This window comes from Streptomyces doebereineriae, from assembly GCF_031845645.1.
In the GTDB taxonomy this organism is placed as follows: domain Bacteria; phylum Actinomycetota; class Actinomycetes; order Streptomycetales; family Streptomycetaceae; genus Streptomyces; species Streptomyces canus.
The window spans coordinates 1-112,804 of record NZ_JAVREZ010000020.1; the positions used below are offsets into that span (position 1 = coordinate 1).

106 protein-coding genes and 1 pseudogene (1 of these 107 cut by a window edge) are annotated in these 112,804 nt (G+C 70.2%); 48 read left to right on the forward strand and 59 right to left on the reverse strand.

Annotated elements, in window-relative coordinates; all coding sequences use genetic code 11:
• Positions 1-173: 173 nt before the first annotated feature.
• Entirely contained in the window at positions 174-1,805 is a 1,632-nt protein-coding gene (locus tag RNB18_RS40035) for a phospho-sugar mutase (protein WP_311719033.1), read from the forward strand.
• An 85-nt stretch (positions 1,806-1,890) separates the two neighbouring features.
• Here the strand turns inward: RNB18_RS40035 and RNB18_RS40040 are convergent, their stop codons facing one another.
• A complete protein-coding gene (locus RNB18_RS40040; RefSeq protein WP_311719174.1) occupies positions 1,891-3,459 on the reverse strand; it encodes a purple acid phosphatase family protein in 1,569 nt (522 codons plus the stop codon).
• A 181-nt stretch (positions 3,460-3,640) separates the two neighbouring features.
• Positions 3,641-4,312, reverse strand: coding sequence for a PH domain-containing protein (locus tag RNB18_RS40045; RefSeq protein WP_311719034.1), 672 nt, complete (start codon positions 4,310-4,312; stop codon positions 3,641-3,643).
• Positions 4,313-4,422: 110 nt separating this feature from the next.
• Here RNB18_RS40045 and deoC point away from each other — a divergent pair, with 110 nt between their 5' ends.
• Genes deoC through RNB18_RS40060 form a run of 3 tightly spaced genes read left to right on the forward strand, consistent with a single transcriptional unit; the run spans position 4,423 to position 7,704 of the window.
• The gene (deoC, locus tag RNB18_RS40050) at positions 4,423-5,382 is read left to right on the forward strand and encodes a deoxyribose-phosphate aldolase (RefSeq protein WP_059205131.1); all 960 of its coding nucleotides are present in this window, start codon (positions 4,423-4,425) and stop codon (positions 5,380-5,382) included.
• A 5-nt stretch (positions 5,383-5,387) separates the two neighbouring features.
• A complete protein-coding gene (locus RNB18_RS40055) occupies positions 5,388-6,824 on the forward strand; it encodes an aldehyde dehydrogenase family protein (RefSeq protein WP_311719035.1) in 1,437 nt (478 codons plus the stop codon).
• On the forward strand, positions 6,817-7,704 hold the full coding sequence (locus tag RNB18_RS40060; protein WP_266560316.1) for an aldehyde dehydrogenase family protein: 888 nt from the start codon (positions 6,817-6,819) through the stop codon (positions 7,702-7,704). Before RNB18_RS40055 ends, RNB18_RS40060 begins: the two co-directional genes overlap by 8 nt.
• A 76-nt stretch (positions 7,705-7,780) precedes the next feature.
• Here the strand turns inward: RNB18_RS40060 and RNB18_RS40065 are convergent, their stop codons facing one another.
• Positions 7,781-8,170 carry a hypothetical protein gene (locus tag RNB18_RS40065; RefSeq protein WP_311719036.1) on the reverse strand — a complete coding sequence of 130 codons (390 nt, stop codon included), beginning with the start codon at positions 8,168-8,170 and terminating at the stop codon, positions 7,781-7,783.
• Between the two features lie 62 nt (positions 8,171-8,232).
• Here RNB18_RS40065 and RNB18_RS40070 point away from each other — a divergent pair, with 62 nt between their 5' ends.
• Both RNB18_RS40070 and RNB18_RS40075 read left to right on the forward strand, forming a co-directional pair.
• Positions 8,233-8,937: a uridine kinase gene (locus RNB18_RS40070; RefSeq protein WP_311719037.1), complete on the forward strand. Its 705-nt coding sequence runs from the start codon at positions 8,233-8,235 to the stop codon at positions 8,935-8,937.
• A gap of 73 nt (positions 8,938-9,010) precedes the next feature.
• Entirely contained in the window at positions 9,011-9,349 is a 339-nt protein-coding gene (locus RNB18_RS40075; RefSeq protein ID WP_311719038.1) for a DUF6281 family protein, read from the forward strand.
• A gap of 158 nt (positions 9,350-9,507) precedes the next feature.
• On the opposite strand, the gene RNB18_RS40080 is transcribed toward RNB18_RS40075, so the two are convergent.
• Positions 9,508-10,245: a SigE family RNA polymerase sigma factor gene (locus tag RNB18_RS40080; protein ID WP_057607695.1), complete on the reverse strand. Its 738-nt coding sequence runs from the start codon at positions 10,243-10,245 to the stop codon at positions 9,508-9,510.
• 228 nt (positions 10,246-10,473) lie between these two features.
• Here RNB18_RS40080 and afsQ1 point away from each other — a divergent pair, with 228 nt between their 5' ends.
• The 5 genes from afsQ1 (at position 10,474) to RNB18_RS40105 (ending at position 14,316) form a co-directional block, all read left to right on the forward strand.
• Positions 10,474-11,151, forward strand: coding sequence for a two-component system response regulator AfsQ1 (gene afsQ1 / locus RNB18_RS40085; protein ID WP_037718821.1), 678 nt, complete (start codon positions 10,474-10,476; stop codon positions 11,149-11,151).
• The gene (locus RNB18_RS40090) at positions 11,148-12,725 is read left to right on the forward strand and encodes a HAMP domain-containing sensor histidine kinase (RefSeq protein WP_311719039.1); all 1,578 of its coding nucleotides are present in this window, start codon (positions 11,148-11,150) and stop codon (positions 12,723-12,725) included. The genes afsQ1 and RNB18_RS40090 overlap by 4 nt, the downstream gene beginning before the upstream one ends.
• Positions 12,725-13,378, forward strand: a complete 654-nt coding sequence (locus RNB18_RS40095; RefSeq protein ID WP_311719041.1) for a hypothetical protein — start codon at positions 12,725-12,727, stop codon at positions 13,376-13,378. The genes RNB18_RS40090 and RNB18_RS40095 overlap by 1 nt, the downstream gene beginning before the upstream one ends.
• 93 nt (positions 13,379-13,471) lie before the next feature.
• Positions 13,472-14,023, forward strand: coding sequence for a VanZ family protein (locus RNB18_RS40100; RefSeq protein ID WP_311719042.1), 552 nt, complete (start codon positions 13,472-13,474; stop codon positions 14,021-14,023).
• Positions 14,024-14,115: 92 nt separating this feature from the next.
• Entirely contained in the window at positions 14,116-14,316 is a 201-nt protein-coding gene (locus RNB18_RS40105; protein WP_037718826.1) for a PspC domain-containing protein, read from the forward strand.
• Positions 14,317-14,400: 84 nt separating this feature from the next.
• On the opposite strand, the gene RNB18_RS40110 is transcribed toward RNB18_RS40105, so the two are convergent.
• Entirely contained in the window at positions 14,401-14,745 is a 345-nt protein-coding gene (locus RNB18_RS40110) for an ATP-binding protein (RefSeq protein WP_311719043.1), read from the reverse strand.
• 138 nt (positions 14,746-14,883) lie between these two features.
• Positions 14,884-16,047: an adenosine deaminase gene (locus RNB18_RS40115; protein WP_311719044.1), complete on the reverse strand. Its 1,164-nt coding sequence runs from the start codon at positions 16,045-16,047 to the stop codon at positions 14,884-14,886.
• 113 nt (positions 16,048-16,160) lie between these two features.
• On the opposite strand from RNB18_RS40115, the gene RNB18_RS40120 reads away from it, so the two are divergent.
• Positions 16,161-16,916, forward strand: coding sequence for an alpha/beta hydrolase (locus tag RNB18_RS40120; RefSeq protein WP_311719045.1), 756 nt, complete (start codon positions 16,161-16,163; stop codon positions 16,914-16,916).
• Position 16,917: 1 nt separating this feature from the next.
• Here RNB18_RS40120 and RNB18_RS40125 read toward each other — a convergent pair whose 3' ends face one another.
• Complete coding sequence (locus RNB18_RS40125) at positions 16,918-17,868, reverse strand: LysR family transcriptional regulator (protein ID WP_311719046.1); 951 nt, start codon at positions 17,866-17,868, stop codon at positions 16,918-16,920.
• Between the two features lie 63 nt (positions 17,869-17,931).
• Between RNB18_RS40125 and RNB18_RS40130 the strand changes: the two genes are divergently transcribed.
• Together RNB18_RS40130 and RNB18_RS40135 are read left to right on the forward strand one after the other, a co-directional pair.
• Positions 17,932-19,209 carry an MFS transporter gene (locus RNB18_RS40130; protein WP_311719047.1) on the forward strand — a complete coding sequence of 426 codons (1,278 nt, stop codon included), beginning with the start codon at positions 17,932-17,934 and terminating at the stop codon, positions 19,207-19,209.
• A 172-nt stretch (positions 19,210-19,381) separates the two neighbouring features.
• Positions 19,382-20,398 carry a sigma-70 family RNA polymerase sigma factor gene (locus RNB18_RS40135; RefSeq protein WP_311719048.1) on the forward strand — a complete coding sequence of 339 codons (1,017 nt, stop codon included), beginning with the start codon at positions 19,382-19,384 and terminating at the stop codon, positions 20,396-20,398.
• Here RNB18_RS40135 and RNB18_RS40140 read toward each other — a convergent pair.
• On the reverse strand, positions 20,282-20,668 hold the full coding sequence (locus RNB18_RS40140) for an STAS domain-containing protein (protein ID WP_311719175.1): 387 nt from the start codon (positions 20,666-20,668) through the stop codon (positions 20,282-20,284). The two genes, RNB18_RS40135 and RNB18_RS40140, sit on opposite strands and share 117 nt — an antisense overlap.
• A gap of 133 nt (positions 20,669-20,801) precedes the next feature.
• Between RNB18_RS40140 and RNB18_RS40145 the strand changes: the two genes are divergently transcribed.
• Entirely contained in the window at positions 20,802-21,725 is a 924-nt protein-coding gene (locus RNB18_RS40145; RefSeq protein ID WP_311719049.1) for an AEC family transporter, read from the forward strand.
• A 97-nt stretch (positions 21,726-21,822) separates the two neighbouring features.
• Here the strand turns inward: RNB18_RS40145 and RNB18_RS40150 are convergent, their stop codons facing one another.
• From RNB18_RS40150 to RNB18_RS40185, 8 genes and pseudogenes are all read right to left on the reverse strand, one after another.
• Positions 21,823-23,100 carry a thymidine phosphorylase gene (locus tag RNB18_RS40150; protein ID WP_311719176.1) on the reverse strand — a complete coding sequence of 426 codons (1,278 nt, stop codon included), beginning with the start codon at positions 23,098-23,100 and terminating at the stop codon, positions 21,823-21,825.
• Between the two features lie 27 nt (positions 23,101-23,127).
• Positions 23,128-23,529 carry a cytidine deaminase gene (locus RNB18_RS40155; RefSeq protein WP_079076935.1) on the reverse strand — a complete coding sequence of 134 codons (402 nt, stop codon included), beginning with the start codon at positions 23,527-23,529 and terminating at the stop codon, positions 23,128-23,130.
• Positions 23,526-24,809 (reverse strand): ABC transporter permease, encoded by a 1,284-nt coding sequence (locus RNB18_RS40160; RefSeq protein ID WP_311719050.1) that lies wholly within the window; start codon positions 24,807-24,809, stop codon positions 23,526-23,528. The genes RNB18_RS40155 and RNB18_RS40160 overlap by 4 nt, the downstream gene beginning before the upstream one ends.
• Positions 24,809-25,936, reverse strand: a complete 1,128-nt coding sequence (locus RNB18_RS40165) for an ABC transporter permease (RefSeq protein WP_311719051.1) — start codon at positions 25,934-25,936, stop codon at positions 24,809-24,811. Before RNB18_RS40165 ends, RNB18_RS40160 begins: the two co-directional genes overlap by 1 nt.
• A complete protein-coding gene (locus RNB18_RS40170) occupies positions 25,933-27,447 on the reverse strand; it encodes an ABC transporter ATP-binding protein (protein ID WP_208616891.1) in 1,515 nt (504 codons plus the stop codon). The genes RNB18_RS40165 and RNB18_RS40170 overlap by 4 nt, the downstream gene beginning before the upstream one ends.
• 233 nt (positions 27,448-27,680) lie before the next feature.
• The gene (locus RNB18_RS40175) at positions 27,681-28,739 is read right to left on the reverse strand and encodes a BMP family lipoprotein (protein ID WP_311719052.1); all 1,059 of its coding nucleotides are present in this window, start codon (positions 28,737-28,739) and stop codon (positions 27,681-27,683) included.
• A 288-nt stretch (positions 28,740-29,027) separates the two neighbouring features.
• Positions 29,028-30,248: a M20 family metallopeptidase gene (locus tag RNB18_RS40180; protein WP_311719053.1), complete on the reverse strand. Its 1,221-nt coding sequence runs from the start codon at positions 30,246-30,248 to the stop codon at positions 29,028-29,030.
• Positions 30,249-30,949: 701 nt separating this feature from the next.
• Positions 30,950-31,045: pseudogene (locus RNB18_RS40185) on the reverse strand (ATP-binding protein); the annotation flags it as partial.
• A 3-nt stretch (positions 31,046-31,048) separates the two neighbouring features.
• On the opposite strand from RNB18_RS40185, the gene RNB18_RS40190 reads away from it, so the two are divergent.
• On the forward strand, positions 31,049-31,249 hold the full coding sequence (locus RNB18_RS40190) for a DUF397 domain-containing protein (RefSeq protein ID WP_311719054.1): 201 nt from the start codon (positions 31,049-31,051) through the stop codon (positions 31,247-31,249).
• Positions 31,250-31,324: 75 nt separating this feature from the next.
• Positions 31,325-31,984 (forward strand): class I SAM-dependent methyltransferase, encoded by a 660-nt coding sequence (locus tag RNB18_RS40195; protein ID WP_311719055.1) that lies wholly within the window; start codon positions 31,325-31,327, stop codon positions 31,982-31,984.
• A 20-nt stretch (positions 31,985-32,004) separates the two neighbouring features.
• On the opposite strand, the gene RNB18_RS40200 is transcribed toward RNB18_RS40195, so the two are convergent.
• Entirely contained in the window at positions 32,005-32,703 is a 699-nt protein-coding gene (locus tag RNB18_RS40200; protein WP_311719056.1) for an SDR family NAD(P)-dependent oxidoreductase, read from the reverse strand.
• A 105-nt stretch (positions 32,704-32,808) separates the two neighbouring features.
• Here RNB18_RS40200 and RNB18_RS40205 point away from each other — a divergent pair, with 105 nt between their 5' ends.
• On the forward strand, positions 32,809-33,687 hold the full coding sequence (locus RNB18_RS40205) for a helix-turn-helix transcriptional regulator (protein ID WP_311719057.1): 879 nt from the start codon (positions 32,809-32,811) through the stop codon (positions 33,685-33,687).
• 953 nt (positions 33,688-34,640) lie between these two features.
• Here the strand turns inward: RNB18_RS40205 and RNB18_RS40210 are convergent.
• The 8 genes from RNB18_RS40210 to RNB18_RS40245 form a co-directional block, all read right to left on the reverse strand.
• The gene (locus tag RNB18_RS40210; RefSeq protein WP_311719058.1) at positions 34,641-35,057 is read right to left on the reverse strand and encodes a contact-dependent growth inhibition system immunity protein; all 417 of its coding nucleotides are present in this window, start codon (positions 35,055-35,057) and stop codon (positions 34,641-34,643) included.
• A gap of 65 nt (positions 35,058-35,122) precedes the next feature.
• Entirely contained in the window at positions 35,123-39,820 is a 4,698-nt protein-coding gene (locus RNB18_RS40215) for a putative T7SS-secreted protein (protein WP_311719059.1), read from the reverse strand.
• Positions 39,820-40,419 carry a hypothetical protein gene (locus RNB18_RS40220; RefSeq protein WP_311719060.1) on the reverse strand — a complete coding sequence of 200 codons (600 nt, stop codon included), beginning with the start codon at positions 40,417-40,419 and terminating at the stop codon, positions 39,820-39,822. Before RNB18_RS40220 ends, RNB18_RS40215 begins: the two co-directional genes overlap by 1 nt.
• Positions 40,416-40,784, reverse strand: coding sequence for an SseB family protein (locus tag RNB18_RS40225; protein WP_311719062.1), 369 nt, complete (start codon positions 40,782-40,784; stop codon positions 40,416-40,418). The genes RNB18_RS40220 and RNB18_RS40225 overlap by 4 nt, the downstream gene beginning before the upstream one ends.
• Before the next feature lie 74 nt (positions 40,785-40,858).
• Positions 40,859-41,923, reverse strand: coding sequence for a hypothetical protein (locus RNB18_RS40230; RefSeq protein WP_311719177.1), 1,065 nt, complete (start codon positions 41,921-41,923; stop codon positions 40,859-40,861).
• Between the two features lie 119 nt (positions 41,924-42,042).
• Positions 42,043-42,984 (reverse strand): N-acetylneuraminate synthase family protein, encoded by a 942-nt coding sequence (locus tag RNB18_RS40235; RefSeq protein ID WP_311719064.1) that lies wholly within the window; start codon positions 42,982-42,984, stop codon positions 42,043-42,045.
• 14 nt (positions 42,985-42,998) lie between these two features.
• Entirely contained in the window at positions 42,999-44,249 is a 1,251-nt protein-coding gene (locus RNB18_RS40240; RefSeq protein ID WP_311719065.1) for an acylneuraminate cytidylyltransferase, read from the reverse strand.
• A 35-nt stretch (positions 44,250-44,284) separates the two neighbouring features.
• Complete coding sequence (locus tag RNB18_RS40245) at positions 44,285-45,628, reverse strand: DUF6716 putative glycosyltransferase (RefSeq protein ID WP_311719066.1); 1,344 nt, start codon at positions 45,626-45,628, stop codon at positions 44,285-44,287.
• Positions 45,629-45,826: 198 nt separating this feature from the next.
• On the opposite strand from RNB18_RS40245, the gene RNB18_RS40250 reads away from it, so the two are divergent.
• The 6 genes from RNB18_RS40250 (at position 45,827) to RNB18_RS40275 (ending at position 51,881) form a co-directional block, all read left to right on the forward strand.
• A complete protein-coding gene (locus tag RNB18_RS40250) occupies positions 45,827-46,813 on the forward strand; it encodes a glycosyltransferase family 2 protein (RefSeq protein ID WP_311719067.1) in 987 nt (328 codons plus the stop codon).
• The gene (locus RNB18_RS40255; protein ID WP_311719069.1) at positions 46,813-48,156 is read left to right on the forward strand and encodes an alpha-2,8-polysialyltransferase family protein; all 1,344 of its coding nucleotides are present in this window, start codon (positions 46,813-46,815) and stop codon (positions 48,154-48,156) included. Before RNB18_RS40250 ends, RNB18_RS40255 begins: the two co-directional genes overlap by 1 nt.
• An 89-nt stretch (positions 48,157-48,245) precedes the next feature.
• Positions 48,246-49,088: an FkbM family methyltransferase gene (locus tag RNB18_RS40260; RefSeq protein WP_311719070.1), complete on the forward strand. Its 843-nt coding sequence runs from the start codon at positions 48,246-48,248 to the stop codon at positions 49,086-49,088.
• Between the two features lie 108 nt (positions 49,089-49,196).
• The gene (locus RNB18_RS40265) at positions 49,197-50,222 is read left to right on the forward strand and encodes a glycosyltransferase family 2 protein (protein WP_311719071.1); all 1,026 of its coding nucleotides are present in this window, start codon (positions 49,197-49,199) and stop codon (positions 50,220-50,222) included.
• Positions 50,206-50,619, forward strand: a complete 414-nt coding sequence (locus tag RNB18_RS40270) for a GtrA family protein (RefSeq protein ID WP_311719073.1) — start codon at positions 50,206-50,208, stop codon at positions 50,617-50,619. Before RNB18_RS40265 ends, RNB18_RS40270 begins: the two co-directional genes overlap by 17 nt.
• Positions 50,616-51,881 carry an NAD(P)/FAD-dependent oxidoreductase gene (locus RNB18_RS40275; RefSeq protein ID WP_311719074.1) on the forward strand — a complete coding sequence of 422 codons (1,266 nt, stop codon included), beginning with the start codon at positions 50,616-50,618 and terminating at the stop codon, positions 51,879-51,881. The genes RNB18_RS40270 and RNB18_RS40275 overlap by 4 nt, the downstream gene beginning before the upstream one ends.
• On the opposite strand, the gene RNB18_RS40280 is transcribed toward RNB18_RS40275, so the two are convergent.
• The 3 genes from RNB18_RS40280 to RNB18_RS40290 are packed head-to-tail and all read right to left on the reverse strand — an operon-like array spanning position 51,871 to position 57,358.
• The gene (locus RNB18_RS40280) at positions 51,871-53,562 is read right to left on the reverse strand and encodes a hypothetical protein (RefSeq protein WP_311719075.1); all 1,692 of its coding nucleotides are present in this window, start codon (positions 53,560-53,562) and stop codon (positions 51,871-51,873) included. The two genes, RNB18_RS40275 and RNB18_RS40280, sit on opposite strands and share 11 nt — an antisense overlap.
• Before the next feature lie 2 nt (positions 53,563-53,564).
• Positions 53,565-55,898 carry a glycosyltransferase gene (locus RNB18_RS40285; RefSeq protein WP_311719076.1) on the reverse strand — a complete coding sequence of 778 codons (2,334 nt, stop codon included), beginning with the start codon at positions 55,896-55,898 and terminating at the stop codon, positions 53,565-53,567.
• Positions 55,895-57,358 (reverse strand): hypothetical protein, encoded by a 1,464-nt coding sequence (locus RNB18_RS40290; RefSeq protein WP_311719077.1) that lies wholly within the window; start codon positions 57,356-57,358, stop codon positions 55,895-55,897. The genes RNB18_RS40285 and RNB18_RS40290 overlap by 4 nt, the downstream gene beginning before the upstream one ends.
• Before the next feature lie 240 nt (positions 57,359-57,598).
• Between RNB18_RS40290 and RNB18_RS40295 the strand changes: the two genes are divergently transcribed.
• Positions 57,599-58,735: an acyltransferase family protein gene (locus RNB18_RS40295; RefSeq protein WP_311719179.1), complete on the forward strand. Its 1,137-nt coding sequence runs from the start codon at positions 57,599-57,601 to the stop codon at positions 58,733-58,735.
• 64 nt (positions 58,736-58,799) lie between these two features.
• Positions 58,800-59,672, forward strand: a complete 873-nt coding sequence (locus RNB18_RS40300; protein ID WP_311719078.1) for a class I SAM-dependent methyltransferase — start codon at positions 58,800-58,802, stop codon at positions 59,670-59,672.
• On the opposite strand, the gene RNB18_RS40305 is transcribed toward RNB18_RS40300, so the two are convergent.
• Positions 59,638-60,315, reverse strand: coding sequence for a TetR/AcrR family transcriptional regulator (locus tag RNB18_RS40305; protein WP_311719079.1), 678 nt, complete (start codon positions 60,313-60,315; stop codon positions 59,638-59,640). The two genes, RNB18_RS40300 and RNB18_RS40305, sit on opposite strands and share 35 nt — an antisense overlap.
• A 70-nt stretch (positions 60,316-60,385) precedes the next feature.
• Here RNB18_RS40305 and RNB18_RS40310 point away from each other — a divergent pair, with 70 nt between their 5' ends.
• Positions 60,386-61,783 carry an FAD-dependent oxidoreductase gene (locus RNB18_RS40310; RefSeq protein ID WP_394817754.1) on the forward strand — a complete coding sequence of 466 codons (1,398 nt, stop codon included), beginning with the start codon at positions 60,386-60,388 and terminating at the stop codon, positions 61,781-61,783.
• Here RNB18_RS40310 and leuE read toward each other — a convergent pair.
• Together leuE and RNB18_RS40320 are read right to left on the reverse strand one after the other, a co-directional pair.
• Entirely contained in the window at positions 61,773-62,423 is a 651-nt protein-coding gene (gene leuE / locus RNB18_RS40315; RefSeq protein ID WP_311719081.1) for a leucine efflux protein LeuE, read from the reverse strand. The two genes, RNB18_RS40310 and leuE, sit on opposite strands and share 11 nt — an antisense overlap.
• Positions 62,424-62,440: 17 nt before the next feature.
• Positions 62,441-64,021, reverse strand: coding sequence for an acyl-CoA mutase large subunit family protein (locus RNB18_RS40320; protein ID WP_311719082.1), 1,581 nt, complete (start codon positions 64,019-64,021; stop codon positions 62,441-62,443).
• 123 nt (positions 64,022-64,144) lie between these two features.
• Between RNB18_RS40320 and RNB18_RS40325 the strand changes: the two genes are divergently transcribed.
• The gene (locus tag RNB18_RS40325; RefSeq protein ID WP_311719083.1) at positions 64,145-64,966 is read left to right on the forward strand and encodes a L,D-transpeptidase family protein; all 822 of its coding nucleotides are present in this window, start codon (positions 64,145-64,147) and stop codon (positions 64,964-64,966) included.
• Positions 64,967-65,188: 222 nt separating this feature from the next.
• On the opposite strand, the gene RNB18_RS40330 is transcribed toward RNB18_RS40325, so the two are convergent.
• From RNB18_RS40330 to RNB18_RS40360, 7 genes are all read right to left on the reverse strand, one after another.
• Positions 65,189-66,247, reverse strand: coding sequence for a hypothetical protein (locus RNB18_RS40330; protein WP_311719085.1), 1,059 nt, complete (start codon positions 66,245-66,247; stop codon positions 65,189-65,191).
• Positions 66,247-66,909, reverse strand: coding sequence for an RNA polymerase sigma factor (locus RNB18_RS40335; protein ID WP_311719086.1), 663 nt, complete (start codon positions 66,907-66,909; stop codon positions 66,247-66,249). Before RNB18_RS40335 ends, RNB18_RS40330 begins: the two co-directional genes overlap by 1 nt.
• 318 nt (positions 66,910-67,227) lie before the next feature.
• Positions 67,228-68,589: a CapA family protein gene (locus RNB18_RS40340; protein WP_311719087.1), complete on the reverse strand. Its 1,362-nt coding sequence runs from the start codon at positions 68,587-68,589 to the stop codon at positions 67,228-67,230.
• Positions 68,586-70,481 carry a CocE/NonD family hydrolase gene (locus RNB18_RS40345; protein WP_311719088.1) on the reverse strand — a complete coding sequence of 632 codons (1,896 nt, stop codon included), beginning with the start codon at positions 70,479-70,481 and terminating at the stop codon, positions 68,586-68,588. Before RNB18_RS40345 ends, RNB18_RS40340 begins: the two co-directional genes overlap by 4 nt.
• Positions 70,481-71,362 (reverse strand): substrate-binding periplasmic protein, encoded by an 882-nt coding sequence (locus tag RNB18_RS40350; RefSeq protein WP_311719089.1) that lies wholly within the window; start codon positions 71,360-71,362, stop codon positions 70,481-70,483. The genes RNB18_RS40345 and RNB18_RS40350 overlap by 1 nt, the downstream gene beginning before the upstream one ends.
• A 74-nt stretch (positions 71,363-71,436) precedes the next feature.
• Positions 71,437-72,222, reverse strand: coding sequence for an amino acid ABC transporter ATP-binding protein (locus RNB18_RS40355; protein WP_311719090.1), 786 nt, complete (start codon positions 72,220-72,222; stop codon positions 71,437-71,439).
• 3 nt (positions 72,223-72,225) lie between these two features.
• Positions 72,226-72,987, reverse strand: a complete 762-nt coding sequence (locus RNB18_RS40360) for an amino acid ABC transporter permease (RefSeq protein ID WP_311719091.1) — start codon at positions 72,985-72,987, stop codon at positions 72,226-72,228.
• A 150-nt stretch (positions 72,988-73,137) separates the two neighbouring features.
• On the opposite strand from RNB18_RS40360, the gene RNB18_RS40365 reads away from it, so the two are divergent.
• Positions 73,138-74,220: an ArsR/SmtB family transcription factor gene (locus tag RNB18_RS40365; RefSeq protein WP_311719092.1), complete on the forward strand. Its 1,083-nt coding sequence runs from the start codon at positions 73,138-73,140 to the stop codon at positions 74,218-74,220.
• 23 nt (positions 74,221-74,243) lie between these two features.
• Here RNB18_RS40365 and RNB18_RS40370 read toward each other — a convergent pair whose 3' ends face one another.
• Both RNB18_RS40370 and RNB18_RS40375 read right to left on the reverse strand, forming a co-directional pair.
• Positions 74,244-74,993, reverse strand: coding sequence for a hypothetical protein (locus RNB18_RS40370; protein WP_311719093.1), 750 nt, complete (start codon positions 74,991-74,993; stop codon positions 74,244-74,246).
• Complete coding sequence (locus RNB18_RS40375; protein WP_311719094.1) at positions 74,990-75,607, reverse strand: RNA polymerase sigma factor; 618 nt, start codon at positions 75,605-75,607, stop codon at positions 74,990-74,992. The genes RNB18_RS40370 and RNB18_RS40375 overlap by 4 nt, the downstream gene beginning before the upstream one ends.
• 272 nt (positions 75,608-75,879) lie before the next feature.
• On the opposite strand from RNB18_RS40375, the gene RNB18_RS40380 reads away from it, so the two are divergent.
• Positions 75,880-78,006, forward strand: a complete 2,127-nt coding sequence (locus RNB18_RS40380; RefSeq protein ID WP_311719095.1) for a peptidoglycan recognition protein family protein — start codon at positions 75,880-75,882, stop codon at positions 78,004-78,006.
• Between the two features lie 4 nt (positions 78,007-78,010).
• On the opposite strand, the gene RNB18_RS40385 is transcribed toward RNB18_RS40380, so the two are convergent.
• Both RNB18_RS40385 and RNB18_RS40390 read right to left on the reverse strand, forming a co-directional pair.
• Complete coding sequence (locus tag RNB18_RS40385) at positions 78,011-79,483, reverse strand: MFS transporter (protein WP_311719096.1); 1,473 nt, start codon at positions 79,481-79,483, stop codon at positions 78,011-78,013.
• A gap of 89 nt (positions 79,484-79,572) precedes the next feature.
• On the reverse strand, positions 79,573-79,920 hold the full coding sequence (locus tag RNB18_RS40390; protein ID WP_394817756.1) for a hypothetical protein: 348 nt from the start codon (positions 79,918-79,920) through the stop codon (positions 79,573-79,575).
• A 267-nt stretch (positions 79,921-80,187) separates the two neighbouring features.
• Here RNB18_RS40390 and RNB18_RS40395 point away from each other — a divergent pair, with 267 nt between their 5' ends.
• Positions 80,188-80,649 (forward strand): DUF1877 domain-containing protein, encoded by a 462-nt coding sequence (locus tag RNB18_RS40395; RefSeq protein ID WP_311719098.1) that lies wholly within the window; start codon positions 80,188-80,190, stop codon positions 80,647-80,649.
• Between the two features lie 27 nt (positions 80,650-80,676).
• Here the strand turns inward: RNB18_RS40395 and RNB18_RS40400 are convergent, their stop codons facing one another.
• The 4 genes from RNB18_RS40400 to RNB18_RS40415 form a co-directional block, all read right to left on the reverse strand.
• Entirely contained in the window at positions 80,677-81,273 is a 597-nt protein-coding gene (locus tag RNB18_RS40400; protein WP_311719099.1) for a hypothetical protein, read from the reverse strand.
• 76 nt (positions 81,274-81,349) lie between these two features.
• On the reverse strand, positions 81,350-81,853 hold the full coding sequence (locus RNB18_RS40405; RefSeq protein WP_311719100.1) for a hypothetical protein: 504 nt from the start codon (positions 81,851-81,853) through the stop codon (positions 81,350-81,352).
• Positions 81,854-81,939: 86 nt separating this feature from the next.
• The gene (locus RNB18_RS40410) at positions 81,940-82,707 is read right to left on the reverse strand and encodes a DUF4328 domain-containing protein (RefSeq protein WP_311719101.1); all 768 of its coding nucleotides are present in this window, start codon (positions 82,705-82,707) and stop codon (positions 81,940-81,942) included.
• Positions 82,708-82,829: 122 nt separating this feature from the next.
• Complete coding sequence (locus RNB18_RS40415) at positions 82,830-84,482, reverse strand: beta-N-acetylhexosaminidase (protein ID WP_311719102.1); 1,653 nt, start codon at positions 84,480-84,482, stop codon at positions 82,830-82,832.
• Positions 84,483-84,637: 155 nt separating this feature from the next.
• Between RNB18_RS40415 and RNB18_RS40420 the strand changes: the two genes are divergently transcribed.
• The 7 genes from RNB18_RS40420 to RNB18_RS40450 all read left to right on the forward strand — a co-directional run bounded on the left by RNB18_RS40420 (position 84,638) and on the right by RNB18_RS40450 (position 91,074).
• On the forward strand, positions 84,638-85,150 hold the full coding sequence (locus RNB18_RS40420; protein ID WP_311719103.1) for a 2-oxo-4-hydroxy-4-carboxy-5-ureidoimidazoline decarboxylase: 513 nt from the start codon (positions 84,638-84,640) through the stop codon (positions 85,148-85,150).
• A 201-nt stretch (positions 85,151-85,351) separates the two neighbouring features.
• Positions 85,352-85,732 (forward strand): succinate dehydrogenase, cytochrome b556 subunit, encoded by a 381-nt coding sequence (gene sdhC, locus RNB18_RS40425; RefSeq protein WP_007384241.1) that lies wholly within the window; start codon positions 85,352-85,354, stop codon positions 85,730-85,732.
• A 5-nt stretch (positions 85,733-85,737) separates the two neighbouring features.
• Positions 85,738-86,220: a succinate dehydrogenase hydrophobic membrane anchor subunit gene (locus RNB18_RS40430; RefSeq protein ID WP_057607755.1), complete on the forward strand. Its 483-nt coding sequence runs from the start codon at positions 85,738-85,740 to the stop codon at positions 86,218-86,220.
• A gap of 19 nt (positions 86,221-86,239) precedes the next feature.
• The gene (gene sdhA, locus RNB18_RS40435) at positions 86,240-87,994 is read left to right on the forward strand and encodes a succinate dehydrogenase flavoprotein subunit (protein ID WP_311719105.1); all 1,755 of its coding nucleotides are present in this window, start codon (positions 86,240-86,242) and stop codon (positions 87,992-87,994) included.
• The gene (locus RNB18_RS40440) at positions 87,994-88,773 is read left to right on the forward strand and encodes a succinate dehydrogenase iron-sulfur subunit (RefSeq protein WP_057607757.1); all 780 of its coding nucleotides are present in this window, start codon (positions 87,994-87,996) and stop codon (positions 88,771-88,773) included. The genes sdhA and RNB18_RS40440 overlap by 1 nt, the downstream gene beginning before the upstream one ends.
• A gap of 127 nt (positions 88,774-88,900) precedes the next feature.
• Entirely contained in the window at positions 88,901-89,686 is a 786-nt protein-coding gene (locus RNB18_RS40445) for a hypothetical protein (protein WP_311719106.1), read from the forward strand.
• Positions 89,687-89,931: 245 nt separating this feature from the next.
• Positions 89,932-91,074, forward strand: coding sequence for a M48 family metallopeptidase (locus RNB18_RS40450; protein WP_311719107.1), 1,143 nt, complete (start codon positions 89,932-89,934; stop codon positions 91,072-91,074).
• A 21-nt stretch (positions 91,075-91,095) separates the two neighbouring features.
• On the opposite strand, the gene RNB18_RS40455 is transcribed toward RNB18_RS40450, so the two are convergent.
• From RNB18_RS40455 to RNB18_RS40470, 4 genes are read right to left on the reverse strand one after another with little or no spacing between them, the layout of a single operon-like run.
• Positions 91,096-93,558: a DUF4132 domain-containing protein gene (locus RNB18_RS40455; RefSeq protein WP_311719108.1), complete on the reverse strand. Its 2,463-nt coding sequence runs from the start codon at positions 93,556-93,558 to the stop codon at positions 91,096-91,098.
• Between the two features lie 2 nt (positions 93,559-93,560).
• Positions 93,561-93,953: a hypothetical protein gene (locus tag RNB18_RS40460; RefSeq protein ID WP_266560454.1), complete on the reverse strand. Its 393-nt coding sequence runs from the start codon at positions 93,951-93,953 to the stop codon at positions 93,561-93,563.
• A 50-nt stretch (positions 93,954-94,003) separates the two neighbouring features.
• Complete coding sequence (locus tag RNB18_RS40465) at positions 94,004-94,444, reverse strand: DUF2752 domain-containing protein (RefSeq protein WP_311719109.1); 441 nt, start codon at positions 94,442-94,444, stop codon at positions 94,004-94,006.
• The gene (locus RNB18_RS40470; protein WP_311719110.1) at positions 94,416-94,850 is read right to left on the reverse strand and encodes a TM2 domain-containing protein; all 435 of its coding nucleotides are present in this window, start codon (positions 94,848-94,850) and stop codon (positions 94,416-94,418) included. The genes RNB18_RS40465 and RNB18_RS40470 overlap by 29 nt, the downstream gene beginning before the upstream one ends.
• A 126-nt stretch (positions 94,851-94,976) precedes the next feature.
• On the opposite strand from RNB18_RS40470, the gene RNB18_RS40475 reads away from it, so the two are divergent.
• The 4 genes from RNB18_RS40475 (at position 94,977) to RNB18_RS40490 (ending at position 97,179) form a co-directional block, all read left to right on the forward strand.
• Positions 94,977-95,387: a VOC family protein gene (locus tag RNB18_RS40475; protein ID WP_311719111.1), complete on the forward strand. Its 411-nt coding sequence runs from the start codon at positions 94,977-94,979 to the stop codon at positions 95,385-95,387.
• Positions 95,388-95,504: 117 nt separating this feature from the next.
• A complete protein-coding gene (locus tag RNB18_RS40480; RefSeq protein WP_020118685.1) occupies positions 95,505-95,900 on the forward strand; it encodes a hypothetical protein in 396 nt (131 codons plus the stop codon).
• On the forward strand, positions 95,897-96,415 hold the full coding sequence (locus tag RNB18_RS40485) for a thiol-disulfide oxidoreductase DCC family protein (protein WP_311719112.1): 519 nt from the start codon (positions 95,897-95,899) through the stop codon (positions 96,413-96,415). Before RNB18_RS40480 ends, RNB18_RS40485 begins: the two co-directional genes overlap by 4 nt.
• 11 nt (positions 96,416-96,426) lie before the next feature.
• Positions 96,427-97,179 (forward strand): TetR family transcriptional regulator, encoded by a 753-nt coding sequence (locus RNB18_RS40490; protein ID WP_059204795.1) that lies wholly within the window; start codon positions 96,427-96,429, stop codon positions 97,177-97,179.
• Between the two features lie 5 nt (positions 97,180-97,184).
• Here the strand turns inward: RNB18_RS40490 and RNB18_RS40495 are convergent, their stop codons facing one another.
• Positions 97,185-99,596, reverse strand: a complete 2,412-nt coding sequence (locus tag RNB18_RS40495; RefSeq protein ID WP_311719180.1) for an MMPL family transporter — start codon at positions 99,594-99,596, stop codon at positions 97,185-97,187.
• Between the two features lie 166 nt (positions 99,597-99,762).
• On the opposite strand from RNB18_RS40495, the gene RNB18_RS40500 reads away from it, so the two are divergent.
• Both RNB18_RS40500 and RNB18_RS40505 read left to right on the forward strand, forming a co-directional pair.
• Positions 99,763-100,464, forward strand: a complete 702-nt coding sequence (locus tag RNB18_RS40500) for a response regulator transcription factor (RefSeq protein ID WP_007384225.1) — start codon at positions 99,763-99,765, stop codon at positions 100,462-100,464.
• A complete protein-coding gene (locus RNB18_RS40505; protein WP_311719114.1) occupies positions 100,461-101,921 on the forward strand; it encodes a sensor histidine kinase in 1,461 nt (486 codons plus the stop codon). The genes RNB18_RS40500 and RNB18_RS40505 overlap by 4 nt, the downstream gene beginning before the upstream one ends.
• 18 nt (positions 101,922-101,939) lie before the next feature.
• On the opposite strand, the gene RNB18_RS40510 is transcribed toward RNB18_RS40505, so the two are convergent.
• The 5 genes from RNB18_RS40510 to RNB18_RS40530 form a co-directional block, all read right to left on the reverse strand.
• The gene (locus tag RNB18_RS40510; protein WP_311719115.1) at positions 101,940-102,338 is read right to left on the reverse strand and encodes an ATP-binding protein; all 399 of its coding nucleotides are present in this window, start codon (positions 102,336-102,338) and stop codon (positions 101,940-101,942) included.
• Positions 102,339-102,480: 142 nt separating this feature from the next.
• Positions 102,481-104,034 carry an ABC transporter substrate-binding protein gene (locus tag RNB18_RS40515; protein ID WP_311719116.1) on the reverse strand — a complete coding sequence of 518 codons (1,554 nt, stop codon included), beginning with the start codon at positions 104,032-104,034 and terminating at the stop codon, positions 102,481-102,483.
• A gap of 179 nt (positions 104,035-104,213) precedes the next feature.
• Positions 104,214-104,558 carry a hypothetical protein gene (locus tag RNB18_RS40520; RefSeq protein WP_311719117.1) on the reverse strand — a complete coding sequence of 115 codons (345 nt, stop codon included), beginning with the start codon at positions 104,556-104,558 and terminating at the stop codon, positions 104,214-104,216.
• Positions 104,559-104,653: 95 nt separating this feature from the next.
• Entirely contained in the window at positions 104,654-105,961 is a 1,308-nt protein-coding gene (locus tag RNB18_RS40525) for a metallophosphoesterase (protein WP_311719119.1), read from the reverse strand.
• A 6-nt stretch (positions 105,962-105,967) separates the two neighbouring features.
• Positions 105,968-106,228, reverse strand: a complete 261-nt coding sequence (locus tag RNB18_RS40530; protein WP_266521402.1) for an SCO4848 family membrane protein — start codon at positions 106,226-106,228, stop codon at positions 105,968-105,970.
• Positions 106,229-106,319: 91 nt separating this feature from the next.
• On the opposite strand from RNB18_RS40530, the gene RNB18_RS40535 reads away from it, so the two are divergent.
• Positions 106,320-107,633, forward strand: coding sequence for a D-alanyl-D-alanine carboxypeptidase family protein (locus RNB18_RS40535; protein WP_311719121.1), 1,314 nt, complete (start codon positions 106,320-106,322; stop codon positions 107,631-107,633).
• Here the strand turns inward: RNB18_RS40535 and RNB18_RS40540 are convergent.
• Entirely contained in the window at positions 107,578-108,489 is a 912-nt protein-coding gene (locus RNB18_RS40540) for a YihY/virulence factor BrkB family protein (RefSeq protein ID WP_311719123.1), read from the reverse strand. The two genes, RNB18_RS40535 and RNB18_RS40540, sit on opposite strands and share 56 nt — an antisense overlap.
• Before the next feature lie 147 nt (positions 108,490-108,636).
• On the opposite strand from RNB18_RS40540, the gene RNB18_RS40545 reads away from it, so the two are divergent.
• Positions 108,637-110,019 carry an FAD-binding oxidoreductase gene (locus RNB18_RS40545; protein ID WP_311719124.1) on the forward strand — a complete coding sequence of 461 codons (1,383 nt, stop codon included), beginning with the start codon at positions 108,637-108,639 and terminating at the stop codon, positions 110,017-110,019.
• Between the two features lie 28 nt (positions 110,020-110,047).
• Entirely contained in the window at positions 110,048-110,803 is a 756-nt protein-coding gene (locus RNB18_RS40550; protein WP_311719125.1) for a decaprenylphospho-beta-D-erythro-pentofuranosid-2-ulose 2-reductase, read from the forward strand.
• Positions 110,804-110,809: 6 nt separating this feature from the next.
• Here RNB18_RS40550 and RNB18_RS40555 read toward each other — a convergent pair whose 3' ends face one another.
• A complete protein-coding gene (locus tag RNB18_RS40555; RefSeq protein WP_280862988.1) occupies positions 110,810-111,394 on the reverse strand; it encodes a 2'-5' RNA ligase family protein in 585 nt (194 codons plus the stop codon).
• Between the two features lie 185 nt (positions 111,395-111,579).
• Positions 111,580-112,593: a tryptophan--tRNA ligase gene (gene trpS, locus RNB18_RS40560; RefSeq protein WP_311719126.1), complete on the reverse strand. Its 1,014-nt coding sequence runs from the start codon at positions 112,591-112,593 to the stop codon at positions 111,580-111,582.
• 142 nt (positions 112,594-112,735) lie between these two features.
• On the opposite strand from trpS, the gene RNB18_RS40565 reads away from it, so the two are divergent.
• Positions 112,736-112,804, forward strand: the start of a protein-coding gene (locus tag RNB18_RS40565) for an RNA polymerase sigma factor (protein ID WP_394817757.1). 492 nt of this gene lie beyond the right edge of the window; the window shows 69 of its 561 coding nt (coding positions 1-69); the start codon lies at positions 112,736-112,738; its stop codon lies off the right edge, out of view.

Sequence of the window (112,804 nt, forward strand, 5' to 3'; positions counted from 1 at the left end):
CCCCCCCCCCCCCCCCCGCCCCCGACCCACCCGCCGAACCGCAGGCGCTACACCCGCCCCCACCGAAGCCGCACAGGCCGCCGCAGGCACTCAGGGGCGCGGGGAACTGCGCACAACGCCCGCCCCCACCGAACCCGCACGTAACGACAACGACACGAGAGGCTGACCGAACCGTGCACGACGATCTCATCGCCCGGGCCAGGACCTGGCTCGCCGAGGACCCCGACCCGGACACCCGCGAAGAGCTCGCCGGGCTCCTCGACGCCGACGACGTCACCGAGCTCACGGCACGTTTCAGCGGCACCCTCCAGTTCGGCACCGCCGGCCTGCGCGGCGAACTCGGCGCAGGACCGATGCGCATGAACCGCACGGTCGTCATCCGAGCCGCCGCCGGCCTCGCCGCGTACCTCAGGAAGCAAGGCAGCACCGACGGCCTCGTGGTCATCGGTTACGACGCCCGCCACAAATCGGAAGACTTCGCGCGGGACACCGCGGCCGTGATGACCGGCGCCGGGCTCAAAGCGGCGCTCCTCCCCCCCCCCCTCCCCACCCCCGTCCTGGCCTTCGCCATAAGGCACCTCGGCGCGGTGGCAGGCGTAGAGGTCACCGCCAGCCACAACCCGCCCCGCGACAACGGCTACAAGGTCTACCTCGGCGACGGCTCCCAGATCGTGCCGCCCGCCGACGCGGACATCGCCGCCGAGATCGCGGCGATCGCGAGCCTGAACGACGTCCCCCGCCCGGCCACCGGCTGGCAGACCCTCGACGACGCCGTCCTGAACGCCTACCTGGCCCGCACGGACGCCGTACTCGCCGAGAACTCCCCCCGCACCGCCCGCACCGTCTACACCGCGATGCACGGCGTGGGCAAGGACACTCTTCTCGCCGCCTTCGACCGCGCCGGATTCCCCGCCCCGGAACTCGTCGCCGAACAGGCCGATCCCGACCCCGACTTCCCGACCGTCGCCTTCCCCAACCCGGAAGAGCCCGGCGCGATGGACCTGGCCTTCGCGAAGGCCCGCGAGACGAACCCCGACCTGATCATCGCGAACGACCCCGACGCGGACCGCTGCGCGGTCGCCGTCAAGCGGGACGACACCTGGCGCATGCTCAGCGGCGACGAGGTGGGCGCCCTCCTCGCGGCCCACCTCGTGACGCGCGGAGCGCACGGCACCTTCGCGGAGTCGATCGTCTCCTCCTCCCTCCTCGGCAGAATCGCCGAGAAGGCGGGCCTTCCCTACGAGGAGACCCTCACCGGCTTCAAGTGGATCGCCCGGGTGGAGGGCCTGCGCTACGGCTACGAGGAGGCCCTCGGCTACTGCGTGGACCCCGAGGGCGTCCGGGACAAGGACGGCATCACCGCGGCCCTGCTCATCACGGAGCTCGCCTCCGAGCTGAAGGAACAGAACCGCACACTCCTCGACCTCCTCGACGACCTCGCCGTGGACCACGGCCTGCACGCCACGGACCAGCTCGCGGTCCGCGTGGAGGACCTGTCGGTCATCGCCCGAGCGATGAAGCAGCTCCGCGAGCACCCGCCGACCGAGCTCGCGGGCCTGGCCATCACCAGGGCCGAGGACCTGACGCAGGGCACGGACAGGCTCCCGCCCACCGACGGCCTGCGCTACACGCTGGACGGTGCCCGGGTCGTCGTCCGCCCGAGCGGCACCGAGCCGAAGCTGAAGTGCTACCTGGAAGTGGTCGTCCCCGTCGCCACGCACGCCGACCTGCCCGCGGCCCACGCCAGGGCGGCCGACCTGCTGGCCGCCATCAAGAGGGACCTGTCGGCGGCGGCCGGCATCTGAGCCCGACCAGGACGAACAGCCGGCATCCGAGCCGAGGGGCGGTCCCCGTCCGGACCGCCCCTCACCTCACGCTGCACCGCCCGCTTCAGGCCGTTTTCCGCGCCACGACGAACCGGTCCACCTCCGCTCCCGTCGCCGCCAGCGCCCGCACGGTCAGCGTGGCCGTCCGCCCCACCGGCGCGGGCTTCACGTCGACGCGGATGAACGAGTAGCCGGTGTACCGCACCCGCGACCAGTCCACGCTCTCGGTGACCTTGCCGCCGGCGCCCGTGTAGTACGTCGGGACCGCCCCGACCTCGTCCTCGTGCCCTTCGTAGCTGTCGGCCACGGGGAAGCTGTAGACGCTCTCCCCGCCCGCCCCCGCCGTCACGTAGACGACACCGCCCCGGGACGGCTCGTGCGTCCCGCCGACGGGAAGCTCACGCACGGCCTTGTCCCGCAGCACCGGGTCCGTCCGCTCGTACACGTGGTTGTGCCCGTTGACGACGAGATCCACCTGATGCTTCTCGTACAGCGGCACCCACTGCTCCCGCACCCCGCCCTCGGAGGCGTGCGAGCTGGTGGTGGAGTAGGCACAGTGGTGATGGAACACCACGACGAAGTCGACACCGGGCGTCCGTCGCAGCTCCCCGAGCCGCCGGTCCAGCCACGCGGTCTGCTTCCCGCTCGTGTAACCGCGGTTCGCGGGAATCTCGTACGACACGTCGTTGGCGTCGACGGAGACGACGGCGACGTTCCCGTGCACGAACGAGTACACACCCGGCGCCTTCTCCGGATCGAACCCGTTGCCCGGCAGCGTGAAGCGGGCCTCGTTGCCGCCGTACCCGTTGGGCGAGTACCAGGCCTCCATGTCGTGGTTGCCGAACGCCACCATCCACGGCACGCGGCTCGACGTGGGTTCGATCTGGGCGAGGAACTGGTCCCACTGCCGGGCGTCGTAGTTGCTGCTGTCGGCGGGCAGCCCGTGCCCGGTCTCCTCGGCGTAGCAGATGTCGCCCGCGTGCAGGTGGAAGGCCGGGTTCTGGGCCTGGACGAGGGCGTTGAGCCCGATCGACGTGTAGCTGGGGTTCTGGTCGCCGAAGGCCGTGAAGGCGAACGGCCGGCGGCTGTGCGCGTCAGGAGCGGTGGTGAAGGAGTAGACGGTGTGGGCGGCACCGGCGTGGGCCGGGTCGAAGCCGTCGTGGCCGACGCCGTAGTAGTAGGTCGTCCCGGGCCGAAGGTTGTCCAGGGCCGCGTGCACGTAGTACTGGTCGATGTCGGCGCTCTTGCCGACCCCGGCCGGGGTGAACAGGTCCCGCACCTCGGCGGGGACCCGGTGGCCGAGGTCCAGCGGGCTCAGCCCGATCCGCAGGAAGGGGCTGCGGACGGGCAGCGGAACCTGCCAGGACACCCGCATCTGGGTGCGCGGATCGGCGCCGTAGGCGAGGTGCCTGCCGTACGGCGCCACGAGCGAGCCGTCGACGTGCTCGGTGGCCGAGCGGGTGACGAGATCGGGGGTCGCCGCTGTCGCCGTACCGCTGGAGGCGAGCCCGGCGCCCGCGGCGGCGGCGATCGCGCTGGTGCGCAGAAGGCCGCGGCGGGACAGGGCGTTGCGGAGGTACTCGTGCCGCTCCGGCATGCTCAGCGTGTCCGCGAGACGGGCGGGGATGCCCATGCGCGGGGTGTTCAGAGGTGCGTTCATGGCCGGAGGCTGGCAGAGGCCGGTGAATGGCGATTGGACTAAACCTCTGCGTTGACCCATGTTCAGGTCCGGAGCACCCCATCGGGTGATTTAGGGATGGATGTTGACCTTGGTTCCGCGTCCTGCCCCCGGGCACCCGGCACCCCAGCATGGGTCACCCAAGCGCCGCCAGGATCGTCAGAAGCACCGCCCCCGCCACGGCCGGCCCCACGATCTCGTACGCCCACCGCACGGTCACCTCGCCCTGGGAGGTCTGTGCCTTCCCCCGGGCCTCCAGCAGCTCGCGCAGTTCGTCGATGATCTTGTCGGTCTCGGCCCGGGTGGGCCCCTCCGGGACGGGCGTACGACCGCCGAAGCCGTCCGGCTGCATTCCGCCGCCGAACAGGCCGAGGCCCCTGGTGGAACCGCGTCCCGACGACTGCCGGGCGTTCTGCTGGGCCGTCTGGCGTGCCGCCTTCTTGCGGCCGCGCAGGGAGACCGGGATCGCCCACAGCTGGTACTTCGCGCCGGACGTGACGAACACCTCGTTCGAGTAGCCGGAGCGCAGCATCTCGACCTCGCCCCACGGCACGACGATCACGCGGAAGGGGTTGCGGATGCGCAGGCGGTCGTGGTTCGCGAAGACGGCCGGGCGCAGCGTGAAGGCGACCACCAGCGGGACGACGAGAATCAGTGTGGCGAGGGCCAGCCAGGGGGTGCGGCCGGTGCCGGAGACGACGGCGTCGATGCCGAGCCAGCCGATGATGACGAGGACGAGGGAGCCGCCGATCAGTGCCATGGGTGAGCGGTAGATGCGGTCCCTGGACTCGGGGGGTGCGGTCGTCATGAGGCCGATCCTAAGCGCCGCCCTGGTTTGTGCCGGTGTGCGGGTGCCCTCAGAACCCGCTCGCCGGGGTGTACAGCCGCTACGCGCGTAGATATGCTCGTCTGGTGACCATGCCCACCACTGCATCAGCCGCACACCCGCTCACGGACGTGACCGCGTCCGACAGCACGCTGCGCCGGTTCCTTCACGGGCTGCCCGGCGTGGACGCGGTCGGCCTGGAGGCGCGTGCCGCCTCGCTCGGTACCCGTTCCATCAAGACGACCGCCAAGGCGTACGCCATCGACCTCGCCATCTCGATGGTCGACCTGACGACGCTGGAAGGCGCGGACACCCCGGGCAAGGTCCGGGCGCTCGGCGCCAAGGCGGTCCGCCCCGACCCGACCGACCGGACGACCCCCGCCACGGCCGCGGTCTGCGTCTATCCCGACATGGTGCCCGTGGCGAAGGAGGCCGTGGCCGGTTCCGGCGTGAAGGTCGCCTCCGTGGCCACCGCGTTCCCGGCCGGCCGCGCCGCCCTCGACGTGAAGCTGGCCGACGTGCGCGACGCCGTGGCCGCGGGCGCCGACGAGGTCGACATGGTCATCGACCGCGGGGCGTTTCTCTCGGGCAGGTACCTGAAGGTGTACGACGAGATCGTCGCCGTGCGCGAGGTCTGCGGTACGGCCGCCCGGCTCAAGGTCATCTTCGAGACCGGCGAGCTGTCGACGTACGACAACATCCGCCGCGCGAGCTGGCTCGGCATGCTGGCCGGCGCGGACTTCATCAAGACGTCCACCGGCAAGGTCGCGGTGAACGCGACCCCGGCGAACACCCTGCTGATGCTGGAGGCGGTGCGTGACTTCCGTGCGCAGACCGGCATCCAGGTCGGCGTGAAGCCGGCGGGCGGCATCAGGACGTCCAAGGACGCCATCAAGTTTCTCGTACTGGTCAACGAGACCGCGGGAGAGGACTGGCTGGACAACCACTGGTTCCGCTTCGGCGCCTCCTCGCTTCTGAACGACCTGCTGATGCAGCGTCAGAAGCTGGCCACCGGCCGCTACTCCGGCCCCGACTACGTGACGGTGGACTGATCACCATGGCATCGGCATTCGATTACGCACCCGCACCCGAGTCCCGCTCGGTCGTCGACATCGCCCCCTCCTACGGCCTGTTCATCGACGGCGAGTTCGTGGAGGCGGCCGACGGCAAGGTCTTCAAGACCGTCTCGCCGTCCACCGAGGAGGTCCTCTCCGAGGTCGCCCAGGCCGGCTCCGAGGACGTGGACCGTGCGGTGAAGGCCGCCCGCAAGGCCTTCGAGAAGTGGTCGGCGCTGCCCGGCTCGGAGCGCGCCAAGTACCTGTTCCGCATCGCCCGGATCATCCAGGAGCGCAGCCGCGAGCTCGCCGTCCTGGAGACCCTGGACAACGGCAAGCCCATCAAGGAGACCCGCGACGCCGACCTCCCCCTGGTCGCCGCGCACTTCTTCTACTACGCGGGCTGGGCCGACAAGCTGGAGCACGCCGGGTTCGGCGCTGCCCCGAAGCCCCTCGGCGTGGCCGGCCAGGTCATCCCCTGGAACTTCCCGCTCCTGATGCTGGCGTGGAAGATCGCCCCGGCGCTGGCGACCGGCAACACCGTCGTCCTGAAGCCGGCGGAGACCACCCCCCTGTCGGCGTTGTTCTTCGCGGACGTCTGCCGCCAGGCCGGCCTGCCCCGGGGTGTCGTCAACATCCTTCCGGGCTACGGCGACACGGGCGCCACGCTCGTCGCGCACCCGGACGTCAACAAGGTGGCCTTCACCGGCTCCACCGCCGTGGGCAAGGAGATCGCGCGGACCGTCGCCGGCACCCGCAAGAAGGTCACGCTCGAACTGGGCGGCAAGGGCGCCAACATCGTCTTCGACGACGCCCCGATCGACCAGGCGGTGGAGGGGATCGTCAACGGCATCTTCTTCAACCAGGGCCAGGTCTGCTGCGCAGGCTCCCGTCTCCTCGTCCAGGAGTCGATCCAGGACGAGCTGCTGGACTCCCTCAAGCGCCGCCTGTCCACCCTCCGCCTCGGCGACCCGCTCGACAAGAACACCGACATCGGCGCGATCAACTCCGCGGAGCAGCTCTCGCGGATCACCTCGCTCGTGGAGAAGGGCGCGGCCGAGGGCGCCGACCCCTGGTCCCCGGAGTGCGAACTCCCCTCCTCCGGCTACTGGTTCGCCCCGACGCTCTTCACCAACGTCACCCAGGCGCACACCATCGCCCGCGACGAGATCTTCGGCCCGGTGCTGTCGGTCCTCACCTTCCGCACTCCGGACGAGGCCGTCGCCAAGGCCAACAACACCCAGTACGGCCTCTCGGCGGGCATCTGGACGGAGAAGGGTTCGCGGATCCTGGCGGTCGCGAACAAGCTCCGGGCCGGCGTCGTCTGGTCCAACACGTTCAACAAGTTCGACCCGACGTCGCCGTTCGGCGGCTACAAGGAGTCGGGCTTCGGCCGCGAGGGCGGTCGCCACGGCCTGGAGGCGTACCTCGATGTCTGACCGTCTGTCCGTCCTCAAGACCTACAAGCTGTACGTCGGGGGCAAGTTCCCCCGCTCCGAAAGCGGCCGGGTGTACGAAGTGACCGACTCCAAGGGCAAGTGGCTGGCGAACGCGCCGCAGTCCTCCCGCAAGGACGCCCGTGACGCGGTCGTGGCCGCGCGCAAGGCGTTCGGCGGCTGGTCCGGCGCGACGGCGTACAACCGCGGCCAGGTCCTCTACCGCGTCGCGGAGATGCTGGAGGGCCGCAAGGCGCAGTTCGTCCACGAGGTGGCCGACGCCGAGGGCCTGTCCAAGTCCAGGGCGGCCGAGCAGGTCGAGGCGACGATCGACCGCTGGGTCTGGTACGCGGGCTGGACCGACAAGATCGCCCAGGTGGTGGGCGGCGGCAACCCGGTCGCGGGCCCGTACTTCAACCTGTCCTCCCCCGAGCCGACGGGCGTGGTGGCCGTCCTGGCCCCGCAGGAGTCGTCGTTCCTGGGCCTGGTCTCGGTGGTGGCCCCGGTGATCGCGACGGGCAACACGGCGATCGTGGTGGCGAGCGAGAAGTCCCCGCTCCCGGCGCTGTCCCTGGGCGAGGTCCTGGCCACCTCCGACGTCCCCGGAGGCGTGGTCAACGTCCTCTCGGGCCGTACGGCGGAGATCGCGACCCCCCTGGCGTCCCACCAGGACGTCAACGCGATCGACCTGGCGGGCGCGGACGAGGTCCTCGCGAAGGAGCTGGAGATCGCGGCGGCGGACAACCTGAAGCGCGTACTGCGTCCACAGCCTGTGGACAACTGGACGGCGACTCCGGGCATCGACCGCCTGACGGCGTTCCTGGAGACGAAGACGGTCTGGCACCCGACGGGTTCGCTGGGGGCGTCGGGCTCGTCGTACTGACAACGGGCCGCGACACCGGAGAGCCGCGCCTCCCCTCCGTACGGGGAGACGCGGCTCTCCTGCCGTCGTACCGGAGTCAGCTGGTCGGCAGCCCCACCACCTGCCCCACCACCGGCATGCTCCCGATCGACTGCGCCTGCGCGACGGGCGCCAGCAGCGCCCGTGAAGCGATCGGCTGGGAGTCGCCGAGCGCAACCCCGTTGTCCAACGGGTCCACCCCCGTCCCCGCCAGCGGGTTCGGCTTGAGACCGGCGACCGGGCCGGTGACGTAGCCGACCGTGCCGGTGAGCGCCTGCACCCCGGCCTGCGGGTCGATGTTGCCCAGCGAGGTCGGCCGGGCTCCCACCATGCCGACGACCGGCTCGGTGTCCGCGGCGGCCACCCCGGCGCCTGCGCCGAGTGCGACACCGGCGGTGGCGAGGGCGGTGAGCGTGCGCCGGGCTGTCGGGTTCGCGTGTCGTGCCATGTGTTTCTGCCACCTTTTTTCGTGCACTGGGTAATCGTGTCGACACGAAGGGTAGTTGAGGTGTGACGCACGCTTCAAAGCCAACCCGCGGGGTCGATGAACAGCGGGTGAATGCCTCACACTGGTGTCCCGTGAGTTCCCAACCGCCCATACCGACGCGAGTCGTGCTGCTCTGCGGCCCCTCCGGCTCCGGCAAGTCCCTCCTCTCGGCCCGGTCCGGTCTTCCGGTGCTCCGGCTCGACGACTTCTACAAGGAGGGCGACGACCCGACGCTGCCGCTGGTGGCGGGGAGCTCCGACATCGACTGGGACCACCCCGGGTCCTGGGACGCGGACACCGCGGTGGCGGCGATCGTGGAACTGTGCCGCACGGGCCGTACGAACATCCCGGTCTACGACATCTCACTGAGCGCCCGCACCGGCGAGGAGTCGGTCGACATGGGCCGGACCCCGCTGTTCATCGCGGAGGGCATCTTCGCCGCCGAGATCGTCACCCGCTGCCGGGAGCTCGGCGTGCTGGCCGACGCGCTGTGCCTGAGCCGGGGTCCGGTGCGCACGTTCCGCCGCCGGTTCCTGCGGGATCTGCGCGAGGGCCGCAAGTCGGTGCCGTTCCTGCTGCGCCGCGGCTGGCGGCTGATGCGCCTGGAGCGCTCGATCGTCGCCCGCCAGACCGCCCTCGGCGCCCACCCCTGCGACAAGGACGAGGCCCTGAGCCGCCTGACCGCCGCGGCAGCGGGACACCGGCCTGCGGCGACTCCGGCCACCTGAGCGGCCCGGCCGAACGAATTCGGCGCCTTCTCCGTCGTAGGACCGGAAAACGGTCACCTCGGGAAGGAAGCGAATGACGACAGCACGGCTGGTCATGACGGTGGCGATGCTGGCGGTGGTCGTCGGCTGCTCGTCCGGCGACCCGTCCGGCGGCGGAGCCGCGGTCTCCTGCGCGGGGGTGGTGACGTTCGAGAACCGGGACTATCTGCCCACGCAGAAGACCGGCTTCACCGTGGGCGAGAGGCTGGGCACCGCCACGATCGCCGAGTGCGACGACACTCCGGGCGATCCCGGGGGCACGATCGCGGAGGGGACGACCGGCGCGTACGCGATCGACGGGGTGGATCCCGCCGAGGCCATCGCGGTGGGTGACTCGCCCGGCGAGGCGACCCTCATGGACATCCTCCGCTGAGCACACACCAAAGCGGGACTGGACGGACCCCCCGGCCCTCCAGTCCCGCTTCTCGGTGCTTCCCCGCTGTCCCCGTGGGTCCCCCGTGACCCCCGTTGATCCCCCCGGGTACCGGCCCCCCAGCCGGTACCCCTGATCCCCCGTTCCTCCCCCAACCCTCAGGCGACGAGCTCCCCGAAGGCGTTCTCCTCGTCACGGCCGAAGCTGAGGACCTCGTCCTCGCGCAGCCGGCGGAGCGACCGCCAGATGCTCGACTTCACCGTGCCGACACTGATGTCGAGGATCTCCGCGATCTCCGGGTCGGTGCGGCCCTCGTAGTAACGGAGGACCAGCATCGTCCGCTGGAGTTCGGGGAGCCGGGCGAGCGCCTGCCACAGGACCGCGCGCAGTTCGGTGCCGCGCATCGCGTCCGTGTCGCCGGGCGTCTCCGGCAGTTCCTCGGTCGGGTATTCGTTCAGCTTGCGGCGGCGCCACGCGCTGATGTGCAGGTTCGTCATGGTGCGGCGGAGGTAGCCCCCGACCGCGGCCTTGTCGCTGATCCGGTCCCATGCCTTGTACGTCGAGAACAGCGCGCTCTGCAGCAGGTCCTCGGCCTCGAAGCGGTCCCCGGTCAGGTGGTACGCGGTGGCGTACAGGGAGGCGCGGCGCTCCTGGACGTAGGCGGTGAACTCCGCCTCCGACAGCGAACGACGCTCCCCCGTGTCCTCCCTGTACGACGATCCCCCGTGCGATTCCCCCGTGAAGGTGTCAACCACCGACATGTACGCGGTGTGCTGACGCCCGGTGCCGCGAGCGCACCCCCGCCCGCTCACGGCACCGGACTTCTCGGAACCCCGGGTCACGTCGTGCAGCCGCGTGACCACTGCGCTGGTGCTGATGCTGTGCAGCGTGTTCATCTCGCGCCCCCCGTCGTGGACTTCCGGTGTTCGGTCTGCTCGGGCGGTGCTGCTTGCCCGTGCCGAAAAGATTGCCCTCGCACCTTCATGGCCGTGTCCGCCGACTGTCACAGACCTGTCACAGGGGTCCGTCTCAGGAATTGCACAGCGGACCCACGGACGGGTGCCGTAAGGACTGCCTGTCCCCACAGGTCGAACCGCACCCCCTCCATGGGCCAGAATGAGCCCGTGCCTTCCCTGTTGCTGATCGAGGACGACGACGCCATCCGTACGGCCCTGGAGCTGAGCCTCACGCGCCAGGGCCACCGGGTTGCCACCGCTGCCACCGGCGAGGACGGCCTGAAGCTGCTGCGTGAGCAGCGGCCGGACCTGATCGTGCTGGATGTCATGCTGCCCGGCATCGACGGGTTCGAGGTGTGCCGGCGCATCCGGCGCACGGACCAGCTGCCGATCATTCTGCTGACCGCGCGCAACGACGACATCGACATCGTCGTCGGACTGGAGTCCGGCGCCGACGACTATGTCGTCAAGCCGATCCAGGGGCGGGTGCTGGACGCCCGGATCCGGGCCGTGCTGCGACGTGGGGAACGCGAGTCGACCGACGCGGCGAGCTTCGGCTCCCTGGTCATCGACCGCGCGGCCATGACCGTGACGAAGAACGGCGAGGACCTCCAGCTCACGCCCACCGAGCTCAGGCTGCTCCTGGAGCTGAGCCGGCGGCCCGGCCAGGCCCTGTCGCGGCAGCAGTTGCTGCGGCTGGTCTGGGAGCACGACTACCTCGGTGACTCGCGCCTGGTGGACGCCTGTGTGCAGCGGCTGCGCGCCAAGGTCGAGGACGTGCCGTCGTCCCCGACGCTGATCCGTACCGTGCGGGGCGTGGGTTACCGGCTGGACACGCCTCAGTGACCGAAGCGCAAGGGGGGTTCCGCGGCTGGTTCGCGGCGCGCAAGGGAGTCTGGTCACGGCTGCGTTTCACCAGTCTGCGCCTGCGGCTCGTGGTCGTCTTCGGCCTGGTGGCGCTGACCGCCGCCGTGTCCGTGTCCGGGATCGCCTACTGGCTCAACCGCGAGGCGGTGCTCACCCGCGCCCAGGACGCGGTGCTGCGGGACTTCCAGCAGGAGATGCAGAACCGCGCGGGCGCCCTGCCGGAGGACCCCACGCAGGACGAACTCCAGCAGGCGGCGGGGCAGATGGCGGGCAGCAGCCAGCGCTTCAGCGTGCTGCTCGTCGCCGACGACGCCAACGGCAGGACGGTGTACGGCAATTCGGGCGCCCTGGACGGCTTCACGCTCCAGGACGTGCCCGTGTCGCTGCGCGAGGCGGTGAACGAGAAGCAGAAGGTCGACTCCGCCAACAAGTACGCCTATCACCTGTACTGGCAGCGGACCGTCGACCACGACACCCCGTATCTGGTCGCCGGCACGAGGGTGATCGGCGGCGGCCCGACCGGTTACATGCTCAAGTCCCTCGAGCCGGAGGCCAAGGACCTCAACTCCCTCGCCTGGTCGCTGGGTATCGCCACCGGGCTGGCCCTGATCGGCTCCGCGCTGCTCGCGCAGGCCGCGTCGACGACCGTACTGAAGCCGGTGCACCGGCTCGGGGTCGCCGCGCGCCGGCTCGGCGAGGGCAAGCTGGACACCCGGCTCAGCGTGTCGGGCACCGACGAACTCGCCGACCTCTCGAGGACGTTCAACCACGCGGCCGAGGCGCTGGAGAAGCGGGTCGACGACATGGCCGCCCGCGACAACGCCTCGCGGCGCTTCGTGGCGGACATGAGCCATGAACTCCGTACGCCGCTCACCGCGATCACCGCCGTCACGGAGATCCTGGAGGAGGAGCTGGAGGCGGAGTCCGGCTCGATGGACCCGATGATCGAGCCGGCCGTGCGGCTGGTGGTCAGCGAGACGCGCAGGCTCAACGACCTGGTCGAGAACCTCATGGAGGTCACCCGCTTCGACGCGGGTACCGCCCGGCTGGTCCTCGACGACGTCGACGTGGCCGACCAGATCACCGCGTGCATCGACGCGCGCGCGTGGCTGGACGCGGTGGAGCTGGACGCCGAGCGCGGCATCCACGCCCGCCTCGACCCGCGCCGCCTCGACGTGATCCTGGCCAACCTGATCGGCAACGCCCTCAAGCACGGCGGCTCCCCGGTGCGGGTGGCGGTGCGCGCGCCGGCCGACGAGGTGGTCATCGGGGTCCGCGACCACGGCCCCGGCATCCCCGAGGACGTCCTCCCGCACGTCTTCGACCGCTTCTACAAAGCCAGCGCCTCCCGCCCCCGTTCCGAGGGCAGCGGCCTCGGCCTGTCCATCGCCCGGGAGAACGCCCACATCCACGGCGGCGAGATCACCGCGGCGAACTCTCCCGACGGGGGCGCCGTCTTCACGCTGCGGCTCCCCCGGGACGCCTCGGCACTGGCCGAGGAGCTCCTGGAGGCCAAGAAGGACGACCGCGCGTCGAAGAAGGGGGACGCCTGATGGGCTCCGAGAGGCGACACCGGGGGCGGGCCGTACCAGCGCGCGCCGGGCTGGACGTACGCCGGCTGCTGGCGCTGCCCCTGCTCGGGCTGCTGGTCGCCGGGTGCGGGATCCGCTCCACCGAGGTGCCCACCGACTTCGGGCCCGCGCCCTCGCGGGTGCGGTGTTCGCTGTCCGAGCCGGACGCGGCCACGCGGGCCTCGCAGGGGCTGGCCGTGCAGGTGTTCCTGCTGTGCGGGTCGTCGCTGGTGGCGGTGGACCGGGTCCTCAGGGTCCCGGACGGGACCGCGGACTCCGCGCGAAGGGTGCTGGTCGCCCAGGGGCTCCTCGACCAGCTCGCCGAGACACCGTCGGCGGCCGAGCGGGAGGCCGGGTACCAGACGTATGTGCGCGGCGGCATGACCGTCAGCGGGCCGCGCGCCAAGGACCCCGAGGACACGCTCCGGCTGAGCACCCCGCCCACCGAGCTCTCCGCCTCCGCGCTCGCCCAGGTGGTGTGCACGTTCTCCGACTCGGCCGCGGCCGAGGGCGACGGCTCCGTCATCCTCGGGGGCCCCACGACCACCCCGCTGCGCCGCTACGACTGCACGGACGAGGTCCGCTCCCAGCCGGGCAGTCGGCAGCCCGCGTCGAGCGAGGTGACGGGCGGCTGACGGGGGTCCGACGACCACGTGTGGCGCAGACCTCACCCAGGTACCTCGGGGTGTTCCGGAACCGATCGTGGCGAGCGGGGCGTCTAGGGGGTCGTGCAGCGTCAAGGCTTCGTCGGCGGCAGTGCCGCCCTTCGCGTCCGTGTGGCAGGAGGTGCCCTCCTGGTCGCACACCTCGCGCTCGTCGCCTGGTTCACGCTGCGGCCACTGGACGTGCCCTGGGTCGTCCCGGCCAACCTGCACCCCCTGGCCGGCATCCGCGCCGACCTCGCTCTCGGCTGGCAGGAGGCGGCCCGCCGTATCGGCGAGGGACTGGCCCTGCTCGCCCCGCTCGGCTTCCTGCTCCCGATGGCGCACGGCAGGCTGTGGGCCTCTCCGCTCGGCTCCCTGATCCGTACGTCCGCCGCGGGCGCCCTGATCTCCCTGGGCATCGCGCTCCTCCAGACCGGCGTCCCCGGCCAGGTCGTCGACATCGACTCGCTGCTCCTGAACACCGCCGGCGTGGCCCTCGCGCACGTCGCGGTCGTGCCGGCGGCACGCCACTGGCTCCGCCGCGGGACCGAGCGCCGCCGACGCACCGCCGTCCGCCAGGAGGAGCCGGCTCAGGGTCGGACCCCGACGATTCCCAGGGTCGGGATCGCACCGTAGAGCGACGCTTTGTGCCGTTCGTCTCCGTAGCGTTGAGGACAGTTGGAGAGGGTCACCCGGACCCGACCACCGACGCTCACGAAGGAGCCGCAATGTCCCGCCTTGCCCGCCCCACCAACGGCCGCATGATCGGCGGAGTGTGTGCCGCGCTGGCACGGCGCTTCGGCACCTCCGCGACCACGATGCGCGTGATCTTCCTGGTGTCCTGTCTGCTGCCCGGCCCGCAGTTCCTGCTCTACATAGCGCTGTGGATCCTGTTCCCCTCGGAGGAGAAGGCGCAGGCCGCCTGGTAACAGCCCCCTGGGCACGTACGCCGGTGGGGCGCACACCCGAGACCACGGGGTGCGCCCCACCGGCGCGTGCGAGGAGTGCAGACCTCAGCCGATCGGCAGGCCGCTCAGGCTGGAGTCGCCGCCCAGCAGGAGCTCGCTGACCGGCAGACCGCCGAGGAGACCGGCGACGGGCGCGGCCGGACCGTCGGCGAGCACCTTCTCGACGGCCGGCTGCGCGGTCGCGAGGCCCGCACCGAGCGCCGGCTGGGCCTGCGCCAGTGCCGCACCGCCACCCGGCAGCGTCTCGGTGGGGAGCCCCTTGGAGACGGAGCCGAGCGCCGAAGTGGCGTCCGGGACCGCCGGAGCGGCGTTCGCGGCACCCGCGCCGGCGGCGGCGAAGGCGGCACCGAGGGCGGCGACACCGAGGGTCTTGGCAGCAGACTGCTTCATAAAATGCGTCCTCGAAATGGTTTTACGGGAATGTCAACGGTTCACGACCGTAAACACGCGGACCTGCCCGCCGCAAACATCGAAATGCGGACGAATGGTGAACACCCGCCCGCATTTCGCACCCGAGAACGTTCTCGGTCAGCTCTCCTCGGCCACAGAACCGCTGGTGGAAGCGGTCTGCTGGAACAGCCATTCGGACTTCAGCTCGGCATATCCGGGCTTGACGACGTCATTGATCATCGCGAGTCTTTCATCGAAAGGAATGAACGCTGATTTCATCGCATTGACGGAGAACCACTGAAGATCGTCGAGCGTATAGCCGAACGCGTCGACGAGGTGCTCGAATTCCCGGCTCATGCTGGTGCCGGACATCAGCCGGTTGTCGGTGTTCACGGTCGCCCGGAAGTGCAGGCGCCGCAGGAGTCCGATCGGGTGCTCGGCGTACGACGAGGCCGCCCCGGTCTGCAGATTGGAGCTGGGGCACAGCTCCAGCGGGATCCGCTTGTCCCGGACGTAGGAGGCGAGCCGCCCGAGCTTGACCGTGCCGTCCTCGTGGACCTGGATGTCGTCGATGATGCGCACACCGTGCCCGAGCCGGTCGGCGCCGCACCACTGCAGGGCCTGCCAGATGGACGGCAGCCCGAAGGCCTCGCCGGCGTGGATGGTGAAGTGGTTGTTCTCGCGCTTCAGGTACTCGAAGGCGTCGAGGTGGCGGGTGGGCGGGTAACCGGCCTCCGCGCCCGCGATGTCGAATCCGACGACGCCCAGGTCGCGGTAACGGTTGGCGAGTTCGGCGATCTCCAGGGCACGGGCCGCGTGCCGCATCGCGGTGAGCAGGGCGCCGACGCGGATGCGGTGGCCGTTCGCCCTGGCCCTGCGTTCCCCTTCCCGGAAGCCCTCGTTGACGGCCTCGACGACCTCTTCGAGGGTCAGGCCCTTCTCCAGGTGCTGCTCGGGGGCGTACCGCACCTCGGCGTAGACGACGCCGTCCTCGGCGAGGTCCTCGGCGCACTCGGCGGCCACCCGCACCAGCGCGTCACGGGTCTGCATGACGCCGACGGTGTGCGAGAAGGTCTCCAAGTACCGCTCCAGGGAACCGGAGTCGGCGGCTTCGCGGAACCAGACGCCCAGTCGGTCCGCGTCGGTCTCGGGGAGCCCGGGGTACCCACTGTCCCGGGCGAGGTCGACGATCGTGCCGGGACGCAGCCCGCCGTCGAGGTGATCGTGCAGCAGAACCTTGGGTGCCCGGCGGATCTGGTCCGAGCTCGGGGGGTTCCCCATCCGGTCAGTCTTGCTCGTCATCTTGGCACTCTAACGCCTACGCGCGTAGACGGCTCGTTGTACGAATCCGCCGATACGTAACGGTGACCGCCCCGCCCCGTGTCGTACACCCGCGCTTCTGACACTGTTCTGTCATGGCACAGCAAGCGACGCCGGTTCGCAGCGCCCGACTGGGCAGGACACTCGGCCCGGAGCCGGCGGCGGTGAGCGGGGTGGTGCTGCTCCTCCCGGGCGGCGACGAAACCTCTCTGCGCAGGCCCTCCTCGATGCGACTCCCCTCCGCCGTACGGGCGTTGGGACGACGGCTCGCCCGGTCGGGACACGCGGACGGGCTGGCGGCCCACCTGGTGCACTACCGCTATCGCGGCTGGAACGGCAGCGAGGCGCATCTCGCGCACGACGCGACCTGGGCCGCCGACGAGATCGTACGGCGATACGGCGACGTCCCCGTGTCCCTGGTCGGCGTCGACATGGGCGCACGGGCCGCACTGCGCGCGGGCGGGCACGAGGCCGTCAACTCCGTGGTGGCGGTCGCTCCTTGGCTGCCCGAGGAGGATGTGGCGGCGACCCCCGAACCGGTGAAGCAGCTCGTGGGGCGGCGGGTGCTCATCGTGCACGGCACGAACGACGAGCAGGCGGACCCGGAGTTGTCGTTCCGGCTCGCGTCCCGGGCGAAGAAGGCGAACCGGGAGGTGTGCCGGTTCGAGGTGCACTCCGACGGACACGGGCTGCATCAGTACCGGGCCGAAGTGCAGGCACTGACCGAGGACTTCGTCATGGGAGCACTCTTCGGGCGGGCGCTGTCCCGGCCTGTGCAGGACGCGCTGGCAGCGCCTCCGCCGCTGGGGCTGCGGATGCCGCTCGCCTCCGGGTTCGGGCGCCGCCGGTAGGTCAGGGCAGCAGGTTCCCCCTTCTCGACAGCAGGAACTTCTTGAAGGCGGCCACCGGGGGTGTGTCCGGGTGGCCGTCCAGCCAGGCGACGCCGATCTCGCGGGCCGCCCGTGGGGCCGTGACCGTCAGTTCCGCGACTCCTGGGCGGGGGAAGGCCGGCGGGGGCAGGAGGGCGACGCCCAGCCCTGCCGCCACCAGCCCTCTCAGCGTCTCCGCCTCCTCCCCCTCGAAGGCGATCCTCGGCCTGAAGCCGGCCTCCTGGCAGAGGTCGTCCGTGATGCGGCGCAGGCCGTAGCCGGGCTCCAGGGTGACGAAGGACTCCTCGGCGGCCTCGGCGAGGCGCACGCGCCTGCGGGCCGCGAGGGGGTGATCGGCGGGGACCACGAGCCGTAGCTTCTGTTCGTCGAGGCGACGGGCCACGAGGTCGGGGGCGTCCGGGACCGGGGAGGTCAGACACAGGTCCAGCTCCCCCGCCCGCAGGCGTTCGATCATCGCCTCGCCGTAGTTCTGGACCAGGCTGAAGCGGACGCGGGGATGGTCGGCGCGGAAGGCCCGGATGAGGCCGGGGACCGTTTCCGAGCCCATGGTGTGCAGGAAGCCGAAGGCGACCTTGCCGGTGGCCGGGTCGGCGTCCGCGCGGACCTCGTCCGCGGCGCGCTGGATCTCGGCGAGGGCGCGTTCGGCGGAGGCGAGGAAGGTGCGGCCCGCGGGGGTGAGGGAGACCGTACGGCCGATGCGGGCGAACAGGTCAACGCCGAGGTCCTGTTCCAGGCGGACCATCGCGCGCGAGAGCGTCGACTGGGGTACGTCCATCTCCTGTGCGGCGCGGGTGACGTGCTCGGTGCGGGCCACGCCGGCGAAGTAGGCGAGCCGCGGGGCCAGCAACATCACCATGTCTTCTGTGTCACTGGATGGTGACAGGCGCGCCTGTGACCTCTGCTGATGCTCCATGGGAACGATTATGGCGAATCCATGCATTGGACGGATGAGCAGGGTCGTACGTAACTTCGAAGCATGCCTGCCAGTACCGAGGCGCCCACCCGCGTGGGCGCCGTATCTCCCGCCTCTCCCGCCTCCGCCGCCGTCGATTCCCGTCTGACCCCGGGTGGCCCCGGCTACCGCCGGATGAGCTTCGCCCTCTTCCTCGCCGGTGTCGCGACCTTCGCGCTGCTGTACTCCACGCAGGCCCTTCTTCCGCTGATCTCGGGCGAGTTCGGGGTGGCGGCGAGCGAGGCGAGCTGGACGGTGGCGGCGGCGACCGGCGGTCTGGCGTTGTTCGTGCTGCCGATGAGCGCCCTGTCGGAGCGTTTCGGACGCCGTACGGTCATGACGGCGTCGCTGGCGGTCGCGGTGACGGTCGGTCTCCTGGTCCCCTTCGCGCCCTCGCTGCCCGCGCTGGTCGTGCTGCGGGCCGTGCAGGGGGCGGCCCTGGCGGGGCTGCCCGCCTCCGCGACGGCGTATCTCGCCGAGGAGGTCAGGCCGAAGGCGCTGGTGACGGCGATCGGGCTGTTCGTCGCCGGCAACAGCGTCGGCGGGATGAGCGGTCGGGTCATCACCGGCTGGGTCGCGCAGGAGTGGGGCTGGCGGGTGGCCGTGGGGGTCATCGGCGCGATCGCGGTGGCCTGCGCGGTGGCGTTCCGCCTTCTGCTGCCGGCGCCGAAGCACTTCGTGGCGGGCTCGCTGCGGCCGCGGGTGCTGCTCGGCACGGTCCGCGGACACCTGGGCGACCCGCTGCTGCGCCGCCTCTACGCCATCGGCGCGCTGTTCATGACGGTCTTCGGCGGCGTGTACACCGTCATCGGCTACCGGCTGACCGAGGCGCCCTTCTCCCTCCCCCAGGGCATCGTCGGCTCGATCTTCCTGGTCTACCTGGTGGGCACGGTGTCCGCGTCGACGGCGGGCCGGCTGGTCGGCCGCCTCGGCCGCCGGGGCGCGCTGTACGCGGCGGGCGGTACGACGGCCGCGGGCCTCCTGCTCTCCCTGGCCGACTCCCTGGCGCTGGTCCTGCTGGGCCTGGTCCTGATCACCGGCGGCTTCTTCGCCGGCCACGCGGTGGCGTCCTCGGCGGTCAGCAAGACGGCCACTCACGGCCGCGCCCAGGCCTCGGCCCTCTACCAGTCCGCCTACTACATCGGCTCCAGCGCGGGCAGCACGGTCGGCGCACTCGCCTTCCACGCGGGCGGCTGGACCGGGACGGTCGGGGTCGGGCTGCTGGCGGTACTCGGCGTGGTGTCGATCACCGTCCTTGGTACGCGTGCGGCGAGGGCCCAGCAGCGGCTCGCGACGGTCTGAGCGGCACGTTCTGCTTCCCCCTGGTCGAGGTCGGTCGGCTGGGGGGATTGCTGTATCCGGCCTGTGAACTGCGTGTTCACCCGCTCCAGGGGCCGTTGTCAGTGGGCTGCGGTAGCTTCCAAGTAGTGGGCGCAAAGGCGCGGCACAGCACGGCCACAGGGGTGGGTGGACGATGACGGACAGTACGGCGACGACGACAGACCTCGACGTCAGGCTCGAGAAACACCGCACGGAGCTGACGGGGTACTGCTACCGCATGCTCGGCTCCTCGTTCGAGGCCGAGGACGCGGTGCAGGACACGCTGGTGCGGGCCTGGCGGAGCTACGACAAGTTCGAGGGCCGTTCCAGCCTCCGCTCATGGCTGTACCGCATCGCGACGAACGTCTGCCTGGACATGCTGACCGCGGGCAGCAAGCGCGCCCGTCCCATGGACCTCTCGGAGTCGACCCCCCTCGCCCAGGCCGCCCTCTCCCCCCGCCCCGACCACACCTGGCTGGAGCCGATGCCGGACAACCGCATCCTGCCGACGGTCGAGGACCCGGCGGAGGCGGCGGTCGCCAAGGAGACCGTGCGGCTCGCCTTCATGGCCGCCCTGCAGCAACTGCCGCCCAAGCAGCGCGCGGTACTGATCCTGCGCGAGGTGCTGGCGTGGAAGGCGAGCGAGGTCGCCGACCTGCTCGACACCTCCGTCGCCTCGGTCAACAGCGCCCTGCAGCGGGCCCGCGCCACCCTCGCCGAGCGGGAGGAGCACGGCGCCGACGCGGCCGTGTCCAACCCCCTGGACGAGGAGCAGCAAAGACTCCTGGACCGCTATGTGAAGGCGTTCGAGGGGTACGACATGACGGCGCTGACGGCCCTCCTCCACGAGGACGCCATCATGACGATGCCGCCGTTCGACCTCTGGCTGACCGGCCACGACGACATCACCGGCTTCATGACGACGCTGGGCTCGGCCTGCGAGGGCTCACGTCTGGTGCCGGTGCAGGTCAACGGCCTGCCGGGGTTCGCCCAGTACAAGCCGGACCCGGAGAAGGGCGGTCACACCCCCTGGGCGGTACAGGTGCTGGAGATCTCAGACGGCCGGCTCACCGGGTTCCACTTCTTCCTCGACACCCAGCGCTGGTTCCCCCTGTTCGGACTGCCCCTCCACCTCGAAGCGGAGGCCGACGAGGTCAAGGAGGGCGTGTAGCCCGGGATCGGGGTCGCGCAGCCTGATCCGGCCCCCGGCGCGCCGGGCCGCGAGCTGGAGCCGGGCGAGCAGTTCGACCGTGCCGAGCCCCGGCGGCCCGAGCCCGGCGACATCGCACACCACCACCCCGGCACGGGTCGTCCGCAGCAGCGCCCGGACCTCGTCGCTCAGCCCCGTCACCTCATCCCGGGTGACGGGGCCGACCAGCGCGAGTACAGCGGGTGTCATGGCGTCCACGATCGGTAGACCGGGCGGGCGGGCGTAACTCATCGGCCGGCGTCCTGTCCGCGCGGGCAGGATCACGTTGACCTGCGGGCCGTCTTCCCGCGAGGGTTGCCTGTATGCGCCACCCATCAGCACCTCCCTGGATATGCCACGCCCTCCTCACCCTTGAGGAGTCCCCGTGCAGGGAGTGCTGACCGGCTTCGCGGTCATCGCGGTGGTCATCGGGGTCGGTTATCTCATCGGTCTGCGCGGCTACCTCGGCGACCAGGGCCGGGAGGTCCTGACCAAGCTGGCCTTCCATGTGGCGTCGCCGGCCCTGCTGTTCACGACGCTGGCGCGGGCCGACCTGTCGGTGATCTTCTCCAGCCGACTGCTGGTGACCGCGCTCAGCACGGCAGCTGCGGCGGGCGTCTTCGTCGCGGTGGGTGTGGCACGCGGCTGGGGGCTGGGCCGTACGACGATCGGCGCGCTGTGCTCGTCCTACGTCAACTCCGGCAATCTCGGCATCCCGATCGCGGTGTACGTCCTCGGGGACGCGTCACTCGTGGCGCCGGTCCTGCTGTTCCAGCTGGTCGGGGTGACCCCGGTCGCGCTGACGGTGCTGGACCTGGCGTCGGGCGAGGGGGAGAAGGGCCCGCTGTGGAGGAGACTCTTGACCCCCCTCCGCAATCCGATCGCGGTGGGCTCGCTGGCCGGCGTGGCGGTCTCGGCAGCCGGTCTGAAGGTCCCGGCCCCCGTCATGGACCCCTTGACCCTGATCGGCGGCATGTCGGTCCCGGCCGTCCTCCTCGCCTTCGGCATCTCCCTGTGCGGCAGCACGATGCCCGGCCGGGGCCCGGACCGACAGCTGGTCCTGCTCTCGGTCGCGCTGAAGTCGGTGGGGCAGCCCGCGGCGGCCTGGGCACTGGCGGCCGGGGGCTTCGGCCTGCACGGGGCCCAACTCCTCGACGTGGTCGTGACATCGGCCCTGCCGGCCGCGCAGAACCTCTACACGTACGCCTCCACCTACGGCGTGGGCGAGCGGTTGGCCCGGGACTCGATCCTGGTGTCGACGGTGTTGTCGGTGCCGGTGCTCGTGGGGGTGGCGGCGTTGCTGGGGTGACCAGGTGTCGACTGAGCGGGAAGATGCCATCCCAGCATGCCGAACGGGACCGGTGCAGGTCCACCGATCCCGTTCACCCGAAGGAGAAAACCCCAGGTCAGGCGATGCGCTCCAGCACCACCGGCGACTCCGTGAAGTTCGTCCCCGTCGCCCCGATGTCGTAGGAACCCTCGATCGACTGGAGGGCGTACTCGAAGCGCTCCGGGGTGTCGGTGTGCAGGGTCAGCAGGGGCTGGCCCTCCGTCACCGTGTCGCCCGGCTTGGCGTGCAGTTCCACGCCCGCGCCCGCCTGGACCGGGTCCTCCTTGCGGGCACGCCCCGCGCCGAGGCGCCAGGCGGCGACGCCTATGCCGTAGGCGTCGAGGCGGGTCAGGACGCCCGAGGCCGACGCCTTGATCACGTGCTGCTCGCGGGCCACCGGCAGCTCCGCGTCCGGGTCGCCACCCTGCGCCGCGATCATCCGGCGCCACACGTCCATCGCCGAGCCGTCGGCCAGAGCCTTCGCGGGGTCGGCGTCGCGGACGCCCGCCGCGTCGAGCATCTCGCGGGCCAGCGCGAGGGTCAGCTCCACCACGTCCGCGGGTCCGCCGCCCGCCAGGACCTCGACCGACTCGCGGACCTCGAGCGCGTTGCCCGCCGTGCGGCCGAGGGGCGTGCTCATGTCCGTCAGGAGGGCGACCGTCTTCACGCCGTGGTCCGTGCCCAGGCCCACCATCGTGGACGCCAGTTCCCGCGCGTCCTCGATGGTCTTCATGAAGGCGCCGGTGCCGACCTTCACGTCCAGGACCAGCGAGCCCGTGCCCTCCGCGATCTTCTTCGACATGATGGAGGAGGCGATCAGGGGGATGGCCTCGACCGTGCCGGTCACGTCACGCAGGGCGTACAGCTTCTTGTCGGCCGGAGCCAGACCGTCGCCCGCCGCGCAGATCACCGCGCCGGTCGTGTCGAGGACGTTCAGCATCTCCTCGTTCGACAGCAGCGCGCGCCAGCCCGGGATCGACTCCAGCTTGTCCAGCGTGCCGCCGGTGTGGCCGAGGCCGCGGCCCGAGAGTTGGGGGACGGCCGCGCCGCAGGCCGCCACCAGGGGCGCCAGCGGGAGTGTGATCTTGTCGCCGACGCCGCCCGTGGAGTGCTTGTCGGCCGTCGGGCGGGACAGGGACGAGAAGTCCATGCGCTCGCCGGAGGCGATCATCGCGGCGGTCCAGCGGGCGATCTCGCGACGGTTCATGCCGTTGAGCAGGATGGCCATCGCGAGCGCGGACATCTGCTCGTCGGCGACCTCCCCGCGGGTGTACGCGTCGATGACCCAGTCGATCTGCTCGTCGCTGAGTTCACCGCGGTCCCGCTTGGTGCGGATGACGGAGATGGCGTCCATGGCCATGCAGGGCTTTCCTTCCGGGAATTACTTGGTGAGATGCCCCGGCCCGAAGGCCTGCGGCAGCATCTCCGACAGCGGCAGGATCCCCGCCGGGGTCTCCATGAGCAGTTCGGGGCCGCCGAACTCGTACAGCAGCTGCCGGCAGCGGCCGCAGGGGACGAGGATCTCGCCCCTGCCGTCGACGCAGGTGAAGTGCGTGAGGCGGCCGCCGCCCGTGTTCTGCAGCTCCGAGACCAGACCGCACTCGGCGCACAGGCCGAGGCCGTAGGAGGCGTTCTCGACGTTGCAGCCGGTGATCGTACGGCCGTCGTCGACCAGGGCGGCCACGCCGACCGGGTAGCCGGAGTACGGGGCGTACGCCCGGGACATGGCGTCCCGGGCCCGCTCGCGCAGCGACTCCCAGTCGACGTCGGACCGCGGGGTCACTTGCCCTGACCCTTTCGGTAGCGCATGCCGTCCGCCTTGGGCATCCGCAGGCGCTGCGCGGACAGCGACAGCACCAGCAGCGTGACGACGTACGGGGTGGCGCCCACGAAGTCGCTCGGGACCTCGTCGGTGACCAGGTACCAGACCAGGACGCCCGCGGCCACCATGAGGCTGATGCCGCCCTGCCAGTGCGCCTTCTTGTACAGCTTCCAGCCGGCCATCGCCAGGAGCAGCACGAACAGCAGGAGCAGCAGCGCGTGGACGGTCTCGCCGCCGTTGCGCAGCTGGAGCGCGTCGGAGTAGCCGAACAGGCCGGCGCCCATGGCGAGTCCGCCGGGCCGCCAGTTGCCGAAGATCATGGCCGCGAGGCCGATGTAGCCGCGTCCGCCGGTCTGGCCCTCCAGATAGGTGTGCGAGGTGACCAGGGCCAGGAAGGCGCCGCCGAGACCGGCGAGGCCGCCGGAGACGGCCACGGCCATGTACTTGTACTTGTAGACGTTGACGCCGAGGGACTCGGCGGCGATCGGGTTCTCGCCGCAGGAGCGCAGCCGCAGGCCGAACGCGGTGCGCCACAGCAGCCACCAGCTGCCGACGAACAGCACGACCGCCAGGACCGTCACGATGGACAGGTCGGTGAACAGACCGCCGAGGATGCCCGCGATGTCGGAGATCAGGAACCAGTGGTGGTTCTCGATGGAGTGCAGCCCGCTCGAGAGGCCCGGGACGTCGAAGCTGGGCAGCGAGTCCACGGGCGGGGACTGCTTGGGGTTGCCGCCCGCTTCCTCCGCCTTGCCGTCCACGAAGAAGAGCTTGGCGAGGTACTGGGTGGTGCCGAGCGCGAGGAGGTTGATCGCGACACCGGAGACGATGTGGTCGACGCCGAAGGTGACGGTTGCGACCGCGTGCAGCAGGCCGCCCAGGACGCCGAAGCCGACGCCGCACAGGAGGCCGAGCCAGGGGCTGGACTGCCAGCCGATCCAGCCGGCGCCGAAGGTACCGAGGATCATCATGCCCTCGAGGCCGATGTTGACCACGCCGGACCGCTCTGACCACAGACCGGCCAGACCGGCAAGGCCGATCGGCACGGCGAGGCTGAGCGCCGCGGAGACCTGGCCCTCGGAGGTGAGCTGGTCGGAGCCGGAGATGACACGGACCGCGGCGACGAGCAGCAGCGCACCGGCGACGATCATGAGGATCTGGCCGAGCGAACGGCCCGACCGGGTGGCGGTGTCCGCCTTGGGCGCCGCGGGGGGCGGCGTGTCGGTCATCGTGGCAGTCATCACGCCACCTCCTGCTTCTGGGTCGGGGCTGCGGCCTGGGCGGCGAGCTCGGCGCCGACCCGCTGCTGCTGGCGCTTGAGTCCGTAACGGCGTACGACTTCGTAGGCGATGACGACGCACAGGACGATGACGCCCTGGATGACGCCGAGGATCTCCTTGTCGTAGCCCTCGAACTCCAGGTGGTTGGTGGTGCGCTCCAGGAAGCCCCACAGCAGCGCGCCCAGTGCGATGCCGACCGGGTTGTTGCGGCCGAGCAGGGCGATGGCGATGCCGGTGAAGCCGATGCCGGTCGGGAAGTCGTTGCTGAACTGGTGGCTGTCGTTGAGCAGGGTCGGCATGCCGATCAGGCCGGCCACCGCGCCCGAGATGAGCATGCTGGTGGCGATCATCCTCTTCACCGAGACACCGCTCGCGGCGGCGGCGCTCTCGGACTGGCCGACGGTGCGCAGGTCGAAGCCGAAGCGGGTGCGGCCGAGGACGAACCAGTACGCGATGCCGACGAGCACGGCGATGACGATGAAGCCCCACAGCACGCCCGCGGCGCCGGTGTCGATCTGGAAGAAGTGCGAGGACGACGGCAGCGGCTTGGTGGAGACGACCGTGCCGCCGGCCTGGAGTTCGGCGAGCTTTCCGGGCTGGAGCAGATAGGCGATGATCGCGGTGGCGATCGAGTTGAGCATGATCGTCGAGATGACCTCGCTGACGCCGCGGGTCACCTTCAGAACGCCCGCGATGCCCGCCCACACGGCGCCGGTGGCCATCGCGCACAGGATGATCAGCGGGATGGAGATCCAGCCGGGCGTGGTCAGCGCGCCGCCGAGGACGGCGGCGAAGAACGCGGCGATGCGGTACTGGCCGTCGACGCCGATGTTGAACAGGTTCATGCGGAAGCCGATGGCCACCGCGACACCCGCGAGGTAGTACGTCGTCGCCTTGTTGAGGATGTAGACCTGGCTGTCGCTGGCGGAGCCGTAGGTCAGCATGTCGCTGAAGGCGGCGCCCGGGTTCTTGCCGGTGGCGAGGATCACCAGGGTGGTGACGACGACTGCGGCGATGACCGCCAGCAGCGGCGCCGCGATGCCGAGGAGCAGCCGCTCCTTGTCGATGCGTTGGGTCAGCTTGTTCATCGGGCGTCGTCCTCGTCGTCCGCTGCGGAGTCCTCTGCGTGCTCCAGGTGCCCGGTGGCCGCACCGGTCATCGCGGAGCCCAGCTCCTCGGGGGTGATGGTGGCGGGGTCGGCGTCGGCGACCAGTCGGCCGCGGTACATGACCCGCAGGGTGTCGGACAGGCCGATGAGCTCGTCCAGGTCGGCGGAGATCAGCAGCACGGCCAGGCCCTCGCGGCGGGCCTCGCGGATGTGGTCCCAGATCGCGGCCTGCGCGCCGACGTCCACACCGCGGGTGGGGTGGGCGGCGATGAGCAGCTTGGGCGCGTGGCTCATCTCGCGGCCGACGATCAGCTTCTGCTGGTTGCCGCCGGACAGGGAGGCGGCGGTGACGTCGATGCCCGGGGTGCGGACGTCGTACGCCTTGATGATGCGCTCGGTGTCGGTGCGGGCCGCCTTGATGTCGAGCAGCTGGCCGCGGGAGTTGGGCTTCTCGGTGACGTGGCCGAGGATGCGGTTCTCCCACAGCGGGGCCTCGAGGAGCAGGCCGTGGCGGTGGCGGTCCTCGGGGATGTAGCCGACGCCGGCCTCGCGGCGGTGGCGGGTGGGGACGTGGGAGATGTCGGTGCCGTCGAGGGTGACCGTGCCGGTGTCGGGGTTGCGGATGCCCATGATGGCCTCGACCAGTTCGGACTGGCCGTTGCCCTCCACCCCGGCGATACCGAGGACCTCGCCCTGGTGGATGGTGAACGAGATGTCGTCGAGGATGATCCGCTCGATGCCGTCGAGGTCGGTCTGGGCCAGGCGCAGGCCGTCCAGCTTCAGCAGCGGGACGTCGGTGACCGTGGACTCCTCGGTCTCCGGGGTGGGCAGTTCGCTGCCCACCATGAGCTCGGCGAGCTGCTTGGAGGTGGTGCCGGCGGGCTTGACCGTGCCGACGGTGGTACCGCGCCGGATGACCGTGATCTCGTCGGCGACGGACAGGACCTCGCCGAGCTTGTGCGAGATGAAGATGACGGTGAGGCCCTCGGCCTTGAGCTCGCGCAGGTTGTCGAAGAGGGCGTCGACCTCCTGCGGCACGAGGACGGCGGTGGGCTCGTCGAGGATCAGGGTCTTGGCGCCGCGGTAGAGGACCTTGAGGATCTCCACGCGCTGGCGGTCGGCGACGCCGAGCTCCTCCAGCAGGACGTCGGGGCGTACGTTCAGGCTGTACGCGTCGGAGATCTCCCTGATCTTCGCGCGGGCCTTGGCACCGATGCCGTACAGCTTCTCCGCGCCCAGGACGACGTTCTCCAGGACCGTGAGGTTGTCGGCGAGCATGAAGTGCTGGTGCACCATGCCGATGCCACGGGCGATGGCGTCGGCGGGGGTGTGGAAGGTGACCGTCTCGCCGTTCACCGTGATGGTGCCCTCGTCCGGCTGCTGCATGCCGTAGAGGATCTTCATCAGGGTGGACTTGCCGGCACCGTTCTCGCCGCACAGGGCGTGCACGGTGCCCGTGCGGACGGTGATGTCGATGTCCTTGTTGGCCACGACGCCGGGGAATCGCTTGGTGATGCCGCGCAGTTCGACGGCAGCGGGAGGGCTGGACGCGTTGATGGCGCACTCTCCTCGGGGAAAAGGGGCTGCGTAGGGGAGGGCAGGCGTCGGTGACGCTAGCGCGGCAACTCCATGCTACACGCGTAGAGTTGACACATTGTTATGGCTCGACGAGGGGGTTGTCGAGGCCCCCTCGTCGAGCCCGGGTTCCGGCGGGTACCGTCAGGTCAGCTGGTCTTGACCTTGACGGTGCCGTCGACGATCTTCTTCTTCGCGGCGTCCAGCTGCGGCTGGATGTCGTCGATGAAGCCACCGCTGGTGGCCAGGCCGACACCACCCTTGGCGAGGGAGTAGATCTGGTTGCCGGTCAGCGGCTTGCCGTCGTGCACGGACTTGACGAAGTCGTAGACGCCGACGTCGACGTTCTTGACCATCGAGGTCAGGATCGAGTTCTTGTACTTGCTCAGACCCGGGATGTTGTACTGGTCCGAGTCCACGCCGATGGCCCAGGTGCCCTTGGCGCCGGAGACGGCCTCGATCGCGCCGTTGCCGGAGGAGCCGGCCGCGGCGTAGATCACGTCGGCGCCGTTGTCGAGCTGGCCGGACGCGGCCTCCTTGCCCTTGTCGGGGCTGGCGAAGCCGGACAGGTCGGAGCCGTGCGTCAGGTACTGGACGTCGACCTTGACGCCGGGCTTGGTGTCCTTGACGCCCTGGACGTAACCCGCCGCGAACTTCTTGATCAGCGGGGTGTCCACACCGCCGATGAAGCCGACGTGGTCCTTCTTGGTCTTCAGCGCGGCGGCGACACCGGCGAGGTAGGAGCCCTGCTCCTCCGTGAAGGTGATGCTGTCGACGTTCTTGGCGGTCGCGACCGAGTCGATGAGACCGAAGCTGACCTTCGGGTACTTCGCGGCGACCTTGTCGACCGAAGTGGCGTAGGAGAAGCCGACGGCGACGATCGGGTTGTAGCCGGCGTCCGCCAGGTCGGTCAGGCGCTGCTCACGGTCGGCCTCGGTGTCGGAGCTCTTGGCGGTGAGCTCCTTGATGGAACCGCTGAACTCCTTCTCGGCCTTGTCGGCACCGCGCGCGGCGGAGTCGTTGAAGGAGCGGTCACCGCGGCCGCCGACGTCGTAGGCGAGACCGATCTTGATTCCGCCCTTGCCGCTGCCGGCGGAGGCGGACGAGGAGCTGTCGTCCTCGGAGGAGGTGCTGCCACAGGCTGTGGCAGTCAGTGCGAGAGCTGCGGTGGCGATACACGCAGCGGAAAGCTTGGCTACCCGGCGCACGGGAGGCTCCTTCACCTGACCTGAGCGCCTTGTCGGCGCTTCATGTGAGCACCATGCCAGTGCCCGGGCCTGTACGCCCCTGCGGCGTTGGCTTCGCGGCATCGTAACGCGCGTAGATGTCGGAAACAGACCTCTTCCGAAGCCGTTATCGATTCGAGGCAAACAGCGTCTGAACTCAGGCTCTTCAGCCCTGGCACACCGGGATTTCGATGTGCGCACAATTGGCTTACGAGCATGTTGCGCCGGTCGGCGGAACGGCCCCCGAGGGGGCCGTCCGTCACGCTCGGATCACTGTGCGGCATCCAGCAGGGCCGCCGCGGTGAACATCTCGACACCTACGGTGATGGCGGACTCGTCGGCGTCGAAGTCGCCCTGGTGAAGGTCGCGCACGGTCCGCTCCCCCGGCGTACGCACCCCGAGGCGCGCCATGGCACCCGGCACATGCTGCAGATACCAGGAGAAGTCCTCGCCGCCCAGGCTCTGCTCGGTGTTCTCGATCGAGTCGGCTCCGCGCCGGGCGGTCATGGCATCCCGGAGCAGCTCGGTGACGTCCGCGTCGTTGACGACGGGCGGAACCCCACGCACGTAGTTGATCTCGGACTTGGCCCGGTGCAGATTGGCGACCTCGTCGATCGCGGCCACCACGATGTCCGGAGCCTGCCGCCAGGTGTCGAGGTCCAGGCAGCGCACGGTCCCGGAGAGCTCGGCGTGCTGCGGGATCACATTCGGGGCGTGCCCCGACTCGATCCGCCCCCAGGTCACGGCGAGCCCGGCCCGCGTGTCCACCCGTCGCCCGACGATGGCGGGCACGTCGGTGACGACGCGGGCGGCGGCGGTCACGAGGTCGGTGGTGAGGTGCGGCCGGGCGGTGTGCCCACCGGGCCCGTCGAGGGAGATCTCCAGCCGGTCGCAGGCGGAGGTGATGGCACCGGTCCTGAGCCCGACCTTCCCGGCGTCTACCCGCGGGTCGCAGTGCACGGCGAGGATCTTCCCGACCCCGTCCAGCACCCCGCAGTCGATGGCGTCGGCGGCACCGCCGGGCAGCACTTCCTCGGCGGGCTGGAAGAGCAGCCGCACGGGCCGCGCCAGCAGCCCCCGCTTGTACAGGTCGGCGAGGACGAGCCCGGCCCCGAGCACGACGGTCGTGTGAACGTCATGTCCGCACGCGTGCGCCCGATCGGGCACGGTCGACCGGTACGAGCACTCGGTCTTCGTGTCCGGGATGGGCAGGCCGTCGATGTCGGCGCGCAGGGCGAGCATGGGCCGCTCGCCGTCCCACTCCCCGATGTCACACACGAGGCCGGTCCCGACGGCGAGCACGCGCGGCTTCAGGCCGGCCCTCTCGAGCCGTTCCTTGATCGCCGCGGTGGTTCGGAACTCCTGGTTGCCGAGCTCCGGGTGCATGTGCAAGTCGCGTCGGAACACTACGAGTTCGGCGTGCAGTTCCTCGCTCAGCACGCCGGGAAGCATTGCTTCCCCGGGAAGATCGACCTCAGACTCCAGTGACATCAGTTGCTTCACCCTCTAAAGGGTAGGACGCCGGGGCGACCAACCGACCCGCGATCAACAAAACTTCAACCCGCCGCGGGAAGAAAATATGGCCGCTCGACGCATGGATGTGATTTGACGTGGGTAGGAACCTCTTTTCCCACACATACCATGCTGCGCCTGCGTCCGGCGGCTCTGTTCATCTGTCGAAACGGCATTGGGACACGGTGGGGGTGGGTCCGAGTCATCATCGTTGGGTGCGGATGCGGACACTTAGGGTAATCGTCTGTGGTGGGCGGGGCCCTCGGAGAGCTTCTCCTGGCTTACGGATCCGTCGGACTGTGCCGCGAGCCACACCGAGGCCGCGGAAGTCGCCACCTGTGCTTCCGGCCACCCTTTGGGCTCCAGGGGGCATTCACCGACCGCTCGGCCTGGCCCCCACGAACCGGCCGACGCCGCCGAAGCCACCACCCCACCGGCCACTCGCCGCCACACCACCCGGCGTGCACGCGAGACACCGACAGCGCACCGCCAACCCCGACCCGCGACGCAGCCGACTTCGGACCCCACCGACCTGGCCCCGCCTCCCTCCGGCCGCCCGGGCTCGCTTCTCCCCTGTGCCGGAGTGAGCCGCGTCAGCGGTGACCCGGAGAGCCATCGACGCAGCCGACGCGGAGCGCCCTTGACGCGGCTCACGGAAGCGGGCGGCACCACGGCTCCCCTCAATCAGCGGTCAGCTCACACCACACGAACTTCCCCCGGTTGCCGTGTCTGGCCAACGGCTGCCCCCACACACACAGATCGGCGCAGGCAGGCACCCGATGAGCACACGCGAAAACTGGCGGAAGTCTTCCTACTCCGGCGGCGGCGACGGCAACGCCTGCGTGGAGATCGCAACCCACCCCACCCACATAGCCATCCGTGACTCCAAGACCCCGACCGGCGCCACCCTCGCCTTCCCGCCCGGCACCTTCACCACCTTCCTCGAAGCCCTGAAGTCCCCGCACTCCACGGCCCGATGACCGCCAGGGAAACTCCACGCGGCGCTCCGCAACTTCCCACCCGCCGCTCCGAGACCCCCCGCTAGGGTGCAGCCCGTGAACGCCGAGAACCCCGACTTCATACGGGCCACCCGAACCGCGTACGACACGATCGCCGAGCCCTACACCGAGCAGTTCTCCGACTGGGCCGGCATCCCCACGCTGGACAGAACCCAGATCACCGGCTTCGCGGAGTTGGTGAGGGAGCAGAGCAAGGGCCCGGTGGCCGACATCGGCAGCGGCCCGGGCCACGTGACGGCCCGACTCGCCGCACTCGGCATCCCGGTCTTCGGCGTGGACGTCTCCCCGAAGATGGTCGAACTGGCCCGCCGAGCCCACCCGGACCTCCGCTTCCACGTGGGCTCGATGACGTCGCTCGACCTACCGTCGGAAACGCTGGGCGGAATCACGGCCCTGTACTCGATCATCCACGTCCCAGACGACCACCTCCCGACGGCCTTCGCAGAGTTCCACCGCGTCCTGGCGCCCGGCGCCCACGCCCTGATCGGCTTCCAGTACGAGCCCGGCGGCACCCACATGCACCTCGACGAACGCTTCGGCCACAAGATCTCCCTCGACTACTGGCTACGCGCACCGGAAGCCGTCGTCGAGCCCCTGATCAAGGCAGGCTTCGAGGTGATCGTCCGAGTGCTCAGGGAGCCCCTCGGCGACGAGAAGCTGTCCCGGGCGTACCTGGTGGCGAGGAAACCGGCGTAGGACACATCGGCACCGCCGTCTCAGGACCAGGCGATCTCGCCATGGCGGTCGATGAAGCGTCCGGTGCCCGCGCCGGGCCCCTCGGTGGCTAGGGCGACGATCGCGTCCGTGCCTTCGGTGAGGGTCTGGGGGCCGCTGTGACCGTTCATGTCGGTCGCGGTGTAGCCGGGGTCGGCGGCGTTGACACGAATGCCCCTGAGGCCCTTGGCGTATTGCGTGGTCAACATCGTCAGCGCCGCCTTCGAGGAGGCGTACAGCGGCACGACGACGTGCGACTCGGGCCGGCCGGGGTCGTGGGTGAAGGCGAGGGAGCCCATGCCACTGCTGACGTTGATGATCACGGGGTCGTCCGAGCGGCGCAGCAGCGGCAGGAAGGCGGCGGTGGTGCGGACGACGCCGATGACGTTGACGTCGAGGACGGCGCGGGCGTCGGCGGCGGTGAGGTCGCCGGGATCCCCGAAGGGACCCTGCACTCCGGCGTTGTTGATCAGGACGTCGATCCTGCCCTCGTGCTCGGCGACGTCCGCGGCGGCCGCGGCCACGGACGCGTCGTCGGTGACGTCGACGGGGACGAAGCGTGCGCCCAGCGCGGCGGCCGCCTCCTCGCCCCGCTCACGGTCGCGGGCTCCCAGCAGAACGGTGTGACCGCACGCGACGAGGCGGCGGGCGGTCTCGCGGCCGATGCCTTTGTTGGCTCCGGTGATGAAGGTGATCGTCATGCCTTCGATGGTTGCCCTGCCGAGCGAGCCGGACCAGGGACGCTTCGACGGTGGGAAGACCAGTACCACCTTCGCGCCCCCTCAGGTGATCGGGGACGCAGGAGGATGGAGGGCATGACGACGACACCCCTCGGGGCCGGACTGGGCGCGATGATCCGCACATGGCGCAACCGGCTGCCCCCGTCGGCCGCCGGGCTGCCGGTCGTCCGCAAGCGCCGGGCGGCCGGGCTGCGGCGCGAGGAACTGGCCGACCTGGCCGGGGTGTCGGTCGACTACGTCGTACGTCTGGAACAGGGGCGGGCCACGACACCCTCGGCCTCGGTGGTGGCGTCCCTGGCGCGTGCCCTCCAGCTGTCCACCGCCGAGCGGGACCACCTCTACCGGCTGGCCCGGATCGTGCCACCGGCGGACGGCACGATCAGCGACCATCTCCCGCCCGGCATGCAACGCGTGCTGGTCCGCCTCGGAGACGTAGCGGTAGCCGTGTTCGCGGCGGACTGGCAACTGGTGTGGTGGAACCACCGGTGGGCCGCCCTGCTGGGCGACCCCTCGGCCGCGCCGCCGCGGATGCGCAACTTCGCCCGCGACAGGTTCCCGGTGGACGCCGATCACATCTCCCTCGCACGGTGGCCGGTCACCGACGCGGACCCCGACACCACCGACGCCGCCCTCGTCTCCGACCTGCGCCGCGCCACCGGCCGCTTCCCCCGGGACAGCCGCCTGGCCGCGCTGGTCCGCGACCTGAACGCGGGCAACGCGAGGTTCGCCGAGCTGTGGGCGGCGGGAGAGGTGGCCGCGAACCGCGAGGTCCACAAGACGGTCGACCACCCGTCGGTGGGCCCGGTCACGGTGGACTGCGATGTCCTGACCGACGGCGACACCGAGCTCAAGATCGTCATCATGACCGCCGCGCCGGGCAGCGAGGACGAGACCAAACTCCAGCTCACCACCGTCGTCGGCCCACCGGCAGGCACCCGCAACTGATCCGTCCCGCGCGTCGGCCGAAAGTAAGATTCAATCTACGTAAGAATGGATCTGCGTTAGGTGCCGGAGGTCGTTATTGGGGGCCGGAGGATCTCATCCGGGCATGGCAGCCGCGATAGGAATCAGCTGAAATTATGCCCGGTACAGGGCGAGCGCCGGGTGATCTTCACCTTCTCGGGAAAGTCAGGGCTCCTCGCCCAAAATTCAGCAGCGCCAGAGGATCATGCCTCATCGACTCGAACCCTCCTAGCAATCTCAATATCCTCCTGCAATGCACTCAGCCGAGGAGGCGTCCTTGAATTGTCCAGAACGACCACGTGTAGCTGGTCCCCAATTCGAGGTAGATCTGCGTCACCCCACCAATAAGGGTGCTTTCTGAGATCTACAAACCCTTCAGATTCCCCCACCTCCACCATCACTCCGACTGGGCTGACCAGCGTAATCACAGCGTCGAACTCATCGTTATTCTGAATCAATTTGTCATCCGCTTCCTCGACTACTGGCTGCGCATACCGGAAGCAGTAGCCGAGCTCTGATCAAGACAGGTTTCGAGGTGATCGTCCGGGTGCTCAGGGGGTCCTTCGGCGAGGAGAAGCTGTCCCGGGTGTTCCTGGTGGCAAGGAAACCGGCGAGCGACTAAAGCAGGGTGAAGTTTCCACGGTCGGGTAGGCCTACACCTCGATGGGACGGTAGGCCAGAGCCCTGTCCACCACCTCTTCGGCTGTCAGTTTAGGGATGCTGCAATAGATCAGGTCAGTAATTCTTGGATGCAAGACGCTCGACTTCAACCCCTCAACGATTTGGTCTTCCTTCTCCTCTGGGAGATCCGCGTCAATGAGCAACTGGACCGTGCGAACCAATTCTTCGCGGGGTTTCCGCGCCATTACCCGTCATCCTTCCGAGCAATAAATTCCCGCGGCCGCCCCGAGATACCGCGGGGCTGCCACCATAATTCAGAGTCCCTCAGGAAGCGATGCCAGGAACGCTTCAACCTCGCGCTTCTCATAGGTCGACAGATCGGTCAGCAAGGTTACGGCACCTTTCAGCTGGCGCGCGAGCTCGGGATGAGCCGTCCATACCTCCGAACTTCTCGTGACCACCGCATAAAGCAAGTCACCGTCGATAAAACCACCAGCAGGCTGTTTAAGCGCTTCGTCCCGAAGAATCTCCACCGCCAGGGGGAGCAGCCACGGCAAGCCGACATTCTGGCCGATCAAACGTGCCAGCTCATCGGGTTCCAGCGTTCCGATAGGTCGTCGGCGCCACTCGTGGACTGTCCTGACCAGTGACGTCGCATCGGCAGGCGGGGCTCCCCAGTGTTCGCCGTCCAGTTGTTCAAGGGACTTGGTACGGTCGATAGATTGCGACATCGTCGGATCCTTTCATAGTTTCAAACGCTGGTCACACCATTTGCCTGCGCATTGCTTTTACCCGTTCACCGATGACCTATGGAGTGCAGGAAGCCGTTCAGCCGGTCAAGCTCGTCAATGGCTTCCTTGCGTTTCTTGAGCAGGATTTCCATGCCACGTTCAGTTATGCCTGCGGGCGGCTTCTCCAGCTCTCGCTCAAGAGCCAGCCTCACATTGTCCAGTCCATTACGTGCGCCCTTCAAATCCGCAATGTGATCGAAGGGCGTACCGTCTGGCTTGCGTGCCACGACCTCACCTTGCGCTTCACGCCTGGCCGCATTGTAATGGTTGTGATTGGGCTGCGAATTTATCTCCCCGAGTGGATCCTTCTTGATGTTTTCAAGCTTCTTGATCGCCTTCATGGCATCTTCCCGCAAACCCAGGTCACGATATGGTGAGAGGCCGAGGGAATCGGTCCAGATATGGGGGTTGTGGACGTACGCGACAGGGTTGTCAGCGGGGGCCAGACCGAGGGGGTCAGGGGTGGCGTAACGGGCTGTTTCAGGATCGTAGTGGCGGAAGTAGTTGTAATGAAGGCTGGTTTCGGGGTCGTAGTACTGCCCGGGAAACCGTAGAGGGGTGTACGCGCTGCTGTCGGTGGGCCAGGCCGTCTTGCCCCACAAGGTCGAGCGCTTGCGCCACGCGATGTCACCGCGTTCGTCCACCAGTTCCAAAGGGGTTCCGACAAGGTCGGTGACGATGGCGAAGAAGCGGGAGTCGATCTCCTGCTGGGGCGCGTCGGCCGCGTTGATGCGTTCGGTTTGAGCGATCGGGTGCAGGCCCTGGTGGTCCCAGGTCAACGTGACAGGGTTGGGCAGGGACGCCGAGGTAGTGGTCTGCTCGCACAAGGTGGTGCCGTCCCAGACGAAGTCGACGCGCTCGATGACTGTCTCACCGTCGTTTGCAAGGCGGAGCTTTGCGGTGCGGCGGCCCAGGGGGTCGTAGGTGTACCGCCAGCGGGTGCCATCCGGAGTGGTGACCGACGTCAGGCGGTTTTCTGCGTCCCATTCGTAATGCCAGGTGTCCGGTCTGCGGGACAAACGGGTCTTCTGGCGGAGGCTCATCCGGCCGGCTGCGTCGTATTCGTAGCGGACGTTGCCCGCGCGGGTGATGCGGGTGCCGGTGTAAGAGCGCTCGCCCGTCGCCCCTTGGCCCGGGTGAGTGGACGGCCAGGCAGCCCGTGTCTGGTTGCCCACCTCGTCGTAGGCGTACGTCTCTGTCCAGTTGGCCGCGTGGACCGTGGTGACCCGGCCCACCGCATCGAGCTCGAAGCGGCGTGCACCGTTCAGATGGTCGTCGACGGCCGTCAGGTTGCCATCCGCTCGGTAGGTGTAGGCGCGGTGCTGGAGGCGGTGACCAGTCGGGGCGATGACGTCCTGTTCCGTCAGGCGCCCCAGGGAGTCGAAAGCGTGGGTCAGGGTCAGGGACTCGGCCACATTGCGGGACAGTTCACGGCCTGCGTCGTCGTGCGTGAAGGTGAGGGTGCGGCCCGATGCCACCAGGGCAGTACGGTTGCCGGCCGCGTCATAAGTCCAGGTGCTTGTGGCGCCGACGGGGGTGGTGCGGCTGATGCAGCGGCCCAACTCGTCGTAACCGTATGTGAGGGAGCGGCCATTGACCGTCTCGGCCAGCGCACGTCCCGTGGTGTCCCTCTGCACGGTCACCACCGCGTCCGGTCCTGTGGCCCGGATCAGGGCACCCGGCGGATCGTACTCAAACGTCGTGACCGCTCCCGCCACTTCCTTGCGGATCACCTGGCCCAGAAGGTCACGCTCAAGGTGAACGGTCTCGCCCGATGCGGTGGTTGTGGCTATCAGTTGGCCGATCGTGTCGTATCCATAGGTCAGCGTCCGGTCGTCGAAGTCGGTCTCCGCCGTCAGGCGGCCCACTGAGTCGTACTCGTAATTCCACGTCAGACCCTGCGGGTTGGTCACCCTGGTCAGGCGTAGTTCCGGGTCGTGGTCGAAGGTGTAGCGGGTGCCGTCCGGGCCGGTGCGGGCGGACATCAAGTCGAAGTGGGTGTATTCATAGCGGGAGACTGCGCCCAGGGCATCGGTGTGGGTGGTGCAGTTGCCCTCGCCGTCGTACGTCCACGATTCGCTTGTGCCGTCCGCGGCTGTACGGCGAGTCAGGCGGCCCTCCACCGTCCACTCCAGGTGGGTCACCGCTCCGGTCGGATCCGTGATCGTCACCGGGCGGCCGAAGGCGTCGCGTTCGTAGCGTGTCACCGCGCCCAACGGGTCGGTGATCTCCAGGGTCAGGCCTCCGGCGTTGCAGCGGACCCGTGTGACCTCCCCGAGAGCGTTGGTGACAGATTCGAGGTGGCCACGGTCGTCGTAGGCGAAGTGGGTGGTGGCCCCGGACGCGTCCGTCACGGCAGTGCAGTTGCCGTACTCATCGAACCGTTGCGTGACATGCGTGCCGTCGGCACCGGCCACCGTGACAGGCAGGCCCTGGTCGTTGTAGGCGATGCTGGTGTAGCGACCGTCGGGACGGATGGCCAGAACCGTGCGGCCCACCTCGTCGTAGGTGTACCTGCGCGTGCGGCCCAGCGGATCGGTGACGGTGAGCGGGCGGTTGGCCTGGTCGTAGGTGGTGTACGTCGTAGCGCCGTCCGGGGCTGTCACCGCTGCCACTTGCAGGTCGCTGTTGATCTCGTATCGCGTGCTGTGCCCCAGAGAATCGACCGCCGTGACGATCCGATTGCCGGAGATCGGGTCGGGGTCGCCGTATGTGTAGGTGTAGCGCAGGTGTCCCTTCGCGCCGCCCTGCGCGGTGCAGCGGTCCTCGTCGTCGTAGGCGTAGTGGTACGACGAGCTGTTCGTATCCGTCCAGGCGGTGATACGGCCGAGGGTGTCGTTGGTGAAGCAGGTGGCCAGGCCGGAGGACTTCGTCACCGTCGACAGGTAGTCCCCCGCGTCATAACCGAAGCGGACCAGCTCGATGTCTGCGGCCGAGGCCAGGTGCAGGGCCGTTATCCGGCCGCCCTCAGTGGTGATCTTCAGGTGGTAGCCGGCCGAGTGCACGATCTCGATCAGGGCGCCCTCGTCGTCGTACTCGAAAGTCAGCCACTGGCCCGAGCGGTCGATGATCTGGGACAGCAGGGCAATGCCGTCACCGTCGCCGCCCGGGCCCGCGAAGTCCCAGATGCGCCCGGTTTCCGGGTCGGTGACGGTGTAATCGCCGTAGGCGTCCACCGTCAGCGGGTGGCTTTCGCCGGCCAGGGGCAGGGTCGGGACGCCGGGGGCCGGGTGCGGATATGCCAGCAAGGAGCCGTCCTCGCGGACGAAGACGACACCTTCGGCGTCGATCTCCAGGCGCTGGTCGGCCGTCGAGGTCCAGCACGGACCGAACCAGCGGCCCGCCCGGTACGACGACTCGAACTGGCGGGAGAAGAACAGTGGCAGCCGGGCGGGCAGGGTCACATCCGTCTGCGGCAGGGACATACGTCCGGTGGCCATGTCAATCGGATCACCACCCAACGTCTTGCACCACAGTTCCCGGGCGACGTCCCGCAGCCCCTTGCCGACGCTTCTGCGTGCGGCGCCCGTTGCGGCGTCCTTGGCAACCCCCCGCAGAGCATCCCGCGCAGCCGCACGCCCCACACCCCCCGCGCCCTTCCCCCCGATCAGGTTCGACGCGAGATAACCCATCGCGTCCCCGGGATCGCTCGACCACCCCGTCCCCAGGATCGACATCGGCAGGCGCTCCGGGTGGGCCGCCGTCCCCACCAGACCCGCCAACAGCAGCTGGGAGTTCTTCGACCACTCTCCGGGGTGGGTCAGGTTGTACGGGTCCAGCGGATTCACCGTGCGGGCCAGTTTCAGGACGTCCGTGCCGCCGCGCAGGAGGCCGCCCAGGACGTGGACCGAGTTGAGCTGGGTGCCGACGAACAGGTCCGCCGCGCCCGCGCCCAGGCGGTCGGTGAACTCCGGTTTCGGCGGGGCCGATTCCAGGGCGGTGGCTATCTTGCGGCGGGCGTCCTGCGCCACCTCGGTGCGCTGGCTGCGGGCGTGGGACAGGATCTCCTGCGCCTCCTGGCGGCCTGTCGTCCCAGGGTCGACGAAATCGCCTGGCTGCGTCGGCTTCACGCCCGGGTCGCCGCCCGTCTCGGCCGTCGCGTTGTATCGCTCGGCCGCCCGGTTGTACGCCGACACCTGCTCGTCGTACGCGTCCGCCGCCCGCCGGGAGGCGTCCTGCGCCCGGCGGTAGGTGTCGATCGCCACCTGCGCCCGCCGCTGCGCCCACCCCACCATGTCCGCGTACGACTCGAGAGCCGTGGCCGCCGACGTGCACGCGTCCGCCGCCGTCAGCCACTGCTTCGGCTGTACGTCGAACTTCGCGCGGAACGCGTCCGCCGCCTGGCCCCGCCACTCGCCCGGGTCAAGGGAGCGCATGCCCTGGCCGACGTTCTCGAGGGCGGCCGCGAACTTCCGTAGATGCCCGGCCCGTTCCCGCAATGCCGGCTCGCTGCCGTGGACCAGTTCCTTCGGCTCCTCGCTCTCGCCCAGCGCGCGCTCGGCCACCGTGCCGCCCAGGCGGTTGTTCACGCTCTCGCCGAGGTCGCGGACCTTCTCGGCCGCGCCGTCCGCGCCCACGTCCGACAGCAGTCCCGCCGTCTTGTCCGCGCCCCAGCCGACCGCCTCGCCGACACCCTTGTTCAGGCCGTCGGCCGCGCTCTCCAGGCCGTCGCCGAAATCGTCGACCAGATCCCCGAACCCCATCAGCCCTCACCCTCCCCGTCGGAAGTCGAAGAGGGCGGACCGCTCCACTGCCAGTCCGTCCGGGGATCGAAGAACGCGTCCGGCGTCACCGTCGACGTCTCCACGTCCTCCGCCGCCTGCGACCAGGCCGCCTTCACCTCGTCCTGGCCGGACGTGAAGGACTCCGCGCTGTAGTCGGCGTTCGCCGCCTGGGAGACCGGGTTGTCCTTCAGCGTCTCCGACCAGGAACGTTCCTTCACCTCGTCCGGGGAGAGGTACGGGTTGCCCGTGCCCGCCGTCCACACCGACTTCAAGGTGTCGGAGACGTACTGCTCCTGCTCGTGGTAGATCCCCGCCGACAGCCCCAGCCGGCCCGCGAACTCGTTCGCGTCCTGCATCAGCGAACGCACGCCCCAGCCCCAGCGGTCGCAGAAGTCCCCGAACACCTGCTGGAGGCCGTCGTCGCCGACCTCCAGGCCCGTCATCGACAGGTCGTCGAAGCCGCGCCCCAGGTTCGCCTCGATGTCGAAGCCGAACTCCTTCAGTTCGGCCATCGCCTGGTTGATGCCGCGGGTGATCCGTTCCATCGCCTCCGGATCGACCTGGTAGCCGTCGCTCATGCCGCCGACTCCTTCGAGGGGGCGTCCACGGCCACCGCGTCCGGCACGATCCCCGTGACCGGCGGCAGTACGAGACCCGTCGGGCTCCCCGCGTCCACCGCGATCCCGGCCGGACCGTCCACCCTCGGGATCACCTGGTCCAGCAGCCGCGCCCCGTACACCGGTATTCGCTCCGGCACAGGCTCCCCGCGCGCCTCGGCGAAACGCTCCAACGCCGCCTCGTCCGTGAAGGCGAACAGCCAGTGGATACCGCCCGACTCCGCCGACAGCAACGAACCGTCCACGACCGGCACCAGCACCTCGCTGCGCCGGAACTCCCCCACGACCGCACGCAGGTTGCCCTGCCGCAACGCCTCGGCACTCACTCCAGCCGCCCCCGTCGTAGCCCTCATCGAACGTCGCACAAGTGAACGACGATGCTAGACGATGCAGTTGAGGTTCAGCCCGTCGCCACCGCCGACAGCCGGTGCACATCCCGGGCCGTCCCCGTGACCCCCGACAGGAAACCCTGTGCCCGCGGCGAAGCCGTCTCCGTCAGCCAGTCCGGGTCGATGTCGCAGACCGCCACGCGGACCTCCGTGCCGGCCAGCGCCAGGGGCAGCGTGTGCACCACGGTGGACGGGAAGCTGAGGATCGTACGGCCGATCGGGCCCCGGCGGGCGATCAGCTCCAGCGGGAGATCGGGGCGGACGATCTCCAACCCCGTCTCCACGGCCAGCCGGTGGAGCTTGTCCGTGGACTCGCGGCGGTGGGCGAAGTAGCGGGTCGCGCCGTGGGTCTTGGCCAGGCGGGTGACCGCTTCCAGGTAGCGGTCGGCGTCCACCACGCCGGTCTCCACCAGCGAGGTGCCGACCATGTCCGCGCCCTTCGTGATGCGCGGCGGGCCGAAGCGGCCGCGGGTCCAGGCGAAGGAATTCACCGACATCGTCACTCCCGGCGGCGCCTCCTCCATCGGCATCGAGGTGAATATCTCGACTCCCCTGCCCGCCCCCGGCGTCAGGCGCTTGCGGGCCGCCGCCGAGATCGGGGCGAAGGCCAGGTCCCGGGGGCTCGGGCGGCCGCCCTTGCGGTGCCAGCGCACCAGGCGTTCGCCGCGGGCCAGTTGGGACACGAACTCCATCGTGGCCGTGCCGTCGTCGACCACGACCAGGTCGGTGGCCCGGGTGATGGTCAGGAGCAGCTGGACATAGCGGGAGAAGGGGTCGCCCAGGACCACGCGGTCCGCCTTGCGGAGCATGCCCGCGAGGCCCCCGATGGTCTGGAAGGGGGCCGTGGGGCCGCCCCTCGCCTCCTCCCAGCGGACCTCGTGGCCCTCCTCGCGGGCGAGTTCCGCCATCCGGCGCAGCTGGCCGCGGGTCATGGGGTCGGTCGGGGACAGCACGACGAGGGTGAGCTCCGCGCCGGGCGCGTGACCGTGCGCCCACTCCAGCACGTTCAGCAGCTGGACCGGGCTCTCGACGAACGCGAGAGTGTGGGGGCCGGTGTTCCCGGCGCGGGGGCTCATCGACGTACGACCGTCCCGTCGTAAGGCGCTCATGCGGCGCTCGTATGCAGGGGGCGCGCCGAGTCCTCAGGCAGACGGGACCTGAGGACCCGGCACCTGAGGACTCGACACCTGGTGGGTCAGACCGAGACCGGCTCGCCCGCGGCGGCCGCGATCTCCGCCTCGGCGACGACGCCTGAGACGCGGCGCAGCTTCTTCATGGGGCCGAGCTCGGAGTCGTAGACCTTCTTGACGCCGTCGCCGAGGGAGGCCTCGATGGTGCGGATGTCGCGGACCAGGCGGACCAGGCCCTGCGGCTCGACGGAGGCGGCCTGGTCGGAGCCCCACATGGCGCGGTCCAGGGTGATGTGGCGCTCGACGAAGGTGGCGCCGAGGGCGACCGCCGCGAGGGTGGTCTGCAGGCCCGTCTCGTGGCCGGAGTAGCCGATCGGGACGTTCGGGTACTCCTCCTGCAGGGTGTTGATCACGCGCAGGTTGAGCTCCTCGGCCTTCGCCGGGTAGGTCGACGTGGCGTGGCAGAGAAGGATGTTCTCCGAGCCGAGGACCTCGACGGCGTGGCGGATCTGCTTCGGGGTCGACATGCCGGAGGACAGGATGATCGTGCGGCCCGTGGCGCGCAGCGCCTTCAGCAGCTCGTCGTCCGTGAGGGAGGCGGAGGCGACCTTGTGGGCCGGCACGTCGAACTTCTCCAGGAAGGTGACGGCCTCGGTGTCCCACGGGGAGGCGAACCAGGCGATGTTCTTGCTCTTGCAGTACTCGTCGATCTGGCGGTACTCGTCCTCGCCGAACTCCACGCGGTGGCGGTAGTCGATGTAGGTCATCCGGCCCCAGGGGGTGTCGCGCTCGATGTCCCACTGGTCGCGCGGGGTGCAGATCTCGGGGGTGCGCTTCTGGAACTTGACGGCGTCGCAGCCGGCCTCGGCGGCCACGTCGATGAGCTTGAAGGCGTTGTCCAGCTCGCCGTTGTGGTTGATGCCGATCTCGCCGCAGATGTAGACGGGCTGGCCGGGACCGGCGATGCGCTCGGTGCCGAACGTGCGGAGGCGGGAGTTAACAGACATGGCGGGAACTTTCCTTAACTGTCGAGGGAGTCGAGAGAGGGGCCGAGGATCCAGCTGGCGATCTCTCGGATCGCGCCGTCGCCACCGGGGACGGTGGTGACCGCACGGGCGGCGCCGCGTACCACGTCGTGGGCGCTCGCGACCGCCACGGGCCAGCCCACGAGGGCGAAGCACGGGAGGTCGTTGACGTCGTTGCCGACGTAGAGCACGCGCTCGGGCGCGATGCCCTGCTCCTCGCACCACTGCTTCAGTGCGAGGTCCTTCCGGTCGATGCCGTGCAGCACGGGGATCTTCAGCTTCCGTGCGCGGGCGGCGACGACCGGGTTCTGCTCCGTGGAGAGGGTCAGCATCTTCAGGCCCGACCTGCGCAGGGCGGCGATGCCGAGTCCGTCTCCGCGGTGCACGGAGACGAACTCCTTTCCATCGGCGTCGATCAGCACCCGGTCGTCGGTCTGGGTGCCGTCGAAGTCCAGTACGACCGCGTCCACGTCGCCGAAGGACGGCAGGGCGCCGGCGCGGTCCGCGTCGAAGAGCGGGGCCAGCGCGCGGGCGCGGGCGAGGTCGTGCGGGTCGTCGATCTCCAGCACGCGCGCGGGGTCCGTGCGGACGAGTTCGGTGCGGCCGAAGAAGCGGTGCTGGTGCTTGCGGAAGCCCGGCGCGTCCATCGCGTAGGCGGCGCCGGTCTCCAGGAAGTCCTGGGGGCGGTCCTGGCGGCGGGGGCGGTAGGACTTGTCGTGGTTGACGCCGTGGCCACCGCCGGTGGCCGCGTCGGCCGCCTCCTGGGGGGACTCGGTGTCCCGCCAGACGAAGCCGTGGAAGGGGGCCACGGTGACGGCGGTGTCGGCGCCGTCCTCGACGATCGCGGCGGCGACCCCGTCGATGTCCTCGCGGACGATGAAGGGGCTGGTGCACTGCACGAACACCACGACGTCGACGGCCGCGCCGTGCAGGGCCTCGTGGGTGTCCAGGGCGTGCAGGACGGCGGCCTCCGAGGTCGCCGTGTCACCGGCGATGGCCGCGGGTCGCAGCACGACCTCGGCGCCGGCCTCGCGGGCGGCAGCGGCGATCGCCTGGTCGTCGGTGGAGACCAGGACGTCGGTCACCAGCCGGGTGGCGAGGCACTCGCGTACGGCCCGTGCCACCAGCGGCACACCGCCCACCGGGGCGAGGTTCTTCGCGGGCACGCCCTTGGAGCCGCCGCGCGCGGGGATCACCGCGAGCACCCGGCGCACCGAAGCGCCTTGGCCCGCTTGCGGGTTGGACATGGGGTCTGCTCCTTGCGAGAGGCCTGGGAAGGTGTTCACAGCTCCCCCATCCGCCGGATCACCGGGGCCACCCGCTGCACCCCGTGCCGGTAGGCGCCCCGGGCCGCGCGGCGGACGATCTGCCGCACCGGGCCCGGCTCCTTGTCGTGGGCGGGGGCGCCGGGCAACGGTGTGCCGTCGGGGCCGAGGTGGTGGCGGGCGAGGATGCCGGGGAGGTAGCCGGGGGCGGTGACGGGTGTGTAGTACGGGGTCAGCGGCGGCCGTTCGGGCGAGGCCAGCAGCTTGGCGATGCGCTCACGGGCCGCGTCGAAGGCGTGCGGGTACGAGCCGTCCGGTACGACTCCCTGGCGGGCCACCCACTCCTCGTCGGGCACCGGCCGGTGGCCCGCGTCCAGTTGGTCCCAGGAGGCGAGGCAGCCGGAGCCCACGAAGTGGTGGTTGCCGAGCACCTCACGGACGCCGAGGTCGGTCAGGACCGCGGTCGGGACCCTGCGGTGCAGGGACTCCAGGGCGGCCGTGGAGCTGATGGTGACCAGCAGGTCGGTGCGGTCGAGGACCTCGCCCATGTTTCCGTACACCAGACGGAAGTTGGCCGGTGGATCGAGCCGCTGGATCAGCTTCTGGTACGGCAACTCCTCGATGTGTGTGGTGTGTTCGCCGGGCCTGGAGCGCAGCTTGAGCAGCACCTCGCGCTCGGGGTGCAGCCGGGCGTGGCCCACGAGCCGCTCCAGCAGGTACACCCGGTCCCTGCGGTTGTCGGGCACGGAGGGCTGGACCGCGAACACCACGGTGTACGGGTCGTGTTCGCCTTCGTAGGCCGCACCGCCCAGGAACGGCAGCGCCACCTCGGTCACGGAGGAGGCATCCGCGCCGACGCCCTCGTACACCGCGCGGAAGCGCTCGGCGTCCTGGCGGGAGTTGGCGAGGACCAGGTCGGCTCCGTGCCGCAGGAGCAGACCGTCGGCGAGCTTCTCGTAGACGACGCCGACATAGCCGGTGACGACGACGGGCCGCTTCTCCAGACCGTCCCAGACCCGCGCCAGACCGTGCAGCATGGCCTGGACGCCGCCGCCGACCAGGGCCAGCACGACGATGTCGTACGACGTCTGGGCCATGGCGCGCAGGAACTCGAGGGCGGTGACCTCCCGCAGGGAGTCCGCGCGCACACCGACCTCTTCGAGCTGGCGTGCGGTAGGTGTGGCCCGGCCGCGGAGCAGGAATCCGTCCAGCGCGAGGCCGACTTGCGCCCCGCCTCGCGGCCCGGCTTCCATGGATGGACCCGGAGCGATGCGGTCGGCGGTCAGCGCACCCCATTTCCAGCGGGTGTCGGAGTCCGCGAGGACGGCGATTCGAAGGGACTTCGTTGTACTTGGCGGCACAACGAAGACGCTAGGAAGCAATTTCTAGGTCCTGCCCAACCGCGAATCAACGAGAAGTTAACAAAAGCCCACCGAGAGCCGAACTGGCCCGCCGAAGACCGGGAAGTACACGGGATGCACCATTCCGACACATTGAGTTCACCCACAGTCTCCCTGTCCGAAAGTTCCGCTGCCGGACCGCCTTCTAGCGTTTCTCGGGTGCCAAAGCTCTCCGTCATCGTGCCGTTCTACAACGTGCAGCAATACGCCCCGGACACCCTCCGAAGTCTTCGCATGAATGCGCGGCGAGATTTCGAGTTCGTGCTGGTGAACGACAAATCAAAGGACGAAACTCCGGCGATTCTCGACCGTGCGGCCGAGGAGCTCTCGGACGTCGCCCAGGTGCAGGTCCTCCACCACGAGACGAACGGAGGGCTCGCCACCGCGCGCAACACCGGCCTGGACGCGGCGCGGGGCGAGTACCTGACCTTCCTGGACGGCGACGACTGGCTCGCGCCGGGCTACCTCACGGAACTGGTCACCGCCATCGAGGAGTTGGGCTGTGACTTCGTCCGGACCGACCATGTGCAGGCCGTCGCGCGCTCCCGCACCGTGCACCGGGTCCCGATCGGGCGGCGGGGCGAGGTGCTGAACCCGCGGGAGGCTATCCTGCCCGCCGACCGGTCGACCTCCGTCGACTACGCGTACGCGTGGGCCGGCGCCTACCACCGTCGCCTGCTGGACAAGGGCCTGCTGCACTTCACCGACGGGCTGCGCACGGCCGAGGACCGGCCGTGGATCTGGAAGCTGCACCGCGAGGCCGAGTCGTTCGCCGTGGTGAGTCTGCTGGGCGTGTTCTACCGGCGCGGGGTGGCCTCCTCCCTCACCCAGATCGGCGACGCCCGCCAGCTCGACTTCATCCGCGCCTTCGACCAGGTCGTCGAGGAGACGGCGGCGGACCGGGACGCCGACAAGCTGCTGCCCAAGGCGGTGCGCACCTACTGCGCGATCATCGCCCACCATCTCTCCGACGAGTCCAAGTGGGAGCCGTCCGTGGCCAAGCAGCTGCGGGCGATGAGCGCGGCGGCCATACAGCGGATGCCTCAGGACGCGCTCGGCGATGTACTCGACACCATGGACCTGCGCCGCTCCGCCAAGCTGCGGCGGCTGCGGCGGCGGATCACCACAGCGAAGGCGGCCGCGTGATGTCCCCCCGTACCCCCCGCACCACGCAGATCTTCTGCGCCTCCACGCTGTACGGCGCGGTCACCCTGGCCGCCGCGATCGACTCCGACCTCTTCGAGGAGGCGGAGCGCCGGGTGCTGCTGGTGTTCAACAACACCGCGACGCCGGAGACCTCGCTGCCGCTGGACGCGATGCCCGGCTTCGCGCCGCTGCGCGACCACTTCGACGAGGTGCTCTCCTGGAACGAGGCCATCCGCCCCTTCCACCCGGGCTCCTGGACCCCCCGCCCGGACGACATCCCCCTCTTCGAGCGCTATCTGCGGCTGCTGTGGGGCCTCGGCGAGGACCGTGTCGAACTGGTCCTGGAGTCCCTCCAGGTCGCCCCCGCCCTCACCGTCGCCCAGATCTTCACCGGCGCCCCGGTCGACGTCTACGCCGACGGCCTGATGAGTTACGGCCCCACCCGCAACAAGCTCGACCCGCTGGTCGGCACGCGCGTGCGGCGGCTGCTCCACCTGGACCTGATCGCGGGCCTCACGCCGATGCTGCTGACCGAGTTCGGCGTACCGCCGGTCGTGGTGCCTACGTCCGCCTTCCTGAAGGCGATGGGCGAACTGACCGACACCGTGGAGGAGTTGCCGTCGCTGCAGGACAACGCGGCGCTGCTGCTCGGCCAGTACCTCTCCGCGCTGGACATCCTCTCCCCCGTCGAGGAGGAGAACCTGCACGTACGGATGCTGAAGGGCGCGGTCGCCAAGGGACACCGCTCGATCGTCTTCAAGCCGCACCCCAGCGCGCCGGCCCGCTTCAGCCGCGCCCTGGAGGCCGAGGCCGAGAAGCTCGGCGTGGACCTCACCGTCCTGGACACCCCGGTGCTCGCCGAGGTGCTGTTCGAGAAGGCACGGCCCGCACTGGTCGTCGGCTGCTTCTCCACCGCGCTGTTCACCGCCTCCGCCCTCTACGACCTGCCGACCGCCCGCATCGGCACCGAGCTGCTGCTTGAGCGGCTGACGCCGTACCAGAACAGCAACCGGGTCCCGGTGGTGCTGGCCGACGCGGTGCTCGCGGACCTGGAGGGGCGCGGGAGTGAGGACGCGATCCCGGCCGGGGATCTGAACGCCCTGGTCACCGCGGTCGGATTCACCATGCAGCCGCAGATCCATCCGAGTCTGCGGCCGGCGGCGGAGCGGTACCTCTCGAAGCACTACAAGCCGCGCACCCAGCGCTACTTCAAGCGCAAGCGGCTCACCTCGCTGGGCCTGCCCGGCGGGATCCCCGAGCGCCTGTCGTTCCTGCCGCGCAGCTCCACCGCGCGCCGGGTGGTGCGGCGGGCCCGGGCGCTGAAGAAGGCCGTGAAGCGCTGAACGAACCGTGAGTGAACGCGGTGCGGATGGAACATGACGCCGGGGGAAAGGCCAGGTCAGCCCGTCTGACCTGGCCCTACCATCGCCGGATGCGTATCCACCGGCTCGATGAAGCCAATGCCCGCATGCTGGCCCACGCACCATCCGTCAGGCCGGTCCCGACCGGCGACATCATCCGCGTCCACCGCAAGAAGCACCCCTACCGGGGCTACGCCGAGATCGACTCCCCGTACTGTCCGCCGTTCGTCATGTTCTGTGTGAACGACGACGCCGTCGCCCTCGACACCCTCTGGAACGGGCGGTTCGGCTACGAGCCCGGCAGCCTCGCCACCTGGGCCCGGCTCGCCGCGAAGAGCACGACGATCGCCGATGTCGGCGCGCACGTCGGCTACTTCTCGATGATCGCCGCACTCTCCCGTCCGCAGGCGACGGTGCACTCCTTCGAACCGGTGGACCAGATCCACGCCCGGCTCTCGGTGAACGTCCGGTCGAACGGCGTCCAGAACGTCAGGCTCCACCAGGCCGGTGTGTCCAGCGCGGCGGGCTGGGCGGAGATCAGCGTCCGCTTCTCGGGAAACCTGCTGTCGACGGGCTCCACCCTGGAGCACTCCACCGACGACGCCCAGCTCAAGCGCATTCGCCTGGTGGCCCTCGACGAGGAGTTCGCCGACACGAAACTGGACCTGATCAAGATCGACGTGGAGGGTCACGAGATGTCGGTCCTGGAAGGCGCCCGGCAGGTTCTGAAACGCGACCGGCCCGCCGTATTGCTGGAGGCGCTCGCCGGCGCCCCGCTGGACCCGCTTCTCGCGGAATTCGACCCGCTCGGCTACGACTCCCACTGGATCGCCGAACTCGACGGTGAACTCGTTCCGTCCTCCGCGCCGCGGCCGCCCAAGACGCGGAATCTGTTGTTCCTCCCCCGCGACTGACACCGGAACCCGAAATCGCGGAAAAAAGCCGAAGAGAAAGGGGGAGGACGCCTGTCCGACGCGGGTTGTTCGGCCGCGGTTCACAGGAGCTCCATAACTTCCCGCAACATGACCCAACAGGACATACGTCCGCCGTCTGCCGCTCCGGCTCCCGTCACGCTCGTCACCGTGGAGCCGGAGCCGGAGCGGGGGCGGCCGCTGATCTCCTACGTCCTCCCCGTCTACAACGAACGGGACGGCATCACCGCCTTCCACACCGAGCTCACCGCGGCCCTCGACAGCCGCCCCGAGCTGGACTTCGAGCTGGTGTACGTCAACGACGGCTCCACGGACGGGTCCCTGGAGCTGCTCAAGGGCCTCGCGGAGCGGGACGGACGGGTCCGGGTCGTCGACTTCGCGCGCAACTTCGGGCACCAGCTCGCCATCACCGCCGGGCTCGACCTCGCCCGGGGCGACGCGGTGATCGTGATGGACACCGACCTCCAGGACCCGCCGAAGGTCAGCCTGGAGCTGGTCGACGCCTGGCGCGAGGGGGCCGAGATCGTGCACGCGCGCCGGCGCTCCCGGCAGGACAGCGCGTTCAAGCGGGCCACCGCGCACCTGTACTACCGCGTCCTGCGCTCCTCCACCGACGTGGACATCCCGCTGGACACGGGGGACTTCCGGCTCCTGGACCGGCGGGTCGCCGAGGAGCTGCGCAGGTACCGCGAGCGCAGCCGGTTCGTGCGCGGCATCGTCGCCTCGATGGGCTACCGGCAGACCGAGGTGGCCTTCGACCGCGACGAACGGTTCGCGGGCGAGACCAAGTACCCGCTGCGCAAGATGGCCCGCCTCGCGATCGACGGCGTGACCAGCTTCTCCACCGCCCCGCTGAAGATGATCACCCGGCTCGGCTTCGTGGTGCTCGCGCTGTCACTGCTCGGCATCCTCTACGCGCTGGCCATGAAGTTCTTCCGGCCCGAGATCACCGTCTCCGGCTGGACGATGCTGATGTGCGTCGTGCTGTTCCTGGGCGGCACGCAGATGCTCTCGCTGGGGGTCATCGGCGCCTACATAGGTCGCATCTACAGCGAGGCGCAGGGCCGGCCGCTGTATCTGGTGCGCGAGGTCGTCGGCGGTGACGGTGACCACTGAGACCGCCCCCACGCCCGCCCCGCCCCGGGTGACGGGACAGCTCGTGCGCTACGCCCTCATCGGCGGCAGCGGCGTCGCCCTCGACCTGGTCGTCTTCCTGCTGCTGCACAACCTCACCGGGATGAACGAGCAGCTCGCCAACGCGCTGAGCACCACGCTCGGCATCGCCAACAACTTCGCCCTGAACGCGCGGTTCACCTTCCAGCGCCGCGACCGGCTCGTCGTCCGCTTCCTGCGTTTCTACGCCGTCGGGCTGACCGGCATCGCCCTGACGAACCTGCTGTTCCTCGCCTTCACCGACGGTCTGGGGATCGACGCCAACCTGGTCAAGGCGGGTTCACTGCCGCTGGTCCTGGCGCTCCAGTTCGTGCTCAACAGAAAATGGAGCTTCGCATGAACCTCGGCATTATCGGCGCGGGCGCCACCGGCCTGACGGCCGCCTGGGACGCCGTACGCGCCGGCCACCAGGTCACCATCCTGGAGGCGGCGGACCAACTCGGCGGCCTGGCGGCCTCGTTGGAGGTCGGCGGGGTTCCCCTGGAGCGCTACTACCACCACATCTTCCGCAGCGACAAGGCGATGATCGCCCTGATCGCGGAGCTGGGGCTCGGGGACGCGCTGCGCTTCCACAGGCCGACGACCGGTATCTACCGGGGTGGCAGGCTGATCGACTTCACCACGCCGTTCGACATGGTGCGTTTCCCGGGGTTCGGCCCGGTCGACGCGGTGCGCTTCGCCGGCTCCTCGGCGGTGCTCAAGGCGGTGCGCAAGGGGGACCGCTACAACGACCTCACCGCGCTGGCCTGGCTGCGCAAGTGGGCCGGGAAGAAGGCCACCGCGGCCGTCTGGGAGCCCCTGCTGACCGGCAAGTTCGGCGACCGCGCCGAACAGGTGTCGATGGCCTGGCTGTGGGCCCGGATCCACTGCCGGACCTTTGAACTCGGCTATGTGGACGGCGGGTTCGAGCGGGTCTACGCGGCGCTGCGGGACGGCATCGAGGAGCGCGGCGGCAAGGTGGAGTTCGGCAAGGCGGCCCGGACGATACGGCAGGACGGCGACCTGGTGTCGGTGCGCTGCGCGGACGGTTCCGCCTACGAGTTCGACCACCTGATCGTCACGACCCCGCAGCCGGCCTTCGCGAAGGCCGCGGGCCTGCCGGCCGACGACACGGTGTGGAAGAACCAGTACCTGGGCGCCACCTGCTTCGTCCTGGAACTGGACCGCAGCGCGATCCCGTACTACTGGCTCAACATCAATGAGCCCGACTTCCCCTTCCTCGCGGTCGTCGAGCACACCAAGATGATCGACCCGGCCGTCTACGGCGGGCGGCACATCCTCTACGTCGGCAACTACGTGGAGCGCGAGGACTGGCGCTTCACCACCGAACCGAGTGAACTGCTCGACGCGTTCGTGCCGTATCTGAAGCGGATCAACCCGGCCTTCGAGAAGTCCTGGATCAAGGACTGGCACTTCTCGAAGGCCGGGTTCGCCCAGCCGGTGGTGACTCCGGAGTACCGCGCGCTGATCCCGGCCCACGAGACACCCATGAGCCGGGTCACGCTGGCCACGATGGCCCAGATCCACCCGCAGGACCGGGGCCAGAGCTACTCGGTGGCCATGGCCCGCAAGGTCACCAGGTCCCTGGGGCTCAGCGCCTGACGCACAGCACCAGCCGCTCGCCCTCCTCGCCGCGCGGGCAGTCGTACACCGCGGTGACCCGGCGCCACAGCTCCGGGTCCACGCGGCCCGGCTGGAACCAGGGCCGCTCCAGGACGGCGTACGGAGCCGGGTCGTGGTCGACGCAGTCGGCGTTCTCCTTGAACGACTTCAGCTCGGCCACGTCCGGCAGATAGCGGGTGCGCTGGAGGAACGTGGCGATCGGGTAGCGGCACCGGGCCGGGTGCCCGACGTCGTACGCCGTCTCACCGAAGGCGAGGTACAGCACCGGGGCTCCGGCGGGCAGCTCGGCACGGATGCGGTCGGCGTCCTCGGCGGCCCGCCGCTGCGACTGCAGGTACTCGGCGCCGGTGACGGTGACCTTGCCGTACTGCACCAGGTGCGGGGAGCCGGGCCAGATGCTCGCGGCCAGCAGCACCACGCCGGACAGGGCGACCAGGACGGCGGACCGGTTCCGGAGCCGTTTCTCCAGCACCACGTCCAGCACGGCCGCGAGCAGCGCGACCAGCCCCGCCGCCCACACCTCCCACGACCGCTGCGCTCCCCTGGGCAACTGCGCGTACACCACGGGCGCCACGCCGTACAGCAGCGACACGGCCCCGAAGCACCACGGCGGCGAGCGGCGCGCTCCTGCGACCGCGACGCCCCAGACCACCGCGGCGACGACCGGCATCTGGGCCCCGTGGTAGAGGAACCAGTTGCCCTGGACAACCACGACCGCCTGCGCGGCGAGGCCGATGAGCGCGGCGACCGCCAGGAGTTCGGCCCGCCGCAGGCGGCCCCGGACCCGGGTCAGGACCAGCAGCAGCGCGCCCGGCAGGAGCAGCAGGACCGGACTGGTCACGGCGCGGTCGGCGAGGAAGTCCAGGGAACGGTCGAGGATGAAGTGCGGCCGGATGCCGGTGCGGCTCAGTGCCGACTGGTTGATCTGCGGCATGTCCTCGGTCCACTGCCACTCGTGGCTGCCGGCGAGGACGCTGACGCCGAACAGGGCCAGTGCGGCGGGCACACCGAGCACCGCGACGCGTACCGCCCGGCCCCGGTCGACCGCGTAGACGAGGAGTACGCCGATCGCGGCGGTCGCGGCGGTGGAGTACTTCATCATCACCGCGAGGCCGAAGGGCAGCGCGGCGAGCAGTGCGGCCGGCCAGGGCCGCCGGAGGCCGAGCGCGGCGGCCGCCCCGAACACCGTGAGGACGACGGCCGCCCACTCCGGCTGGAGGAAGTCGTTGCGGGGCGCGAGCGCCAGGGCCAGTCCTGTGGCGCCGGCCGTCACGGCGGCCTCGCGGGCGCCCAGGCGGCGGACCAGCGCCGCGTGGAGCGCGTAGCCGGCGGCGATGGCCAGGAGGACCCCGGCCACGTTCATCGTCGCCTCGCGCACCGCCGTGCCCCCGAAGAAGGCGAGCCGGTCCAGGAGCGCGACGAACCACCGGTAGAAGTACGGGCGGTGGGTGAAGACCTCCGACGGCGAGTAGCCGGCCGCGCGGCCGGTGCGCAGGGCGGCGAGGACGTAGTGGAGGTCGCCCGTCAGGCCGCGGGTGAGGGCCGTGTACACCACGGCCACCGCGGACGGCAGGGCGGCCGCCGCCCACCACTGGGGTGAGCGGCGGCCGGTGGTACGGGGCCGGGCGACGGTGGCGCCGCCGGCCAGGGTGCTCGTCATGGTCAGCCGCCCAGGATGACCCGGAGGTCGGCCGCGTTCGCCTCGGTGACCTTCCACAGCTCCTGCTGACGGCCGTGGACGTCGGCGACCGTCCTGTCGTGGTCGGCGAGCAGTTCCGTCGAGCGCTCCACCAGACGGGCGGCGAGGTGGCGGTCGTGGACCGAGACGCCCCACTCGGGCCGCTCGATGTCCCGCAGGAAGTACGCCATCTTCGGGTGCGAGATCAGGCTGATGATCGGGGTGCCGACGCCGAAGGGGATCATTCCCGCGTGGCCGCGCATGCCGATGACCAGCTTGGTGCGGGCGTAGAGGTCGAGGATCTCCTTGTTCTCGAAGTCGTACATCGGGATGACCGGCATCGAGATGCCGTGCTCGCGGCGCAGGTCGAAGACGATCTTCTCGTCGTCGAGGGAGTGCGCCACGCACTGCACCTCGGCCAGCTTGCCCAGGTCCCGTACGGCCTGGGCCATCTGGGCCAGGAAGTAGCCGTAGTCGTGGCCGAAGCGCAGGCCCGCGCGGTCGTAGGCGGCGTTGATGAGGATCGTGTCGTCGCGCTTGGCCGCGTCCTGCCAGCCGGGGACCAGCTGTCGGGCCACGGTCGTCGGACAGGGCTGGAAGCGGATCTTGTCGTGCAGCTGAGCCGGGACCATGGCCCGGACCTTCTCGATCGAGCCGTGGTTGCGCAGACCGAAGAAGGAGGACTGCTCGACGAGCAGGCGCAGCGAGTCCCGGAAGCGGTTGGCTCGGTAGGACTGGCCGTCGAAGGCGTTGAAGCCGACGGCGAAGACCGCGATGGGGACGTCGATGCGCTTGAGCAGCTCGTCCGGGACGTTCCACTGCCAGGCGCTGTTGCCGTTGGGCATGGTGTCCGGGATGAACAGCCCGCCGCCGCCGATGACCAGGCCCCGGCGGCGGTTGACGCGCTGGAGGGCGGCCTCGTCGAAGAGACGGTGGGCGTGCACGGAGTGCCAGCGGCGGGAGGTGGTGTCCGGGCCGAAGGCGGAGCGGACGCTCTCCGGGAGGAGCTTGTCGCCGGCGTTGCCCTGGCGGTCCATGTAGAAGGCGACATGGGACAACTGGTCCTCGGGGGCGCCGAGTTCCTGTGCCGGTACGGCGGCCGCGCGCTGCGCCCACAGACGGCTGGGGCGGTGCGTCGGGTCGACGGACATGCCGGACGTGGCGTACGTCAGGGCCTCGGTGTGGTCGCCGTGCACCCAGGCCATCTGGGCGAGGCGGGCGTAGGCGGTGGCGGCCCGGTTGGGGGCGGCGGCGGCCAGGAGGAGCTGTGTCTTCGCCTCCTCGTAGCGGGAGACGCTCATCAGGGCGTGGCCGAGGACCTCGTGCGGCCAGGCCTCGTCGAGGGGGATGCGGACGCCGGAGAGGATGTCGACGGCGTCCTGGTAGTCACCGGAGGCGATGTGCGCGGCGGCCACCTTGCGGGCGGCCTCGACGTCCCCGGTGCGGGCCACGTGCGGGGTGCCGTAGTGCACGATCAGGTCGTGGTGCAGTGCGCCGGCGGACTCCAGGTACGCGGACTGGAATTCGGCGTCGGACAGCTCGAACTCGCGCCAGCGGTCCTCGGCCCGGCTGTAGCCGCTCTCGCCGCCCTGCCAGGGCTTGTGGCGGCCGGTGAAGTGCAGGATCGCGGTGTCGTCGGGGACGGGCAGGTCGCCCGAGAGGCGCCGCTTGACGAAGTTGTAGCGCGCGTCGAGGCGCACGAAGTCGCCGTCCAGGACGGCGTTGAGGATGCCCTGGTCGTGCTTGTCGAGCTCGTAGTCGCCGGAGCGGCCGCATGTGTCGAGCCGGGCGCAGAACGCGTCGCTCAGGTACTCGCGCTGGATGACCAGCAGACCGGAGTTGAGCTTGTGCTGCCCGTAGAAGAACTGCGGGACGGCCGCCAACCCCTCGCGCAGCTGGAGGAGTTCGCTCAGGTCGCCGAGGACGACCATGTCGGTGTCGAGCGTGATGACGGTGTCGTACTCGCGGATCCTGAAGACGTCCAGGATGAAGTACGCCTTGCGGACCAGGTAGTTGTCCTGGTCGCCCTTCTTGTACGAGTCGTAGCGGTCGGCGTCGACCCGCTTGAGGACGATCCGCGGGTGCAGTGCGCGGATTTGGGCGATCGAGCCGGGGCGCAGGTCGTCGTAGAGGACGACGAAGTCCTCGCACACGCCGGGGTTCGACAGGGCGAGGCTGCGCAGCAGGACGAGGAAGCCGGGCAGGTAGTTCTCGTCGACGAAGCTGGCGAAGGCGATTCTGCGCTTGCCGGTGAGCGCGTGGGCGTCGGTCACCGGGGCCAGGGGGGCGGCGGTCCCGGCAAGGGAGTTGATGGTCATCGCAGGGATATCCTCATGTCGGTCACGCTCTGAGCACGCTCCATGACCCATGCCTTCTCGCTGGTGTACTCGTGCACGGAGGTGATGGCGAGCTTCATCGCTTCCTGGACGCGGTAGGCACCGCTCTCGTAGAAGTCGAAGCCGATCAGGTCGAGCTTCGGGCTGACGTCGAGGAAGTCCAGCAGGTAGAGCATGTTGAAGCCGGTGGTCGGGATGCCGGACCAGACGTCGGTGGAGACCTTGCCGATGTTGCGCACGGGCCAGCGCAGCGACTCGTCGCCCAGGTAGGTCTGGGCGCCGGGCACCAGGCGGTTGCGCAGCGAGTACTTCCAGTCGCCGGAGACCCCGCCGAAGACGAGCCGGGTGGTGACCTGCTGGTCCCAGTTGAAGCCGTGCTTGTGGATCGTGGCGTGGATGTCGGTCCTGCTGCCGGTGTGCCTCGGGTCGATCCGGTAGGAGTTGAAGCGGACGACGAGGTCGTACGCGTCGATCTCGGCGCCCATGGAACCGGCGCCCACCCGACCGGAGTTGGCGATCAGGCAGATCGACTTGCCGGCGATCCGGTTGCGGAACTCGCCCAGGGTGATCCACTGCACGCCGCCCACGGTCGGGTCGGTGACCGGACCGCGCATGCGGTTGCGGCGCTGCTCGGCGTAGAGCGCGACGGCCTGGGTGAGCGCGGTGAGGTCGGTGTCCTCGGTGGAGCGCAGGTCGAGGTACTGGCTGAGCAGTTCCTGGCGTTCCTGCACGGGGGCGCTCTCGTCGGTCAGCGCTAGGAGCGCTCCCACGAGCCGGGGCTCGGCCTCGGTCCAGTCGCCGACGGCATGCGCGGCGAGGCCCTCGGCCCATACGTCGGTGGCGGGGCGGGCGGCGAACGCGCGGGCGCCGGGGACCTGGCGCTTCAGGAGGTCGAGGAGCTCGCGCTCCTTCTCTCCCGCGATGCGCAGGCCCGCGATCCGGGCGCGGACGCCGAAGCCGTCGTCGTCGGTGAGGGCGAGATAGCGCTCGTAGGCCTCAAGGGCCTCGGCCTCCTCACCGAGCGCCTCCAGGAGCCGGGCGCGCAGCCGCCAGCCGGCGCGGGAGTTCTTGCGCTGGGCGAGGACGGTGTCGCTGATGATCAGAGCGAGGTTCAGCTCGTCGTCGTAACCGCACTCCAGGGCCTTGTTGGCGACGGCGAGCAAGGCGTCGAGCAGTTCGGCGGGGATGCCGGCGGAGGGGCTCGGGGCGCCCTTGACGGCCCGCTTGAGCAGGGCCGTCGCACCGGAGGGGGCGGGCGTCGCCGGGGCCGCGGTGGCGGTCGTCCCCCACGCGACGAGCAGCTTGCGCAGCTGTTCGCCGAGTTCGACGCGGCGCCGGTCGACACTGCCGACGACCTTGCCGCTGTGCGCCGCGCAGGCGCGCAGGCACTCGTCCAGCTCCCCTCCACGCGCGCGTGCACGCCTCTTCTGGACCGTCGTCATGGCACTCCTGTTGTTTTCTTGCCAAAGCAAAGACAAGTTCACGGGTTTATTGCGGCGTGGGGGGATTCTGGGCGAACTTAGAAAGCCAAAACGACATACAGGTGAACTCACCGGGACCAGGCGGCTAATGGTTGGCCCGGCACGTAAGACATCGCCGTGATTCGGACTAACGTGCTGAGGCGCATCCATAGGAGTGACATAGGCTCCGCAGAGCTTGCGAAGGGGATTCCCGTGACCAGCATGACCGTCCGGCCGGCGGCCGACCTGCCCCGGCGGCCGGAAGGGCCGCAGCCGGTAGGGCCACCGTCCGCACCACGCCCCCGGGAGACCCGGATGCGGGCCCTGGACGGACTGCGGCTGGTGGCCGCGCTGATGGTGGCGGCGTATCACTACGGCGGCCGGGGCGGCGAGATCACCAAGGCCTGGGGAAGTTCCGCACAACAGCAGTTCCCCACGTTGCACACGTATTTCTCCTACGGCTGCCTCGGCGTCCAGGTCTTTTTCGTGATCAGCGGATTCGTGATCTGCATGAGCGGCTGGGGGCGGCCCCTGAAGTCGTTCTTCGCCTCCCGCGCCTCCCGGCTCCTGCCCGCGTACTGGTTCGCCGTTCTGCTGGTCACCGCGGTGTTCGCGCTGCCGGTGGTCGCCTACGAGGCGCTGTCGCCGAGCGATGTCCTGGTGAACCTGACCATGCTTCAGCAGCCCCTGGGCGTGGACCGGGTGCTCGGGGTGTGCTGGACGCTGTGGGCGGAGGTCCGCTTCTACGTCCTGTTCGCGCTGTGCGTGGTCATGCCGGGGGCCTCCCGGCGCCGGGTGATCATGTTCTGCGCGGGCTGGACGCTGGCGGCGGCGATCACGCAGGCCGCGCACCAGCCGCTGCTCGACGTGGTGTTCATGCCCGAGTACGCCCCCTTCTTCATCGGCGGTGTCGGCCTCTACCTCGTCCACCGCGACCGGCGGGACGTGTACGCGTGGGGCATCGTCGCGGTCAGCTTCCTGATCGGGCAGCACTACGCGGTCCGTTCACTGTGGAACGCCTCCGACCCGAACGCCTTCGCCCACCGCACCACGCTGGGCATCGTGCTGGTCGTGGCCTTCGGCTTCCTCGCCGTCGCGGCGATCGCGCTGGGCCGGCTGAGCTGGGCGAACTGGCGCTGGCTGACGGTGGCCGGGGCGCTGACGTACCCCTTCTACCTGGTGCACGAGCACCTGGGCTGGGTGGTCGTGCACGAGCTGCACGTCCGGCTCGGCGTGCCCGCGGCCGGGACCTTCGCGCTGACGATCGCGGGGATGCTCCTGCTGGCCTGGCTGATGAACCGCTATGTCGAGAAGCCGCTGACCCCACGTCTGCGCTCGGCACTGGCCCGCCGGCTCTGAAGCTGTTCACCGGACGTTCAGCGGGCCGCCAGTTGGGCCGGTCGTGGGCGAGCAAGCATGTCTCATGGCCGACTCACAGCAGACCCCCAAGCTCCCCGGTGAACTGAAGGACGTCCCCGGCTGGTTCCCGCCGCTCGACCAGGTGCTGTTCACCTGGTTCCTGGAGAAACAACGGCTCGCCGGAGATCTCCTCGAACTCGGCGTCTACATGGGCAGGAGCGCGATCCTGCTCGGGCACCATCTGCGCGCGGGCGAGGCGTTCACCGTCTGCGACCTGTTCGGCGGCGAGGCCCCCGACGGCGCGAACCGCGCGGAGACCTCCAAGTCGTACGCCTCCCTCACCCGCGAGACCTTCGAGCGCAACTACCTCTCCTTCCACGACAGCCTGCCGAGGGTGATCGAGGCCCCCACCTCGGTCATCTCCGGCGAGGTGAAGGCGGGCACCTGCCGCTTCGTCCACATCGACGCCTCGCATCTGTACGAGCACGTGCGCGACGACATCGGCGCGGTGCGCGAGATCCTGCTGCCGGACGGGCTGGTCGTCCTGGACGACTTCCGCTCCGAGCACACCCCGGGTGTCTCCGTCGCCGTGTGGGAGGCCGTGCTGAACCGCGGGCTGCGGCCGATCTGCCTCAGCACGCAGAAGCTGTACGGCACGTGGGGGGACCCGGAGCCGGTGCAGGAGGAGTTGCTGGCCATGCTCCGGGAGCGCACGGACGTCGGGCTGAGCGTGCAGGAGGCGGCCGGTCACCGCCTGGTGCGGGCGCGGGCGCAGAAGATGCAGGCGCCGCCGTTCCCCCGCTCCCGGCACTATGTCGCACCGGCGGCCGCGCCCGTCCCCGCTCCGAAGCCGCGTCGGTCTCCGGCCCGGCGGATCGCCGTGGATCTGCTGCCGCCCGTGGTCACGCGCGCGGTGCGGAAGGTGCGGGCCCGGTAGGCCCGTACTGCTTCTCGATTCCCGCCAGCACCAGGGCCAGCCCCTCCTCGTAATGCCGCTCGAAGTCCTGGAAGATCTCCGCACCCGCCGCCGCCGACAACGGGAAGCCGGCCATCAGGCGGGCGCGTTCCGCCACGTCGAAGCCTTCGCGGCGCTCGCCGGGCAGTGGCTCCACGCCCTGCTCCTCGGTGACGAAGCCGAGGGTGTAGAGGTACGACGTCGACGTGGCCCGGACCGCCTGGGCGAGGGTGAAGCCGGCGGCGGTGAAGAGACGGAGGGTCTCCTCCATCTGCTCGACGTGGACCAGGCCCGTGAAGCGTGAGCCGCTGTAGACCTTGGCGCCGTCGCGGTAGCCGAGCAGGGCGGTGCGCAGTCCGCGGTTGGACTTGAGCAGGCGTTCGCGCCAGGTGTCCGACGGGTCGAGTGCGGTCCCGGCGACCATGCGCCGGAACATCTCCGTCGCCATCTCGTCGAGCAGCGCCTGCTTGTCCTTGAAGTGCCAGTACAGGGCGGGGGCCTTGACGTCGAGTTCCTTGGCGATGGCCCGCAGCGTGAGGCCGTCGAGGCCCACCTCGTTCAGGAGCTTCAGGGCGGTGTCGGCGACCCGGGCGCGGTCCAGGGGCGGGCGTTTCTCCGTACTCACGCTTGACAGCTTAACAGCGTTAAGGGCACTCTCGACGGCAGCGGCACTTAACAGCGTTAAGGAGATGGGTATGAACACGGACGTACTGGTCGTCGGCGCCGGCCCCACGGGGCTCGCCCTCAGCATCGACCTCGCCCGGCGGGGCGTGGACGCGCTGGTCGTGGAGAAGGCGGACCGGCTGTTCCCGGGCTCACGCGGCAAGGGCCTCCAGCCGCGCACGATGGAGGTCTTCGACGACCTCGGCGTGCTCGACGCGATCCTCGCGGTCGGCGGGACCTACCCGGTCGGCATGGTCTGGCAGGACGGCGAGCGGGTCGGCGAGCACCGGATGTTCGACCCGGCCGAGGCGACGGAGGACTCGCCGTACAACGCGCCGTGGATGGTGCCGCAGTGGCGCACCCAGGAGGTGCTGTTCGCACGGCTGGAGGAGCTGGGCGGGCGGGTGTCCTTCGGCCGGGAGGTCGTGGGGTTCGAGCAGGACGCCGACGGGGTGACCGTGCGCTTCGCGGCGGGCTCGGACGTTCGCGCCCGGTACGTGGTCGCCGCCGACGGCGGGCGCTCGGTCGTCCGCCGGACGCTCGGCATCGGCATGACCGGCGAGACGGTCGACCCGAACCCCCTCCTCGTCGCGGACGTCCGCATCACCGGCCTCGACCGGGACAACTGGCACGTCTTCCCGCCGCGTGGCGAGAGCGGCTACCTCGCGATCTGCCCGCTCGCCGGCACCGAGGACTTCCAGGTCGTGGCCCAGTTCCCGGAGGGCACGCAGGTGGACCTGTCCCTCGACGCCATCCGTGCGGTCGTCGCGGCCCGCTCCCACCTGGCCGCCGAGTCGGTGACCGAGGTCCGCTGGGCCTCCGACTTCCGGCCCCGCGCGGCCCTCGCGGACCGTTTCCGCTCCGGCCGGATCTTCCTCGCCGGTGACGCGGCCCACGTCCACTCCCCCGCGGGCGGGCAGGGACTGAACACGAGCGTCCAGGACGCGTACAACCTGGGCTGGAAGCTGGGCGCGGTGCTGCGGGGCGGTGCCCCGGCCGCCCTCCTGGACACCTACGAGGAGGAACGCCGGCCCATCGCCGCGCAGATGCTCGGCATCTCGACGGGCGTGCACCGGGGCGAGATCCGCCGGGGTGAGGCGACCCGCCAACTGGGCCTGGGGTACCGGGACTCGTCCCTGACGGAGGAGACGCGCACGGCTCCGAGCGGGCTCCGCGCCGGCGACCGCGCCCCCGACGGCAAGCTGGGCGACGTCCGCCTCTTCGACGCGTTCCGTGGCCCGCACTGGACGCTGGTGACGGTGGGCGTGGAGGCACCGGGGCTGCCGGAGTCCGTGCGTGTGGTCACCGGCGAGGAGCAGCCGTGGTACGGGAAGGGACTGTTCCTGGTGCGTCCGGACGGCTATGTGGGCTGGGCGGGTGAGGACGCCTCGACGCTGGTGGGTTATGTCGGCCGCAGGGTCACGCGCTAGCGAACGACAGCTTCACCGCGAACCCGGGGAACAGCGCCCCCGCCGCCGAAGTCGCCCCCGCCGACAACCGCCGCCGGCGCCGGAAGGCATCCGCCAGCCTCGTCCCACCGAAGATCAGCGCGGTGAGGTACAGGAAGCTGGCCAGCTGGGCGAAGGCTCCCAGGACGACGAACGAGATCGCCGGGTACGCGTAGCCCGGATCCACGAACTGCACGAAGAAGGCGACGAAGAACAGGATCGCCTTGGGGTTGAACAGACTGATCACGAGCGCCCTGCGATACGGCCGCTCGTCACCGGCCCCGGCGACGGGAGCCTCCTCGGCGGCCTGCTCCCGCCGGGTCCGCCACATCCCCCGAGCAGCCCGCAGCATCCCCACCGCGAGCCAGGTCAGGTACCCCGCCCCCGCGTACTTCACGATCCCGAACAGCACGGCGTTGGCCTGGAGCAGCGAGGCGACCCCGGCCGCGGACAGGGTCATCAGCACGGCGTCCCCGCACCAGACGCCCGCCGCCGCCGTGTACCCGGCCCGCACGCCTCGCCGCGCGGCGACGGAGACGACGTACAGCGAATTGGGCCCGGGCAGCAGGACGATCAGGACGAGGCCCGCCAGATAGGTGGGGAGGTCGATGACACCGAACATGGGAACGAGTGTCGCACTCAGAACGCGTCCGCCGGGACGTAGGTGCCCCACACCTCGCGCAGCGCGTTGCACACCTCGCCCACCGTCGCGCGGGCCTTGAGCGCGTCCTTCATCGGGTAGAGGACGTTGTCCTCGCCCTCGGCGGCCTTCTTCAGGGCGGCGAGGGCCGAGTCCACCGCGGACCGGTCGCGCTCGGCGCGGAGCCTGGCCAGCCGCTCCGCCTGCCGGGCCTCGATGGCGGGGTCGACGCGAAGGGGCTCGTACGGCTCCTCCTCGTCGAGCCGGAAGCGGTTGACACCCACGACCACCCGCTCGCCGGAGTCGGTCTCCTGGGCGATGCGGTAGGCGTTGTGCTCGATCTCGTTCTTCTGGAAGCCGTGCTCGATGGCGGCGACCGCACCGCCGAGGTCCTCGACCTTTCGCATCAGGTCCAGTGCGGCCGTCTCGACGTCGTCCGTCATCTTCTCGATCACGTACGAGCCCGCGAAGGGGTCGACCGTCGCCGTCACGTCGGTCTCGTAGGCCAGCACCTGCTGGGTGCGCAGGGCCAGGCGGGCGGACTTGTCGGTGGGCAGCGCGATGGCCTCGTCGTAGGAGTTGGTGTGCAGCGACTGGGTGCCGCCGAGGACGGCGGCGAGGCCCTGGACGGCGACCCGGACCAGGTTGACCTCCGGCTGCTGGGCCGTCAGCTGGACGCCGGCCGTCTGGGTGTGGAAGCGGAGCATCAGGGACTTCGGGTTCCGCGCGCCGAACTCGTCCCGCATGACCCGCGCCCAGATCCGGCGGGCCGCACGGAACTTGGCGACCTCCTCCAGGACCGTCGTCCGCGCCACGAAGAAGAACGACAGGCGCGGAGCGAAGTCGTCGACGTCCATCCCCGCCGCGACCGCCGTGCGCACGTACTCGATGCCGTCCGCCAGCGTGAACGCGATCTCCTGCGCCGGCGAGGCACCCGCCTCCGCCATGTGGTAACCGGAGATCGAGATCGTGTTCCACCGGGGGATCTCGGCCTGGCAGTACTTGAAGATGTCGGCGATCAGCCGCAGCGACGGCTTCGGCGGGAAGATGTACGTGCCGCGCGCGATGTACTCCTTCAGCACGTCGTTCTGGATCGTGCCGGTGAGCCGGTCCGCGCCGACCCCCTGCTCCTCGGCGACCAGTTGGTACAGCAGCAACAGGAGGGCCGCCGGAGCGTTGATCGTCATCGACGTGGACACCTGGTCCAGCGGGATCCCGCCGAACAGCACCCGCATGTCGTCGATCGAGTCGATCGCCACACCCACCTTGCCGACCTCACCGTGCGCGATCGGGGCATCGGAGTCGTGACCCATCTGGGTGGGCAGGTCGAAGGCGACCGACAGACCCGTCGTACCGTGGGCGATCAGCTGCCGGTAGCGGGCGTTGGACTCCGTCGCTGTGCCGAAACCGGCGTACTGGCGCATCGTCCAGGGGCGGCCCGTGTACATCGACGGATACACGCCCCGCGTGAAGGGGTACCCGCCCGGCTCACCGAGCTTCTCCTCGGGGCTCCAGCCCTGAAGGGTCTCGGGACCGTAGACGGGTTCGATGGGCAGTCCGGACTCCGACTCACGCGTCATGCCCACCACCGTATTGCGGTCTCGGGCGAAGCGCCGCCGGGTCGTTCGCAACCGGCCGTCCGGGGGGAGACATCTCAGGGGATGCCGGTGAGACGACAGGGGGTCCGGATGCGTACTACGGGCATGGGGAGATCGTTCGCCACGCTGCTGGTCCTGGCGATGGCCTGCGGCTGTACGGTGCAGACCGCCGACGGGGACGGCGACGGGAAGCGGCGTCCGCCGGTACGGATCGAGGTCCCGAAGCGCAGTACGCCACCGGCGGACGACGACCCGAAACCCAGTGCGACACCGTCCGCTCCTTCCGCCGCGCCCGCCGCCGTGCTCTGGTCCCGCGGCGACTCCGGGCGGGACGTGCGGGAGTTGCAGGCCCGGCTACGGCAGGTCGCGTGGCTCTACGACGGGCCGACGGGGTCGTACGACGATCTCACCGAACGCGCGGTCGAGGGGTTCCAGGGCAAGCGCGGGCTGCCGAGGACCGGGAAGACCGACACGGTCACCTGGAAGCGGCTGAAGGCCATGACGCGCGAGCCGGGCAAGTGGGAGCTGTATCTGATGGGCGGGCAGCCGGCCGACGCGCCGGACGCGCGCTGTCTGACCGGGCGGGTGCTGTGCATCAGCAAGACGAGCCGGACACTGCGCTGGATGATCGACGGCCGGACGGTGACGACCGTGCCGGTGCGCTTCGGCTCGGTGGGCACCCCGACCCGTGAAGGCGTGTTCAGCGTCTACTGGAAGTCCCGGCATCATGTGTCGACGCTCTACGACTCCCCGATGCCGTACGCCATGTTCTTCAGCGGCGGCCAGGCAGTGCACTACTCGGCCGACTTCGCGGCCCACGGATACGCGGGTGCCTCGCACGGCTGCGTCAACGTGCGGGACGAGGCGGCGATCGCCGGCCTGTTCGCCCAGGTACGGAACGGCGACAAGGTCGTCGTCCACTGGTGAGTTCCGCGAGGAGGAGTTAGGGGCGCGGACGGGACCGGGGGAACGTGTCCCGCCCGCGCCAGGTGCACGAGCCGTAGGTACGGGGGGAACCCCGGCTCCGTGCGACGGCCGATGACCAGTCGGCTCACTCAGTACTGCGCTACAGCGGCCGAAAACGTCACACCCACCGCGACCGAAACCGTGGTGGGTGAGAAAAGTGCAGGTCAGCGACGCGTGGAGCAGTCAGATCGCGCTGTACGACGGGCTCGGTCGCGGGGTCGGTGACATCGTTGCCCGGGGCGAGGTGAGCGGGGCGTCGGAGGTGCCGCCGTCCGGGTCGTGGTGGTTCTTGCGAGGGGACGTGAACCGGCCGTCGTGACCGTTCTCGTTCCCGTGGCCGTTCCGGTCGCCGTGGCCGTTGCGGTCGCCATGGCCGTTGCGGTCGTTGTCGTCGTTGTTGCCGGTGTCCTCGGCCTTGCCGTCGCCCTTGCGGTCGCCGGGGGCCGACTGGGCGTCGCCCCGGGTGTCGGCGCCGGACAGGACACCCCTGCAGTACTTCCACACCCGCGAGGCGCCGCCCGCCGCGTCCTCCAGGGAACGCTTGCGGGCCGGGTCGAGGTTCTTGCCCTCGTGCATGTCCCGGCAGGCCGAGGCGGATCCGTTCCAGTCCCTGCGGGGTCGTACGCCCGGCCCTTCGGAGCCCGTGTCGGGCGCCGCGCCGGTGTCACCGCGTGCCGTGTCCCGGGAGCCCGCCCCGGCGGAGGGGGAGCTCTCGGGCGAGGGCGCGACCTGAGGGGCCGAGGGCGAGACGAGCGGGCGGTCCGGGGTGGCGGCGGCCGACACGGACGCGGCGGGTTCCGGTTCGCCGTCCCCGAAGTGCGGCAGGACTCCGATTCCGGCCGCGACGGCCACTCCGCCGACCATGCTCGCAGCCAGTACGGCGGCCAGTCCGAGGCGCGCGGGACGCCGCCGGCGGGGACGGCCGGCCCTCGCGTCCGGTGCGCCGATCCGCACCACACCGGCGTCGGTGCGACCTGCTCCGACCCGGTGCCGGCCCCGGGCGGCCGGGCTCACCCAGTCGTCCGCACGATCCGTGCGCACCTTGCGGAACGCGGCCAGCGCGGCCTCCTCGCCGGGTAGTCCGCCGCTGGTCGGCGCGGGTTCCACGGTCAGCGCCTCCAGCGTTTTCGCGAGGCGTTCGGCGTGGTCGCGGTCGGCCGCGTCGACAGCTTCCAGTGACTCGCCGCGCAGCAACCGCTCCGCTGTCTCGAGGTCCAGCCACCCATAGCTCTCGTCGGCCATCACATGTCCTTCTGCGTCCGCGGACGCATATGCGTCACACTCGCGGACGTCACCGCACTGTCCTGCGGTTCTCGCTGGGGCGGCAGGGCATCGAGCGCGCCGGCCGATTCCGGATCCTCGCCGAGGAGCTCGGCGAGCCGTTTCAGACCACGGTGCGCGGCCGTGCGTACCGCGCCGGGACGCTTGCCGAGGGTCTCGGCGGCGGTCTTGGCATCCAGGCCGACCACCACGCGCAGCACCACTGCCTCGGCCTGGTCCTGGGGCAGCCGGGCGATGAGCGAGAGGGTGCTGCCGGTGGCCAGCGCCTCGATGGCCTCGCCCGCGGTGTCCGACTCGGCGGGCTTTCCGGTCAGCTCGGTCTCGTCGCCGCCGATGGCCGGCCGGCGGCCGCGCATCCGGATGTGGTCGAGGGCGCGGTTGCGGGCTATCCGTGCGGCCCAGCCGCGGAAGCGGTCCGCGTCCCCGTCGAACCGGTCCAGGTCACGGGCTATCTGGAGCCAGGTCTCGGAGGCCACGTCCTCGGCGTCCGGATCACCGACCAGCGTCCGGACGTATCCGAGCAGCCGCGGGTGCACCGCGCGGTACACAGTCCGGAACGCGGTCTCGTTCCCGTCCTGTGCCGCAAGCACCGCGGCAGTCAACTCCGCGTCGTCCCCCAGCACCCGTGAATCCTCAATACGTGGTCGCGATCGATGGTCGCCGCTTCGAGCCGTCGAGGGGTTGTGGTGATCGCTCGAGAGTCGCGCTGATCATTCAACTTCCGCGCCCGGCGCGAAAGGCACGTTACGACCTGAAACCGCTGCTCGTCCATGTCCGTACAAAATGCAACTACCTCGTGATCCGGGGTGGGCCCTGCGGGGTGTGACAGAAACCGCACTCATGGCGCTGAAGAAAGTACGGGCCGCCGCGCGGCCCGTGCCGCGCGACGGCCGGGGCCTCTCCTGTGGGGGGTGGCGGCCCCGGCCGTCTCCGCGGTTACCTCAGAGGCTGAGGTGGCCGACGCCTTGCCGGATGGCGATCTCCGTGCCGAACGGTTCGGAGAGTCGTCGCAGGCGTCGCAGGATGCGCTCCGCGGCGGGTGGGTCGGCCGGCCGGGGGATGCCGCGGTCGGCGTCGCGCGGGCCGTCCCAGTGCAGTTCGACCGGATGCAGTTCCACGGCCCGGAGGGTGCCGTCGCCGTCGAAGCGGCTGACCGCCACCACGGACTCGTACCAGATCTGCTCGCCGAAGACACCGTGGACCCGTTTGCGTTCCAGGAACTCGGCCTCGGTCTCGTGCTCGCGACCGCCGTCCTTGTCGAAGGCGCCCCGGGTCAGCGGCTGCTGGGTGTTCTCCATGAAGACGAAGTTGCCGAGGGAGTAGAAGATCGGGCGGCCCCGGTACACCTCGATGCCGCGGAGCTGGTGGGGGCCGTGGCCGAGGAACGCGTCGGCACCGTTGTCGATCGCTTCGCGGGCGATGGGCGGAAGGAAGTCGGGGGGCTCCTGGCTGTAGTTGCCCGGCTCGTGGGTGTGCATCGTGGCGATCGTGAAGTCGGAGGTCTGTTTGGCCTGTCGGACGGTGTGCAGCACCTGGCGGCGGTCCGACTCGTGTACGGAGAAGCGGAACTCCACGGCGTCGGTGTGGGGCTCGGGACCGGGTTTCGCTGCGTAGCGGGTGCCGAAGAGGGTGACGGTGCCGTCCCTGCGGTCGGCCTCGTGAACGGAGGCGCGTACCGAGCCGGGCGGCAACGCGTCGCGGATCAGGGCGAGTTCACGCAGGCGCTGGGCCGCCACGAGCACATGACGCGTGGTGCGCAGCGCGTTGACGCCGGGGCGGCCGGGGACCCGGCCGAGGGGGTCGGCGGCGCGGGACATGGGCTCGAAGCGGGAGGCGACGGAGACCAGGGAGACACGGCCGGCGGGGGTGGTGAGGAAGCGCGGGGCACGCGCGTCGGCGAGGGTGTCTCCGGTGCCGGCGTGGACGATGCCCGCCTCGGTGAGCAGACGGTCGGTGGACCGCATGCCGGCCACGCCCCAGTCGGTGGTGTGGTTGTTGGCCCTGGCCATCAGGTCGAACCCGATCCGGCGGAGATCCGCGGGCACCCGTGAGGTGCTGATCAGCCATGATCCGCCGGACTCGGCTTCGGGCCAGCCGTCGAACTCCGTCAGGTCGATGGCCGTGCTCTCGAAATTGCCGAAGGTCACGTCTGCCGACCGCAGCAGCTCCAACAGGCGGGGCGAGCGGGCTTCGAGGAGCGGGGCGAGCGCGTCGTCCACGACCAGGTCACCGACGGCGGCCAGGGTGAAGCCGTCGCGCACATTCGCCTGACGCCAGGAGGGTGACAGCTTTCCATCGGTCATGCGGGGCGTCCTTCGGGCTTCGGGCGGAGCACGGACAGGGTCAGCCAGGAACGGCCGCCCGTGTGGACGCGGTTGGTGGCGACAACCTTGCGCCGCTCGCCGACATCCGTGCCGCCGGTGTTGGAATTGACGTCGAAACGGGGGAAGTTGCTGGAGCTGACGTCGAGCCGCAGCCGGTGGCCGGCCAGGAACAGGTTCGCCGTGTCCGGCGCCTCCACCGTGATCTCGTACGTCTCCCCCGGCGTCATCGGCTCCGGCTCGCTGAAGGAGTTGCGGTAGCGGCAGCGCAGGATGCCGTCGGTGAGGTTCATCGCGAAACCCTGCGGATAGTCCTCGCTGGGCGGGTGGACGTCGACGAGCTTGACCGTGAAGTCGGTGTCGCGGGCGGTGGACGACACGGTGAGGTGCACGGCGACCGGTCCCACGACCGCCAGGTCGCCGGTGAGCGGCGGGGTCTGGAACACCAGCACGTCGGGTCTGCTGTCGAGGGGCAGGTGCGGCTCGGTCACGCCGAAGAACCGATCGTCGGGGTGCTGATGGAAGGCGCCGCCGCTCATCACCGGTTCGCCGGAGGTGACCTGGCCGCCGAGGGTCGGCACCGGATCGCGGGGGTCGAAGTCGTACTCCAGGAAGGCGCCTTGGGCGTCGCACGTGTCGCAGGCCGTCGCGAGGGTGCCCGCGCTGCCGAGGACGAGGGTGAGGTTCGCGCTCTCCTCGGGTGGCCAGGAGGTTGCCGTGTGCCAGCGGCCGCCGTGGTCGAGCCGCCCTTCGGCGGTACGCCGGCCGGAGCCGCCGCCCATGAGGAAGTACCGCACGGCAGGCGGCGGTTCCGCCATGCCGTCCGGGCCGAGGTGCGCGTCGAACCAGCTCAGCCGCATCGCCGCGTAGTGCTCGGCGAGGCTGCCGTCCAGTCGGGCCTGCGGGCCGAAGTCGACGTCACCGGCGAAACTGTGGCTGCGCCCGCCGTGGGTCCAGGGGCCGAGCACCAGATATGCCGGGCTGTGCTTCTTCCGGCCGAGTTCGCGGAAGTTCTCCGTGGCGGTGCGGACGTAGGGGTCGTACCAGCTGGACATGTGCAGGCTGGGGACGTCCGGGAAGTCGTCGTAGAAGCCACGGGCGTAGATGCCCGGCTGCTGCCAGTACGGGCCGAAGGTGCCGTTCTCCCACTGTTCGAGGAGGTAGTCCTCGTACTCCGGGACGAAGCGGAGCGGGCTGGCGCCGCGTCGCCAGGGCATGCGGGTGAACCAGGCCTGAAGGTCCTCCGACTCCAGCGAGGCGCGCAGGACCGGATCGGTGCGCACCGTCTCGCTCACCTTGGCCCGATGGAACGCCCAGGTGGCCTGCTTGAGTTCGAAGGCCCCGCCCATCCGGGTGCCGGCCTCGTAGGCGCTGGCGAAGCCGCCGGAGTCGAGGAACATCGCGGCCAGGTGCGGTGCGCCCAGCGAGGCGAGGGCGGCTTGGGCGTGCGCGGAATAGGAGACGCCCATGGTCGCCACCCGGCCGTCGCACCAGGGTTGTCCGGCGATCCACTCGACGGTGTCGTAGCCGTCGGTCGCCTCGTTCAGGTACTTGACGAAGGTGCCCTCCGAGTCGCCCCGGCCGCGGCAGTCCTGCCGTACGATCCGGTACCCGCCACGGGTGAACACCTCGGCCACGGTCTCGGGCGCCGGCGGGTTCTCGCCGCCGAGGGCACCGTCCGAGGTGCGCGCGGCCCGGCGCCCGTACGGTGTGCGCTCCAGAACGACGGGGCCCGGCCCCGGGTCGGGACGGTCGGCGTAGACATCGGCCACGAGCTGTACGCCGTCCCTGACCGATGTCCGCAGCACCCGCCGCCAGCACGCCCGGCCACCGGGCAGCGGCACCCGTTGCCACTCGTCATCGGTAACCGGCATCACTTGGCCCCGGGGAACTGCGACTTCAGCGCGGGCCACGCGGCGATGAGCTCGGGCTGCGGCCGGGTGGTGAAGTACTTGCGGTACAGCTTGGCGTAGGTGCCGTCCGCGACCATGTCGGCGATCTTCTGGTCGAGGGCCTTCAGGAAGGCGCTGTGCTTCTTGGGCACCGCCATCGAGGTCGGATGGTCCACCGGCGCGGACACCGCCTGCCGCAGGCCCTTGTACTGCTTCATGAACTCCGTCGCGTCGGGACCGCCCACCAGGAAGGCGTCGATACTGCCGTTGAGCAGCTGGCTCACCGCCGCGTTCTGGGCCTGGAAGCGGACCGGCTGCGCCTTGGGTATCCGCGTGGGCAGTTGAGCCTCCTGCGAGGATCCGGTCACCACGCCCACGCGCTTGCCGTTGAAGCCGTCGAAGGTCGAGATCGTGCTCTTCGAGGTCGTCAGGACGGCCACGGTGCTCCAGAACAGCGGCTTGGTGAAGTCGACGCTCTTCTGCCGCTCCTCGGTGACCCCGAGCCCGGACGAGGCCAGGTCGTACTGACCGGCGGTCAGGCCGGCCAGCGATCCGGTGACGGACGTCGACTTGTAGTCGACCTTGAGTCCGAGTCGCTTCGCGGCCTCGTCGGTCACGTCGACGATGAAACCGGCGGGCTTCCCCGAGTCCTCGGCGTAGGCGAAGGGGGGCTGGCCGGTCTGGGTGGCGGATCTGATGGTCCCGGACTCGATCAGACCGTACGGGTTCGATGCCTTGCCGGTATCCGCACTGCCATTGCCCCCGCAGCCGGTGAGCGGGAGGACGAGGCCGGAGAGGGCGGCGAGGGCGGCGAGGGCGAGCAGTCCACGACGGTCAAGAACATTACGGGACGATATGGACATTTGAGGGTCTCCTTGAGGAGGGGTGGGCGGTGCAGGGGTGGGCTCGGAGAAGCGGCGCTTCAGAGGGCGAGGGCTCAGAGGACGCGGGCGAGGAACTCGCGCAGGCGTGCCGTCTCGGGGGCTTCCAGTGTCCGGCGAGCCGGGCCGGACTCGGCGATGCGGCCCTCATCCATGAAGATCACCCGGTCCGCGACCTCACGGGCGAAGCCGATCTCGTGCGTGACGGCGATCATCGTCATGCCGGATTCGGCGAGCAGCCGCATCACGTCGAGCACGTCCTTGACGAGCTCGGGATCCAGCGCGGAGGTGGCCTCGTCGAACAGCATGACCTCGGGCTCCATCGCCAGTGCGCGCGCGATGGCCACCCGCTGCTGCTGGCCGCCCGAGAGCTGACTCGACCGGGAGTGGGCCAGCCCCGCGAGGCCGAGCCGCTCCAGCTGGGTCATGGCGACGGCGTCGGCCGCCTCCTTGGCCATCCCGCGGACCTTTCGGAGGGCCACGGTCACGTTGCGCAGGACACTCAGGTGCGGGAACAGGTTGAAGTGCTGGAAGACCATGCCCACCCGGGTGCGGACCGCGTCCACGTCCACGCCCGGACCGGTGATCAGGTCGCCACCCAGGCGGATTTCGCCCGCCGTCGGCGACTCCAGCAGGTTCATACACTTCAGGAGCGTGGACTTGCCCGAACCGGACCGGCCGATGACACACACGGTCTCGCCCGCGGCGACCTCGAGATCCACCCCGCGCAGGACCTCCACGTCGCCGTAGCGCTTGTGCAGGTCGCGAACGGAGACCGCCGCCGCGGTGGCCGTCCCCGCCTCGTCGGTGCGGGGGTTCTTCTCGGACAGTGTTCCGGCCATGGCTCAGACCTCCATCACGGACGGGGCGGGCGTGCCGACAGCCGGGGTGGCCGCGGGTTTGTTCCTCTTCCGTCCGCCGGTGCGCAGACGCAGGTCGAGCCGGTTGACCAGGAAGGTGAGCGGGATCGTGAGCATCAGATAGCAGGCACCGGCGGCCACGAGTGCGGAGGAGTTGTATGTCGCCGCCTGGCGTTCCTGGGCGATGAAGTAGAGCTCGCGCTGCCCGAGGCCGAGCCCGAGCAGATACACCAACGCGCTCTCCTTGATGTCGATGATGAACTGGCCGGCCAGCGCGGGCAGCACGTTCCGCACGCCCTGCGGAACGACGATCACCCGCATCGCCGTCAGATAGGACATGCCGAGGCTGCGGGCCGCACTGAGCTGCCCGGCCGGGACGGCCTGGATGCCGGACCGGAAGATCTCCGCCAGGTAGGCCGCCGATATGAGGCCGATGGCGAGGACCGCGTACCCGAGCGGATCCCGGCCGAACGGACGGATCCCGGCCGACGGCAGGCCCAGGCCGACCAGGCTGACGGTCACGATCGCCGGCAGACCGCGGAACACGTCGACGTAGATCCGCGCGGGGAGCCGCACCCACCGGCGGTGCGACAGCAGCATCATCGCGAGCAGCACACCGAGCACGACACCGAAGACGATCGCCAGCCCGGCGATCAGCAGGGTGTTGCGCAGGCCCTCGGTCAGCAGGACGGGAAACGCCTTGAGTAGTTCGTCGGGGTTGAAGAACGTCTGCAGAAACAGGTGCATCGGCCGGAGCCTCTCGCTGCTCGGACTGCTCGGAGCGGAATCGACGACTGCTCGGAGCGGCGGGAATTGGACGCAGCCTAGGTCGGCCGGCGGGCGGCGGCAGCGATGCTTACCGCGTACGCGAAAAGCATCCGCTGTACGCTGCGCCGCATGGCCGTGGTCATCACCTTGCAGGGCGCGGTTCCGGCGGACGTGGCCGTCGGTCTCTCACCGCTGGCCGAGCTGATGGCGTGCCTCCACTCGATCGCCGAGCCCGAGCACCACCTCGTCGGACGCCCGTGGCTGGAACGCGTACGCGCCGATCTGTCTCCGGAGGCCCAGAGCCTGATCGCGGTCTACGCGCCCCTGTGGACCCGGCGGCGCTGCCGTCTGCTGATGCCGCTGGAACCGCCTTTGGGACGGACGCTGGAGCAGGAACTCGACCGCCTGGAGGCACTCCCGCTGGACGACTTCGTGCTGGGCGTCGCACCGAGTGTGCACGGGGGCGTCTTCGACACCCGCGACCTGCTCACCGACGAGGCGGTCCGCGACGCCTACACCGTCTCCAGCGAACGGCGCTCCTTCAGCCGCGGCGAGCTGGCCCGCAGCCTGCTCCAGGCCCCGGAACGGATGCGGACAGGGCTGCTGGAGCTGCTGCGGCGCTGCGCCGCCGAGTTCTTCGACGCCGAATGGGCTCGGGTACAGCACCGGCTGGAGGGCGAATGCACCCGCCTGAGGGCCCGGGTCCAGGCGCTGCCGCTCCCCGAGGCACTGGCCTCACTCAGCCCGAACGCCGTCGTCCGGCACAACCCGCCGGCGGTCGTCTACGACAAGCTGCAGTCACTCACAGCCGACCTGCGCGGCCGTCGCTGCCTGCTCGTACCGTCCGCGCACTCCCGGCCGCATCTGATCGTCAAGGACGATCCGCCCTACCCGCTCGTCGTGCACTTCCCCGTCGAGAACACCGCTCAGGTGGAACGGGCCACGCTGGCACAGGTGCGGCTCAGACTGGCGATCCTGTCCGACCCCGCGCGACTGTCGCTCTGCCGGCATCTGGTGAACGAACCGATCACCACGTCCGACCTGGCCGTACGGACGGGAATGACCCTGCCTCAGGTCTCCCGCCACCTCGGACGGCTGCGCGAGGTGGGTCTGCTGATCTCCCGGCGGGACGGCCGACAGATCTACCACCGGTTGGACACGGACCGCCTCATGCATCTGGGCGTGGACGTGTTGACCTCGATCATCCGCTGACGGCCGGCCGGTTGAGGCACGGGTCACTGCTTGTTGGGCTTGTTCTTGTCCGCGTTCCGGGGGTCGCTCGCCTTGGCCGTCTGCTTCCCCGGTTTCGCGTCACCCGCGGCACCCGCGTCGGCCGTCCCCGCGTCCTCGCCCGTCAGCTTGGCGCAGTAAGCACTCACGTTCGCCTCGCCGCCGGCCGCCGTCACGAGCCGCTGGAACGCCGTGGAGTCCAGCGCCTTGCCCCGGCCACGCAGCTTCTCGTAGGCACGGCAGTGGGCCAGGGTGTCCTTCGCGGTGGGCGGGCGCTCGGCGGGGGCGGAAGCGGACGCGGTGGGCCTCGCGCTGCTGTGGGACTCGACCGGGGTGCTCGCCGAGACGCTCGGGCGCACGTCCTTGCCGCCCGCGCCCTTGGCCTCACCGCCGCCCACCGAGCCGATCGCGGCGTAGGCGACACCGCCGAGGGTGAGACTCGCGAGGAGCACGGAGAGCGTCGTCTTCACCGAACGTGCCCAGCGGCGCTGCGCGCGGGGCCGCCAGTCGTCCCGCCGCCGGGTCCGCGCCCGGTGCGCCCCGGCGTCCCTCGCCGCCCGGTAGGCGGCCACGGCCCGCCGCTCCGCCTCGCCGTCGGGCTTCTCCCCGCGGAGGGCCGCGGCGAACAGCGCCTCGAGGGGGCTGTCCCGCAGGGTCTCCTCCGTGCGCGCATGCCGACGGCCGGGGGCATCGCCGCTCCGCTCGTCACCCATGCCGTGTCCGTCCCTGTCCGAGGTGGTGTCCTCACCTGTCATGTCGACTCCCCCAGCGTCCGGGGGCCGTCATCCGTCACACTCTCGGCGCCCAACTGGTGCGCCAGCCGCTTCAGCCCCCGGTACGCCGCGGTGCGCACCGCGCCGGGGCGCTTGCCGAGGACGCGGGCGGCGGCGGGGCCGTCCAGTCCGACGACGACCCGCAGCAACACCGCCTCGGCCTGGTCCCGCGGGAGCCCCCGGACCAGTTCGAGGGCGTACTCGGTGGAGAGGGACTCCAGCGCCTGGTCGTGGGTGCTGTGCGGGCCGGGCAGGTCCAGCATGTCCTGCTCCAGCGCCGCCGACCGGGGCCGCACCCGCTGCCGGCGCAGATGGTCCAGGGCCCGGTGCCGGGCGATGGTCGCGGTCCAGCCGCGGAAGCCCGCCCCGTCGCCCTTGAACCGGCCGAGGTCCCGGGCGATCTCCAGCCAGGCGTCCGAGGCCACGTCCTCCGCGTCCTCCCCGACCAACCCGCGCAGATACCCGAGCAGTCCGGGCTGCACCAGCCGGTAGGCGACCGCGAAGGCGGCCTCGTCGCCCTCCTGGGCCCGCGCGACGGCCGCGCCCAGTTCCCCGTCGTACGCCTGCACGCGGCGGGGTTCCCCTCCCTGGCCCAAGAACTTTCCTGTCCGTACCGGTTCGTGGCGATTCCGCACCGTCCGGCACGGTCACGCCCTTGCCTATGTCCCCCACGGTCAACAGCGCCTGACCTCACAGAAGTGTCACAGCGGGTCGGACATCCCGGGCACCCCGCCTCGAACACCTGTGACACCTGGCAGTGTTCGTACGATGTGTAAGTGCCACCTGTGTGACAGGTGGTGTTTCTGTGACCAAATTCAGGGGTGGGGTAGTGAGTCGTCGTAAGAGCCGTGCGTACAGACCGCTCAGCATGAAGCGGCGGGCGTGGCTGACACTCGGCGCGGTTGTTCTGGGAGGCGGCGGCATCGCGACCTACGCCGCCGCCAGTCCGTCGACCGACAACGCGGGGGATCTGCAGCCCAAGCGGCCGGTGAAGGTCTACAACCTGGCGCTGAAGGCTCCCGAGACCGGCGAGCGCGAGCTGCCGCGCACCGAGACCAAGCAGTTCTCGCTGCTCGGTATCTCCTGGACGGGGGCGACCAAGCAGCTCGACGGCAAGGCGCAGGTACGCACCCGGAGCATCGACACCGGCGCGTGGACGTCCTGGCAGGACCTGGAGACGGACGCGGACCCGGTGGAGGACCCCGACGAGCGGGCCGGGGCACGCGGCGCGTCCGAACCCCTGTGGGTGGGCCCCTCGGACGGTGTCGAGGTACAGGTCGTCCACGAGGACGGCACCACCAGCGCCGGACTGCCCTCGGGTCTCAAGGTCAACCTGGTCGACCCGGGCATCGCGACCGCCGCGGAGCAGCGGGACACGGGCGACGACACGGACCCGGCAGCGTACGCCGAGGACGTGACGCCGAGCCCGACCCCGACCGCCACCACCCCCACCGCCCCCCCGTCGACGGTCCCCGAGCCGTCGATCGTCTCCCGCGCCGGCTGGGGCGCCGACGAGAAGCTCAGCCCCGACCCGTCGGAGTACAACGCCGATGTGAAGGCCGTCTTCGTCCATCACACGGCCGGGTCGAACGACTACACCTGCGCCGAATCGGCGTCGATCGTGCGGGCCGTCTACGCGTACCACACCGCCCCGGCCCCCAGCGGCAACGGCTGGAACGACATCGGCTACAACTTCCTGGTCGACAAGTGCGGCACGATCTTCGAGGGCCGCAAGGGCGGCGTCGACCAGCCGGTCCTGGGCGCCCACACCTACGGGTGGAACCGTGAGTCCACCGGCATCGCGGTCCTCGGCGAGTACACCGCAACGGGCGCCTCGAACGCCGCCCTCACCTCGGTCGCCCGGATCGCGGCCTGGAAGCTCGGCCAGTACGGCGTCGACCCCAGCTCGACGGTCCAGCTGAAGGCGGGCGCCACCCAGAGCAACCTCGCCGGTACGAGCTTCACCGCCGGCAGCCTCTACACCTTCAACCGGATCTCCGGCCACCGCGACGGCTACGCCACCGAGTGCCCGGGCAACTCCCTCTACGCCCAGCTGCCGACCATCCGCGCCTGGGCGTCCGGCCCGGTGCAAGGCCTGAAGCTCACCTCGCTGACCGGCGCGGCCCTGTCCGGCTCGACGTACTGGACCAAGGGCGCGATCACGGCGAAGTGGTCGGCCACCACGCCCGGTTCGCTGATCTCGAAGTTCGAGCTGCTGGTCGACGGCCAGGTCGTCGCCACCACGTCCGGTACGGCCACCTCGGCCGGCACCACCCTGGCCGCGGGCAGCCACAAGGTCGCCGTACGGGCCGTGCACCAGTCCGGCAAGACGGCGACGACCACCGCGCTGACGGTCGTGACCGACACCACCGCGCCGACCTTCTCCACCACACCGAAGATCACCCTGCGCACCGGCACGGTCAGCACCACCGCCGCCCCGGTCACCCTCGGCTGGAAGGCCGCCGACTCGCAGGCCCTGAAGCAGGTGAGCCTGCTGTCCCCGACGACGGCCACCTTCGGCCCGACCACCACCAGCTCCAGCCGGTCCGCCAAGCCCGGTACCGCGAGCACCTGGTCGATGAAGGCGTACGACGTCGCGGGCAACACCCGTACGTCGTCCCCCTCGTACACGCCGATGATCCTTCAGGAGACCTCGGCCACCAAGTCCGGCAGCTGGACGACCCGTTCCTCCACCAGCTACCTCGGCGGCAAGTCGTACTCCAGCGGTTCCAAGAACGCGAGCCTGACCTGGACGTTCACCGGCCGGTCCGCCGCGTGGGTGGTCTCGCGGGCGTCCACCTCCGGGCAGGCGTACGTGTACGTGGACGGCACCAAGGTCGCGACCGTGGACCTGAAGTCCTCGACCACCGCCTACCGCCAGGCGATCTGGACCAAGTCCTGGTCCAGCAGCGCCAAGCACACGGTGAAGATCGTGGTGGTGGGCACCAGCGGCCGCCCGACGATCACGACGGACGGCCTGGTCTACATCAAGTAGGGCCTCAGCCCAGCGTGTCCACCGGCTCGGGCGTCCGCTCCCCCGCACCCTGGGGAGTGGGCGCCCGTTCCGCGTTCACGACGACTCCCGCGATCAGCGCGGCCAGCAGCAGCGCCCCGAACGCCCACCAGGTGGCCACGTTGAAGCCGTGCACGGTGGCGTCGGCCTGGAGCAGCCGCTTGTCGACGCCTGGTCCGGCGTGCGCGGTCAGGTAGGTCGCGGTCGCGCTCGCGGCGATCGTGTTCAGCAGGGCCGTACCGATCGAACCGCCCACCTGCTGGGCCGTGTTGAAGGTCGCCGAGGCCGCCCCCGAGTCACGCGGCGCGACACTGCCGGTGGCCAGCGAGATGGAGGTCATCATCGCCGTGCTCATGCCGAGACCCAGCATCAGCATTCCGGGCAGGACGTGCGAGGCGTACGCCGGCTCCACGCCGACCTGCGCGATGATCGCCAACCCTCCCGCGGCCACGAGCAGTCCGGGCACGATCAGGGTCCTCGGCGGCACCTTGCTCAGCAGCCGTGCGGCGATCTGCGTCGAGCCGACGATCATCGCGGCCGTCATCGGCAGATACGCGAGCCCGGTCTTCAGCGGCGACCATCCGAGGACGCCCTGCAGGTAGTACGTCAGGAAGAGGAACACACCGAACATCCCGACGGTGACGAACAGCACGGTCAGGAAGGCGCCCACACGCTGCCTGTCCTTGACCACCGACATCGGCAGCAACGGCACCCGCGCCCGGGTCTGCCACACCGCGAAGGCCGCGAGCAGCACAACTCCGGCGACCAGCAGGGTCACCACGAGCCCGTCGTCCCAACCCCGGGACGCCGCCTCGGAGAAGCCGTACACCAGCGCCAGCATGCCGCCCGAGCCGAGCAGCGCGCCCGGCACGTCGAGGTGGGCGTCGGGGTGCCGTCCCCCGGGCGCGAGGATCGCCCACGCGCCCGCGAACGCGAGCAGCGCGATGGGCACGTTGACGTACAGACACCAGCGCCAGTCCAGATACTCGGTGAGCAGACCGCCCGCGAGCAGCCCGATAGCGGCGCCCGCCCCGACGATCGCCCCGAACACCCCGAAGGCCTTCGCCCGCTCCTTCGGTTCGGTGAAGGTCGTCGCGAGCAGCGACAGCGCGGCCGGTGCGAGCAGCGCGGCGAACACGCCCTGCAGGGCCCGCGCCCCGAACAGCATCCCCTGCCCCGTCGCGGCCCCGCCGAGCGCGGAGGCGGCGGCGAAGCCGACGAGCCCGATCATGAAGGTGGTCCTGCGCCCGGCGAGGTCGGAGATCCGCCCGCCGAGCAACAGGAGCCCGCCGAAGGCGAGGGTGTAGGCGGTGATGACCCACTGCCGGTTCGCGTCCGACATGTTCAGGTCGGCCTGGGCGGACGGCAGGGCGATGTTCACGATGGTCATGTCCAGCACGACCATCAACTGGGCGAGCGCGATGACGACCAGCGCCCACCAACGACGGTTGTCGGCCATGACCCCATCGTGCGCCTGCTGCCGCTCCCTTGGGAACGCCAGCGTCTCTTATTACGGTGTTTTTGCCTCGGGAGCCGCCGCCTCCGCGGTCAGCGCCGCACAGCCCCCGTCGCATCCCGGCACAGCAGTCGCAGCGAGCCGTCCCCGGCGAAGCAGCGGCGGGCCTCGTCCACCGGGTCCCACAGCCGTCCGTCGGGCGTACGGACCCAGTGGTCGCCGCCGCTCGTCCACCACTCGGCACCGGCCTGGCGGACGACGACCTCACCGGCGTAGGCGCCGAGCCCGCGCAGCACGGTCTCCACGGCGGCGTACGGCGCCCCCTCCCGCCGTATCTCCTCGATCAGCCGGTCGACGCGCCACAGGCTCTGCGCCGAGTAGTCGAGCCGGACGCGTGCGCCCTCGCGCAGGGCCGACACCGCGTCGGCCGCCCAGCGCATGGGCTTGGTCGCGGCGGAGGGCCTGGTTGCGGGCGTGGGGGCCTGGCGGGTCGTCACATCAGCGGTCGTATGAGCCGTCACATCAGTCATCACTTGGGGAAAGCGTCTCAGCGAGGTGTTTCGTCACCCGGATCGGTGCCTTCGCGCGGACCGGTGCAGGACCGACCCACCTTCGCCGTATCCCTCCCCGGACGGTCACAGGACCCTCTCTGTCGCAAGGTTGACGCCAGAGTGACGATTCGCCCCTCCGCTGCGCTCCTGTCTCTGATGAGCGACTACTTCCATCTCCGCGCGGTGCCGCCCTCGGCCCTGCGCAACAGCGCGAACTGGATGCAACGGCTGTTCGAGGACGACTGGGACGCCGTCCGCGAACGCATAGGCCGACACCGGGAGGAGGTGCTGGACAAGTCCTACCTGGACCACGAACTCCTCTACGCCGGCGCCGAGGTGGTCCTCGGCGGACTGCCGGTCTACCCGGGCGACCACGACAAGCCCCCGTTCCTGCTCCTGACCGCGGCCCGGGCGAACCGCGTCTCGGCATACCTCGGTTCGGCCGACTTCGAGGCCCTGTGGCTGGTCGTCCGCGAGGAGTTGCTGCCGAGACACGGCGGGGCGACCGCGGAACGGGAGGCGCGGGGGGTGTTCGCGGCGGCGCACCGGGATCTGACGGCGTTCTACGATCAGACGGCGCGCTACGGGGACGCGGTGGTCAAATGGCTCGTCCACTGAGCCGATCCTCCACCGAGCCGCCCTCCCTCACCCCCGCCGCCGGCTCCTCCGGGACACCACCGCGCGCAGCACCCGGCGGCCTTCCGTCGACACCTCCAGAGCCGGGCGCAGGCCTGCCGGGCCGTGGCCGGCGAGGAGTTCCAGGACGGTGATCTGGCGGCGCAGTTCGGCGGCGACGAGGGGAGACATGCCCTCCGTACGGCCCTCGCGGCGGGCGTCGACCGAGTCGCAGGCGTCCTTCAGGGGGTCGAGCAGCCGGTGGATCCGGAGCGCGGCGACCGAGCAGGCGTCGGCCCACGCCCGTACCCCGGCGGCGGACCGTTCGACCGGCGCGGCAGCGAGCATCCGGCGGGCCAGCAGCACGGCCTCGTCCTCACCGGAGCCGGAGCCGGAGCCGGAGCCGGAGAAGTCGCCCGCCCCGAACTCCCCGCCCAGCTTCCCCCGCACCTGCTCCAGCCGCTCGCCCCACTCCGCGGCCCCCGCGTCGTCCGCGAGCCCCGCCCACAGAGGACGAAGGACCTCGTCGTCGCCACCGAGCAGCGGTATGCAGCGATCCAAACAAGCCAACCCGCTGGCGGCCAGTCCGCGTTCGTCGGCCTGGCCGATCAGCTCCACCAGACTCATCCACGCCTCCCTCGCCGAGCGGCATCCCCTCACGGAACCCGCACTTCCCCTTACTGCGCGCGATGGCCCGGGAGTGTCACAGGGGCACCACACCGAGCCGGTCGAGCATACGGAAGAAGAGGTTTTCGGCCAACGGATCGGGGGCGGCGCTCAGTACATCGAGTAGTGGCTCCTCGGGCACCTCGTGCCCCGCCTCCGCCGCCCAGGCGACGGCCCGCGCGGCCGCGTCCCGGGGTTCGAGGAAGTAGTCCTCCAGGGTCAGCCCCTCCTCGCCGCCCCCGATGTACTCGGCCATGGCGCTGCGGGCCAGACAGGTCGTCCAGGCACCGCTCTCCGGCCCCGCCGCCTCCAGGACGACCGACGCGCTGTCCATGACGTATCCGAAGAGCGCGGGCGAACCGCTCTCCAGGGCAAGGGCGTTCATGTTCCCGACATCGCCCTCGCCGTTCGCGTACTCCCAGACCTGCCATCCGCCGGGCGCCGACTCGCGTAAGACCATGCCCTCGGCTCCGGCCAGCGCGTCCAACTCGGCGAGCGGCCGCTCCCCGCGGCCCACGACGAAGTAACCCCAGTAGCCCATCCCGGTTCCCCCTGGCTGCTCGGTACGGCTCGGGCCCGAATACACCACATTCGTACGACAGTTCGCAGCAGGATGGACCAAATCCGTCACACGGCGACGGGCACCGGGGGTCCCTGGCGGGCCTTCTCGTCCTGCATCCGGGTCAGCCGGAGCACGACGGCGGCGGCGGCCAGGGCGGCCACGAGGTCGAGACCGTCGGCGACCATCATCTGCGTCATGGAGTCGTGGATCCTCTGCGAGGTGTCGGCCTCGTCGAACGCGGTGTACAGGACCTGCCCGATGGTCTGGGAGAGGAGCCACAGCGTCCACCAGATGTTGATCAGGGCATGTCCGTCGGGCTTGTCCCCCGTGCTGCTCGCGTCCCAGATGTCGACCACGACCCGGCGCGGGTACCACAGACTCGCGATCGGCACGACCCAGCCGGCGATCACCCAGGCGCGCGCCTTGTGGTGTCCGTCCGGGGCGAACACCTCGGCGTTGCGCCGGACCCGCCACAGCCAGATCACGAAGACGACGGCACAGGCCAGCATCACGAGCACCTGTGCGCTGCCGGCCGCGGCGGTGAGCCTGTCCGCCAGATCGGCCCGGTCTCCTGCCCCGGCCCCGATGCCGCCCCCGGCGAGGTCGCCCGTGACGTCGTACATGAGGTAGTCCGCGCCGAGGGCGAACACGTCGACGGCCGCGGCCAGTCCGAGCAGGATCGCGGTGGCGCGTCCGAGGCCGACCGGCGAGCGCAGCCAGATCTTCGGTGCGGCACCGGCCGGCGGGGCCGCGAATCCGGTGGGCGTGGCGCACCCGGCGCACAGCACGCCCTCCGGTGCCGCTTCGGCATGCAGGCAGCGCGTACAGAGCATGGTGAGGTCCCCCCGAGGTGCGGATGATCAGCAGACCGCGCGGGTTCTCCCCAGAGCCTCACGCGCGGCCTGCGGAACATACGGTTCGACGGCCCCGTACGTCCACAGGAATCCCCGGCTCCTCAGCTCAGCCGGTCCGCGAGCGCCTTGAACCGCGCCCAGGTCAGGGCGGGCTTCCCCGGATCCCACAGCTTCTGCGTGGTCGCCCGCAGCGGCATCCGGATGCCTGCCGCGACCTGGTCCTGCGTCTGCGCGTTCGGGAAGTCGCACCACACCGCGAAGTACCCGCCGAGGATCTGGCTGTCGTACTTCGAGGGGACTGCTGTTGTGCCGCGGAGGACTCGCGGGGTCCACTCCTCGTAGATCCGCTGTCCCGTCGGATAGTAGAACTGGTTGGGCTGCCCGAGGACGTAGTAGAGGAACTTGTCGTTGTAGTTGACGACCTTGCGTCCCGCGCTCAGATACTCCACCGGCTGCCGGGCGCCGATCTCCTTGCCCGTCCAGTACCCGACCCGGATGTCGTCGGCGGCCCGGACGGACGTGCCCCGGAAGAAGCCGTCGTTCCACGCGATCGGGGCCCTGCGGTGCGCCCGGACGGTGGCGGCGCGGTCGTTCAGCCAGCCCGTGGTCAGGTCCTCGACGGTGGCGCCGGCCCCGTAGGCCTTCCTGGCGGCGGTGGCGAGCTGCGGGTAGGTCGCCTCCGGGTCGGACACCATGAGCGCGCGGTACTCGTCGCCGCCGAGGTGCCAGTCGGCGCCGGGGAACAGGCCCGCGTACTCGTTCAGCAGGTCGTCGACGATCTTGGCGGAAGCGGGGTTGGAGATGTCGACGGCCCCGCGCGCCACGTTCCCCGCCGCACTGCGCAGCTGAAGCTCCGGGTGGGCGTCGATGACGGCCCCCAGGTGTCCGGGCGAGTCGATCTCCGGTACGACGGTGATGTGCCGCTGCGCCGCGAGGGCGACGATCCTCTTCACCTGCGCCTTGGTCAGGTGCTGCGCCGACACGATCTCCGGGTGCGAGGCGGACTCGATCCGGAACGCCTGGTCGTCGGAGAAGTGCAGCTGGAGCCGGTTGAACTTCAGGTCGCCCAGCTCCCGGACCCGGTCCTCGATCCAGCCGGCCGTGAAGTGCTTGCGCGCGATGTCCAGGGAGAACCCGCGCACCGGCTTGGCGGGCTCGTCGCGCACGACGCCCTCCGGCGCCGTGGCGCCACCGTGCACCGCCTGCTTGAGCGTGCGGGTGCCGTAGAACACCCCCGCGTCGGCCGGCCCGCTGATGGCGACCCGCCCGCCGCGCACGGTCATGCGGTACGACTCCGGGTTCGCGCCCTTCCCGCCATTGACCGTGAGGCGTACGTCCCCGGCGCGTACGTCGTCCTTCTGCCCGGCGTACGTCAGCCCCAGCTCACCGGCGAGGAGACGCCCCTCGTCGGCGAGGCCTGCGTCGTTCACGACCACGCGCAGGCCCCGGGCGGGACGCCAGCCAGGACCGCGCGCCGGGGTGTGGGCGCGGACGGCCGGGATGGTGCGGGGTGTGGTGGACAGGGGGTACGACCGGGTGGGACTGGGGGCCGGGCTCGGGGCCCTCGAAGGGGCCGGGGAGCCTTCCGCTCTGCCGCCCATGGGTGACTCGGCCTGGGACCGGGCCGATCCGGCCGGGTCGCTGTCGCCGCCCGCCCACAGACCGAGGCCCACCCCGACCGCGACGGTGACGACGACCGCCCCCGCGATCAGCCCCCGTGCCTGCTTCTCCGTTCGCTTCCTGTGCTGGCTCACATCGCCAACCTAGGGCCTTGTGAGTGAGGACCGCGTCCTCCAACCATGCCGAAACGCCCCCGTGCGGGTGAAAATCGGGCATCCGTCGGACAGGTCACGTCCACTCTCGATAACGTGATGTCACACCGCTCACAGCTTCCCCTGCCGAAACACACGTGACGCCCACACATTCTCCCGGCCGACCGGCCATACCGTGCCTGCCCACTGTCCTGGACGCCTTCAACATCGCGCCCACCGACGAGGCCAGGCTCCTTCTCCTGGACTGCCTGCGCAGCCTCCGCTGGGCGGAGCGGGTCGCGGCCCACCGCCCCTATCCGACCGTGGACGCCCTGCTGGCCGCGTCGGACGAGGCGGCGTACGACCTGACTGTGTCGGATCTCTCCGAGGCCCTGGCGGCAGAGACGCTGCCCGTGGTGCCGGAGGGGGCGTATTCCGCAGCCCACATGGCTATGGACGCGGCCCACGCGGCCTACGAGGCCCGCTTCGGCCACGCCTTCGTCATCTGTCTGGACGGCCTGCCCGCCGCTGAGGCCTTGGACCATGCACTGGCAGGCATCCGGTCACGATTGGCAAACGATCCGGAGGAAGAACGGGTGGTGGCGGCAGAGGAACTCCGCCGCGTCGCGAGAGGCCGGTTGGTGTCTTCCCTCAGGGGCGCGGGGCTGTAAGTCGGCACATAACCGCCGTGACCACCCCATTAGCCGTCGAGTACCCCCATCTGCGTGCCACTTTGATCACACAGGTAGGCCCCGGGTAAGCCCAGCGGCAGCGCATCGCTACGATGCTGGGGGCCGGTGGACCGTACCCGGCCGGGCCGACCGACAGCACAAGCCGGCAGGCCCCGACACCCCGCTCCCGGAGGGACTTCCGTGCCGGCTGGAACGCTGTACCGCGGCCGGGAAGGAATGTGGTCCTGGGTGGCTCATCGAGTCACCGGCGTCCTCATCTTCTTCTTCCTGTTCGTTCACGTGCTGGACACCGCTCTCGTCCGTGTCTCCCCCGAGGACTACGACAAGGTCGTAGCCACATACAAGACCCCGCTCGTCGCGTGTCTGGAGTACGGCCTCGTCGCGGCCATCCTCTTCCACGCTCTCAACGGCCTGCGCGTCATCGCCGTCGACTTCTGGTCGAAGGGCCCGCGCTACCAGAAGCAGATGCTCTGGTCCGTCGTGGGCCTGTGGGTCGTGCTCATGATCGGGGCGATCTACCCCGTCCTCGGCCACGCCGCTCGTGAACTGTTCGGGAGCTGACACCGATGGCGACCACTGAAACCACCGCTTCCGGCATCGGCCCCGTAGAGGGCGACTCCGGCTACGGCGTCGACAACCCGGCGCCCCTCATCGAGGCCCCGCGCAAGCGGACGAAGAAGACGCCTCGCTCCACTCGCGGCAACTTCGAGATGGCCGCATGGCTGTTCATGCGTCTGTCGGGTGTCGTGCTCGTCGTCCTGGTCATCGGCCACCTGCTGATCCAGCTGGTGCTGGACGGCGGTGTGTCGAAGATCGGCTTCGCGTTCGTCGCGGGCCGCTGGGCATCCCCGTTCTGGCAGGTCTGGGACCTGTTGATGCTGTGGCTCGCGATGCTGCACGGCGCCAACGGTCTGCGCACGATCATCAACGACTACGCGGAGCGCCCGAACACCCGCCTGTGGCTCAAGGGCCTGCTCTACACCGCCACGGTGTTCACCATCCTGCTCGGCACGCTGGTGATCTTCACCTTCGACCCGAACATCCGCTAGGCACGGGGCTGCGAGAATCATGAAGATCCACAAGTACGACACCGTCATCGTCGGCGCCGGTGGCGCGGGCATGCGCGCGGCCATCGAGTCGACGAAGCGCAGCCGCACCGCGGTGCTGACCAAGCTCTACCCCACCCGCTCCCACACGGGCGCCGCGCAGGGCGGCATGGCCGCCGCGCTGGCGAACGTGGAGGAGGACAACTGGGAGTGGCACACCTTCGACACGATCAAGGGCGGTGACTACCTGGTCGACCAGGACGCCGCCGAGATCCTGGCGAAGGAGGCCATCGACTCGGTCCTCGACCTGGAGAAGATGGGCCTGCCGTTCAACCGCACGCCCAACGGGACGATCGACCAGCGCCGCTTCGGCGGTCACAGCCGTAACCACGGCGAGGCCCCGGTCCGCCGTTCCTGCTACGCGGCCGACCGCACCGGCCACATGATCCTCCAGACGCTGTACCAGAACTGCGTCAAGGAGGGCGTGGAGTTCTTCAACGAGTTCTACGTCCTGGACCAGCTGATCACCGAGGTCGACGGCGTCAAGAAGTCGGCCGGTGTCGTCGCGTACGAACTGGCGACCGGCGAGATCCACGTCTTCCAGGCGAAGGCCGTGATCTACGCGTCCGGCGGCTGCGGCAAGTTCTTCAAGGTGACGTCCAACGCGCACACGCTGACCGGTGACGGCCAGGCCGCGGTCTACCGTCGCGGGCTGCCGCTGGAGGACATGGAGTTCTTCCAGTTCCACCCGACCGGCATCTGGCGCATGGGCATCCTGCTGACGGAGGGCGCCCGCGGTGAGGGCGGCATCCTCCGCAACAAGGACGGCGAGCGCTTCATGGAGAAGTACGCGCCGGTCATGAAGGACCTCGCGTCCCGTGACGTCGTCTCCCGCTCCATCTACACCGAGATCCGGGAGGGCCGCGGCTGCGGTCCCGAGGGCGACCACGTCTACCTGGACCTCACCCACCTCCCGCCGGAGCAGCTGGACGCGAAGCTGCCCGACATCACGGAGTTCGCCCGTACCTACCTCGGTATCGAGCCGTACACGGACCCGATCCCGATCCAGCCCACCGCGCACTACGCGATGGGTGGCATCCCGACGAACGTCGAGGGTGAGGTGCTCGCCGACAACACCACGGTGGTCCCGGGCCTGTACGCGGCCGGCGAGGTGGCCTGCGTCTCGGTCCACGGTGCCAACCGCCTGGGCACGAACTCGCTGCTGGACATCAACGTGTTCGGCAAGCGGGCCGGTATCGCCGCCGCCGAGTACTCGCAGAAGGCGGACTACGTCGAGCTGCCCGAGGACCCGGCGCGGCTGGTGCTCGACCAGGTGGAGCGGCTGCGGGACGCGACGGGCACCGAGCGGGTCTCGGTGATCCGGCGTGAGCTGCAGGAGACCATGGACGCGAACGTCATGGTGTTCCGCACCGAGCAGACGATCAAGACGGCGGTCGAGAAGATCGCCGAGCTGCGCGAGCGCTACCTGAACGTCTCGATCCAGGACAAGGGCCGGCGTTTCAACACGGACCTGCTGGAGGCGATCGAGCTCGGCAACCTGCTCGACCTCGCCGAGGTCATGGCGGTCTCCGCGCTGGCCCGCAAGGAGTCCCGCGGCGGTCACTACCGCGAGGACTACCCGAACCGCGACGACGTCAACTTCATGCGCCACACCATGGCGTACCGCGAGGTGGGCGACGACGGCGCCGAGTCCATCCGTCTCGACTACAAGCCGGTCGTCCAGACCCGCTACCAGCCGATGGAGCGTAAGTACTGATGGCAACCCCTGTTCTGGACAAGGCGGACGCGGCCGGCGAGCCCGAGCCCGGCTTCGCCGACTCCCCGTACATCACGGTCACCTTCCGCGTCCGCCGCTTCAACTCGGAGGTCTCGGCGGAGGCCACCTGGGAAGACTTCCAGCTGGAGATCGACCCGAAGGAACGTGTCCTCGACGCCCTGCACAAGATCAAGTGGGAGCTGGACGGCACGCTGACCTTCCGCCGCTCCTGCGCGCACGGCATCTGCGGCTCGGACGCGATGCGGATCAACGGCAAGAACCGTCTGGCGTGCAAAACGCTGATCAAGGACATCAACCCGTCGAAGCCGATCACGGTCGAGCCCATCAAGGGCCTGACGGTCCTGAAGGACCTCGTGGTCGACATGGAGCCGTTCTTCCAGGCGTACCGCGACGTGATGCCCTTCCTGATCACGAAGGACACGAACGAGCCGACCCGGGAACGCCTCCAGACGGCGGAGGACCGCGAGCGCTTCGACGACACGACGAAGTGCATCCTGTGCGCGGCCTGCACGTCCTCCTGCCCGGTCTTCTGGAACGACGGCCAGTACTTCGGCCCGGCGGCCATCGTCAACGCCCACCGCTTCATCTTCGACAGCCGTGACGAGGCGGGCGAGCAGCGACTGGAGATCCTCAACGACCGCGACGGCGTGTGGCGCTGCCGCACGACGTTCAACTGCACGGACGCCTGTCCGCGTGGGATCGAGGTCACCAAGGCGATCCAGGAAGTGAAGAGGGCGCTGATCACTCGGCGTTTCTGATCTCCGTTCTCCTACGGTGGGTTGGGCCCCGTTCCCCGGTTCGCGCCGGGAGCGGGGCCTCACTCATTCCCGGCCAACTCCCGTGTGGCCACTGTGACTTGTGGGGCCTGAGTTGCAGACTGTCCTCATGGCACTCCTGAGGAAATCCGCCGCCGCGCTGTGCGCCGCCGCAGCGGTACTGCTCGCGATACCCCCCACTGCCTCCGCGACCCCCGCTCCCCACGGAACTCTGGCCCGGGAGAACTTCGACCGTCTCCCCCTCGGCCCGGTCACCGAGGGGCGCGGCTGGACCACCGACACGGCCGACGGCACGCTGGCCGTCGCCCCCAGCGCCACCGGGCACGGGCGTGAGCTGCGGATTCGTACCGAGGGCAACGGTCGGGCCTTCCTTGTGTTCGATGAGCTCTCCCCGCCCGGCAACAGCTTCTGGGGGCGGGTGCGGCTGCGGGTCGGGGGGTTCCCCACGGCGCCCGACTGGGCGCACTGGACCATCGCCGAGGCGTCCGGGGCGGGCTCGCCGACGCTGGTGCGGCCGCTCGGTGGGCAGTACGCGCCGACCGACGGCGCCAACTTCTGGGGCGTCGGGTCCGATCTCGGGCCCACCGGGGACTGGACCTCCTGGAAGACCTCCTCGCCGGCCGTCGGCGGGGCCTGGCAGTGCGTCGAGTTCCATCTGGACGCCACCGACAACCGGGTCACCGTGTACCTGGACGGCGTGGAGCAGTCCGAGCTGACGGTGTCCACCAAGGTGCACGGGGGGACCGCGGACGACTTCGTCTTCCCCGCCTTCGACAAGCTGAAGCTGGGCTGGCAGCTCTATCAGGCCGACCCGACGCCGTCGTCGTACGACATCCGTATGGACGACATCGCGCTCGGCACGCGGCGCGTGGGCGGCTGCGGAAACGGAGGCTGAACCCGGGATTGCGCCCGGTGTTCCGGGCGTGATCCACTTCGGCGGCCATGAACTGGGGGGCCTCTGGGGAGGGGCCGGGGGACAGGGAGGCAGCGGTGCGTACCGCTGGAGAAGAGATCGTGTCGTCGTGCCCGCAGTGCGGGGTGGAGATCCGTACGGACAGACGGTTCACCACGTGGTGTGCCGCCTGCGAGTGGAACGTGGACCCGTAGGGGCCCGGCAAGGAGAAGCGCGGGCTGGACAGGGTGCGCCGCGGGCTGGCGCAGCGGTACGGCGCGCGGCTGTTCGACGAGCTGAGGGGCGGGGGCGGGAAGAGCAGCGGGAGCGGGAGCGGGCGTACCTGGTCCGGTCCGCTCGCCTACGCGCTCGCGCTCATCGTGCACGGGATGACCGTCGTCCTGGCCGCGGTCGGCCTGTGGGGCCTGGTCCGTGGCTGGGGCGGGCTCGGTATGGCGTTCGGGCTGTTCCTGTTGGCGCTGGCCTGGTCCCTGAGGCCGCGGCTGAACCGGCTGTCCGATGACGACCGCGTCCTGCTGCGAGGCGACGCGCCCGAGCTGTACGCGCTCGTCGACGAGGTCGCCGCCGCCCTGGGCACCCGGGACGTGGACGCCGTCGTCGTCGACGTCGAGGCCAACGCGAGTGTGACCCATCTCGGGCTGCGGCGCCGGCTCCTGACGCTGGGGCTGCCGCTGTGGGAGGTGCTGAGCCCCCAGCAGCGGATCGCGCTCCTGGGACACGAGCTCGGCCACTTCACCCACGGCGACACCCGGCACGGCATGGTCGTGGGAACCGCCTGCAGATCGCTGAGCACCTGGCTCTACTACGTACGGCCGATGCCGAACCCGAACGTGATCCAGGCCATCACCAACCTGGCCTGTGTCCCGCTCCGCCTGCTGATCACCGCCGTCATGGCGCTGCTCGACCTGCTGACCGCGCGGGCCTCCCAGCGCGGTGAGTATCTGGCCGACGGAGCGGCGGCCCGCATCGGGTCCACCGAGGGAGCGGTCGGTCTGATGGACCGTCTCATGGTCACCGACTCGATCGTCACCACCCTGCAGCGCGAGACCAACAGCCGCCGGCTGCGCCGGACGGGCCGGGGCGGCGAGCAGAACGCCGACGGCCTGTGGGAGGCGCTCGTCGCCCATCTGGACTCCGTCCCGGAGTCCGAGTTCGAACGCCGGCGCCGGGTCGGGGCACTGCGCGGCCACAGCGTCGACGCGAGCCACCCGCCGACCCATCTGCGCCGCCGGCTCCTGCTGGACGGTACGCCGGTGCCCGCCGCGGTGGCGGCGGACACCGCCCGGACCGAGCGCATCGCCGGTGAGCTGGCGGACGTACGCGGGACGCTGGCCCGCGAAGTCGTCAGGGACGGTTACGGAGATCTGTGACGGCCTCCCGGGTCGGGCCGGTCACAGCTGGCTCAGGATCGTCGGATCGGTGATCTTCGTGTCGTCCGCCAGCATCATCGCCTTGCTGAGGATGACCGCGAGCATGCGGTCGCCCTCGTAGGGGAGGTAACCGGCCTGCGGTGCCGACGGGTTGGACTTCGGGACGATGCACAGGTACTGGTCGTTCGGGGTGCGGAGGATGTTGCCCGAGCCGAGGTGGATCTTGTACGTGTGGCGGTCGCCCTTGACGTGGAGGAAGCGGCCCTCCAGGGTGCAGCGGTCGGCTATCGCGAGCCTCGGGATCAGGCGGTCCAGGAGGAGACGGCGAGTCTCGGCGCTCTGGTTGAGCTCTCCGAAGCCGTACGACGTCCAGTACTCGCGGAAACGGCCGCCGGGGCCGCCGTCCTGCCAGGTGGGGTCGTTGCCGATGCTGGCCACGCCGACGAACAGGTCCACGTCGCGCAGGACTTCGGACAGGACCAGGGCCGGAATCTCCGTCAGGGGCAGGGGGTCCACCGGCTCGGCACCGTCGCGCAGCCACATGCGGTACTCGCCGCCGGCGCAGTGCGCCCAGTTCTCCGGGGCGCCGATCGGGTAGAAGCGGACCTGGTCGGTGCGCAGGCGCAGGAAGGTGCCGGAGTCGGTGATGTCCGTGTAGTCCTCGCCGCCGTCGCCCTCGATCCAGTACTCGGCTCTCAGGCCCCAGCGCGGGAGGTCCCGGCTGGGCGGCGGGGCCTCGTCGTCGACGGCCAGGCGGAGTCTGTTGCGCCAGCCCCGGGCCGCCGCCAGGGAGTGGAACTGGTGCTGGCGCAGGACGTGGGCCGCGAAGCGGTTGGAGTAGGTGCCGGTGGTGCGCTCCGCGTCCGTCAGCAGGTAGACCTCTCGGTGGGCCTGCTTGAAGGGCTGGGTGATCTCGTGGCGTTCCAGCCAGTCGCGCAAGGCGACGATCTCGGCGGGGGTGTGGTCCACCGGGTGCCAGAGGCGGACTTCCGTGCCCGCGGTGACCGGGGTGTCCGTGACCGTGCGCAGGGAGCCGTCGGCGTATCCGGCCGTCGTGCCGTCGACGGTCCACAGGAGACGGCGGGCGAGGGTGCCGACGAGGGGGTGGTCGAGGTAGCGCTCGCGCCAGGTGGCGTAGGACCAGGTGCGGTCGGCCAGGAACTGGCGGTCCAGGCGCTCGCTCTGGGCCGAGAGCATCTTGTCGATGTCCTTGACGGCCGCCTTGAGCTCCTTCAGCTCCTCCGCGTGGTCGCGCCGTACGGCGGCGGGCACGCTCCTGACCGGCTTCCCGCTCGCGTTGCTCCAGGTCAACACGGCCTTGGAGCCTTGGACTTCGAGGACAGCCGTGTTCTCGCCGAGCCGGTGCTCCGCACGTCCGACCTCGGTCAGGCCGTATGCCGGTACAGCCAGTTCCTCGATCTCCTCGCGGCTGAGGCCCAGGGCGACGGCGCGTGCCTCCAGGGCCGCGTCGAGCAGCTTGGCGGTGTTCTTGTACGTCACCCGGGTGGCCAGGCGGGCCAGTTCGGCGAGGGCCGCCTCGCTGTCGATGCGGGCGAGGGCGTTGACACCGGCGTTGGCGACCTTCGGGTTGCGCGGTCCGAGGCCGGCGACCTTCTTGAGGGAGGTCTCGACGAGGACGCCGAGGGCGCGGGCGGTGTCGGGGTGCGCAGGGAGGAGGGAGAGGAGCCAGGCGAGGCCGCGGAGGGCGTTCGCGTTGTAGGGGTCGTAGGCGCTGTTGACGTCGGGTTCGTACCTCCCGCGTTCCAGCTCGAAGGTGCGGGGGCGGCCGGCCAGGGCGAGCCAGCGGATCACCGCCTCACGGACGCGGTCGGGACCGAGCGGGTCGAGCAGGCCGGCTGCCTGCTTGTCCCACTTGGCGGAGGGCTTGGCCGCGGTGGCGGTCGTCATGTGGGTCAGGAGTTGCTGCCAGGCGGGGCCGGTCTCCCGCAGGGCTTCCTCGGCCCATGCCTCCCCGACGTTGAGGGGCGGTTCGGTCAGCTTCTTGGCCGTCCTGGGCAGGTCCTCGTTCTGGTAGGCGTGGAGGACGGAGCGGCGGACCGTGGCGACGACTGCGGGCGCGATCGGGCGGCCCGCGGCCAGCTCGGCCTCGATGAGGTTCTCGTAGCGGGCGCCGTACCAGAAGGAGTGCTGCCGGGAGATCCCGTCGAGCAGGGACAGGCGCTCCGCGGTCAGGCGGTCGTGGGGTGGCAGGTCGCGGGAGACGATGCCCAGCAGGATCAGCGCGTTCTGCCGGGCGTTCGGCCCCGCCTGCTCCGAGTGGTACTGCGTCACGAGGCCGTCGGCGACCCGTGACCGCGCGTCCGGCGGCAGTTCGAGCAGCCGGGCCAGCACGCCGTCCCACAGGCCGGTCCAGTTGCCGCTGTTGGCGACCGCGGCCTTGAGCAGGTCGGCGGCGAGCTCCTCCAGGTCACCGTCGGCGGCCCGCTGCCGGATCAGGTCCTTGTACTTCTGGATCTCCCCCATGGTCAGCCACCCACCAGCGGGACGAGCTTGAGGAAGGTGACCTCGGTGCCGAGCACGAGGTCGATCTCCTCGTCGAGCTCGGTCACCTGACGGTCGCCGACCAGCACCAGGAAGCCGTTGCCCGCGAAGGCCTTGAGGGCGAGCTCGGTCTGGGTCTCGGGGTCTATGCGGCGGGGCGTGCGCAACGCGTAGCCGTTCAGCACGCGTTCGGTGTTCTCGGGCTGGACCAGACCCTGGAAGACGGCGGGCGTACGCGCGTTGTACTCGGCGACCTCCTGGAAGACCCGGCGGCGGATCAACTCGCGCACGGCGAGCCGCTCCTCGGCGATCTCCAGACCCCAGCCGTCGCTGCGGCTCCCGCTCGTCGTCTCGTCGACGAACATCACGATTCCCATACCGAAGACAGTACGAGGCGCCACTGACAACGGCCCCGGTCCGGAGTGGGTCACACGATGTTGCGGACCACCGTCCAGGCCACGGCCACCGCGAGGACGACCACCTGTGCCCGGGGGCTCAGCGTGGGGCGCCAGCGGCGGCCGCGCAGGCCCTCCCACGCCCAACGGCCCAGCAGGATGAGGGCGTACGGCGCGGCGAGCAGGAGAGCCCGGTTGTCCACCCACGCTTCGGTGAAGTGGCCGTGCATCAGGTCGTACACCATGCGGGTGCCGCCGCAGGCCGGACAGAGCAGGCCGGTGAGCATGCGGAACGGGCACTGCGGCAGGAGGTGGCCGGGGTCGTGCGGGTCGGTGCGGTAGAGGTACACGGCACCGGCGGCTCCCGCGGCGAGCACCGCCGCGGGTGCCGCCGCGGGGTGGCGGAGCGGGGAGCGCCGTACGGAGGCCGCGGCGCCCTCCGCCCTAGCTTCGGAGGATCCGGCCGTGTTCATCGGTGTGGTCGTTCCCGGTGAGCAGGAGGATGCCGTCGATCAGCGACCAGACGCCCAGGCCGCCGCAGGTGAAGAGCTGAGCGAGTCCCATCCCGACGTTGCCCAGGTAGAAGCGTCCTACGCCGAAGCCGCCGAGGGTGAGCTGGAGGATGCCCGCGATGACCTTCGACTTGTCGGAGTACGGCCGTCCGTACGGGTCGTAGCCGTAGGGGGCGTTGGGGTCTCCCGTGTACGTCCCGGGGGGCGGGTAGTAGCCCGGCGGCGGGTAGCCAGGAGGCGCGTACCCCGGGGGCGGGTATCCCGGCGGCGGATAGCCCTGCTGCTGTTGGTATCCCTGCTGCTGTTGGCCTTGCCCGCTGTCCTGCTGTTCGTGACCGTGCTGTTCGTGACCCGGCTGCTCGCTCAAGGGGGACTGCTCCTGGGGACCTAAGCGGGAGGACCCGCGAAAAAAAGACAATGAGCCCGGTCATCATGCACGACGGACACCGCGTCGCAGAAGCCCGTTCGGTCAGCCCCGGCTTAATCTGACGACATGTCAGATGACCAGTCGTACGAACTGCTCGGTTTCGACAACGTGCTGCTGCCCGTCGGGGACCTCGGCGAGGCCGTCTCCTTCTACGAGCGCGCGGGCTTCACGGTGGGCTTCCGGCTCGACGAGGCCGGGATCGCGCTGCTGAACGTCGGCGGCGAGACGCCCGGGATCCTGCTCCGGCAGGAGGAGGCACTCGGGCACCGGCCGCCGCCGTGGCCCGCCACGCGCGTGTGGCTGGAGGTTCCGGACGCCAGGACCGCCGCGCGGGAGCTGCGTGCGGCCGGCCTCGAACTGCTCGACGAGCCCTTCTCCGTGGCCACCGGCTGGACCGTCGAGGTCGCCGACCCCTGGGGGAACGTCCTCGGGTTCACCGACTACACCAAGCGTCCGGAGCTCGGTCGGCGAGCTTGAGGAGTCGCGGCCACGCACGTGACGCAGGCCTCTCCGTCAGCGAGTTGAACACGTTCAAAAGTAGGTCTAGAGTCTCTCCCGTCAGCGTTTTGAACGCGTTCAAGAAGGGGGAGGCGCATGGACCGCACGGTCGTCGCCTACGTCATCTACCTCGTCGTCAGCATTGCCCTGACCGTCTGGGTGGCCCGCACGCTCAGCAGGAACGGGCGGATCTTCCTCGCCGACGTGCTGCGCGGGAACGAGAAGCTCGCCGAGGCCGTCAACCACCTTCTGGTGGTCGGCTTCTACCTCGTGAACCTCGGCTTCGTCGCGCTGTACCTCAGCGGCGACGGGACGATCGAGGACACGCGCGGCGTCTTCGAGGCCCTGTCGACCAAGCTGGGCGTGGTGCTGCTGGTGCTCGGAGTGATGCACCTGGCCAATGTGTACGTCCTCAACCGGATCCGCAGGCGGGGCGCCATGGAGCGGGAGCAGGTGCCGCCGGTCGCGCCGCAGGACTGGGTCCGGGCATGACAGGCCCGACAGGTACCACGGGCGGTGCGGGCGCCCCGGCGGACCGCACCCCGGTCCGCCGGCTCACCGTCCTGTACGACGCCGACTGCTCCCTGTGCGCCTTCCTGCGCGACTGGCTCGTACGTCAGCCGCAGCTGGTGCCGCTGGAGTTGGTGCCGGCCGGGTCGCAGGAGGCCCGGCTGAGGTTTCCCGGACTTGATCACCGCGCCACCCTGGAGGAGATCACCGTCGTCGGCGACGCGGGGCAGGTCTACCGCGACACCGCCGCCTGGATCGTGACCCTGTGGGCGCTGCGCGAGCACCGGCCGCTCGCTCACCGGCTCAGCACCCCGTCCGGGGCACGGCTCGCGAGGGGCGCGGTGCTCGCCGCCGCGAAATGGCGGGGCGCGCAGTGGCAGGGCGGTCAGTGGGGCGGCCCGGCGTACCGCCGCTCGGAAGGCTGGGCGTACGACCCCGGCCGGGGCTGGGTCCACACCCCACCGGGGTGCGACAGCGGCGGCCGCGCCACTGGTTAGGCTCTCTTTCCGTGCCTGCGAACAACGACGGCCCCGACGAGGGCAGTACCCCGAGCAAGTCCGAACAGACGAGCAAGTCCGAGCAGACGCGCGCGCTGATCCTGGAGACGGCGATGCGGCTGTTCCAGGAGCGGGGGTACGACAAGACGACCATGCGGGCCATCGCCCAGGAGGCCGGGGTCTCCGTCGGCAACGCGTACTACTACTTCGCGGGCAAGGAGCACCTGATTCAGGGCTTCTACGACCGGATCGCCGCCGAGCACCAGGCGGCGGTCCGGGAGGTCCTGGCCCGGGAGAGCGACCTGGAGGCGCGGCTCGCGGGCGTACTGAAGGTCTGGCTGGACATCGCGCAGCCGTATCACGAGTTCGCGGTGCAGTTCTTCAAGAACGCCGCCGATCCAGACAGCCCGCTCAGTCCGTTCTCGCCCGAGTCGGAGCACGCGCGCGTGGAGGCGATCGCCGTACACCGCGAGGTGCTGCGGGGCGCGACGAGGACGAAGGTGCCCGAGGAACTCAGGGACATCCTCCCCGAGTTGATGTGGCTGTCGCAGATGGGGCTCGTCCTGTACTGGATCTTCGACCGCACGGAGGGCCGCGAGCGGAGCTACCGGCTCGCCGAGCGGGGCGCCAGGCTCACCGCGAGGGGCGTGTCGCTGGCCCGGTTCCGTGTGCTCAGGCCGCTCGTACGGGAGGTGCACGAACTGTTCACGGACTTCCTGCCGGGGATGACGAAGGTGATGCCGGACCCCGGCAGGAAGGCGTAGTCAGGTCAGTTGACGGCGTCGACCTCGCCCTCGACCAGTTCGACGTCGTACACCAGTGGCCCCTCCCCCACGACGACGTGCCGCGCGCGCGAGCCGTACGCCGGGGCCGTGGTCGCCAGGAGGTACGTCCCGGGTGCCGGGACCGAGACGATGTACGAGCCGTCGGCCAGCGACTCCACCCGGTCCAGTTGACGGCCCCCGGCCGACAGCAGCGAGACGGCCGCGCCCGCCACGGGCTCCCCTTCCGCCGTGCGGACGAAGCCGTGGACGGCCGACGCCGGGCCGCCGCTTGAGGGAGCCGCCGTGGCCGGAGCCGCCTCCTCCTTCGGCTCCACCGCGAGGTGCGGCAGCCGCTTCTCCAGCCACTGCGGCAGCCACCAGTTGGAGTCGCCGAGCAGATGCATCGCGGCCGGCACCAGGGCCGTGCGCAGGATGAAGGCGTCCAGGGCGACCGCGGCGGCGAGTCCCACACCGGCCATGGCGGCCCCGTAGTCGCCGCTGAGCACGAACGCCAGGAAGACGCAGACCATGATCAGGGCGGCGGAGTTGATGACGCGGCTGGTCTCGGCGAGGCCCACGCGCACCGCGCGCGCGTTGTCCCTCGTGTGCACCCACTCCTCGTGCATCCGGCTGACCAGGAACACCTGGTAGTCCATGGAGAGGCCGAACAGGAGCGACAGCATGATGATCGGAAGGAAGGCCGCGATGGGGCCCTCCTTGCCGAGGCCGAGCAGGTCGAGGCCCCAGCCCCACTGGAAGATCGCGACCAGGACGCCGAAGGAGGCGGCGGCCGCGATCAGGTTCATCAGGGCGGCCGTGAGCGGGACCACCACCGAGCGGAAGGCGATCAGGAGCAGCAGGAAGCCCAGGCCGATGATCGTGGCGATGAAGTACGGCAGCCGGTCGGCCGTCACCGACGCGAAGTCCTTGGAGACCGCCGTGACGCCGCCCACGTGCGCCTCTACGCCCGCGTCCGGGATCACCTCGTCGCGCAGGGTGTCGATGAGTTCGTCCGTCTTCTTGGCCTGCGGTGAGGTGGTCGGGACGACCTGGATGACCGTGACGCCGTTGGCAGGGGGCGCGGAGCCCGCCTGGGCCACGCCCTCCGTCTGCCGGATCGCCGTCACCAGGGACTCGCCCGCGTCACCCTTCACGACGACCTGGAGCGGTCCGTTGAAGCCGGGGCCGAAGCCCTCGGCGAGCAGGTCGTACGCCTTCCTGGTCGTCGACGAGGCATCGTCGTTGCCCTGGTCGACGGTGCCGAGGCGCAGGGACAGGAGCGGGAGGGCGAGCACCGCCATCACGGCGACCGCGAGAACCGCCACCGCGCGCGGGCGCCGTTCCACGGTCGCGGACCAGCGGGCGGCGAGACCGCTCGGACGGTCCGTGTCGGGTCCCTGCGCGGCCAGCTTGCGCCGCTGGCGGCGGCTGAGCACCCGGTGGCCCAGGAGGCCGAGCAGCGCGGGCAGCAGGGTCACGGCCGCGAGGACGCTCAGGACGACGGTCAGTGAGGTGCCGATGACCACGCCGTCCAGGAAGCGCAGGTTGGTCACCAGCATGCCGGCCAGCGCGATGCACACGGTGCCGCCCGCGAACAGCACGGCCCGCCCCGAGGTGTTGAGGGCGGTGACCGCCGCCTCCTCCGGATCGAGGCCGCGTTGGATGCCCTTGCGGTGCCGGGTGACGATGAACAGGGCGTAGTCGATGCCGACGCCCAGGCCGATCAGGGTGGAGAGCAGCGAGGCGAGTTCGGGCACGTTGGTGACATGGCTGATCAGCGTCGTGGAGAACACGCCGGTGCCCACGCCGAACAGGGCGACCAGGATCGGCAGCAGCATCGCGAAGAGCGAGCCGAAGGCCAGGAACAGCACGACGGCCGCCGCGAGGATGCCGACGATCTCGGCGGTGCCGGTGGGCGGCTCCTGGACGCGCGTGATGGCCTGGCCGCCCAGTTCGACCTGGAGGCCGTCACCGCGCGCGTGCTCCGCCGCGTCGACGACGTCCTGGACCAGGTCCTTCGGTACCGCGTTCGCCTGCTCGGCGAAGGTGACCTGGGCGTAGGCGATCCGCCCGTCCTTGCTGATCTGCGCCGCGCCCTGTGCCCCGTACGGGTCGGTGACCTCGCCGACGCCCTTCATCGCGCCGATCTCCTTCAGCGCGGGCTCGATCCGGGACCGTACGGCCTGGTCCCGTACCGATCCCTCCTCGACCTTCCACACCACGGTGTCGGTGTCGCCCGCGCGCTCCGGGAAGGCCTTCGCCATCAGGTCGTACGCCGTCTTGGAGTCCGTGTTGGGCAGCGAGAAGACGTCCGCGTAGTTCGTGCCCGCGGACGTACCCGCCGCGCCCAGCCCGAACAACGCCCCCACCCACAGCAACAGGACCACCAGCCGGTGCCGATAGCACCAGCGTGCCAATACCGCCACGCTCCACACTCCCCTGTCGGTCGTCGGTCGGTCCCCCAGGTCCTCGCAACAGGATTGGCGGTGGCACACGCGCGTGGACATGAGGCGCCCATGACTCTCAAGGAACTCCAAAGAGCGAACCGGCCCGACTGTCAGTGGCCCGGCCGATACTGGGGTCATGACTGGGGGAGAGACGAAGAGTCCGGGCACCGTGCTGGTGGTGGAGGACGAGGAGAGCATCGCCGACGTGCTCGCCATCGCCCTGCGCTACCACCGGTTCGAGGTGATGGTGGCGGGCTCCGTCCGTGAGGCGCTCGCGCTCACCGACCGCACCCGCCCGGACGCGGCCCTGCTCGACGTGATGCTGCCCGACGGCGACGGCCGCGCCCTCGGCCGTGAGCTGCGCGAGCGGCGGCCCGATCTGGCTCTGGTCTTCCTCACCGCGCGGGACTCTCCCGCCGAGATCGTCGGCGCGCTCGGCTTCGGCGACGACTACATCACCAAGCCGTTCAACATCGACGAGGTCGTCGCCAGGATCACCGCGGTCCTGCGCCGCACCCGCCCGGCCGACGTCCTGCCCCAGCGGCCGCCCCTGCGCTACGGCGACCTGGAGCTGGACGAAACGACGTACTCGGTGCACCGCGACGGCCGCACGGTCCAGCTCACCCCCACCGAATACGCACTCCTGCGCTTCCTGGTGCGCAACGGCGGCCGGATCGTGCCCAAGGAGCAACTCCTGCGCCATGTCTGGCAGTACGAGCACACCCCGCCCGAGTCGACCGTCGTCGAGACCTACATCAGCTATCTGCGACGCAAGCTGGACGCCCTGGGACCGCCGGTGATCACCACCCGGCGGGGTGTCGGGTACGGGCTCGCATGAAGGTCCGCCTGCCTCGTTTCCGACACGGCATCCACTCGCTGCGCGGCAAGCTGACGCTGGCCAATGTGGCGCTGCTCGCGATCGGCATCGTCGCCGCCACCGCCGTGAGCGTGATGGGCATGCGGTACTACCTGCTCGACCAGATCGACAGTGAACTCCTCAAGACCCGGGATTCCCTGGGCGGTTCGCAGATCACCCTGCGCGAGATCGACTCGCTGAGCATGCTGGGCTTCGTGCGCGACCGGCTCATGCCGGCACAGCAGGAGTCGAGCGATGAGCGCTCGACGGAGACCGTCTTCGCGGTCGTCGACCGCACGGGCGAGCCGATCAGCATCCTCGGCTTCGATCCGACCGAGGCCCAGCAGAGCCTGGCGGAGGCGGCCGGAGAGCCGCGCGCGCTCGCCGCCGACTCCGAGCCGCACGACGTCACTCTGGACGGCTCCACCTACCGCGCCACCGCGGCCCGGCTCGGCGACGGCTCCTACGCCCTGCTCGCCGCGCCCACCGACGTCCTGCACCAGGGCGTCGCCAAGGCCGTCCGGCTCGACCTCGCGATCGGCACCCTGCTGCTCGCGCTGCTGGCCTGTCTGACGATGTTCAGCGTCCGGCGCCGGATGCGGCCGCTGGAGGACATGGTGGAGACCTCGTCGGCGATCGCCGAGGGGGATCTGACCCGGCGTGTCCCCTCCAGCCGCGAGGCCACCCTGGAGGTCGAGCAACTGCGGGTCGCCCTCAACTCCATGCTCCACCAGGTCGAGTCGGCGTACCGCACGCGCGAGCAGAGCGCGGCCCAGCTGCGCAGCTTCGTCGCCGACGCCTCGCACGAACTGCGCACCCCGCTGTCCGCCATACGCGGCTACCTCCAGCTGTACGACAAGGGCATGCTGTCCGACCCGGACGACCGCAAGCGCGCCTGGGCCCGGGTGCTCGCGGAGACCGACCGGATGGGGCGGCTCGTCGACGAGCTACTCACCCTCGCCCGCCTCGACCAGCAGCCCGAACTGCGGTTCAGGAACGTCGACCTGAGCCGGCTGGTACGGGACGCGGCCGAGGATCTGCGGGTGCAGCAGCCCGGCCGGCCCGTCGAGGTCGCCGCCGAAGGCTCGCTGCTGGTGCGGGCCGACGAGTCGGGGCTCAGACAGGTCCTGGGCAACCTGGTGGCCAACGTGCGCACGCACACGCCCCCCGAGGTGCCGGTGCGGCTGGGGGTGGAGCGCGAGGAGGGGGTCGTACGGCTGTGTGTCGCTGACGAGGGTCCGGGGCTGCACGCGGACGACGCGGCGCGCGTCTTCGACCGGTTCTTCCGGGTCGGCGGCGGCGCGGGCAGCGGCCTCGGGCTGGCGATCGTGCAGGGCGTCGTGCGGGCCCACGGCGGCGAGGTGGCGGTCCGCACGGCCCCGGGCGAGGGGCTGGCGGTGACGGTCAGTCTGCCGGCGCGGGTGTCCGAGGGTCAGTGACCCCACGCGTACGTCCGCTCAGTCGGCCGCCACCAGGGCCCACACGGTCTTGCCGTGCCGCCCCCGGCTCCACACCCCCCACGCGGCGGCGGTGTTCTCCACCAGCTGTAGACCGCGGCCGGTCTCCTCCCATGCGCCGACCACCCGCAGCCGGGGTTCCAGCCGGCCCTCGTCGGAGACCTCTATCAGGCAGGAGCCGTCCGCGAGGGCGGTCACCGCGACCTCGAACTCCCGCTCCAGGAGCGGCCCGTGACGCACCACGTTGGTGGCCAGTTCCGAGACCAGCAGCACCGCGTCGGACAGCGCCGGATCGTCCGGTCCGTGGCCCCAGTCGGCCAGATGGTCCCGGACCCGCCGCCGGGCGAGACCGACGGAAGCCGGATGCCGGGGCAGCCGGAAGGAGTTGCGTCTCAACACGTTTGCTCCTCACCCCGCGCACACCTCCGTCACATGGTGCTGCGTTGAGTGGCTGCCCGGCGTCACTCGGGCGAATGTCAGTTCCAAGGAAATGCGTCGGATACGGCGCGATGACGTCGGGATCAGATCCGGGACGTCGGCATCAGATCCAGCTGAGGCGCCAGAGGCGGAAGACTCCGGTGCCGTCCGAGAGGTACTGGCCGCCACCGACGTCCTCGCTGGTCACCACGTAGTCCTTGGCCTGCCACAGCGGGATGACCGGGACATCGCGGGCGACGTCCGCCTGGAGGTCGCGGAAGTCCTGCCCTGCCTCGGCGCGGTCGGCGTACCGCTGACTGTCCTGAATCAGATGGTCGACCTCGTGGCTGCTGTAGCCGGTGTTCATGGTGCCGTCGGTGCCGACGAGCGGGGAGCCGTAGGTGTCCGGGTCGGGGTAGTCGGCCACCCAGCCCACCGCGTAGGCGTCCAGCTTCCCGCTCGCCCAGCGTTTTTGGAAGTCGGTCCACTTGTAGCCCTTGAGCGTCACCTTGAACAGGCCGCTCGCCTCCAGCTGCTTCTTGAGCTCCTTGGCCTCCGCGGCGGCGGAACCGCTGGTGAGGCCGTAGCCGTAGGTGAAGCTGACCGGGGTGGTGACGCCGGCCTCGGTGAGCAGGGCGCGCGCCTTCTTGACGCTCGGCTCCGAGTAGGTGTCGAAGAACGACGTGGTGTGGCCGGTGATGCCGGTCGGGATGAGCGAGTAGAGCGGGTCGACGGTCCCCTCGTACACCGAGGCGGCCAGCTGCTCGCGGTTGATCAGCCAGGCCATGGCCTGACGCACCTTGGGGTCGTGCAGGGGCTTGCCCGCGCGGGTGTTGAGGTAGAGATTGCGGATCTCGGAGCTGTCGGCCTCCGAGACGCGCTGGCCGGGGTCGCTCGGGTTCAGTCCGGCGAGGACATCGGGCGGCAGCTGGCGGTAGGCGACGTCGATCCGCTTCGCCTTCCAGGCACTGTTCAGCTTGTCCGAGTCGCCGTAGTAGTCGAGCTCGACGGGGCGTCCGGTGCTGTCGATCTCGCCCTTGTAGTCGCCGTTGGGCGCGAGGACCGCCTTCTTGCCCTTCGTATACGTCGTCAGTTCGTACGGCCCGGTGCCGTCGACGCCGTTGTCGGTGCGCAGCGAGTTGGCGGGGTACTTGGTGCTGTCGACGATGGCACCGGCTCCCGTGGCCACCTTGAACGGGAAGGTGGCGTCGGGCGAGGACAGCCGGAAGGTGACCGTCCGGCCACTGGCACCGACCGACTGCAGGGTACTCAGCAGCGAGGCCGGGCCGACATCCGAGTTGATCTTCTTGACCCGGTCGAAGGAGTACTTGACGTCCTTGGCGGTCATCTCGCGGCCGCTCGGGAAGGTGAGACCCTCGCGCAGCACGCAGCGGTACGTGCGCAGATCACTGCCCTCGAACCCACAGCTCTCGGCCGCGTCGGGCACGGGTGTGGCACTGCCCGGCTCGAAGGCCAGCAGTGACTGGAAAACGTTGTTGAACAGCGCCCAGGAACCGGCGTCATAGGCGCCGGCCGGATCGAGTGAGGTGACTTCGTCCGTCGTCCCCACCTTGATCGTCCTGCCCGCCCCTTCGGACGGGAGCAACTGCCAGCCGCCTACTCCCACGACCCCCAGAACAAGCAGCGTCGCGAGAATCCGCACGCGAACCGACCGCATCGGTTTGCCCTCCCCGGACCCCATGGGTCCCAGTGCACATGCCACCCCCTAGTGGCGCGGATCACCTAATCACAGGTGTTTCACCTGGGGGAAGAGGGATTTGTCGAGTTGGGCAAGACGTTACCGCAAGGGGTTTCGGCCATGTTTCACAGAGTTCCCACAGGGACTCCGGCCGGCGGTCAATGGACTGTCACGTAGGCGACCGCCGCGGCGCACACCATGACCGACGCGACGGCCCGCGCCATGATCGCCCGGTCCACGATCCGCCGCAGCCACGGGACCGGAACACCTCTCAGCAGCCAGGTGACCGGCAGGGAGAGCACAGACACGCAGGCGAGGAGGAAGAACTGCCGCGCGGGCGGGTAACCGGGATCCCAGGGGTCGTGAGCCGCGTTCTCCAGATACAGCAATCCCGCAACCGCGTACCAGAACAGCGCGCAGCCACCGGTGAGCAGGGTCTCGTACAGGGCGAACAGAACCGGCCTGCTCCGTGCGAGGCGCTGGAGGGACGTGTCGGACATCATACGCGAGCCCCCCGGTCGGCCCCGAGAGGGCCGTCGTGGTCAAAGTACGCCGACTCCCGCACCGGGCACAGCCGTACGACGGGCCGGGCCGCCGCTCAGGCCTGCTTCGACGCCAGTTCGATCACCGTGATGTCCGACGGGGCGCCCACGCGCGTGGGCGGGCCCCAGGCGCCGGCGCCGCGGCTGACGTAGAGCTGGGTGTCGCCGTAGCGCTCCAGGCCGGCGACGGTCGGGTTCGCGGCCTCCGCGAGGAGGTTGCCGGGCCAGAGCTGGCCGCCGTGGGTGTGGCCGGAGAGCTGGAGGTCGACGCCGTGGTCGACGGCGTCGTGGATCTGGACCGGCTGGTGGGCGAGGAGTACGCACGCGCGTGCCGCGTCCCGGTCTCCGAGGGCCTTGGCGAAGTCGGGGCCCTGGCCCTCGCTCTCGCCCGCGATGTCGTTCACGCCGGCGAGGTCGAACCACGCCAGTTCCGTACGGTCGTTCTCCAGCGGCCGCAGACCGAGCCGCCGTACCTCCTCGACCCACTGCTCGGCACCGGAGAAGTACTCGTGGTTGCCGGTGACGAAGAACGAGCCGTGTCGTGCCTCGAGCTGGGCGAGGGGGGCTGCCGCCGGGCCTAGGTCCTTCACGCTGCCGTCGACCAGGTCGCCGACGACCGCGATCAGGTCGGGCCGGGTGGAGTTGATGGTGTCGACGACCTTCTGGGCGAACCCACGGCCGAGCACCGGGCTCAGGTGGATGTCGCTGACCACGGCGATCCGGTAGCCGTGCGCCGCGCGCGGGAGCTTCGCCAGCGGCACGGTGACCCGCTTGACCCTGGGCCCGCGCAGCACGCCGTACGTGCCGTAGCCGACGGTTCCCACGGCGGCCGCCGCGGCGGCTCCGGCGACGACCCGGGAGACGAAGAGGCGGCGGGAGGGGGCCGCGACGAGGGTGGAGCCGCCGGGTTCCGACGGCTCCTCGGACGCCGGTCCGCCCTTCCCGGGTTCCTGGGATGCACTCCCGGCCTCCTGCGGCTTCTCGGCAGCTGCTCCCGCCGGTACCCGCTCCGGGTGCGGTACGGCGGCCACGGCGGACTCGCCGCGCCTGTCCCGGCGTTCGAGGAAACGTCGCAGCAGGGGCCGTACGACCTCTCCCGCCACGACCGCGAGCAGCAGGTAGATCGACAGCGCCAGCCACAGGAAGCCGGGCCACGCGAGCACGCGCTGGAGCCAGAAGGGGGCACCGGTGCGCTCCGCGACCAGGGCACCGACCGCCAGCACCCAGCCGCCGCCGATGAGCACGGCGCCCACGCGGCGGGCCCGGCCGGGGCCGCCGGTGGTGTCGCGGAACAGGCGGCGCCACAGGTACCAGTTGGCCGTCACGAGGACGGCCAGGGCGAGCAGTGCGAAGACGATGACCACGGTCTGCTAACTCTCGAGGGTCGGCTGTGAGTTCCGGCGCAGTGCACGCACTCCACGCAACCCGATGAGCCCGACGACCGTCCCCAATACGAAGGAGACGACGGCCAGCAGCAGGTGCACCCAGAAGTACCCCGTCGGGTCGCCCGCGTCGTCGAACGCGAGCCCGCTGGCGTCCTTGACGAGGTTCTTGACGAAAGTGATCCAGATGATCCAGCTCCACACCCCGAAGGCGAGCAGGAACCAGGAGACGGGGCGGCTGAGCTTCATGGGTCCAGTATCGCGGGCCGTTGTCCGGTTCGGCGGCCGGGGTGGGGAGGGCGCTGGGACTTCACCCTCCGCGCCATGTACGTTCCTGAGCGTGTCCGCACCACAGAAGAAGACCGCCGGGCGATCCCTGCTGGTCACCTCCGCCGCCGCCCTGTCGTCCCTCGCGCTGACCGCGCCGGTCGCTCTCGCGGCTCCCAGCCCGTCACCGAGCGCGTCCCCAAGCGCATCCCCGAGCGCCACTCCCCCGGCGAACATGTCGACCGTGGGCGGCTCGCGGCTCGGCCGGGCGGGCACTCAGGTCAATCTCGCGAGTGGGGTCCCGGTGCTGCCCAAGGACATCACCGCGCGCTCCTGGATCGTCACGGACGCCGAGTCCGGCGATGTACTCGCCGCACACAACGCGCACTGGCGGCTGCCCCCGGCGAGCACCATGAAGATGCTCTTCGCGGACACCGTGCTGCCGAAGTTCGCCAAGACCGAGAAGCACAAGGTCGTCCCCTCCGACCTCGCGGGCATGGGCGCCGGTTCCAGCCTGGTCGGGATAAAGGAGGGCGAGACGTACACGGTCCACGATCTGTGGCTCGGCGTCTTCCTTCGCTCCGGCAACGACGCCGTGCGCGTCCTGTCCGCGATGAACCAGGGCGTCGCCAAGACCGTCACGGAGATGAACGAGCACGCCGAGGAGCTCCAGGCCCTCGACACGCATGTGGTCAGCCCCGACGGCTACGACGCCCCCGGTCAGGTCTCCTCCGCCTACGACCTGACCCTGGTCGCCCGTTCCGGCCTGCAGAAGAAGGACTTCCGCGAGTACTGCTCGACGGTCACCGCGAAGTTCCCCGGCGAGACGAAGAAGGACAAGAAGGGCAAGACCGTCCGCAAGCCCTTCGAGATCCAGAACACCAACCGACTATTGAGCGGCGACTACGACATCTCGCAGTACCAGGGCATCGCAGGTGTGAAGAACGGCAACACCACCAACGCCGGCTCCACCTTCACCGGCGTCGCCGAGCGCAATGGCAGGGTGCTGCTCGTCACCGTCATGAACCCGTCCAAGGAAGAGCACAACGAGGTCTACAAGGAGACTGCGAAGCTCTTCGACTGGGGCTTCAAGGCGGCCGGCAAGGTGCAGCCGGTGGGTGAGCTGGTGCCGCCGAAGGGCGCCGCGCAGTCCAGTGCCCAGCCGGGGGACTCCGGCGAGGCCGGGGGTGGTTCCGGGGACTCCGCGGGCTCAGGGGCCTCGGCGAAGCCCGTCGCGTCCGCCACGGCCGACGGCGGCTCCCGCGGCATGGGCACCGCCCTCGCGATCACAGGCGGCCTCCTTGTGCTGCTCGCGGGCGCCGCGTTCCTCGTCAACCGCCGCTGGCCGCTGCCCGATCTGGTACGTCGTCGCTCTTCTCGTCCGTGAGCTCCTGCTCCTTGCTCCCCGTCGCCGTCCACGCGGCGCAGAACAGCACCAGTTTCGCCGTGAAATTGATCCACAGCAGCAGGGCGACGGGGACGCCGAACGCGCCGTACATGCTCTTCGTCGCCACGCCCTGCATATAGCCGCTCAGCAGCAGCTTCAGCAGCTCGAAGCCGATCGCGCCGGTCAGCGCGGCGACAAGCAGCCGGCGGCGCGTCGGCTCGACTCCGGGCAACAGTGTCAGGACGTACAGCAGGAGCAGGAAGTCGGCGAGTACGGCGATGACGAACGCCGCGATGCGCAGCAGGACCCGGCCCGCGCCGCCCTCCTGGAGGCCCAGTTCCCCGCCGATCCAGTCGACCAGCGCGGAGGCGACGGTGGAGATGGCGAGCGTGACCAGGACCGCGCCGCCGAACCCGACCAGGATGCCCAGGTCCTTGCCCTTGCGCAGGATCGCGTTCTCGTCCTCGTCGGGCAGCTCCCACACCGCGCGCAGGCACTCGCGCATCGAGCCGGCCCAGCCGATGCCGGTGAACAGCAGGGCGGCGGCGGCGATGAGGCCGACGGTGCCGGCGTTCTGTACCAGGTCGCCGATGTTCAGCTGATCGGAGATGCCGGGCACCTGATCGGCAATCTTGTCCTGGAGGTCGTTCTGCTGCTCCGTGCTGAGCGTGGCGGCGGCGATTGCTGCGGCCACGGTGAGCAGCGGGAACAGCGCGACGAAGCTGGTGAACGTCATCGCCGCGGCCAGCCGGGTCCACTTCACCCGGTCCAGCCGTTCGTACGACCGCCACGCGTGCGTGGCCGTCAGGCGCACCCAGAGCGGCCCGACGACGGGGAGTTTCTTCAGCCAGTCCATGATCGGATCTTGCCCTCCGCGTGGAAGACCGATGTGTGAGTACCCCGAAAACACGGGACGGCGCCGAGTACCGTTAATCACCCATTTCGGGGAGAGAAGTAATGTTTACGATCGAATTGCCTCTGTAGCGGCGATACGGTCACCGGCATGTCTGCCGACACCGTTCCCGTCACAGGATGGGGGCGCACCGCCCCCACCGCGGCCCGTTTGATCCGTCCACGGAGCTACGAGGAGGCCGTGGCCGCCGTCCGGGGCTGCGGAGCCCGTGGCGGCATCCCGAGGGGCCTGGGACGGGCGTACGGGGACGCGGCCCAGAACGCCGGCGGCGCGGTGTTCGACATGACCGGCCTGAACCGCGTCCACGCGATCGACGCCCAAGGCGGCAGCGTGCTGTGCGACGCGGGCGTCTCCCTGCACCGGCTGATGGAGGTGCTGCTGCCGCTCGGCTGGTTCGTGCCGGTGACGCCCGGCACCCGGTACGTCACCGTCGGCGGTGCGATCGGCGCGGACATCCACGGCAGGAACCACCATGTGTCCGGCTCCTTCTCCCGCCATGTGCTGTCCTTCGAACTGCTCACCGCCGACGGCGAGATCCGCACCGTGCGCCGCGGCACGCCCCTGTTCGACGCGACCACCGGCGGCATGGGTCTGACCGGGATGATCCTCACCGCGACGGTCCAGCTCCAGCCGGTCGAGACGTCCCTGATGTCGGTGGACACGGAACGCGCGCGGGACCTGGACGATCTGATGGCCCGTCTGACGGCGACCGATCACCAGTACCGCTACTCGGTCGCCCGGGTCGACCTGCTGGCCCGCGGGGCCGCGACGGGGCGGGCGGTCCTCACGCGGGGTGACCACGCGCCGCTGGATGCGCTGGAGACACCGGGGCTGCTCGCCTGGGGCACGCGCGCGCGTAGAGACCCGTTGGCCTTCGGGACCCCGCGCTTCCCGGCCCCGCCCCCTTTCCTCCCCGAGGGACTTCTCAACCGCACGACCGTGGGGCTGTTCAACGAGCTCTGGTACCGGAAGGCGCCCCGCGCGCGTACCGGCCGGCTGCAGAGGATCTCCGCCTTCTTCCACCCCTTCGACGGCGTGCCCCACTCGAACCGGATCTACGGCCGCGGCGGCCTCGTGCAGTACCAGTTCGTCGTCGCACAGGGCCAGGAGGAGGCCCTGCGCCGGATCGTGCGGCGGGTCTCCGAGCAGCGGTGCCCGTCCTTTCCCGCCGTGCTCAAGCGGTTCGGGGACGCCGACCCCGGGTGGCTCTCCTTCCCGGTGCCCGGCTGGACCCTGGCCCTGGACATCCCGGCCGGTCTGCCCGGTCTCGGCGCCCTCCTCGACGAACTGGACGAGGAGGTGGCCATGGCCGGCGGGCGGGTCTACCTGGCCAAGGACTCCCGTCTGCGTCCGGAACTGCTCACCGCGATGTACCCCCGCCTCGACGACTTCCGCGCGCTGCGCGCGGAGCTGGACCCGCGCGGGGTGTTCACCTCGGACCTGTCCCGCCGTCTGCCTCTCCAAGCCCTCTGAAAATCCCAGGCCCTCCAAGGAGCTGCTCGTGAAGGACGCCTTCGGCATCCCCCAGTCCCTGCTCGTCCTCGGCGGTACGTCCGAGATCGCGCTGGCCACCGCCCGCCGCCTCGTCGTCCGCCGCACCCGCACGGTGTGGCTGGCGGGGCGCCCGTCCCCCGCCCTGGAGTCGGCCGCGACACAACTGCGCTCTCTGGGGGCCGAGGTCCACACCGTCGCCTTCGACGCGCTGGACCCCGAGTCCCACGAGACGGTGCTGGACAAGGTGTTCGCCGAAGGCGACATCGACATGGTGCTGCTCGCCTTCGGGATCCTCGGCGACCAGGCCCACGACGAGCGCGAGCCGGTCGCGGCGGTGCGGGTCGCGCAGACCAACTACACGGGTGCCGTCTCGGCCGGCCTGGTGTCCGCGCGCGCGTTGCAGGCCCAGGGGCACGGCTCGCTCGTCGTGCTCTCCTCCGTCGCCGGTGAGCGCGCCCGCCGCGCCGACTTCATCTACGGCTCCAGCAAGGCCGGCCTCGACGTCTTCGCCCAGGGGCTGGGCGACGCCCTGCACGGCACGGGCGTGCACGTCATGGTCGTACGCCCCGGCTTCGTGCGGTCGAGGATGACGGCCGGTCTGGAGGAGGCGCCCCTCGCGACCACCCCGGAAGCCGTCGCGACGGCGATCGAGCTGGGTCTGCGGCGCCGCTCGGAGACGGTGTGGGTGCCGGGGGCGCTGCGGGTGGTGATGGCGGCGGTGCGGCATCTGCCGCGGGCGGTGCTCCGGCTGCTGCCGCTGTAACCGTGGTTACAGCTGGCTTGTGGGCAGCGAGCCGCGGTCGACGTGGCCGGCCTGGGGCGGCACGGTCGAGCGACCGAAGGTGAACTCGCGCAGCTTGCGCCACACCCCGTCGGCGCCCTGCTCGTAGAGCGCGAATCCGGTGCACGGCCACTCGGCCTCGAACTCGGCGAGTTCCTCGAAGGCGCGGTCCATGGCCGCCTCGTCGATGCCGTGGGCCACCGTGACGTGCGGGTGGTACGGGAACTGCAGTTCCCGCGCGACCGGCCCGGAGGCGTCACGGACCTGCTTCTGGAGCCAGGTGCAGGCCTCGGCGCCCTGGGCGATCTGGACGTACACGACCGGTGACAGCGGCCGGAAGGTGCCGGTGCCGGACAGCTTCATCGGGAAGGGCCGGCCCGTCGCGGCGACCTCGGTGAGGTGCGCCTCGATCGCGGGCAGCGCGGTGTCGGCGACCTCTGTGGGCGGCAGCAGGGTGACATGGGTGGGGATGCCGTGAGCCGCGGCGTCGCCGAAGCCCGCGCGCCGCTCCTGGAGCAGGCTGCCGTGAGGCTCCGGGACCGCGATCGACACACCGATCGTTACGGTCCCCACGTCGTCTCCTGTTCGTCCCTGTCGTCCTGTCGGATTCGTTCCCAGCCGTCCGGCTATCGACTGTACGGCCACGGCTGTGCTGTGGGCAGGCGCAGGCGTAGTGATGTGCAGCGCTCTGTCCGGTGGTGCTGGTGTGCGGTGGTACGCCCCGGTTACCGGCGGGAGGTACCGCCGGCCGGCGGCGGTCAGTGTTTCGCGGGCAGGAAGCCCACCTTCTCGTACGTCTGGGAGAGGGTCTCCGCCGCGACCGCGCGCGCCTTCTCCGCGCCCTTGGCCAGGATCGAGTCCAGGGTCTCCGGGTCGTCCAGGTACTGCTGGGTCCGCTCCCGGAACGGCGTCACGAACTCGACGACGATCTCGGCGAGGTCCGTCTTGAGCGCGCCGTAGAGCTTGCCCTCGTACTGCTGCTCCAGCTCGGGGATGCCGGTGCCGGTCAGGGTCGAGTAGATGGTGAGCAGGTTGCTGACGCCCGGCTTGTTCTCGGCGTCGTAGCGGATGACGGTGTCGGTGTCCGTGACCGCGCTCTTGACCTTCTTGGCGGTGGCCTTCGGCTCGTCGAGGAGGTTGATGAGGCCCTTCGCCGTGGACGCCGACTTGCTCATCTTGATCGACGGGTCCTGGAGGTCGTAGATCTTCGCCGTCTCCTTGAGGATGTACGGCTTCGGAATCGTGAAGGTCTCGCCGAAGCGGCCGTTGAAGCGCGTGGCCAGGTCACGGGTCAGCTCGACGTGCTGGCGCTGGTCCTCACCCACCGGGACCTCGTTGGCCTGGTAGAGCAGGATGTCCGCGACCTGGAGGATCGGGTACGTGAACAGGCCCACGCTCGCGCTGTCGGCGCCCTGGCGGGCGGACTTGTCCTTGAACTGGGTCATGCGGGAGGCCTCGCCGAATCCGGTGAGGCAGTTCATGACCCAGGCGAGCTGGGCGTGCTCGGGGACGTGGCTCTGGACGAAGAGCGTGCAGCGCTCCGGGTCGAGGCCCGCGGCGAGGAGCTGCGCCGCGGCGAGCCGGGTGTTGCCCGTGAGCTCCTTCGGGTCCTGCGGAACCGTGATCGCGTGCAGGTCGACGACCATGTAGAACGCGTCGTGGGACTCCTGCAGAGCCACCCACTGGCGGACGGCGCCGAGGTAGTTGCCGAGGTGGAACGAGCCTGCGGTGGGCTGGATTCCGGAGAGCACGCGGGGTCGATCAGAGGCCATGCTCACCATTCTCTCAGGTGTCGGGGGCCGATCCGGAACCAGTCGGAAACAGATGCGCCACGGGTGGGAACCGATTCGGTCCGGGCGGTGTACCAATCGTGTGAGGACGCGGGAGGGGGGCCGCATCGTCGATGAGGCCGCGGTGATCGCACGCGTACGCGCCGGAGACCCGGAGGCGTACGCGGAGCTGGTGCGGGCCCATACGGGCCTC

Coding starts and splice junctions, on each gene's coding strand:
- RNB18_RS40395 (WP_311719098.1), top strand. CDS start 80,188: ATGAGCGACTACTTCCATCTCCGCGCGGTGCCGCCCTCGGCCCTGCGC.
- RNB18_RS40265 (WP_311719071.1), top strand. CDS start 49,197: ATGACCCAACAGGACATACGTCCGCCGTCTGCCGCTCCGGCTCCCGTC.
- RNB18_RS40210 (WP_311719058.1), bottom strand. CDS start 35,057: ATGTCGCAATCTATCGACCGTACCAAGTCCCTTGAACAACTGGACGGC.
- RNB18_RS40275 (WP_311719074.1), top strand. CDS start 50,616: ATGAACCTCGGCATTATCGGCGCGGGCGCCACCGGCCTGACGGCCGCC.
- RNB18_RS40215 (WP_311719059.1), bottom strand. CDS start 39,820: ATGGGGTTCGGGGATCTGGTCGACGATTTCGGCGACGGCCTGGAGAGC.
- leuE (WP_311719081.1), bottom strand. CDS start 62,423: ATGTTCGGTGTCATCGACCTCCCCACCTATCTGGCGGGCCTCGTCCTG.
- RNB18_RS40465 (WP_311719109.1), bottom strand. CDS start 94,444: ATGAACACGGCCGGATCCTCCGAAGCTAGGGCGGAGGGCGCCGCGGCC.
- RNB18_RS40220 (WP_311719060.1), bottom strand. CDS start 40,419: ATGAGCGACGGCTACCAGGTCGATCCGGAGGCGATGGAACGGATCACC.
- RNB18_RS40545 (WP_311719124.1), top strand. CDS start 108,637: ATGTCTGCCGACACCGTTCCCGTCACAGGATGGGGGCGCACCGCCCCC.
- RNB18_RS40285 (WP_311719076.1), bottom strand. CDS start 55,898: ATGACCATCAACTCCCTTGCCGGGACCGCCGCCCCCCTGGCCCCGGTG.
- RNB18_RS40330 (WP_311719085.1), bottom strand. CDS start 66,247: ATGGCCGACGAGAGCTATGGGTGGCTGGACCTCGAGACAGCGGAGCGG.
- sdhA (WP_311719105.1), top strand. CDS start 86,240: ATGAAGATCCACAAGTACGACACCGTCATCGTCGGCGCCGGTGGCGCG.
- RNB18_RS40500 (WP_007384225.1), top strand. CDS start 99,763: ATGACTGGGGGAGAGACGAAGAGTCCGGGCACCGTGCTGGTGGTGGAG.
- RNB18_RS40445 (WP_311719106.1), top strand. CDS start 88,901: ATGGCACTCCTGAGGAAATCCGCCGCCGCGCTGTGCGCCGCCGCAGCG.
- RNB18_RS40370 (WP_311719093.1), bottom strand. CDS start 74,993: ATGACAGGTGAGGACACCACCTCGGACAGGGACGGACACGGCATGGGT.
- RNB18_RS40065 (WP_311719036.1), bottom strand. CDS start 8,170: ATGGCACGACACGCGAACCCGACAGCCCGGCGCACGCTCACCGCCCTC.
- RNB18_RS40360 (WP_311719091.1), bottom strand. CDS start 72,987: ATGCACCTGTTTCTGCAGACGTTCTTCAACCCCGACGAACTACTCAAG.
- RNB18_RS40515 (WP_311719116.1), bottom strand. CDS start 104,034: ATGCGGTCGGTTCGCGTGCGGATTCTCGCGACGCTGCTTGTTCTGGGG.
- RNB18_RS40080 (WP_057607695.1), bottom strand. CDS start 10,245: ATGAACACGCTGCACAGCATCAGCACCAGCGCAGTGGTCACGCGGCTG.
- RNB18_RS40460 (WP_266560454.1), bottom strand. CDS start 93,953: ATGGGAATCGTGATGTTCGTCGACGAGACGACGAGCGGGAGCCGCAGC.
- RNB18_RS40235 (WP_311719064.1), bottom strand. CDS start 42,984: ATGTCTGTTAACTCCCGCCTCCGCACGTTCGGCACCGAGCGCATCGCC.
- RNB18_RS40400 (WP_311719099.1), bottom strand. CDS start 81,273: ATGAGTCTGGTGGAGCTGATCGGCCAGGCCGACGAACGCGGACTGGCC.
- RNB18_RS40520 (WP_311719117.1), bottom strand. CDS start 104,558: ATGATGTCCGACACGTCCCTCCAGCGCCTCGCACGGAGCAGGCCGGTT.
- RNB18_RS40190 (WP_311719054.1), top strand. CDS start 31,049: ATGAGCACACGCGAAAACTGGCGGAAGTCTTCCTACTCCGGCGGCGGC.
- RNB18_RS40485 (WP_311719112.1), top strand. CDS start 95,897: ATGACAGGCCCGACAGGTACCACGGGCGGTGCGGGCGCCCCGGCGGAC.
- RNB18_RS40540 (WP_311719123.1), bottom strand. CDS start 108,489: ATGGACTGGCTGAAGAAACTCCCCGTCGTCGGGCCGCTCTGGGTGCGC.
- RNB18_RS40295 (WP_311719179.1), top strand. CDS start 57,599: ATGACCGTCCGGCCGGCGGCCGACCTGCCCCGGCGGCCGGAAGGGCCG.
- RNB18_RS40160 (WP_311719050.1), bottom strand. CDS start 24,809: ATGACTGCCACGATGACCGACACGCCGCCCCCCGCGGCGCCCAAGGCG.
- RNB18_RS40060 (WP_266560316.1), top strand. CDS start 6,817: ATGTCTGACCGTCTGTCCGTCCTCAAGACCTACAAGCTGTACGTCGGG.
- deoC (WP_059205131.1), top strand. CDS start 4,423: ATGCCCACCACTGCATCAGCCGCACACCCGCTCACGGACGTGACCGCG.
- RNB18_RS40310 (WP_394817754.1), top strand. CDS start 60,386: ATGAACACGGACGTACTGGTCGTCGGCGCCGGCCCCACGGGGCTCGCC.
- RNB18_RS40150 (WP_311719176.1), bottom strand. CDS start 23,100: ATGGACGCCATCTCCGTCATCCGCACCAAGCGGGACCGCGGTGAACTC.
- RNB18_RS40180 (WP_311719053.1), bottom strand. CDS start 30,248: ATGTCACTGGAGTCTGAGGTCGATCTTCCCGGGGAAGCAATGCTTCCC.
- RNB18_RS40380 (WP_311719095.1), top strand. CDS start 75,880: ATGAAGCGGCGGGCGTGGCTGACACTCGGCGCGGTTGTTCTGGGAGGC.
- RNB18_RS40390 (WP_394817756.1), bottom strand. CDS start 79,920: ATGCGCTGGGCGGCCGACGCGGTGTCGGCCCTGCGCGAGGGCGCACGC.
- RNB18_RS40410 (WP_311719101.1), bottom strand. CDS start 82,707: ATGCTCTGTACGCGCTGCCTGCATGCCGAAGCGGCACCGGAGGGCGTG.
- RNB18_RS40130 (WP_311719047.1), top strand. CDS start 17,932: ATGCCTGCCAGTACCGAGGCGCCCACCCGCGTGGGCGCCGTATCTCCC.
- RNB18_RS40355 (WP_311719090.1), bottom strand. CDS start 72,222: ATGGCCGGAACACTGTCCGAGAAGAACCCCCGCACCGACGAGGCGGGG.
- RNB18_RS40140 (WP_311719175.1), bottom strand. CDS start 20,668: ATGAGTTACGCCCGCCCGCCCGGTCTACCGATCGTGGACGCCATGACA.
- RNB18_RS40505 (WP_311719114.1), top strand. CDS start 100,461: ATGAAGGTCCGCCTGCCTCGTTTCCGACACGGCATCCACTCGCTGCGC.
- RNB18_RS40075 (WP_311719038.1), top strand. CDS start 9,011: ATGACGACAGCACGGCTGGTCATGACGGTGGCGATGCTGGCGGTGGTC.
- RNB18_RS40045 (WP_311719034.1), bottom strand. CDS start 4,312: ATGACGACCGCACCCCCCGAGTCCAGGGACCGCATCTACCGCTCACCC.
- RNB18_RS40530 (WP_266521402.1), bottom strand. CDS start 106,228: ATGAAGCTCAGCCGCCCCGTCTCCTGGTTCCTGCTCGCCTTCGGGGTG.
- RNB18_RS40125 (WP_311719046.1), bottom strand. CDS start 17,868: ATGGAGCATCAGCAGAGGTCACAGGCGCGCCTGTCACCATCCAGTGAC.
- RNB18_RS40205 (WP_311719057.1), top strand. CDS start 32,809: ATGGAGGGCATGACGACGACACCCCTCGGGGCCGGACTGGGCGCGATG.
- trpS (WP_311719126.1), bottom strand. CDS start 112,593: ATGGCCTCTGATCGACCCCGCGTGCTCTCCGGAATCCAGCCCACCGCA.
- RNB18_RS40475 (WP_311719111.1), top strand. CDS start 94,977: ATGTCAGATGACCAGTCGTACGAACTGCTCGGTTTCGACAACGTGCTG.
- RNB18_RS40260 (WP_311719070.1), top strand. CDS start 48,246: ATGCGTATCCACCGGCTCGATGAAGCCAATGCCCGCATGCTGGCCCAC.
- RNB18_RS40240 (WP_311719065.1), bottom strand. CDS start 44,249: ATGTCCAACCCGCAAGCGGGCCAAGGCGCTTCGGTGCGCCGGGTGCTC.
- RNB18_RS40350 (WP_311719089.1), bottom strand. CDS start 71,362: ATGTCCATATCGTCCCGTAATGTTCTTGACCGTCGTGGACTGCTCGCC.
- RNB18_RS40455 (WP_311719108.1), bottom strand. CDS start 93,558: ATGGGGGAGATCCAGAAGTACAAGGACCTGATCCGGCAGCGGGCCGCC.
- RNB18_RS40440 (WP_057607757.1), top strand. CDS start 87,994: ATGGCAACCCCTGTTCTGGACAAGGCGGACGCGGCCGGCGAGCCCGAG.
- RNB18_RS40135 (WP_311719048.1), top strand. CDS start 19,382: ATGACGGACAGTACGGCGACGACGACAGACCTCGACGTCAGGCTCGAG.
- RNB18_RS40040 (WP_311719174.1), bottom strand. CDS start 3,459: ATGGGCATCCCCGCCCGTCTCGCGGACACGCTGAGCATGCCGGAGCGG.
- RNB18_RS40115 (WP_311719044.1), bottom strand. CDS start 16,047: ATGACGAGCAAGACTGACCGGATGGGGAACCCCCCGAGCTCGGACCAG.
- RNB18_RS40340 (WP_311719087.1), bottom strand. CDS start 68,589: ATGACCGATGGAAAGCTGTCACCCTCCTGGCGTCAGGCGAATGTGCGC.
- RNB18_RS40055 (WP_311719035.1), top strand. CDS start 5,388: ATGGCATCGGCATTCGATTACGCACCCGCACCCGAGTCCCGCTCGGTC.
- RNB18_RS40255 (WP_311719069.1), top strand. CDS start 46,813: ATGTCCCCCCGTACCCCCCGCACCACGCAGATCTTCTGCGCCTCCACG.
- RNB18_RS40325 (WP_311719083.1), top strand. CDS start 64,145: ATGGGGAGATCGTTCGCCACGCTGCTGGTCCTGGCGATGGCCTGCGGC.
- RNB18_RS40110 (WP_311719043.1), bottom strand. CDS start 14,745: ATGAAGCAGTCTGCTGCCAAGACCCTCGGTGTCGCCGCCCTCGGTGCC.
- RNB18_RS40300 (WP_311719078.1), top strand. CDS start 58,800: ATGGCCGACTCACAGCAGACCCCCAAGCTCCCCGGTGAACTGAAGGAC.
- RNB18_RS40095 (WP_311719041.1), top strand. CDS start 12,725: ATGGGCTCCGAGAGGCGACACCGGGGGCGGGCCGTACCAGCGCGCGCC.
- RNB18_RS40405 (WP_311719100.1), bottom strand. CDS start 81,853: ATGGGCTACTGGGGTTACTTCGTCGTGGGCCGCGGGGAGCGGCCGCTC.
- RNB18_RS40345 (WP_311719088.1), bottom strand. CDS start 70,481: ATGCCGGTTACCGATGACGAGTGGCAACGGGTGCCGCTGCCCGGTGGC.
- RNB18_RS40480 (WP_020118685.1), top strand. CDS start 95,505: ATGGACCGCACGGTCGTCGCCTACGTCATCTACCTCGTCGTCAGCATT.
- RNB18_RS40120 (WP_311719045.1), top strand. CDS start 16,161: ATGGCACAGCAAGCGACGCCGGTTCGCAGCGCCCGACTGGGCAGGACA.
- RNB18_RS40200 (WP_311719056.1), bottom strand. CDS start 32,703: ATGACGATCACCTTCATCACCGGAGCCAACAAAGGCATCGGCCGCGAG.
- RNB18_RS40430 (WP_057607755.1), top strand. CDS start 85,738: ATGGCGACCACTGAAACCACCGCTTCCGGCATCGGCCCCGTAGAGGGC.
- RNB18_RS40365 (WP_311719092.1), top strand. CDS start 73,138: ATGGCCGTGGTCATCACCTTGCAGGGCGCGGTTCCGGCGGACGTGGCC.
- RNB18_RS40230 (WP_311719177.1), bottom strand. CDS start 41,923: ATGAGCCCCCGCGCCGGGAACACCGGCCCCCACACTCTCGCGTTCGTC.
- RNB18_RS40165 (WP_311719051.1), bottom strand. CDS start 25,936: ATGAACAAGCTGACCCAACGCATCGACAAGGAGCGGCTGCTCCTCGGC.
- RNB18_RS40280 (WP_311719075.1), bottom strand. CDS start 53,562: ATGACGAGCACCCTGGCCGGCGGCGCCACCGTCGCCCGGCCCCGTACC.
- RNB18_RS40290 (WP_311719077.1), bottom strand. CDS start 57,358: ATGACGACGGTCCAGAAGAGGCGTGCACGCGCGCGTGGAGGGGAGCTG.
- RNB18_RS40385 (WP_311719096.1), bottom strand. CDS start 79,483: ATGGCCGACAACCGTCGTTGGTGGGCGCTGGTCGTCATCGCGCTCGCC.
- RNB18_RS40320 (WP_311719082.1), bottom strand. CDS start 64,021: ATGACGCGTGAGTCGGAGTCCGGACTGCCCATCGAACCCGTCTACGGT.
- RNB18_RS40105 (WP_037718826.1), top strand. CDS start 14,116: ATGTCCCGCCTTGCCCGCCCCACCAACGGCCGCATGATCGGCGGAGTG.